At 60.0% G+C, this 115,343-nt stretch carries 101 protein-coding genes, 2 tRNA genes, 1 other RNA gene, 1 pseudogene and 1 riboswitch (2 of these 106 running past the window's edge); of the genes and pseudogenes, 29 read left to right on the forward strand and 76 right to left on the reverse strand.

All coding sequences use genetic code 11. The features are described 5' to 3' along the window. A protein-coding gene (locus OIL77_00495) for a hypothetical protein (GenBank protein HJI43907.1) crosses the window boundary here: on the forward strand, window positions 1-53 show its final stretch. The gene continues 943 nt to the left of window position 1, outside the view; 53 of the gene's 996 nt are visible here — the last part of the coding sequence; the start codon falls outside the window, past its left edge; it ends in the stop codon at window positions 51-53. A gap of 212 nt (window positions 54-265) precedes the next feature. Here the strand turns inward: OIL77_00495 and OIL77_00500 are convergent. The 15 genes from OIL77_00500 to OIL77_00570 form a co-directional block, all read right to left on the reverse strand. Then, window positions 266-339, reverse strand: a tRNA-Gly gene (locus OIL77_00500). Window positions 340-345: 6 nt separating this feature from the next. Beyond that, a tRNA-Pro gene (locus OIL77_00505) sits at window positions 346-422 on the reverse strand. A gap of 91 nt (window positions 423-513) precedes the next feature. Next, a complete protein-coding gene (gene brnQ, locus OIL77_00510) occupies window positions 514-1,872 on the reverse strand; it encodes a branched-chain amino acid transport system II carrier protein (protein ID HJI43908.1) in 1,359 nt (452 codons plus the stop codon). Window positions 1,873-1,940: 68 nt separating this feature from the next. Beyond that, window positions 1,941-3,080, reverse strand: a complete 1,140-nt coding sequence (locus OIL77_00515) for an aminotransferase class V-fold PLP-dependent enzyme (GenBank protein HJI43909.1) — start codon at window positions 3,078-3,080, stop codon at window positions 1,941-1,943. Next, on the reverse strand, window positions 3,077-3,328 hold the full coding sequence (locus tag OIL77_00520) for a DUF3343 domain-containing protein (protein HJI43910.1): 252 nt from the start codon (window positions 3,326-3,328) through the stop codon (window positions 3,077-3,079). Before OIL77_00520 ends, OIL77_00515 begins: the two co-directional genes overlap by 4 nt. A gap of 19 nt (window positions 3,329-3,347) precedes the next feature. After that, window positions 3,348-3,974, reverse strand: a complete 627-nt coding sequence (gene yedF, locus OIL77_00525; protein ID HJI43911.1) for a sulfurtransferase-like selenium metabolism protein YedF — start codon at window positions 3,972-3,974, stop codon at window positions 3,348-3,350. Window positions 3,975-4,031: 57 nt separating this feature from the next. Beyond that, complete coding sequence (selD, locus tag OIL77_00530) at window positions 4,032-5,081, reverse strand: selenide, water dikinase SelD (protein ID HJI43912.1); 1,050 nt, start codon at window positions 5,079-5,081, stop codon at window positions 4,032-4,034. 70 nt (window positions 5,082-5,151) lie between these two features. Beyond that, window positions 5,152-5,916, reverse strand: coding sequence for an acyl-CoA dehydratase activase (locus tag OIL77_00535; protein HJI43913.1), 765 nt, complete (start codon window positions 5,914-5,916; stop codon window positions 5,152-5,154). Window positions 5,917-6,071: 155 nt separating this feature from the next. Continuing rightward, complete coding sequence (locus OIL77_00540; GenBank protein ID HJI43914.1) at window positions 6,072-7,235, reverse strand: double-cubane-cluster-containing anaerobic reductase; 1,164 nt, start codon at window positions 7,233-7,235, stop codon at window positions 6,072-6,074. 157 nt (window positions 7,236-7,392) lie between these two features. Further along, window positions 7,393-8,676, reverse strand: a complete 1,284-nt coding sequence (locus OIL77_00545; protein HJI43915.1) for a double-cubane-cluster-containing anaerobic reductase — start codon at window positions 8,674-8,676, stop codon at window positions 7,393-7,395. Window positions 8,677-9,105: 429 nt separating this feature from the next. Further along, entirely contained in the window at window positions 9,106-10,176 is a 1,071-nt protein-coding gene (locus tag OIL77_00550) for an ATP-binding cassette domain-containing protein (protein HJI43916.1), read from the reverse strand. A 3-nt stretch (window positions 10,177-10,179) separates the two neighbouring features. After that, window positions 10,180-11,622 carry a molybdate ABC transporter permease subunit gene (modB, locus tag OIL77_00555; GenBank protein ID HJI43917.1) on the reverse strand — a complete coding sequence of 481 codons (1,443 nt, stop codon included), beginning with the start codon at window positions 11,620-11,622 and terminating at the stop codon, window positions 10,180-10,182. A 68-nt stretch (window positions 11,623-11,690) separates the two neighbouring features. Continuing rightward, window positions 11,691-12,563, reverse strand: coding sequence for a molybdate ABC transporter substrate-binding protein (gene modA / locus OIL77_00560; GenBank protein HJI43918.1), 873 nt, complete (start codon window positions 12,561-12,563; stop codon window positions 11,691-11,693). Between the two features lie 203 nt (window positions 12,564-12,766). Then, entirely contained in the window at window positions 12,767-13,246 is a 480-nt protein-coding gene (locus OIL77_00565) for a MogA/MoaB family molybdenum cofactor biosynthesis protein (protein HJI43919.1), read from the reverse strand. A 10-nt stretch (window positions 13,247-13,256) separates the two neighbouring features. Beyond that, on the reverse strand, window positions 13,257-14,519 hold the full coding sequence (locus OIL77_00570) for a molybdopterin molybdotransferase MoeA (protein ID HJI43920.1): 1,263 nt from the start codon (window positions 14,517-14,519) through the stop codon (window positions 13,257-13,259). Between the two features lie 211 nt (window positions 14,520-14,730). Here OIL77_00570 and OIL77_00575 point away from each other — a divergent pair, with 211 nt between their 5' ends. Further along, window positions 14,731-16,152 carry a chloride channel protein gene (locus tag OIL77_00575; protein ID HJI43921.1) on the forward strand — a complete coding sequence of 474 codons (1,422 nt, stop codon included), beginning with the start codon at window positions 14,731-14,733 and terminating at the stop codon, window positions 16,150-16,152. 87 nt (window positions 16,153-16,239) lie between these two features. Then, on the forward strand, window positions 16,240-17,202 hold the full coding sequence (locus OIL77_00580; GenBank protein ID HJI43922.1) for a diacylglycerol kinase family protein: 963 nt from the start codon (window positions 16,240-16,242) through the stop codon (window positions 17,200-17,202). An 86-nt stretch (window positions 17,203-17,288) separates the two neighbouring features. Here the strand turns inward: OIL77_00580 and OIL77_00585 are convergent. The 4 genes and pseudogenes from OIL77_00585 to OIL77_00600 form a co-directional block, all read right to left on the reverse strand. Further along, window positions 17,289-17,588, reverse strand: a pseudogene (locus tag OIL77_00585) (peptide chain release factor-like protein). A gap of 165 nt (window positions 17,589-17,753) precedes the next feature. After that, entirely contained in the window at window positions 17,754-18,332 is a 579-nt protein-coding gene (locus tag OIL77_00590) for a xanthine phosphoribosyltransferase (protein HJI43923.1), read from the reverse strand. 160 nt (window positions 18,333-18,492) lie between these two features. Continuing rightward, entirely contained in the window at window positions 18,493-19,797 is a 1,305-nt protein-coding gene (locus OIL77_00595; GenBank protein ID HJI43924.1) for an MFS transporter, read from the reverse strand. 141 nt (window positions 19,798-19,938) lie between these two features. Next, window positions 19,939-21,222, reverse strand: a complete 1,284-nt coding sequence (locus OIL77_00600; protein HJI43925.1) for an O-acetylhomoserine aminocarboxypropyltransferase/cysteine synthase — start codon at window positions 21,220-21,222, stop codon at window positions 19,939-19,941. A gap of 230 nt (window positions 21,223-21,452) precedes the next feature. Between OIL77_00600 and OIL77_00605 the strand changes: the two genes are divergently transcribed. Then, the gene (locus OIL77_00605; protein HJI43926.1) at window positions 21,453-21,899 is read left to right on the forward strand and encodes a C-GCAxxG-C-C family protein; all 447 of its coding nucleotides are present in this window, start codon (window positions 21,453-21,455) and stop codon (window positions 21,897-21,899) included. Window positions 21,900-21,967: 68 nt separating this feature from the next. Here OIL77_00605 and OIL77_00610 read toward each other — a convergent pair whose 3' ends face one another. The 3 genes from OIL77_00610 to rpsA all read right to left on the reverse strand — a co-directional run bounded on the left by OIL77_00610 (window position 21,968) and on the right by rpsA (window position 24,540). Next, window positions 21,968-22,606, reverse strand: coding sequence for a YigZ family protein (locus tag OIL77_00610; protein ID HJI43927.1), 639 nt, complete (start codon window positions 22,604-22,606; stop codon window positions 21,968-21,970). A gap of 78 nt (window positions 22,607-22,684) precedes the next feature. Further along, an RNA gene (gene rnpB / locus OIL77_00615) (RNase P RNA component class A) lies at window positions 22,685-23,046 on the reverse strand. A gap of 327 nt (window positions 23,047-23,373) precedes the next feature. Then, window positions 23,374-24,540 carry a 30S ribosomal protein S1 gene (gene rpsA / locus OIL77_00620; protein ID HJI43928.1) on the reverse strand — a complete coding sequence of 389 codons (1,167 nt, stop codon included), beginning with the start codon at window positions 24,538-24,540 and terminating at the stop codon, window positions 23,374-23,376. A gap of 207 nt (window positions 24,541-24,747) precedes the next feature. On the opposite strand from rpsA, the gene OIL77_00625 reads away from it, so the two are divergent. Next, window positions 24,748-25,614: an HAD family hydrolase gene (locus OIL77_00625; protein ID HJI43929.1), complete on the forward strand. Its 867-nt coding sequence runs from the start codon at window positions 24,748-24,750 to the stop codon at window positions 25,612-25,614. Window positions 25,615-25,803: 189 nt separating this feature from the next. Here the strand turns inward: OIL77_00625 and OIL77_00630 are convergent, their stop codons facing one another. After that, window positions 25,804-27,123, reverse strand: coding sequence for an L-serine ammonia-lyase, iron-sulfur-dependent, subunit alpha (locus OIL77_00630; GenBank protein HJI43930.1), 1,320 nt, complete (start codon window positions 27,121-27,123; stop codon window positions 25,804-25,806). 271 nt (window positions 27,124-27,394) lie between these two features. On the opposite strand from OIL77_00630, the gene rpiB reads away from it, so the two are divergent. Beyond that, complete coding sequence (gene rpiB, locus OIL77_00635; protein HJI43931.1) at window positions 27,395-27,862, forward strand: ribose 5-phosphate isomerase B; 468 nt, start codon at window positions 27,395-27,397, stop codon at window positions 27,860-27,862. Between the two features lie 151 nt (window positions 27,863-28,013). Here rpiB and ndk read toward each other — a convergent pair whose 3' ends face one another. From ndk to OIL77_00655, 4 genes are all read right to left on the reverse strand, one after another. Further along, complete coding sequence (gene ndk, locus OIL77_00640) at window positions 28,014-28,418, reverse strand: nucleoside-diphosphate kinase (protein HJI43932.1); 405 nt, start codon at window positions 28,416-28,418, stop codon at window positions 28,014-28,016. Window positions 28,419-28,803: 385 nt separating this feature from the next. Beyond that, window positions 28,804-30,234: an argininosuccinate lyase gene (gene argH / locus OIL77_00645; GenBank protein HJI43933.1), complete on the reverse strand. Its 1,431-nt coding sequence runs from the start codon at window positions 30,232-30,234 to the stop codon at window positions 28,804-28,806. Window positions 30,235-30,352: 118 nt separating this feature from the next. Continuing rightward, a complete protein-coding gene (locus OIL77_00650; GenBank protein ID HJI43934.1) occupies window positions 30,353-30,523 on the reverse strand; it encodes a hypothetical protein in 171 nt (56 codons plus the stop codon). A 233-nt stretch (window positions 30,524-30,756) separates the two neighbouring features. Continuing rightward, entirely contained in the window at window positions 30,757-31,983 is a 1,227-nt protein-coding gene (locus OIL77_00655) for an argininosuccinate synthase (protein ID HJI43935.1), read from the reverse strand. A gap of 554 nt (window positions 31,984-32,537) precedes the next feature. Between OIL77_00655 and OIL77_00660 the strand changes: the two genes are divergently transcribed. After that, a complete protein-coding gene (locus tag OIL77_00660) occupies window positions 32,538-33,365 on the forward strand; it encodes a Cof-type HAD-IIB family hydrolase (GenBank protein ID HJI43936.1) in 828 nt (275 codons plus the stop codon). A gap of 274 nt (window positions 33,366-33,639) precedes the next feature. Here the strand turns inward: OIL77_00660 and polA are convergent, their stop codons facing one another. Beyond that, window positions 33,640-36,390: a DNA polymerase I gene (polA, locus tag OIL77_00665; GenBank protein ID HJI43937.1), complete on the reverse strand. Its 2,751-nt coding sequence runs from the start codon at window positions 36,388-36,390 to the stop codon at window positions 33,640-33,642. Window positions 36,391-36,556: 166 nt separating this feature from the next. Here polA and OIL77_00670 point away from each other — a divergent pair, with 166 nt between their 5' ends. The 8 genes from OIL77_00670 (at window position 36,557) to OIL77_00705 (ending at window position 46,603) form a co-directional block, all read left to right on the forward strand. After that, window positions 36,557-37,954 (forward strand): aminopeptidase, encoded by a 1,398-nt coding sequence (locus OIL77_00670; GenBank protein ID HJI43938.1) that lies wholly within the window; start codon window positions 36,557-36,559, stop codon window positions 37,952-37,954. A gap of 402 nt (window positions 37,955-38,356) precedes the next feature. Further along, a complete protein-coding gene (locus tag OIL77_00675; GenBank protein HJI43939.1) occupies window positions 38,357-39,997 on the forward strand; it encodes an ABC transporter substrate-binding protein in 1,641 nt (546 codons plus the stop codon). Between the two features lie 33 nt (window positions 39,998-40,030). Next, window positions 40,031-41,041, forward strand: a complete 1,011-nt coding sequence (locus OIL77_00680) for an ABC transporter permease (protein HJI43940.1) — start codon at window positions 40,031-40,033, stop codon at window positions 41,039-41,041. A 1-nt stretch (window position 41,042) separates the two neighbouring features. Continuing rightward, window positions 41,043-41,861, forward strand: a complete 819-nt coding sequence (locus OIL77_00685; protein ID HJI43941.1) for an ABC transporter permease — start codon at window positions 41,043-41,045, stop codon at window positions 41,859-41,861. Then, complete coding sequence (locus OIL77_00690; GenBank protein ID HJI43942.1) at window positions 41,858-43,375, forward strand: ABC transporter ATP-binding protein; 1,518 nt, start codon at window positions 41,858-41,860, stop codon at window positions 43,373-43,375. Before OIL77_00685 ends, OIL77_00690 begins: the two co-directional genes overlap by 4 nt. A gap of 10 nt (window positions 43,376-43,385) precedes the next feature. Further along, window positions 43,386-44,333 carry a peptidase C39 family protein gene (locus OIL77_00695; protein HJI43943.1) on the forward strand — a complete coding sequence of 316 codons (948 nt, stop codon included), beginning with the start codon at window positions 43,386-43,388 and terminating at the stop codon, window positions 44,331-44,333. A 46-nt stretch (window positions 44,334-44,379) separates the two neighbouring features. Continuing rightward, window positions 44,380-45,489, forward strand: a complete 1,110-nt coding sequence (locus OIL77_00700; GenBank protein HJI43944.1) for a M20/M25/M40 family metallo-hydrolase — start codon at window positions 44,380-44,382, stop codon at window positions 45,487-45,489. 304 nt (window positions 45,490-45,793) lie between these two features. Further along, on the forward strand, window positions 45,794-46,603 hold the full coding sequence (locus OIL77_00705) for a YaaA family protein (GenBank protein HJI43945.1): 810 nt from the start codon (window positions 45,794-45,796) through the stop codon (window positions 46,601-46,603). Window positions 46,604-46,739: 136 nt separating this feature from the next. On the opposite strand, the gene OIL77_00710 is transcribed toward OIL77_00705, so the two are convergent. Continuing rightward, the gene (locus OIL77_00710) at window positions 46,740-47,261 is read right to left on the reverse strand and encodes a hypothetical protein (protein HJI43946.1); all 522 of its coding nucleotides are present in this window, start codon (window positions 47,259-47,261) and stop codon (window positions 46,740-46,742) included. A 63-nt stretch (window positions 47,262-47,324) separates the two neighbouring features. Beyond that, window positions 47,325-47,440, forward strand: a riboswitch (TPP riboswitch). Between OIL77_00710 and thiC the strand changes: the two genes are divergently transcribed. Together thiC and thiD are read left to right on the forward strand one after the other, a co-directional pair. Beyond that, complete coding sequence (gene thiC, locus OIL77_00715; protein ID HJI43947.1) at window positions 47,433-48,767, forward strand: phosphomethylpyrimidine synthase ThiC; 1,335 nt, start codon at window positions 47,433-47,435, stop codon at window positions 48,765-48,767. (Overlaps the previous riboswitch by 8 nt.) 182 nt (window positions 48,768-48,949) lie before the next feature. Then, a complete protein-coding gene (gene thiD / locus OIL77_00720; GenBank protein HJI43948.1) occupies window positions 48,950-49,780 on the forward strand; it encodes a bifunctional hydroxymethylpyrimidine kinase/phosphomethylpyrimidine kinase in 831 nt (276 codons plus the stop codon). A gap of 61 nt (window positions 49,781-49,841) precedes the next feature. Here the strand turns inward: thiD and OIL77_00725 are convergent, their stop codons facing one another. The 4 genes from OIL77_00725 to OIL77_00740 all read right to left on the reverse strand — a co-directional run bounded on the left by OIL77_00725 (window position 49,842) and on the right by OIL77_00740 (window position 52,968). Next, window positions 49,842-50,501 (reverse strand): SGNH/GDSL hydrolase family protein, encoded by a 660-nt coding sequence (locus tag OIL77_00725; protein HJI43949.1) that lies wholly within the window; start codon window positions 50,499-50,501, stop codon window positions 49,842-49,844. A gap of 78 nt (window positions 50,502-50,579) precedes the next feature. After that, window positions 50,580-51,716, reverse strand: a complete 1,137-nt coding sequence (locus tag OIL77_00730) for a TIGR02452 family protein (protein HJI43950.1) — start codon at window positions 51,714-51,716, stop codon at window positions 50,580-50,582. Between the two features lie 138 nt (window positions 51,717-51,854). After that, window positions 51,855-52,550, reverse strand: a complete 696-nt coding sequence (locus OIL77_00735) for a Bax inhibitor-1 family protein (protein ID HJI43951.1) — start codon at window positions 52,548-52,550, stop codon at window positions 51,855-51,857. A gap of 79 nt (window positions 52,551-52,629) precedes the next feature. After that, window positions 52,630-52,968 (reverse strand): hypothetical protein, encoded by a 339-nt coding sequence (locus OIL77_00740; GenBank protein HJI43952.1) that lies wholly within the window; start codon window positions 52,966-52,968, stop codon window positions 52,630-52,632. 250 nt (window positions 52,969-53,218) lie between these two features. Between OIL77_00740 and OIL77_00745 the strand changes: the two genes are divergently transcribed. From OIL77_00745 to OIL77_00755, 3 genes are all read left to right on the forward strand, one after another. Continuing rightward, window positions 53,219-54,268, forward strand: a complete 1,050-nt coding sequence (locus OIL77_00745) for an inorganic phosphate transporter (GenBank protein HJI43953.1) — start codon at window positions 53,219-53,221, stop codon at window positions 54,266-54,268. Window positions 54,269-54,335: 67 nt separating this feature from the next. After that, window positions 54,336-54,959 carry a DUF47 family protein gene (locus OIL77_00750; GenBank protein ID HJI43954.1) on the forward strand — a complete coding sequence of 208 codons (624 nt, stop codon included), beginning with the start codon at window positions 54,336-54,338 and terminating at the stop codon, window positions 54,957-54,959. A 280-nt stretch (window positions 54,960-55,239) separates the two neighbouring features. Further along, a complete protein-coding gene (locus tag OIL77_00755) occupies window positions 55,240-55,770 on the forward strand; it encodes a nitroreductase family protein (protein ID HJI43955.1) in 531 nt (176 codons plus the stop codon). Window positions 55,771-55,936: 166 nt separating this feature from the next. On the opposite strand, the gene OIL77_00760 is transcribed toward OIL77_00755, so the two are convergent. The 32 genes from OIL77_00760 to arcA (OIL77_00915) all read right to left on the reverse strand — a co-directional run bounded on the left by OIL77_00760 (window position 55,937) and on the right by arcA (OIL77_00915) (window position 92,537). After that, complete coding sequence (locus OIL77_00760; GenBank protein ID HJI43956.1) at window positions 55,937-56,611, reverse strand: DivIVA domain-containing protein; 675 nt, start codon at window positions 56,609-56,611, stop codon at window positions 55,937-55,939. A gap of 61 nt (window positions 56,612-56,672) precedes the next feature. Continuing rightward, window positions 56,673-56,918, reverse strand: coding sequence for a YggT family protein (locus OIL77_00765; protein HJI43957.1), 246 nt, complete (start codon window positions 56,916-56,918; stop codon window positions 56,673-56,675). Between the two features lie 57 nt (window positions 56,919-56,975). After that, the gene (locus tag OIL77_00770) at window positions 56,976-57,698 is read right to left on the reverse strand and encodes a cell division protein SepF (GenBank protein HJI43958.1); all 723 of its coding nucleotides are present in this window, start codon (window positions 57,696-57,698) and stop codon (window positions 56,976-56,978) included. Between the two features lie 60 nt (window positions 57,699-57,758). Continuing rightward, complete coding sequence (locus OIL77_00775) at window positions 57,759-58,496, reverse strand: YggS family pyridoxal phosphate-dependent enzyme (protein HJI43959.1); 738 nt, start codon at window positions 58,494-58,496, stop codon at window positions 57,759-57,761. Between the two features lie 119 nt (window positions 58,497-58,615). Beyond that, complete coding sequence (locus tag OIL77_00780; protein ID HJI43960.1) at window positions 58,616-59,473, reverse strand: phosphate uptake regulator PhoU; 858 nt, start codon at window positions 59,471-59,473, stop codon at window positions 58,616-58,618. Between the two features lie 92 nt (window positions 59,474-59,565). Further along, window positions 59,566-60,369 (reverse strand): phosphate ABC transporter ATP-binding protein PstB, encoded by an 804-nt coding sequence (gene pstB / locus OIL77_00785; GenBank protein ID HJI43961.1) that lies wholly within the window; start codon window positions 60,367-60,369, stop codon window positions 59,566-59,568. Window positions 60,370-60,381: 12 nt separating this feature from the next. Next, complete coding sequence (gene pstA / locus OIL77_00790) at window positions 60,382-61,287, reverse strand: phosphate ABC transporter permease PstA (GenBank protein ID HJI43962.1); 906 nt, start codon at window positions 61,285-61,287, stop codon at window positions 60,382-60,384. 3 nt (window positions 61,288-61,290) lie between these two features. Then, window positions 61,291-62,217 (reverse strand): phosphate ABC transporter permease subunit PstC, encoded by a 927-nt coding sequence (gene pstC / locus OIL77_00795; protein HJI43963.1) that lies wholly within the window; start codon window positions 62,215-62,217, stop codon window positions 61,291-61,293. Window position 62,218: 1 nt separating this feature from the next. Then, on the reverse strand, window positions 62,219-63,055 hold the full coding sequence (locus tag OIL77_00800) for a phosphate ABC transporter substrate-binding protein (protein HJI43964.1): 837 nt from the start codon (window positions 63,053-63,055) through the stop codon (window positions 62,219-62,221). Then, window positions 63,052-63,852: a polyphenol oxidase family protein gene (locus OIL77_00805; GenBank protein ID HJI43965.1), complete on the reverse strand. Its 801-nt coding sequence runs from the start codon at window positions 63,850-63,852 to the stop codon at window positions 63,052-63,054. The genes OIL77_00800 and OIL77_00805 overlap by 4 nt, the downstream gene beginning before the upstream one ends. A gap of 210 nt (window positions 63,853-64,062) precedes the next feature. Beyond that, entirely contained in the window at window positions 64,063-65,217 is a 1,155-nt protein-coding gene (ftsZ, locus tag OIL77_00810; protein ID HJI43966.1) for a cell division protein FtsZ, read from the reverse strand. Between the two features lie 199 nt (window positions 65,218-65,416). Beyond that, window positions 65,417-66,205, reverse strand: coding sequence for an FtsQ-type POTRA domain-containing protein (locus tag OIL77_00815; GenBank protein ID HJI43967.1), 789 nt, complete (start codon window positions 66,203-66,205; stop codon window positions 65,417-65,419). A gap of 424 nt (window positions 66,206-66,629) precedes the next feature. After that, window positions 66,630-67,541, reverse strand: coding sequence for a UDP-N-acetylmuramate dehydrogenase (gene murB / locus OIL77_00820; GenBank protein HJI43968.1), 912 nt, complete (start codon window positions 67,539-67,541; stop codon window positions 66,630-66,632). Window positions 67,542-67,546: 5 nt separating this feature from the next. Beyond that, window positions 67,547-68,965 (reverse strand): UDP-N-acetylmuramate--L-alanine ligase, encoded by a 1,419-nt coding sequence (gene murC / locus OIL77_00825; GenBank protein HJI43969.1) that lies wholly within the window; start codon window positions 68,963-68,965, stop codon window positions 67,547-67,549. A 97-nt stretch (window positions 68,966-69,062) separates the two neighbouring features. Then, window positions 69,063-70,178 carry an undecaprenyldiphospho-muramoylpentapeptide beta-N-acetylglucosaminyltransferase gene (gene murG, locus OIL77_00830; GenBank protein HJI43970.1) on the reverse strand — a complete coding sequence of 372 codons (1,116 nt, stop codon included), beginning with the start codon at window positions 70,176-70,178 and terminating at the stop codon, window positions 69,063-69,065. A gap of 25 nt (window positions 70,179-70,203) precedes the next feature. Next, the gene (gene ftsW, locus OIL77_00835) at window positions 70,204-71,550 is read right to left on the reverse strand and encodes a putative lipid II flippase FtsW (protein ID HJI43971.1); all 1,347 of its coding nucleotides are present in this window, start codon (window positions 71,548-71,550) and stop codon (window positions 70,204-70,206) included. Between the two features lie 147 nt (window positions 71,551-71,697). Next, a complete protein-coding gene (gene murD, locus OIL77_00840; protein ID HJI43972.1) occupies window positions 71,698-73,104 on the reverse strand; it encodes a UDP-N-acetylmuramoyl-L-alanine--D-glutamate ligase in 1,407 nt (468 codons plus the stop codon). Between the two features lie 9 nt (window positions 73,105-73,113). Beyond that, complete coding sequence (gene mraY / locus OIL77_00845; GenBank protein HJI43973.1) at window positions 73,114-74,133, reverse strand: phospho-N-acetylmuramoyl-pentapeptide-transferase; 1,020 nt, start codon at window positions 74,131-74,133, stop codon at window positions 73,114-73,116. A 3-nt stretch (window positions 74,134-74,136) separates the two neighbouring features. Then, window positions 74,137-75,561, reverse strand: a complete 1,425-nt coding sequence (locus OIL77_00850; protein ID HJI43974.1) for a UDP-N-acetylmuramoyl-tripeptide--D-alanyl-D-alanine ligase — start codon at window positions 75,559-75,561, stop codon at window positions 74,137-74,139. A 127-nt stretch (window positions 75,562-75,688) separates the two neighbouring features. Beyond that, complete coding sequence (locus tag OIL77_00855) at window positions 75,689-77,311, reverse strand: penicillin-binding protein 2 (GenBank protein HJI43975.1); 1,623 nt, start codon at window positions 77,309-77,311, stop codon at window positions 75,689-75,691. 260 nt (window positions 77,312-77,571) lie between these two features. Beyond that, on the reverse strand, window positions 77,572-78,042 hold the full coding sequence (locus OIL77_00860; protein HJI43976.1) for a hypothetical protein: 471 nt from the start codon (window positions 78,040-78,042) through the stop codon (window positions 77,572-77,574). A 90-nt stretch (window positions 78,043-78,132) separates the two neighbouring features. Next, the gene (gene rsmH / locus OIL77_00865) at window positions 78,133-79,098 is read right to left on the reverse strand and encodes a 16S rRNA (cytosine(1402)-N(4))-methyltransferase RsmH (protein ID HJI43977.1); all 966 of its coding nucleotides are present in this window, start codon (window positions 79,096-79,098) and stop codon (window positions 78,133-78,135) included. Window positions 79,099-79,118: 20 nt separating this feature from the next. Further along, window positions 79,119-79,553 carry a division/cell wall cluster transcriptional repressor MraZ gene (locus OIL77_00870; GenBank protein HJI43978.1) on the reverse strand — a complete coding sequence of 145 codons (435 nt, stop codon included), beginning with the start codon at window positions 79,551-79,553 and terminating at the stop codon, window positions 79,119-79,121. A 462-nt stretch (window positions 79,554-80,015) separates the two neighbouring features. Continuing rightward, window positions 80,016-80,957 carry a site-specific tyrosine recombinase XerD gene (gene xerD / locus OIL77_00875; GenBank protein HJI43979.1) on the reverse strand — a complete coding sequence of 314 codons (942 nt, stop codon included), beginning with the start codon at window positions 80,955-80,957 and terminating at the stop codon, window positions 80,016-80,018. Between the two features lie 2 nt (window positions 80,958-80,959). Then, entirely contained in the window at window positions 80,960-82,621 is a 1,662-nt protein-coding gene (locus OIL77_00880) for a CTP synthase (protein HJI43980.1), read from the reverse strand. Between the two features lie 178 nt (window positions 82,622-82,799). Continuing rightward, on the reverse strand, window positions 82,800-83,138 hold the full coding sequence (locus tag OIL77_00885) for a hypothetical protein (protein HJI43981.1): 339 nt from the start codon (window positions 83,136-83,138) through the stop codon (window positions 82,800-82,802). Between the two features lie 256 nt (window positions 83,139-83,394). After that, window positions 83,395-84,876: a DUF1846 domain-containing protein gene (locus OIL77_00890; GenBank protein ID HJI43982.1), complete on the reverse strand. Its 1,482-nt coding sequence runs from the start codon at window positions 84,874-84,876 to the stop codon at window positions 83,395-83,397. 604 nt (window positions 84,877-85,480) lie between these two features. Further along, window positions 85,481-86,959: a YfcC family protein gene (locus tag OIL77_00895; GenBank protein ID HJI43983.1), complete on the reverse strand. Its 1,479-nt coding sequence runs from the start codon at window positions 86,957-86,959 to the stop codon at window positions 85,481-85,483. 147 nt (window positions 86,960-87,106) lie between these two features. Beyond that, window positions 87,107-88,102 (reverse strand): ornithine carbamoyltransferase, encoded by a 996-nt coding sequence (gene argF, locus OIL77_00900; GenBank protein HJI43984.1) that lies wholly within the window; start codon window positions 88,100-88,102, stop codon window positions 87,107-87,109. A gap of 105 nt (window positions 88,103-88,207) precedes the next feature. Continuing rightward, entirely contained in the window at window positions 88,208-89,449 is a 1,242-nt protein-coding gene (gene arcA, locus OIL77_00905) for an arginine deiminase (protein HJI43985.1), read from the reverse strand. Between the two features lie 572 nt (window positions 89,450-90,021). Then, window positions 90,022-91,146, reverse strand: coding sequence for an aminotransferase (locus tag OIL77_00910; GenBank protein HJI43986.1), 1,125 nt, complete (start codon window positions 91,144-91,146; stop codon window positions 90,022-90,024). A gap of 149 nt (window positions 91,147-91,295) precedes the next feature. After that, window positions 91,296-92,537, reverse strand: a complete 1,242-nt coding sequence (gene arcA, locus OIL77_00915; GenBank protein ID HJI43987.1) for an arginine deiminase — start codon at window positions 92,535-92,537, stop codon at window positions 91,296-91,298. A 557-nt stretch (window positions 92,538-93,094) separates the two neighbouring features. Here arcA (OIL77_00915) and ppk1 point away from each other — a divergent pair. The 5 genes from ppk1 (at window position 93,095) to OIL77_00940 (ending at window position 99,252) form a co-directional block, all read left to right on the forward strand. After that, complete coding sequence (gene ppk1 / locus OIL77_00920; protein HJI43988.1) at window positions 93,095-95,497, forward strand: polyphosphate kinase 1; 2,403 nt, start codon at window positions 93,095-93,097, stop codon at window positions 95,495-95,497. A gap of 98 nt (window positions 95,498-95,595) precedes the next feature. Beyond that, complete coding sequence (gene rlmD, locus OIL77_00925) at window positions 95,596-96,924, forward strand: 23S rRNA (uracil(1939)-C(5))-methyltransferase RlmD (protein HJI43989.1); 1,329 nt, start codon at window positions 95,596-95,598, stop codon at window positions 96,922-96,924. A 90-nt stretch (window positions 96,925-97,014) separates the two neighbouring features. After that, a complete protein-coding gene (locus tag OIL77_00930) occupies window positions 97,015-97,572 on the forward strand; it encodes a DJ-1/PfpI family protein (GenBank protein HJI43990.1) in 558 nt (185 codons plus the stop codon). Then, on the forward strand, window positions 97,569-98,150 hold the full coding sequence (locus OIL77_00935; GenBank protein HJI43991.1) for a Maf family protein: 582 nt from the start codon (window positions 97,569-97,571) through the stop codon (window positions 98,148-98,150). Before OIL77_00930 ends, OIL77_00935 begins: the two co-directional genes overlap by 4 nt. Before the next feature lie 100 nt (window positions 98,151-98,250). Beyond that, entirely contained in the window at window positions 98,251-99,252 is a 1,002-nt protein-coding gene (locus OIL77_00940) for a P1 family peptidase (GenBank protein HJI43992.1), read from the forward strand. Between the two features lie 372 nt (window positions 99,253-99,624). Here OIL77_00940 and OIL77_00945 read toward each other — a convergent pair whose 3' ends face one another. Both OIL77_00945 and glf read right to left on the reverse strand, forming a co-directional pair. Next, window positions 99,625-100,656: a glycosyltransferase gene (locus OIL77_00945; GenBank protein HJI43993.1), complete on the reverse strand. Its 1,032-nt coding sequence runs from the start codon at window positions 100,654-100,656 to the stop codon at window positions 99,625-99,627. Next, window positions 100,649-101,851, reverse strand: coding sequence for a UDP-galactopyranose mutase (gene glf / locus OIL77_00950; protein HJI43994.1), 1,203 nt, complete (start codon window positions 101,849-101,851; stop codon window positions 100,649-100,651). The genes OIL77_00945 and glf overlap by 8 nt, the downstream gene beginning before the upstream one ends. 231 nt (window positions 101,852-102,082) lie before the next feature. Here glf and pta point away from each other — a divergent pair, with 231 nt between their 5' ends. Further along, window positions 102,083-103,063 carry a phosphate acetyltransferase gene (gene pta, locus OIL77_00955; GenBank protein HJI43995.1) on the forward strand — a complete coding sequence of 327 codons (981 nt, stop codon included), beginning with the start codon at window positions 102,083-102,085 and terminating at the stop codon, window positions 103,061-103,063. A 550-nt stretch (window positions 103,064-103,613) separates the two neighbouring features. On the opposite strand, the gene OIL77_00960 is transcribed toward pta, so the two are convergent. The 9 genes from OIL77_00960 to rnd form a co-directional block, all read right to left on the reverse strand. Next, complete coding sequence (locus tag OIL77_00960) at window positions 103,614-104,792, reverse strand: acetate kinase (protein ID HJI43996.1); 1,179 nt, start codon at window positions 104,790-104,792, stop codon at window positions 103,614-103,616. A 163-nt stretch (window positions 104,793-104,955) separates the two neighbouring features. Further along, entirely contained in the window at window positions 104,956-106,134 is a 1,179-nt protein-coding gene (locus OIL77_00965) for an acetate kinase (GenBank protein ID HJI43997.1), read from the reverse strand. 120 nt (window positions 106,135-106,254) lie between these two features. Then, complete coding sequence (locus tag OIL77_00970) at window positions 106,255-107,415, reverse strand: MFS transporter (protein ID HJI43998.1); 1,161 nt, start codon at window positions 107,413-107,415, stop codon at window positions 106,255-106,257. Window positions 107,416-107,535: 120 nt separating this feature from the next. Next, window positions 107,536-108,426, reverse strand: coding sequence for a LysR family transcriptional regulator (locus tag OIL77_00975; GenBank protein ID HJI43999.1), 891 nt, complete (start codon window positions 108,424-108,426; stop codon window positions 107,536-107,538). Window positions 108,427-108,467: 41 nt separating this feature from the next. Then, complete coding sequence (locus OIL77_00980; protein ID HJI44000.1) at window positions 108,468-108,803, reverse strand: histidine triad nucleotide-binding protein; 336 nt, start codon at window positions 108,801-108,803, stop codon at window positions 108,468-108,470. 49 nt (window positions 108,804-108,852) lie between these two features. Beyond that, window positions 108,853-109,119, reverse strand: coding sequence for an exodeoxyribonuclease VII small subunit (gene xseB, locus OIL77_00985; GenBank protein HJI44001.1), 267 nt, complete (start codon window positions 109,117-109,119; stop codon window positions 108,853-108,855). Window positions 109,120-109,161: 42 nt separating this feature from the next. After that, window positions 109,162-110,532, reverse strand: coding sequence for an exodeoxyribonuclease VII large subunit (xseA, locus tag OIL77_00990; GenBank protein ID HJI44002.1), 1,371 nt, complete (start codon window positions 110,530-110,532; stop codon window positions 109,162-109,164). 196 nt (window positions 110,533-110,728) lie between these two features. Next, on the reverse strand, window positions 110,729-111,433 hold the full coding sequence (locus tag OIL77_00995) for a zinc metallopeptidase (protein ID HJI44003.1): 705 nt from the start codon (window positions 111,431-111,433) through the stop codon (window positions 110,729-110,731). A 64-nt stretch (window positions 111,434-111,497) separates the two neighbouring features. Next, window positions 111,498-112,631 carry a ribonuclease D gene (gene rnd, locus OIL77_01000; GenBank protein ID HJI44004.1) on the reverse strand — a complete coding sequence of 378 codons (1,134 nt, stop codon included), beginning with the start codon at window positions 112,629-112,631 and terminating at the stop codon, window positions 111,498-111,500. A 98-nt stretch (window positions 112,632-112,729) separates the two neighbouring features. Between rnd and OIL77_01005 the strand changes: the two genes are divergently transcribed. The 3 genes from OIL77_01005 to istA form a co-directional block, all read left to right on the forward strand. Next, window positions 112,730-113,647: a diacylglycerol kinase family protein gene (locus OIL77_01005; protein HJI44005.1), complete on the forward strand. Its 918-nt coding sequence runs from the start codon at window positions 112,730-112,732 to the stop codon at window positions 113,645-113,647. A 409-nt stretch (window positions 113,648-114,056) separates the two neighbouring features. Continuing rightward, complete coding sequence (locus tag OIL77_01010; protein HJI44006.1) at window positions 114,057-114,263, forward strand: hypothetical protein; 207 nt, start codon at window positions 114,057-114,059, stop codon at window positions 114,261-114,263. Window positions 114,264-114,378: 115 nt separating this feature from the next. Beyond that, window positions 114,379-115,343 carry the 5' portion of an IS21 family transposase gene (istA, locus tag OIL77_01015; GenBank protein ID HJI44007.1) on the forward strand. It continues 343 nt past the right edge of the window, so the window shows 965 of its 1,308 coding nt (coding positions 1-965); it begins with the start codon at window positions 114,379-114,381; the stop codon falls past the right edge of the window.

Here is a 115,343-nt window from a genome sequence, read left to right on the forward strand (position 1 = left end):
CCATGATGCGCGGCTACGGTATACCAACCACAAAACCCTACGCAGACTCCTGACCGGCTGTCCTCATCTTCTCGATAACAGAACCCATCATCGACCCACCCCGCTCGGCCTCAATAAGTTGCGGTGAAATAGTTCCTGGATAACAGCTTTTGCGGCTAATCCAGGAACTATTTCACCGCAACTTAGGAGGGGATGTGGGGTCCCCGGCATGTATATGAAAACGGCTCTGGCACCAAATGGAGCCAGAGCCGTTAAAACTATCCTATGGAGCGGGCGACGGGAATCGAACCCGCGTCATCAGCTTGGAAGGCTGGGGTTCTACCATTGAACTACGCCCGCAAGATATGGTCGGGACGACAGGATTTGAACCTGCGACATCCTGCTCCCAAAGCAGGCGCGCTACCAAACTGCGCCACGTCCCGAAGGTGTTGAGCAGCTAAGGTCTAAACCTTGCGTGTCCCAAAGCGAAGGAAATTATAGGGGAGACTCCCCGCCTGTGCAAGCGGCGATGTTCTAGCTCCTCGAATGTGCGACAAACCGGCTGTGGAGCAGACCAATCACAAACGCCACCACGGCGAACGGCGCCCACGCGGCTCCAATGTCTGCCAGCGGCAACGCATCGAACGGCAGCCACGCGCCAGCAAAGAACGCATCGCGGACCGAAGTGATTACGCTCTGCACCGCGACAACGCCGCCGACCCAAACCCACACCTGCGGATGCGCATCGCAAAAACCATGCACCAGGCCCATAAGCACCAGCACGATGGCGACGGGATACAGAGCGTTGAGCATGGGCACCGAGAACATGAGGATCATGTCGAGGCCCACGTTGGAGAGCACGCACGAAAACGCCGCGAACACAAAGGCGAGAACCGCAAAGGGACGGCGCATGGCCTCCTCGGAAGCCTCCGCTCCCCCTTTAACCACATACGTCTCGCAGAAGTAACGCGAGCAGCAGCTGATGAGGCCGATGCACACGTTCATGCAGGCGAGGAAAAAGATTGCAAAGACCACGACCGTGCCGACAAGGCCAAAGTGCATGGAGGCAGAGCGGGCGAGGATGGCGGCGCCGTTAGTGGCATCGGGCATGACCGTGCCGAGCTGCATGCCGGCAAGCGCCAGGCCGCAGTAGATGACGGCCATGAGCACACCGGCGATCACACCGGAGCGTGAAATCTCGAAGGCCACGCGCTTGTCATCGGTAACACCCAACTCGTGGATGGTCTCGGCAATGATGATGCCGAAGGCGAGCGACGCGAGCAGGTCCATGGTCTGATAGCCGGTCAGGAAGCCCTGCACGGCGGCGCCCGCATCGTAGGGAGCCTGAGGCGCGGCAGCCGGTCCCAGAGGCGAGATCGCGGCAGCACCCACGACCAGCACGATGAGCGCAATGAGCGCGGGGCCCGTAATGCGACCGAGTACGCGTGTGATGACACCCGGGCGCAGCGTGAGCGCAAACGCGACCACGAAGAACCCGATGGCAAAGACCAGGCGAGCCGTGCCGAGCGAGACGCCCTCGGGCAGCAGCGGCACCAGCATCTCGAAGGCCGTGGAGCTCGTGCGCGGAATGGCCAGGCACGGGCCGATGGCCAGATACACCGCCGCGACAAAGAACTCACCAAACTTGGGGTGCACGCGGCCGGCAAGCTCGCGCGCCGTTCCAGCAAGCGCCACGGCGATAAAACCCATGACGGGCAGGCCGATGGCGGCAATCAGAAAGCCGAGCATGGCGACCGGCGTGGCAGAACCTGCCTGCAGCGCCAGCAGCGGCGGAATAATGAGGTTGCCGGCGCCAAAGAGCATCGAGAACAGGGCGATGCCGACGGTGACGACATGGTCGGAGCGCAGACCGCGCGGGGCGGATGAAGCCATGGGACCACCTTTCGGGTCGAAACAAAAACGGGACGGGCAAAAACACCCGTCCCGCAAGTATATACGCTCTAGCAGGCTAAATCGCGCAAAGCGTCAATCGCGGTGTCGACTTCCTCGTCCGTGTTGAAATACCCAAACGAGAAGCGGACGACGCCCTGGCGCTCGGTCCCCAGCGCACGGTGCATGAGCGGGGCGCAATGGGCGCCGGGGCGCGTCGCAATCCCCCACCCTTGCATGAGCGCATCCGAGATCTCGGCAGAGTCGATATCGCCTACGTTGAGTGAGACGATCGCCGAGCGCACGGGCCGGTCAAACGCACCGTAGAGCGCAATGCCGGGGATTTCGCGCACACCGGCAAGAAAGCGATCAGCGAGCGCACGCTCGCGGGAAGCAATCGCCTCGACCCCGCCTTGCGCCTCGATATAGTCAAGGCCGGCAGAAAGGCCCGCGATGCCGTGGCCGTTGAGCGTGCCCGCCTCAAGGCGCGTGGGCCACTCAAGCGGCTGCAACGCATCGAAACTGTGCACGCCCGTGCCGCCCATGGCCCACGGCGCCACGTCAATGCCCTCTGCCACGGCCAGGCCGCCGGTCCCCTGCGGACCCATGAGCCCCTTGTGGCCGGTAAAGCACACCACGTCGAGCCCCATGGCCTGCATATCGATATGCGCCGTGCCGGCAGACTGCGAGGCATCGACGATCACGAGCGCGCCGGCCGCATGGGCCATGACAGCCACGCGCGCAATGTCGACCTCATTGCCGGTCACATTGGAGGCGTGCGTCACCACCACAGCACGCGTGGCCGGCGTGACCAACCGCTCGAGCTCGTCATAGTCGAGCACGCCGTTCGCGTCGCAGCCCGTATGCTCAACGGTAACACCCTGCTCTGCCGCCAAGCGGTTGAGCGGACGTAGCACCGAGTTGTGCTCAAGCACCGTCGTGACCACGCGGTCGCCGGGGCGCACCACGCCATTGATAACGGTGTTGAGCGCCGCGGTGGAGTTGGGCGTAAAACACACATGGTCCGCCCTCGGGCAACCCAAAAGGCGCGCGAGCTTGGCACGGCAAGCGTGAATCGTACGAGCGGCATCGAGGGGACCCGACGTGGCGCCGCGCCCGGCATTGCCGAGCGAGCACATCGCCTGCGTCACGGCATCGATGACCGTCTGCGGCTTGTGCATGGTCGTCGCCGCGTTATCCAGATAGATCATCGCACGACCTCCCACATATCAATCACGGTATAGCCCTCGGTGGGAACACCCGCCTCGGCGAGTTCGCCGCGCAGCAGTTCCTCATCGACAGGCAACGCCTTCCACGCCAAACCGCAGCCGGCAGCGACCTCCCCGGGCACGGGAATCGTCCGCCCGGGAAGACCGCGCTCGATGCACAGGGACTCGCAACCCATGGCGGCCGCCGTGGTGGGAAACGTGATGACAAGCGCCGGGCGCTTCTCCCTCATGGCAACTCCAACCAATACGCTACGGGCGCACGACGCGCACGGCCTGCTCCATCTTCTCCACGATCACGTACATGTTGGTGACCTCGCCCACCGCAAGCTGGTCCTTAATGCCAAAGTGGTCCAGGCAGGTACCGCAGGTGAGAATCTCGACACCCTGCTCCGCCAAGCCCTTCAGGTCATCGAGCACCGGCGAGCCCTCGACGGTGAGCTTGGCACCGCCGTTGTAAAACAGCATAGTCGCGGGCAGCTCCTCCTGCTGCGTCACGGCAAAGATGAAGGCCTTCATGAGCTTGTGGCCCAGCTCATCGTCGCCGCGGCCCATGCAGTCGGTGTAGACGGAAATGACGAGCTTGCCCTTGCCGGCGCTGGCATTACAGAAGACAGCGCCATCCTGCTCGGGATCGGCCACGGCAACGGCGCCAGAGGTCGCCACGGTCACGTGCCACTCGGCGTCAGAAACCTTCTCGACCGAGGCCGTGCAGCCTTTCTCCTGCGCCATCTTGGAAATGTTCTTGACGGCGGTCTCGTTGTCGACCGAGGTCACCACGGCACCCTCGCCATCAAGCTGTTTGAGCGCCTTAAGCGTCTTGACGACGGGCAGCGGGCAGGCATCGCCCATGGCATTGACTTCAATTTTGGTAGACATAGTTTTTCCTTTCGAATAAATCGTTTTAGAGCGGTACATAGCTCAATAAACGTGTCGTTAACGGACAACGTGGACGGCAGGACCGCCTGGCACCGGCTCACACACGCGACCGACGGCGGCGGCAATACGTCCTTCGGCATGCAGACGGCGCGCAAGCTCATCCACATCGGCGGCAGGCGCCGCGATGAGCAAACCGCCCGAGGTCTGCGGATCGTACAGCGCGTCGAGCATGCCCGGCTCCAGGTCTTCGTCGGCCGTCACGCGCGGGCCAAAGAAGTCCTGGTTACGGTAGGAGCCCGCGGGGATAATGCCCAGACGCGCCATGTCGAGCACCTGGTCAAAGAGCGGCACCGCCCCCGACGCAAGCTCAATCTGCACGCCAGAGCCCTCGGCCATCTCGCACGCATGCCCGATCAGGCCAAAGCCCGTAATGTCGGTGCAGCCGTGAAGTTCGAGCCCCTCGGCCAAACGGATCGGGGCCTCGTTGAGGGTGCGCATAGAATCAAACATCCGGCTGGCCTCGTCCTGCTCGATAAGCTCGCCCTTAATGGCCGTGGTGATGATGCCCGAGCCGATCGCCTTGGTCAGCAGCAGGACATCGCCCACGTGCGCGCCGCTGTTGGCGAGCATGCGGTCGAGCGCGACAAAGCCGCTCACAGACAAGCCGTACTTGGGCTCGTCGTCGTTGATGGTGTGACCGCCCGCGATGGAGCAACCCGCCTCGACGCACTTGTCGGCGCCGCCCGCCAGAATCTGGCCGGCAACCTCAACGCCCAGGCAACTGGGTATGCAGAGCAGGTTCATGGCATGGCTCGGTCGTCCACCCATGGCGTAGATGTCCGACAGCGAGTTGGCCGCGGCAATCTGGCCAAACAGGAACGGGTCGTCGACCATCGGTGGAAAGAAGTCGATGGACTGCACGAGCCCCAGGTTCTCCCCTACGCGAAAGACGCTCGCATCGTCGGAGGTATCGAACCCCACGAGCAAGTTGTCGTTATGCACATTGGGTAAATCGCCCAGGACCTGGGCGAGGGCTCCGGGAGCCAACTTAGCGGCTCAACCGCTCGCGGCCGTCATAGACGTGAGCCTAATCTGATCGTCAGCCATCGATACCTCCTCTCATCGGGCAATCATTTTCTCCCAGTATACGCATGAATGCGAGCCTGCGACGGATGCATTAATTGAGCGCCCGTGCGCGAATCGCCGCGCCGATGGCGCCAGCAAAGCGGGCCTGGGGCGACGTAGTCACTGGTGACCCCAGCAGCGCGGCCAACCGCTCCACAACGTAGGTGTTCTCGCACAGACCTCCCGTCAGGTAGTACGGAGCACCCTCCGCCTGCCCGGCCATAGTCGCCACACGCGACACGACGCTTTCGATCACGCCACGCGCAATGTTCTCGCGCGGCTCACCGCGACCGATCAGGCTGATGACCTCGCTTTCGGCAAACACGGTGCACATGCTGGATATCTTGGTGGGCTCGCCGGAACGCGCAAGGTCGGCCATCTGCTGCTGGGTAATGCCCAGGCGGTCGGCCATGATCTCCAGAAAGCGCCCCGTGCCGGCGGCGCACTTGTCGTTCATGGCGAACTTGGCCACGCGGCCGCCCTTGATCGTAATGACCTTAGTGTCCTGACCACCCACATCGATCACGGTACCGTGATCGCCAAACAGGCGCACGGCACCGGTACCGTGGCAGGTGATCTCGGTCACGACCTTGTGCGCATAGGGCACGGCGACACGGCCGTAGCCAGTCGCGACCACGCGAACATCGTCACCCGTCAGGTCATAACCCGCCGCTGCCAGTGCCTCGCGCAACCGCTCGGAAGCATCGACCGAGGAGAACCCGGTTGGCTGCACGCACGTCCACGCCACCGAACCCTCCCCGTCGACCACAGCAGCCTTAGCCGCCGTAGACCCGATATCGATCCCGATCCCTATCATGGCTCTCTCCCAATCTAAACATCAAAGGTAACGGCGCGTTCAGGCGCCTTAGCTCTAGGTTTCTCAGGTGCCGGAGATTGCCCCGAAAGAGGAGCGCAGCGTACTTTGGGTACGCAAGCGACGGTTTGAGGGGCAAAATCCGGTGCCTGAGAAACCTAGAGGGTTTCGATGAAGGCGGCGATGCGGGTCTCGATCTGACCCATGTCGCCGTTGCTGTAGTCGGTCTCGATCTTCATATACGGAATACCCGCGCCCTCGACAGCCTCCTGCATGCGAGCACTCTCCACGTTAAAGGTGTGGCAGGCCTGGAGCACGTTTTCGACCACGCCATCAACGTGATACTTCTCGCACATGGCCAGCGTATTTTCCATACGACCGTCGTTGGGCGTCATGACCGAGCAGTTGATGTCCAGGTAACGGTCGGCGATGGCGCGCAGAATGTCGGGCGCGTCCGGGTCGATCATCATGGCCGCCGTGCGCTCGCCCGAGCAATCGTCCATGCACACGACCACGCCGCCGTTGGACTCGATGGTGCGACCGATCTTGTTGATCACGCCGCCCACCGGGCAACCGGTGATCAGGATGCGCTTGGCATCCGCCGCAACCGGGCGCTCGCCCGCGTCGTAGGCCTCGCGCAGCTTGACGACCTTTTGCTCCAGCTGCTGCGTATAAGCCTCGATATCAAAGCTGAACGTACCGGCAAACATAGTGCTCATCAGGTCGACGCCACTCATGGCCGCCGGCTGGTTGGCCTGCAGCGCAAACATCTCGAGCTGGGCAGCACGCAGGCGATTGCGACGACGGACGGCGGCGCGCAGGTCGTCATCAGTAATCGTAATACCGTAGAAGTTCTCGAGCTCCTCCTTGAGCAGGCGGCACTCCTCGTACCAGCCTTCGCGCTCGTAGGCGCGATCGCGACCCTGCGGCAAGTGCAGAATGTGCGTGCGCTTGAGCTCGTTGAGTAGCTCGTACATCTTCTTCTTGCCGTCGCAGGTGGTCTCGCCGATGATCATGTCGCTAAAGTACGTGAACGGGCACTTTTGCGAATAGGCGAAACCGTACGTCGATTTGATGAGCGGGCAGAGGTTTGCCGGCAGTACCTTCTCGGCCTCGGGAATCACCTCATCGGACGTACCGCACAGAGCGACACTTGCGGCCCCCGCGGCATCAATAATCTCGAGCGGCGTATAGCTGCACAAAAAGCCGACCAGGCGATTACCCGCCTGCTTATAATCCTTGACGCGAATAAACGCCGCCTTGCGCTGCTCGTTGAACTCCTCAAACGTGCGCGGCAACGGCTGCTCAATATTTTCCGACATATAACTCCTTAACAAACCTTTTAACCAACCAAGGAGACGGCTTTCCCAGGTGCCCGAGGTTGCCGTGAAAGAGGAGTCGCCGCGTACTTTGGTACGCAAGCGACGGTTTGAACGGCAAGATCGGATGCCTGGGGAAGCCGCCGGGACGGATATAGCCCTAAATGGTTTCCAAGAAAGCCTCAATCCTGGTTTGCAGTTGGCCTGCATCCTCGCCGGCGTAGTCGGTCGTGATGTGCATAAACGGGATGCCCGCCTCCTCGGCGGCCTTCTCCACGGCAAACGACTCCATCTCGTAGAGCGTGCAGAACTGCAGGGCCACGTCGACGATACCGTCAGCATGCAGGTCCTTGGCCATCTGGACAATGTCCTTCATACGCTGGTCGTTGGGCGTAAAGACGGCGCAGTTGATTTTAAAGTAGCGCTCGGCGATGGCGTCGAGCATCTCGTCGACCGTCTCACCGGACTCGTCGACCAGGTCCTTGTAGTAGCGCGAGCCCGTGCAGGACTCCTCGCCTACCACAACGCCGCCGGCCTTCTCGATAAGGTTGAACAGTTTCCAGTTGGGCACGGCCATGGGCGTACCGGTGTACAGGATGCGCTTGGTGCCCTTGGGCGCCACGCCCTCGCCAGCCTCAACGCGCTGCTCGCACTCAGCCGCCATATCGTTAATGGCGCCGGTCAGACGCGGCGTGTCATCCATAAAGGCGGCCTGAACGGTCAGCAGGCTGTCGAGACCGCTGATGGGCGCCGGATCGGCAGCGCGGGTCGCAGCCAGACGCTGCAGGGCGCGACGCTTCTCGTTGACGGCGTGGGTGGCAGCCTTCAGGCGCTCGGGCGTAATCTTGACGCCGCACTCGTCCTCGATCTTGGCCGCGAGCTTCTTGACCTCGGCCTTCCAGGTCACGAGCGTCGACTCGTCGTGCACGTTGGGGATATCCATGACGTACATGTTCTTTTGCGTGGCAAAGAACTCGTAGGCCTTCTTCTTGCCATCGCAGGTGTTCTCGCCCACCACCAGGTCGCTCGACTCAATGTAGGGGCAGACCTCGCCCAGCTTAAAGCCGGCAAAGCTCTTAATGAGCGGACAGGTGTTGCGCGGCAGATGCTCCTCGACCTTGTCGGTCGCCCAGTCGGCACCCGAGCACAGGCCCACAGGAATGCCGTCACAGGCAAGTACGATCTCCTCGGGCACGTAGACGCAGAACGAACCGACGATCTTGGTGGCCTCGCCGGCCTCCTTCTTGTCGAGCATCTCCTTAATACGGCCACTGTGGATGTTGGTGGCGACAAAATCCAGGTAGGACGTGGACTTGGGGCGATTATTCTGCGTCAGGAACATATCGCCGTACATCTGGCCCACGGCGCCCAGCAGCATGTCGTGGTCGGCAAGATTCATGCCGAGGCTCTCCCACATCGGATGGAAATCAAATTCTTCAGCCATGACGGTTCCCCTCTCGAACCAAAAACGGATAACAGCGGTATCGATGCACGACGGACGGCGATTGCCCGGCCGTGCTCAAACCCGGAATTTTGGGGAACCTGCTTTGCAGCTGATTATTTAGTTGTGCGTCGTCTCGCCCGGAGCCGTGAACATACCTGCTCATATGCGACTCCGAGCCATATATAGGGCGCGCGCGGCAACGCGGCGAATGTATGTCGTCTGCGGCATATGCGCACCCTCCTTTACAAGTTAAGGTCAACTATATCAACGGTCGTCGACCATGCGAACACCGTTGACATTCGTACGACAGCGTCGTGTGCCGTCGTTTAATAAATAATTATCTGCGTTGATAAGAGTTTGTCATCCATCATTCGGCGAACGGCAAGACAAAGCCGCCGAGGCTTATATCCCCGACGGCATTACCCGGCGCTATCGACAAACCAAATGGATCTTACTCGCATCGAAGTGCATGCGCAGCGTCTCGCCTGCTTGCGGCAGCTCGTCGACAGGCACGCCCACCTTGTTGACCTTCCACTGCAGACGTGTGGGCGCATCGACGCGCGGCACGTCCAGCAGCACCAGCCGCTCAAAGCGCGAATCGCTCACACGGGCCACGTGCAAATCATAGCTGTTGCGGCCCCGCTCCGCGCGATTGTCAACATGGAAGTAGCTTGCGCGAATGCCCAGGTACGCCACATCATCGGGAACCTCGCGACCCACGTTAAAGGTCATGCCCCAGTCGAGGGCCTCAACTTCTTCGTCGCCGATCTTGCGCGCCCGGCTTGTGTTCTTGCAGCCCGTCAGGCGCAGTGCCGCCAGCGTCTGCGGACGACGGACCACGTCCTCGATGGAGCCAATCTCCTCAACATGCCCGTCGTGCATCACGCAGATGCGCTGACACAGGCGGCACGCTTCGTCGATGTCGTGGCTCACATAGAGCACGGTACGGTTGCAGACGTCGAACAGGTCGAGCATGTTTTGCTCAAGCGCGCTCTTGAGATACGCATCGAGTGCGCTCATGGGCTCGTCGAACATAAAAATGCCCGGGTGCGCCGCCACCATACGGGCAAGCGCCACGCGTTGCTGCTGCCCGCCCGAGAGTCGCGCGGGGTAGCGATCGACAAAATCGGCCAGACCGAAAATGCCCAGATAGCGCTCGGCGAGCTTTTTGCGCGCGGCGGCGTCGCCAGCATCCTTTACACCGGCGCATACGTTATCGGCCACCGTCATGTTGGGAAACAGCTGATAGTTTTGGAACAACAGGGCGCATTTTCGCTCCTGGGGTGACAGGTTGATGCCAGCCGCCGAGTCAAAAAAGGTCACGCCGTTGACGACGATCTTGCCCTCGTCGGGCGTCTCCACGCCGGCAATGCAGCGCAGTGTGCAGCTCTTGCCACATCCGGAGGCACCGAGCAAGGCCACGCGCTCCTCGCCGGCCTCAAGCTGCATGTCGAGCACAAACCCGGGATAACGTTTCTTAATATCCAGAACGAGCGACATGGCCTATCGACCTCCCTGTAATGCGGCATCATCGCGCATGAGCTCGGCCAGTGCCTCGCGATCGATACGCAAGGCATCACCGCCCGCCGGGTCGAGCGAATCACCCTGTCCGGCGAGATCTTTGGCCTGCTTACGCTCCGCACGGGAAAGGCCCCGCTCGCGGTACTTTTGCGAATGCGCCGTGTACATATTGATGAACAGAATGACCAGGAAACTGAACGCGATTACGACAACGACCCAAAAGAGGGCCACCGACGTATTGCCGCCCATCCACTCAAAATAGATGGCGATGGGAATGGTCTGCGTAATGCCGGCGTAGTTGCCCGCAAAAAACAGGGTGCAGCCAAACTCGCCCATCGCACGGGCAAAGGCGAGCACCGTGCCAGCGGCAATCGAGGGCCAGCCGAGCGGCATCATAAGCCTGGTAAAGATGCGGCGCTCGGACCATCCCAGGGTTCGCGCCGCATCGAGCATCTGCGTGTCGAGGCTCTCGAAGGCTCCGAGCGCCGTGCGGTAGACGAGCGGGAACGACACCACCACGGCAGAGATCACCGCCGCCGGCCAGGTAAAGACAACCGAGATACCGTGCGCGATGAGCCACTGGCCCACCCCGGTCGAGCGGCCAAACAGCATAAGGAGCAGAAAGCCGCAGACCGTGGGCGGCAGCACCATAGGAATCGTAAAGACCGAATCGAGCAGGCCCTTGATGCGACTCGTCGTACCCATGGTCTTCCATGCGGCAAACAGGCCCAGCGCAAAGGAGATCAGCAGGGCAAGGCCGCTCGTTTTAATGGACACCCAAAGCGGGCGATAGTCGATGTCGCCCAAAAAGGAGGCCAGAGAGGTCAAGGGCCCCTGCTCATCCCGCAACACGACGGACGATGCTTCTACCATTTGAGCGCTATCAAGCCAACGCGCGCCGCCCTTGGCATCACCCGAGGCTGATGCAATCACCACATAGCGGTCCCCATCCGCACCGCGCTCGTCAAAGCCATAGGTATACCCGCCGGCATCAAACGTTGTTTCCGCCGTGACATACCAAGGAAGATCCACGTCCCCTAGCTGCGCACCTCCCATGCAGTTTGCGCTGTCGAGCTTACAAACGAGGGCCTTGAGACCCGATACGCACTCGTTATCCTGCGGATCAAATCCATACTTCTCGACCGCCTTGGGCGATATCCACACCACAACGCGATCGGCAGCAGGTGCCACTACAAGGTCCACGTCCTCGTCAACGGGAAACCGGTAGCCCTCAGGCTGGCCCTCCATGGCACGAGCGGTCCCCCTGGCCAACCGCTCAAAACCCTCGATCCCATAGGAAAGCCCATGAGCGGTCGCAGCAACCTGGGCCCCGTCCTCAGTGTCCCCAGCAAACGCAAATCCTGGCACCCAGCAAAGCGCGAAGGTCAAAGCACAGGCGACAAGCATGCGGAATCTATTAAGCACGAAAAGCTCCAAGCGAATACAAGGACGGAGTGAAACACAAAACGATGGAATTATCGCGCCAAGCCGCACTACGCGGAAAGCTCAAAGCCGTACTTGGCCCAAATCTTCTGAGCCTTCTTGTTGGTCAGACAGAAGTCGATGAACGCCTTGGCTTCGTCGGCGTGCTCGGAGCTCTCGGCAACGGCACCCGGATACACGATGGGCTTGTGCGAATCCTCGGGGCACACGAAGGCCTCCTCGATGCCGTCGTAGCGGTAGATGTCAGAACTGTAGACAAAACCGGCCACGCAGTCGCCTGTGGACACATAAGCGGCGGCGGTGCCCACCTTATCGGCCAGCGCGACCTTGTCGGCGATTTCGGGAGCATACTCGCCATCGTCGCCCTCGGTGCCGGTATAAAGGCCCACGGAAGCCAGCGCCTGGTTGGCATACTTGCCAGCGGGAACAGTCTTAGCGTCGCCAATGGCGATCTTGCCGTCCAGATTCGCGACGTCGGCGATGGCCTCGACCTTGGTGTCGGAGCCCTCGGCGCGAATGATCACGAGGTCGTTGACGAACATGTCCTCACGCGTATCGACGTCGACGAGCTCGGCGGTCTCAGCGTCATCCATGGTGCCCTTGGAAGCGGTGATGAGCACGTCGACGGCGGCACCGGCGCGCATCTGCTCGACAAGGTCGCCGGAGGCCTTAAACTGCGTGTCGGCAAAGGTGGTGCCGGTCTGCTCGGTATAGAGTTCCTGGACCTCGGGGAGCGCCTTCTCGAGCGAGTTGGCGGCAAAGACCTGCAGCTCGACAGCTTTCTTGGAAGATGCCTTAGCAGAACCAGCATCGGATCCGGCCGGCTCGGACGTCTTGCCGCCCGAGCAGCCGGCAAGACCAAGGCCGGCAGCGACGGCAGCAGAGAGCGAGACGAATCCGCGGCGAGAAACCATATCGAACATGTTCAACCCTTTCGAACGCTATGCCCGGGCACCCCGCCGCAGGCTTTAATCTGCAATCAGATTATACTTCCGTGCGAATAATGGTAGTGAGAAATTATTCTCGCTAGAGAATATAGTTTCGAGGTACCGTACCCCTCGGCGTCGCTTCGGCGGAAAACAAAGGCGGAGCGACCGATAAGGTCGCTCCGCCGCAGGTAGTGCGCTTATTTGGCGTGTCCGCCGCCCGCCGTCATCTGGGCCGCATGTTCCAGCTGGTCCGCTATGGCCTCCCAGCTTTCGCGGGCGGCCTTCGTGGAACCGGGAAAGTTTACGACAAGTGTATGACCTCGTTGCATGCAAATAGCGCGCGAGAGCATGGCGCGGCGTGTCTTGGTCATCGAGTACGCACGGATTGCCTCTGCAATACCCGGCACATCGCGGTCGCAGACGGCACGCGTCGCCTCGGGCGTCACATCGCGCATCGAAAGCCCCGTACCGCCGCAGGTGAGCACGACGTTGGCGTGGCACCCATCGGCGGCTTCCACAACGGCATCACCAATCTCGCTGACGTCGTCGCGCACGACCACATGTGAGGCGACCGTCCAGCCCTGTGCCTCGATAAGTTCCTCGAGTGCAGCACCCGCCTCGTCCTGGGCTAGATCGCGCGTATCCGAGCACGTCACGATCGATATCTTCAGCTCCATAGCATTCCTCCTACAACACGGCGCCCTCGGGCAGGTCGACGCGAACAACGTCCACGACATCTCCCGCCTTGAGCTCGCACGGTCCTTCGTCAATACGCAGCAGGCAGTTGGCCCGCTGCATCGTGCCGAGCAGCGCCGAATTCTGCGTCTTGGCCTCGGTCACCAACAGCTCACCGGTCTCGGGGTCGCGCAAAACCGTGGCGCGATCGAAGAAGCGGCGGTCCTGGCGCTTTTTCACACCGTGGGTAAGAGCCGCTCGCTGTACGGGACGCGCCCCCTCGGCAAAACCACGCATCTTGCGGATCGCCGGACGGGCAAGCATCTCAAAGCCCACATACGCCGCGGCCGGATTGCCTGAAAGCCCCAGGTAGGGCTTACCCCCGAGCAAGCCAAACGTGATGGCCTTGCCCGGACGCATCGAGATGCGGTCAAACAGCACCTCGCCCTCGCGCCGGACGAGCGCCGTCACATAGTCGTAATCGCCCGCCGAGGCGCCACCGCTCGTAATGACAAAATCGCACTCTCGCGTGGCGCGATGTACCAGCTCGGCAATCGCCTGCTCATCATCGGGCGCGATGCCGTAGAACACGGGCTCGGCGCCGGCATCGAGTGCCTCGGCCATCAGCGCCGAGGAGTTGGAATCGCGAATCTGACCACGCGCCGGTACCTTACTCGGTGCGACCAGCTCCGTGCCCAGCGAGATGATGCCCACACGCGGGGCAGCGTGCACCTTCACGCTCGCGTATCCGGCGCTCGCCAGCAGACCCGCGCCCGCCGGAGCCACGACCTCGCCGGCGTGCATCACAACATCGCCGGCATGGGCCTCCTCGGCAGCAGAGCGAACGTTCTCCCCTACCTTGGCCGGCGCCGAAAAGCGAACGTGCGAGCCCTCGTTGCCGTCACCGTCGAGCACATCGACGATCTCGTACTTCACCACGGCATCGGAACCTTCGGGTACTGGCGCGCCCGTCATGATGCGGACCGTCTCGCCCGCGCCGATTGCGCCCTCAAACACATGGCCCGCGGCCTCGTGTCCGATAACGTCGAGCGTCACCGGCGCCTCGCCAGATGCCTGCGCCAAGTCCGCCGAGCGCACGGCATATCCGTCCATAGCGCTGTTGGCAAACGGCGAGATGTCGATATCGGCCACCGCGTCCTCGGCCAAGGGAAAACCAGCCGCCTGCCACACGGGAATCTCGATGAGATCCGTCGGAGCAACGTGCGACAAAACAATCGACTGCGCATCCTCCAACGGTATGAGTTTCTCTGCCATATGCACCTCTTAATGCCACGGCGCACAACAGGGGCGCCAATTCTTTATGCTTGTCTCAGTATAATCCCCCGACGCACGACCGCGACTCGGCCTGTACCCGCAAATACACCTGTCGGTTGCAGGCCGCGAAACAGAATGGAAACCAACCCACCGGCTCGTCGCGTTTACCGCGTTTTATAATTGCTTGCGTTGCAACCTAAAAGAGGAACGTATGGCTCATAACGACAAACCCGAAAGCGCAAACAAAGCGCAGGATCATTTCCAGCCGCTCGACGACGGCGGTTTTTTCTCCCTTAATGACGTCATCACGGCAGGCAGGCATCAACTTACCCGCTCCGAGCATCTCTTGGCTGCCGACACGCGCCGCAACGCCCGCAACCTACTAGCGAGCACTAAGTTGCTCGTACTCGTCGTCACCGTCTCGCTCGCCATGGGCGTTGCCGCTTGGGCGTTTTTGGCCTCATTAAATATCGCGACCGACTATCGCGAGCACCATGCGTGGATTTACGCGCTGCTTCCCGTTGTGGGCGTTGCCACCGCATGGGTGTACAAAAACCACGGTCTCGCCGCCAAGCGTGGCAACAACCTGGTCATCGACTCCGCTCTGGGCACACGCCTCATCCATATGCGCATGGCCATCCTCACCTTCGTCTGCTCCACGCTCACGCACCTCACCGGCGGCTCGGCCGGTCGCGAGGGAGCTGCGGTGCAGATTGGCGGCACCATCGCCAGCAACATCTCGAGCCTCGCCCACCTCAAAAAGCATGACCACCACGACCTCATGCTCGCCGGCATCTCGTCGGCCTTTGGCGCCGTGTTCGGCTCGCCCCTTGCCGGGGCTTTCTTTGGCATGGAGATGTGCTTTATCGGCAAGATCGACTACACCGCGGGCATCTACTGCCTGGTCGCCTCGTTTACCGGCTACTTTACATCACTCGCCCTGGGTACCGAGTACGAGGCGAATGTCATCACCAGCGTTCCCAACATGACACCACGGACGGTTGTCATCGTTGTTATCAGCGCCATTATCTTCGGTTTGACGGCACGCCTCTTTGCCTGGTCGGTTCGAACCGTCAAGAGCCTGTACGGTCGTTTTATCACCAACTACCTTACTCGCGCACTCGTGGGCGCGCTCGTGGTTTTGGCCGCCTATGCCCTTCTCGACGCCTGGGACTATGCCGGCCTTGCCACCTGGCTCTCGGGCGCCGGGTTCGCCGGTACCACGACCCTGGCGGACGCAGCCATCAAGCTCGTGGTGACGGCGCTCACTCTGGGCGCCGGCTTCCAAGGCGGCGAGGTCACGCCCCTGTTTGGCATCGGTGCGGCGCTCGGCGGCTGGATCGGTTGCCTCGTCGGAATCGACCCCAGCTTTCTGGCGGCTCTCGGCATGCTCGGCGTGTTCTGCGCCGGCCTCAACGTGCCCATCACCACCTGCATGATGGCCATCGACCTGTTCCACGGCACGGCAGCCGGCTTCTTCGTGATCGTGGCGTTTATCAGCTATCTCGTCGGCGGCCACCGCGGCGTATATCCCGCGCAGCGCATTGTCTCGCCTAAACGCCGTTCGCTTATTGTGGATGAGGGCGGTACGGTAGCGGATGCTATCGAGCGCCACAACGACCTGATAGAGTAGACGTTAGTATTCGCCGTGCAGCCACAATCGGGGGCAATTCGACCTGAGCGCGACCGCACCGTCACGTCATACGCCAGGAGTCGCTCCATGCACGCAACTGATTTTGGTCGCACGCTCATAATCGCCAACCCTGCCGCCCAGTCGGGTGCGGCGCGCGAGGTCGCTGAGCGCCTGCAGCGCTTTTTGGACATGACCGCGCGCTCATCCCAGTTTGACCTGGTGCTGACTGAGCGCATGGGACATGCCAAGGAGCTTGCCGCGCAGGCTCAGGGCTATCGCACCGTTATCGCCCTTGGCGGCGACGGCGTGATCCACGAGGTCGCCAATGGACTCATGAAGCAGGATGAGGCGGTCCGTCCCGCCCTTGCCGTCCTACCCGTAGGCTCCGGCAACGATTTTGCCCAGACCCTCGGTATCGACGATTTCTCCGGCAAGGATTTTGGCGCGCTGCTCACCTGCGAGCTGCAGCGCCAGGATATCGGACGCATTCGCTCATGGAACCCCGCAAACGGCAGCGGCGAGGCTACCGTTGAGTACTACGACCAAACGCTTTCGGTCGGCATCGATGCCGCCATCGGCCTGGGCACCACCGAGCTGCGCAAAAAGACGGGCCTCGCTGGCGCTCCGCTCTACACCCTCTCGGGTCTGGAGCAGTTTGGTCTGCGCTACCGCAACTACCCCATGACAGTCAGCTTTGACGGGGCGCCCGCCGAGCGCGTAAGGGCGATCATCATGGCGATTCAGCTGGGCCCCACGTATGGCTCGGGCTATCGCATCTGCCCCGATGCCGACCCCTGCGACGGCATGCTCGACGTCTGCTACGCATGCGGCCCCGTCCCTCGCGCGATTGCCCTGCCTATGTTTCTTTCGGCCAAGGACGGCCACCATACCAAGCTGCCGCCGGTTCGCATGCGCCGCTGCCGCCATGCCGAGTTCACGTTCGAGGAGCCCGACTACCCCATCCAAGCCGACGGCGAGCCCGTTGTCGCCTCGCGCATCGAGGTCGACGTCCTCGGCGGCGCCCTCCACGTCTGGCACCCCACCCACTAGCTATCCCTAAGTTGCGGTGAAATAGGGACTGTTTATGCAGGTAAAGCCGGAAAACAATCCCTATTTCACCGCAACTTACGAGGAGGCTATTCGTCGCTGCCCGGCTTGCGTCGGTTGGCCTTTTTAATGGCGTTGAAGTGTTTGTCGTTGAGCCTGCGCTGGCGAGAGCGCTGAGGCACCTTGGTCTTGACGCGGCGGCGCGGCGGACGTCCACGACGCTCAAGCTCAGCGCGCAGCTTACGCAGGCAGCTGCTACGGTTTTGGAACTGACTGCGGCTCTCGCGCGCCGTCACGGTAATCCCCGAAGGGATATGCTTCATGCGCACCGCTGAGTCCGTCGTGTTCACGCCCTGCCCACCCGGGCCCGTCGCGCGAAATACCTGCACCTCGCAATCGCGCGCCAAATCCTCGACCGACATCTCGGCATAGCGCGCATACTCGCGCCATCCCATCTTGTTCTCATCCATATCAACACCTCCCCTCATACAAAAAAATGTGACAAAGGGAAAGCCCCTTTGTCACATCGCATACCAATCGCTTATGTCGCGCGCTTAGGCGAAGGTGATCTCGCCGGTCTCGCAGTCCATATCGGCGATACGGGCCAGGCTCTCAACGCGGAAGCCACGCTCGCGGAGCTTATCGCCACCGCCCTGGAAGCCCTTCTCCACCGCAATGCCAATACCGGACACCTCGGCACCCGCAGCCTCGCAGATCTTGATAAGACCCTCGAGCGCGCAGCCGTTGGCCAGGAAGTCGTCGATGATCAGGACCTTGTCGCCCTCGGACAGGAAGCGCTTGCCAACGATGACCGGGTACTCCTTCTGCTTGGTAAAGGAGTAGATGGTCGTGGCATACTGCTCGCCGTCAAGGTTGATGGACTGTGCCTTCTTGGCAAAGACTACCGGCACGCCGCCAAAATGCTGAGCTGCGATGCAAGCCATGCCAATGCCCGAAGCCTCGATGGTCAGGATCTTGTTGATCTCGACACCCTCGAACAGACGGGCCCACTCGGCACCCATGTGGTCGAACAGCTCAACGTCGCACTGGTGGTTGAGGAAGGCATCAACCTTAAGGACGTTACCGGCCTTTACGATGCCGTCACGGCGAATACGATCCTCAAGCTCCTGCATGGCGCAACCCTTTCTCGCGGCAATGATTCCGCGCGATGAACAAACGTTGCACGATAGTCTACCACGGACCGACCCCCACCCGCCCCACAAGCCGCATCGCACTATAAAGCTGCAAGACCAGTAGATAGGCCCGATTCGTGGCAGACAGCCTCCCAACACGCTAATGCCGGGTGCGCGTCCTCACCAAACGTACCAATGTGAGCGCAAAGCCCACGGTAGCAACGGCCATCAGCACGTAGAATACCAAACGAAAGCCAAAGAGGAACACGTCCGGACGACCCGCCACATAGCTCGTGACCGTCTTGCCCATCGCCGCGCTCGTCTGTCCATACAGGATGCGCGACGCCGCCGTAATACCCAGCGCTATGCCCGCATAGCGCGCCAAGCTGCTCAAGCTGCCCGCAAAGCCAAGCGCCTCACGCGGAGCCGAACCCATATACAGCGAATTATTGGGACTCTGGAAGATCGACGTGCCGCACGACATAAACGCGACGCAGCACACAATCATCAAGATGGAAGAGTGCTCGTCAAGCGTGCTCACCGCAAAGAGACCGCACACGTACACGCCCAGGCCAACGGCCGTGGGCGCTTCACAACCAACACGGTCGGACACCGAGCCCGAAAGCGGGCCCACAAAGGCGTTCACGACCGGCATCGCCAAAAACAACAGGCCGGAGATATCGGAGCTAAAGCCGTGGGCATCCTGAAAGTAGAACGGCAGCACAAACTCGGAGGCACCGATACCCACGAACACGATAAGCATGCAAGCCAGGTTAATCGTGAAAGCCGAGCTCGCAAAGCAGCGACGCGCCGCCTCTGTCAACGGCATAGGGCGTTCGCCAGCCTCCGGCTTCACATGCGGTAGCGTATAGAGTCCCACGATAAACGAGATTACGCCAATGGGCAGATTGATAAGGAAGATGCTCTCCCAGGGAAAGCTCGCCACCAGCACGCCGCCGAGCACGGGGCCGCACATCATGCCAAGAGCCACAAAGGTCGCCAGAATGCCCATGGCACGGCCGCGCTCACGCGCCGGAAACGACTCGGTGATGATGCCCATATTGTTGGCCATCGCGGCGGCACAGCCAATGCCCTGCACGAAACGCGCCAAGATAAGCACCTCGAGCGAAGCCGAAAGCCCGCAAAGCAACGAGCCACCCGTAAAGACGATTACACCAAGCTGGAACACATTCACCTTGCCGCGCACATCGCCCAAGCGGCCAAACGGCAGCATGGCGACGCACGTCGCGAGCAGATACACCGAGCTCACGAGCTGAATGCGGTCGAGACCCACCCCCAGCTCCTTTTGCATCACGGGCAGCGCCACCGTCACGATGCTCGCATCCAGACACGCCATAAAAGTCATGACGAGCACGGTGAACAGAATCGCCCATTTATTCTTACCGTGGGTGTCGCCCTCTAGGGCAATGTGTTCGCGGCGCAGCTGCTCGGCAGTTTTCTCCATGTATATCCTTTCTATCGTGCAACGCAAAAACGGGACCCCAATCGCCTACAAACGGACACGATCGGGGTCCCGCCTACGGAATCGGAACTATGAGGACGTCGTCAGCCGAAAAGCCGTTCCACGCCTCGCACGCACGCTAGCCTAGCACTGCTCGAGCGCCTGCTCAAGGTCGGCAATCAGATCGGCCGTGTCCTCAAGGCCGCACGACAGGCGCACCATGTCGGCGGAGATGCCGCAGGCGATGAGCTCCTCGTCGTTCATCTGGCGATGGGTGGCGTTTGCCGGGTGCAGGCAGCAGGTGCGGGCATCGGCCACGTGCGTGGCAATCTGGGCGAGCTTAAGACTCTTCATAAAGGTCTCGGCCGCCGCGCGACCACCGTTAAAGCCAAAGCTCACGACGCCGCAAGTACCGTTGGGCATGTACTTCTGAGCGATGTCATAGTACTTGTCGCCCTCCAGGCCCGGATAGCTCACGAAGCGTACCTTGGGGTGGCTCTGCAGGAACTTGGCGACCGCCAGACCATTCTCACAATGGCGCGGCATGCGCACGTGCAGGCTCTCGAGCGAGCTGTTCAGGAAGAACGCCGCCTGCGGGTTCTGCATGGGGCCGAGGTCGCGCATAAGCTGCGCAGTGGCCTTGGTAATAAAGGCGCCCTCGCGACCGAACTTCTCGGCATAGGTCACGCCGTGGTAGCTCTCGTCGGGCGTGGTGAGACCCGGGAACTTGTCCGCATGGGCCATCCAGTCAAACTGGCCGTGGTCGACGATCACGCCACCCAGGTAGGCCGCATGGCCATCCATGTACTTAGTGGTGGAGTGCGTGACGATGTCGGCGCCCCATTCAAAGGGACGGCACATCACGGGCGTCGGGAAGGTGTTGTCGACCATCAGCGGTACGCCGTGGTCGTGCGCGGCCTTGGCAAAGCGCTCGATATCGAGTACGGCAAGGGCGGGGTTAGCAATCGTCTCGCCAAAGACAAGCTTGGTGTTGGGCTGGAAGGCTGCCTCGAGCTCCTCGTCGGTGCAGTCGGGGGCAACGAACGTGCAGGTCAAGCCCATACGACCCATGGTGTGAGCCAGCAGGTTGTAGGTACCGCCGTAGATGGCGGAGCTCGCGACCACGTGATCGCCGGCACCGGCAACGTTAAAGATCGCGAGGAAGTTCGCAGCCATGCCCGAGCTCGTGAGCATCGCGGCAGTGCCGCCCTCCATCTCGCAGATCTTGGCGGCAACCAAATCGCACGTGGGGTTCTGCAGACGGCTGTAGAAATAGCCCGACTCCTCCAGGTCAAACAGCTTGCCCATGTGCTCGGACGTGTCGTACTTCCACGTGGTGGACTGGTAGATGGGCACCTGGCGCGGCTCCGCGTCACCCGGGCGGTAGCCGCCCTGTACACATGTAGTACCGATGGTCTGCTCGCTCATATCTAGCTCCCTTGCCTGGGTTTTAGTTTTATTCGGTTCACGATACCGCTACCCCGCACCCCTCTCAACCCATCACCAAGGTGGGTTATTGGACAAATTGATCAGAGTATTTATCTCAAGCCTTAGGCATTTATTCGATAGATAAAAATGAGGCATACATGATGCTCTCGATGATTACATGCACCGTCACGGGTACCATAGGCGGGTACACCGTGACAAAGGAGACAACGATGAAGCAAATCGATACGGCCCAGCTCGACATCACTGCCTGTCAGGCTCAGGCTGCCGAATACCATGCCCGTGGCTTTAACTGCGCACAAGCCGTCGCCTGCACGCTCGCGCCCACCGTCGGGCTCGACCCCCAGGTCGCCTTTACCCTCACCGAGGGCTTTGGCGCCGGCATGGGCGGCATGACCGAAACTTGCGGCGCCATCTCGGGCGCTGTGGCCATCATGGGCTTTGTAATGAGCGACGGCATGGAAAACCCCAAGACTAAGGGCCAGACCTACAAGCTGTCGCGCGAAATCACCAAGCGTTTTGGCGAGAAGAACACGACGACCGTCTGCGGCACGCTCAAGGGCATCGGATCGGATAAGGGTCCGCTCCGCAGCTGCCCCGGTTGCATCGACGATGCCGTCGAGATCGCCTGCGATGTGCTAAAGCAGCTCGCCGAGTAAACGGCAGCAACAGAAAAACGACGGCCGGCGCGCTTGGAATCCATCCAAAAGCACGCCGGCCGTCGCCGTCAGAACTCGGCAAATTCGGGAGCGCCGACCTCGATCTCCTCGCGTCCCGCCATAAGCTCGCGCATCTTGGCGCAAAACGACTCCTGCTCCCCTGCCTTAAACACCAAGTGAAGTGTCACGGTATCCGCGTAATCGGTATCCGAAACCTTGGCACCCGAATCCTGGGCCAAGCGAAGCACCTGCTCATACTGCGGATAGGCCACATGCACGTCAACCGGCACGACACTCGTCATCTCGACGATCTGCCCGGACTCCTGAGCCGAGGCCACCGCCGCCTGCGTCGCCGCGGTATAGGCGCGCACCAAGCCACCAGGACCCAACAGCGTGCCGCCAAAATAGCGCGTCACCACGCAGCAAACATTTTTGAGCCCCGCGCCACGCAGCACCTCGAGCGTCGGCATACCGCTCGTGCGGCTCGGCTCACCATCATCGCTCTGGCGCTCGCGTCCATCGACCAAAATCCACGCGGGAACATTATGCCGAGCGTCATAATGACGCTTGCGAACCATCTCGATAAAGGCATTCGCCTCATCCTCGGACTCAATATGGACCAGCTGGGCAATAAACCGGCTCTTTCGGTCCACAAACTCGCCCGAAGCCTCAATATTCGATTGCAAAGTAAAATAGCTGTCCAACAAAGCCCCTCAAGCACAAGCAAAGCAACAAACAGCCTCAATAATACGGCAAAGACCGTATCGATTGTTAGGGTAACAAAAATGCCAAGTGGGCCTATAAGCCGGGTTCTGTCGTGAACGGTCATTTATCTTGTCTGCACGTTACCGTGCAGCTCCACGCACGCTACCCGAACGCGGACCGGGCCGGCCCATGGCGTTCCTATTCGCGCTTGCTCCGGATGGGGCTTGCCAAGCCGCCGTGTTACCACGACGCTGGTGGTCTCTTACACCACCGTTTCAGCTTTTCCCTTTACGCCTTGCGGCGCAGGTGGGAGTCTTCTTTTCTGCGGCGCTTTCCGTCGGATCACTCCGCCCGGCCGTTAGCCGGCATCCCGCCCTCTGGAGCCCGGACTTTCCTCACGCGTGCTGCAAGCAGCACATCGCGCAACCGTCTGGCCCACTCAGCAGTGCAAGAGTGTAGCACACCGTTGACGCAGGCAATGGCACAACACAAGCGTTCGACACGATAAACCAAGAACCACGCTATGCAGTACAATAGGGTCGTCGATGGGCAACGTCGTCAGTCGAGACGCGACCGCGCTCCGCACCCCTCCGTCTACTCGGTGCGTTCCCGCCTCCTCCCCGAGGCGGGATGTCGGCATTTTTTCATGCGCCGACAACCCAATAGCCCGTAGACAGCCCGGGCAGTATCGCGTACCTCAGCAACAAATGCAAAAAGGGACCCGTCCATTGCGGACGGATCCCTTAAAACAAGTGATCGTCAAACCGATTTACTCGGCGTCGGTCTCCTCGTCCTTCTTCTCGGAAGGTAGCGGGGTAACCTCGATCTCGACGCCCAGAGTCTCAGCAGCAGACTTCATGGACAGGGAGATACGACGACGGTCGAGGTCGATCTCCATGACCTTGACCTGAACCTTGTCGCCCACATGGGTGACCTGAGAAGGCTGATCGACGTGCTTGTTGGCCATCTCGGAGATGTGCACCAGGCCCTCGATGCCCTCGCCCAGGTCGACGAAAGCGCCGAACGGGACAAGCTTGGTCACAGTGCCCTCGACGATAGCGCCGACGGGGTACTTCTTGACCAGTGCGCGCCACGGATCCTCGGTGGTCTGCTTGAGACCCAGGGAGATGCGCTCGCGGTTGAGATCGACGTCGAGAACCTCGACCTCGACCTCCTGGCCGACCTTGACAACCTCGGAAGGATGGTTGACGTGGTTCCAGGAGAGCTCGGAGATGTGGATGAGGCCGTCGATACCGCCGAGGTCGACGAAGGCGCCGAAGTCGACGATGGAGGAAACGGTGCCCTGGAGACGCATACCAGACTTGAGCTTGGACAGGATCTCGGAGCGCTCGGCCTTACGGGACTCCTCGAGCACGACGCGACGGGAGAGGACGACGTTGTTGCGGTTGCGGTCCATCTCGATAACGCGGGCCTCGATGCGGGTGCCCATGTAGGAGGTGAGGTCCTTGACGCGACGGAGGTCGACGAGGGAGGCGGGCAGGAAGCCACGCAGGCCGATGTCGAGGATCAGGCCGCCCTTGACAACCTCGATAACCTCGCCCTCGACGTTCTCGCCGGAGTTGAACTTCTCCTCGATGCGGTTCCAAGCACGCTCGTACTCGGCACGCTTCTTGGACAGGACCAGACGACCGTCCTTGTCCTCCTTCTGGAGTACCAGAGCCTCGATGGGATCACCGAGTGCAACGATGTCTGCAGGGTTAGCGTCCTTGCGGATGGACAGCTCGCGGACCGGGATAACGCCCTCGGACTTGAATCCGATGTCAACGAGCACCTCGTCATGCTCGATCTTAACGACAGTGCCGTTAACGAGATCGCCCTCATCAAAGTCGGTAATCGTACCGTCGATGAGGTTGTTCATCTCCTCCTCGTTGACATCGTCAAGAGAGAAAATGGACGAGTTCTGAATCTCACTCAAAGGTGGACCCCTTTCGAACTACGGGGCCCCGATTGCTAGGACCTACAGAAGGGTGCGACAAGCACACAACGTTTAGGAACACTCGGGAGCCGACAGATACTAATGTGACGCTTATGCAATCACGTTCGTATAGGTTACGGGGAAATGAGTTCGATTTCAAGCGTGAACTGCGATTTTTTACTCGTGTGGAGACTTTTTCGTAATCTTATGAACACACGTCTCCGCAACTTGACGATAACCAGCCAGGCATTCGGCTTTGGGGTAAAGTATCCGGAGCCAACGATTCTAGATCGATTTTTCGAGAAAGGTGCCCGCGTGCTCAAAGCAGTCGTTTTCGATATGGACGAAACGCTTCTCAGCATCAACCTCAACGCGTTCATCCTTCGCTATTTTAAGGATGTCTCTTCGATGCTCGCGGATATCGGGCGCCGCAGCCGCGGTGGCACGATGGCGCGCCTCGGCACCATCCTGGTCGACCTCAACGCCAATCGCCGCAGCGGCACGGACAACCGCACCAATCTTGAGTTTTACCAAGAAGAGGTCGAGCGCCGATGCGGGATCTGCCTCTCCGATCCCCTCATCTACGAGGCGTTTACCTACTATGACCGCGAAGTTCTTCCGTACAAGAACGACGATATCATTAACGCCCACGCCATGCCGGGCGCACACGCCGCGCTCCAGGCCGTACAGGACGCAGGGCTGCGCTGCGCGCTCTTTACCAACCCCAGCTTTCCCCAGGGGGCCATTGAGTGCCGCATGGGTTGGGGCGACCTGGCCGACGCCCCCTTTGAACTCGTGACGCACATGGGAAACGCCACCCGCTGCAAGCCCGATGCCACCTACTATCTAGAGCAGCTTCAGGTGATGGGGCTCGAGCCACACGAGGTCCTTATGGTGGGCAACGATCCCAAGCGCGACTTCCCCAGTCCCGCCTGCGGCATTCAAACTGCCTATGTTGGCCAGGGAAAACCCGGCCGAGCCACCTGGCGCGGAACCATGGAAGACTTCGCCCGCGACTTTAACGCCGTAATCGAAGCCTTCTACGAACACCAAGTAGCCGACGAACTGTCGTAGGACCCCTCGCTCCAAACCAAATATCGCCGCAGGTTGAGCACAAGTCAGCGAAAATGCCCCTAAGCGAGCAATGTGCCTTGAAAGAGGAGGGCATAGGCCTTCTGGCCATGCCCGACGATTGAAAGGCAGATTGCCGCTTAGGGGCATTTGCAGCGTCGACTGGTTACGCGGTTTGGTAAAACCGCGTAACTAGCACACCTGGGTTTTGCCGATCATGATGTTGAGGATCTCGATGTCGGTGTCCTTCATGCCCACGCGGCCTACGTAGCCCATACTGGCGATTGTTTGCTCAACGGTATCTTGGATCAGGCCCTCGCCGGCGCGGAAGCCGCGACCCTGCATGGCCATATCATGGCCCAGAATCGCCGCATCGACGGCAGCCGAGATCTTGGCGGCACAGCTCGCCTTGGCGCCGTCGCACACGATGCCGCCCACGTTACCGAGCGTGTTCGAGACGGTCGCGCCAATCTGTTCGCGCGTGCCACCGCACAGCCAGGTAATCGCAGCGCCGGCGCCGCACGCAGCGCAAATAGCACCGCAAAACGCCGAAAGCGCACCAATATAGCTCTTGATATGCACGGCGATAAGATCGGACAGCATCACGGCGCGCACCAGGCGCTCGTGGTCGCAACGCAGGTACTCGGCATACTCCATGACGGGCAATGCGCAGGTAATGCCCTGATTGCCCGAGCCGCACACAATGGCGACCGGCAGCGCGCAACCGTTCATGCGGGCGTCGGACCCGGCGGCCGCACGGGCACGGGCGCGGCAGGCGACGTCATCGGCACGAGCACCCAGCAGCGTACGGCCCACCTCGGCGCCCCAAGCGTGCGCGAGACCCTCGGCACTGATCGCGCCATTCAGCTCAATCTGACGCTCAACGGCAGCGCGGGCGTCCTCAATGTCACCATCCTCGATAAAGTCGATGATGGTCTCGATCGACATGGGCGTGTCGGCGTTATCTGCCGCACGCTCGGCCACCACGCGCTCGGCGCAGGCGGCGCACTCCCCCGCCGACTTACCGCATACCGGAATACCGTCGAGCGTATGGCACGTGACATTAGTGTGGTGATCGGTAATCTCGACGACCGCGGTATGGCCCCCGGCCGTCGCAGTCACCTTGATGTAGAGGTTGGGCACACCCTCGACAAGCGACACATCGCAGTAGTCCGCATCGGCAAGCAGCTCGGCCACGCGGGCGCGGTCCGCGTCATCGACGCTCTCGAGCACCTCGAGCGCGCTCTTGGCGTCGCCGCCCACGGCACCCAGCACGGCCGCGGCCTCAATACCGTGCATACCGCCCGAGTTGGGCACGGTCACGCTCTTGACGTTCTTGATGATGTTGCCCGAGCAGGCAACATCCATATGATCGGGTTCGCAACCGAGCGTCTGGCTCGCCAGCGCCGCTGCATAAGCAACGGCAATGGGCTCGGTGCAGCCGAGTGCACAAACAAGTTCGCGGTTCAAAACATCGCAAAACGCGGCATCACGAAGGGAATCGGCAGGCATAGGTATCTCCTACTTGTATAACGGGCTGGGCTCTCAATAATAATTAGCTCTTTTATTTGATAACAATGCATCAAAAACCGCAACCCAGGTTCCGGTAGACGGCATTCAGGCGCAAACTGACGGCATTCATTCATGAGAAACCGGTCTTGTTGCATGCTAAAGCGTTTGACCAAAAAACGCCCAAGCGTTTACACAAAAGTCGCGCTATCATGCAGTCGAACGCGGTAAAACCTTTAGCAATCTCGCCGCACAGACCAGAGAGGAACTATCCATGAAGATCGGTATCGGTAACGACCACGCCGCCGTCGAGCTCAAGAACATCATCTCCGAGCACCTGAAGGAGCGCGGCTGCGAGGTCGTGAACTTTGGCACCGACACCTCCGAGAGCTTTGACTACCCCATCGCCGGCTACAAGGTGGGTAAGGCCGTTGCCAACGGCGACGTCGATCTAGGCATCCTGATCTGTGGCACCGGCGTCGGTATCAGCCTGGCTGCCAACAAGGTCGAGGGCGTACGCGCCGTCGTGTGCTCCGAGCCCTTCAGCGCCAAGCTCTCCCGCATGCACAACAATACCAACGTGCTCGCTTTTGGCGCCCGCGTCGTGGGCTCCGAGCTCGCCAAGATGATCGTCGACGAGTGGCTCGACGCCGAGTTTGAGGGCGGTCGTCACGAGCGTCGCGTTAACCTCCTCAACGAGATCGATCACACGCGCGCCCTTAAGATCGTCGACGAAGCCTAAACTATTCAGTGCCACAAGCTAACAGCAGGGGCCCGCTCGGAACACATGTCCGAGCGGGCCCCTGCATAGATTTTGGAATAAAAGGGCGCCGCGGATGGAGTTCCGCGGCGCCCAAGCCACACGCTAACAGCTTTAAGGAGTCAAAGCTGGTTTAGCCAAAGAAGCGCTTGATCTCAATCTCGGCGTTCTCCAGGCAGTCGGAGCCGTGGATCACGTTGGCGTTGACATCGACGGCAAAGTCGCCGCGGATGGTACCAGGAGCAGCCTCAAGCGGGTTGGTAGCGCCCATGAGGGTGCGCATCTTAGCAACAGCGGAGAGACCGGAAACGACCATCTTGACGACCGGACCGCTCGTCATAAAGTCGCAGAGACCGCCAAAGAAGGGCTTGTCGGCCAGATGGGCGTAGTGCTCCTCGACGGTAGCGCGCTCGAGCGTGGTCATCTCCATGCGCTCGATGACAAGGCCGCTGCGCTCAATGCGAGCAACGATCTCGCCGATCTTGCGGTCGCGCACGGCGTCGGGCTTAATCATGATGAAGGTCTTCTCGATAGCCATAAAAGTAGCCTTTCAAGTAGGTTCGCGCGTGCCCAAGTCCCATTCCGGCACCCGCCTGGACTGCATCGTAACAGAGTTTTAGCTGCAGTTAAACAAAAAGCTGTTTATTGAAACGTTGCAATTTATTAAAGCGCTCCATATGTGTCACTTCTGTTTCGAAGCCCGATTAGAGTACCATCCGACCGCCCATCAACTGCGCCGAACAGAGCAGGCGGTCGGTTGCCGCCCGCGAACGTATCCCCTTCACAACCTGCCCAAAGGTCCTACAGAAGTTCTCGACAAGCCCCTCCCCCATAGCAACAAAATACGGGCTCCCACATCAGCAGGCGCCCGTAAAGCGAAAACGATTTATCAATACATGGCCAAAACGGCTTCAGCCAAACCTCTACTTTGCCCCGTGACCCATCTCGACGACCTTGGTCAGCGATCCAAACACGCCCTCGTCAGCCACGAGCTGTGCCTCGGCACGCTGCAACTGCACGGCAACGGCGGCAGGAGCGGTGCCGCCCTCGGTCGTGCGCGCGGCGACAATCGACGGGATATCGAGCGCCTCGGTAATGTCGCGCTCAAAGAGCGGGCTTGCCTCCTGGAACACCTCAAACGGCAGGTCCTCAAGATTGCAGCCGCGCTTCTCGCACATCAGGACCAGATGGCCCACCACGGCATGTGCCTCGCGGAACGGCAGGCCACGCTTGGCCAGGTAATCGGCAACATCGGTGGCGGCAAGGTGCCCCACGCCGCACTCGCGCGCCATGGCATCCTCGTTGACGGTCCAAGTCGAAATCATTCCGGCCATAACGGACAGGCACTGCATGAGCGTATGGGCGGTATCGAGCGCGCCCTCCTTGTCCTCCTGCAAGTCCTTGTTATAAGCAAGCGGCAGGCCCTTCATGGTTACCAGCAGCTGCACCAGGTTGCCGTACACGCGACCGCTCTTGCCGCGGATAAGCTCGGCAAAGTCGGGGTTCTTCTTCTGCGGCATGATGGACGAGCCAGTGGAGTACGAGTCGGAAAGCGTGATAAAGCCAAATTCGGAGCTCGACCACAGTACGATCTCCTCGGAAAGACGCGCCAGGTGCATCGCCATGACGGATCCGGCGTAATGCAGATCGAGCAGAAAATCACGGTCGGAAACGGCATCGAGCGAGTTGGGGATCACGCCCGCAAAGCCAAGTTCGGCAGCCGTCATCTGGCGATCGAGCGGATAGCTCGTACCGGCAAGCGCAGCGGCACCCAGCGGGCAGTTGTCGGCAGCATCAAAGGCGGCCTTCAAACGCGTAAAGTCGCGCGCGAACATCCAGGAATACGCCAGCAGGTGATGCGACAGCAGCACGGGCTGAGCATGTTGCATGTGCGTGTAGCCCGGCAGAATCACCTTGTCGTACTTCTTGGCCGCATCCACCAGCACATGGCGCAGCTCAAGATTGGCCTCCATGAGCTCCTTGGCCAGCGCCTTGACGCCCAAGCGCGTATCGGTCGCCACCTGGTCGTTGCGCGAACGCCCAGTATGCAAGCGCTTGCCAGCCTCGCCGATGCGACGCGTCAGCTCGCTCTCGATGGACATATGAATGTCCTCATCGTTGATGTCGAAGGTAAAGTTGCCGGCATCGATATCCTGTTCGATTCCGGTCAGGCCCTTGGCAATCGCCTGCTCGTCCTCGGCACTGATGATGCCCTGGGCGGCCAACATCTTGGCATGCGCCTTAGAGCCGGCGATATCCTGCTTATAGAGATGTTTGTCGACCGGCAGCGACGCGCCAAACTCCTGCGTGACCTCGGCCACGCCCGCCTCAAAACGACCGCCCCAAAGAGCCATGGAACCGTCTCCTTTCTCCAAATACCAAAACAAGCGTCCAAAGCAATGTGCCCTGTCGCTAAAGCGATTTATCAACCGCTAGTTTTACACACTCCCTGCCGCGCGCGGGGCCATGTGGCTAATTTGCAAAGAAGTGACGCACCATGCACTTGGCGCCCAACGTCTCCCTCCGGATGTTGCCCTGCGAACCATCGATCCAGGCCTTCAGGCTCATAGAAACGTCCTCGACCCTTACAGCATCGAACTCGGGCGCGAGGGCAAGCAAAGCATGCGCGATAGCATTGAACATAATGGATACTCCTCATATATATAGGCACAGAGCCGCCAAATTGATAGAAGGAGCCCCGCCGGACAACCCCGGCGGGGCTCGGACTCAGCCGCAGACGCGGCATCATATATGCGGGCGGAACGTAGGGGCCACCGATGTTAAGAAGTGTCAGCAAGCATAACGAAAGGTAGGGACCCCGTGCGCCCGTTATGTATCACGCGGATGGGCCGCGCGGATACCAAGGGAAGGAGGCGCTAGGCCTGGGCAGCAGCAGAGCTGGGGCCCTGGACCTTTGCCCACGTCTTGAGCGACAGCGTATCGATCTCGATAAAGCCGGCGCTGGCCTTCTCGTCAAACGTGGTGTCGCGGTCGTAGGTAGCCAGGCCGTAGTCGTAGAGGCTGAAGGGACTCTTGCGGCCGACGACATGGCAGTTGCCCTTAAAGAACTTCAGACGGACAGTGCCGGTCACGAACTTCTGGGTATCGGCCATAAAGGCGTCGAGCGCGTTCTTGAGCGGGCTGTACCACTGGCCGTTGTACACGGCGGTGGCCCAATCCTGCTCGAGCTTGATCTTGGTCTTGAGCAGGTCGCCCTCGACGCAGATGTCCTCGAGCGCCTTGTGGGCGGTGATGAGCGTCAGGGCGCCGGGAACCTCATAGCACTCGCGGCTCTTGAGGCCCACCAGACGATCCTCGACCAGGTCAAGACGGCCAAAGCCGTTGTCGCCCGAAATCTTGTTGAGGGCGATGACGATCTCGGAGAGCTTCATCTTCTTGCCGTCGACGGCGACAGGCTTGCCGGCCTCAAACTCGATCTCGGTATAGGTCGGGGTGTCAGGCGTGTCCTCGGGGTTCTTGGTCATAACCCAAGCGTCATCGAGCGGCTCATTCCAAGGGTCCTCCAGGTGACCGCACTCGATGGCGCGACCCCACAGGTTGTCGTCGATGGAGTAGGGGTTGTCGTTGGCACCCTCGGGAACCGGCACGTTGTGGGCGTGGGCATAGGCGACCTCGTCGGGACGGCACTTCAGGTCCCACTCGCGAACCGGGGCGATAACCTTGAGCTCGGGGTCGAGGGCCTTGACGGCGGCCTCAAAACGGACCTGATCGTTACCTTTGCCAGTGCAGCCGTGGGCGACGTAGGTCGCGCCAAACTCGTGGGCGACCTCAACAAGCTTCTTGGCAAGCAGCGGGCGAGACAGGGCGGAGAGCAGCGGATACTTATTCTCGTACATGGAGTTTGCGGCGATGGCTTTGGTCAGGAACTCATCGGAGAACTCGTCGCGCAGGTCGAGCACCTGGCAATCGAGAACGCCCAGGTCGAGCGCCTTCTGCTTCTTGGCATCCAGTCCGGTCTCTTCCTGGCCCACGTTGCCGCAGACGCAAACGACATCGAGATTCTTCTCGTCCTGGAGCCACTTGACACATACGGATGTATCAAGACCACCGGAATATGCGAGAACGACTTTTTCCTTGCTCATGGCTGTTTCCTTTCGCCCTTGGTAGCTAGTTAGAACATCGGTCAGTTGCAAGTCATTTCAAGGTCATATACCGTGCAATATCAGGTTAAATAGCAAAAATCAGCACATACATGCCCTAGAAACATGCAGCAATGTCGTGCTAAAACCCAACGACCTCAAAATGACTCTGTTGAGGCAATTCGCCCCATGCGGACAGAGACGATTGTTATCGTCGTCGGGAAATTGCGCGCTGGCGTCGGATGGCATTGTCTGCAGTGGTGATGATCTTTACGAACTGCATCTGCCTCTCCTTTCACGTATCGCCGGGCGCAATTCAAATATCGTAAACGGTACCTTTTACTCGGTAAGCGGTTGTTTTTCCGTCTCCGTTTTCGATGGTCGCTATATTACGCTAAAGTGCCCGCAGCACAAGCGACAAATTCAAATTTCTGAAAAGTTTTTTCATTACTTTGTGAAGCGTGGTGCAAATACGCACCATTCCTGCGAAAATACGCTCGACTACTAGTTGATGGTTATAACGTCTGAAACAATCTCGAAACGAAAGGCGCATTTTTATGCAAACTTACGAATCGGACGCCAACATCGGCAACATTAAGATTCTCGCCGTCGATATGGACAAGACGCTGCTGACCGACGAGCGTGTGCTGCCCCAGGGTCTTGATGAGCGCCTGGACAAGCTCGCCGACGCCGGCATCGTATTCTGCCCCGCCAGCGGACGTCCCGCCCCCAAGCTCGAGGAGATGTTCGAGGGCATCAAGAACCGCCTCGCCTTTTGTCCCGACAACGGAGCGTGCGTGATCTATCGCGGCAGCTATATCTATAAAAGCAATATTGACGTGGAGCTGTATCAGCAGGTCTTGAACCGTGCCTCGGAGGATCCTCGCGCTGTCCCCGTCCTGTGCTGCTTCGACGAGTTCTACGTGCTTGCCCGCGACCATCAATACCACGACGAGATCAGCGTCTACTACAACACAATCAACTACGTAGACAGCTTTGAGGGCATTGATTTCGAGTCCAACAAGATTTCGGTCTTCTTCCCCGGCTACGACGCCGAGCCCGCTTTCCGCGAGACCTATAGCCCCGAGTTCTCGGACAAACTCTACGTCACCAACGCTGGGCGCGAGTGGATCGACTTTATGAACCTGGGCGTCGACAAGGGCGCCGGCGTCGCTCACCTGTGCGAGCACCTGGGCATCGATATTGCCGATGCTGCCGCCGTGGGCGACACCTACAACGACATCCCCATGCTGGAGCGCGTCGGTCACAGCTTTATCGTGGACAATGCCGAGGAGCACATGAACGCGCATGCCAAATGGCGCATTCCGAGCAACAACGACGGGGGCGTACTGACGCTCATCGACGCCATCTTGGCGGCTCGTTAACGTGGCTCGTCGGACCTGGCCGGGCGAGACGGGTAAGTTTTTCGTTCGGTCAGGTCCTGGGCTCGCTCGGAAAGCACATTAAGTGCTTTCCGGCTCGTGCGGAATCTACGAAAAACTTACCCGCCTCGCCCGGCCAGGTCCTAGGGTGACTTGCTTGCCGCCTAGATGGCGTCTTGGCGTCTAGATACTTGGCTGAATAATTATGGATGAAGGGAGTTCCTTGCTGAAAGGGACTCCCTTCTGGTTTGGCTGCTTTGGACCTGTGGCTGTTTTTCTATTTCGCGTCGGCCCAGGTTATGCCGGTGCTGGCTTCGGCGATTAGGGGGACGCGGAGGTCTACTACGTGCTCCATGACGTCGCGGACCATGGTGGTTAGGCGCTCGACTTCGTCGATGGGGCACTCAAAGTCCAGTTCGTCGTGCACTTGCAGGATCATGTGGGCGGCAAAGCCTTCCTCTTCCAGGCGGCGGCTTACGCGGGCCATCGCGATCTTGATGATGTCGGCGGCGGTTCCCTGCATGGGATGGTTCATGGCCGTGCGCTCGCCAAAGCCGCGGAGTTGCGGGTTTTTGGCCTTGAGCTCCGGAATATGACGACGGCGGCCGTACATGGTCTCGGCGTAGCCCGTCTGCTTGGCGCGTGCCACCACGTTGTCGAGGAACGTGCGCACGCCCGGGTAGGCCTCGTAGTAGCGGTCGATCATGTCGCGTGCCTCGGCCATCGAGATATGCAGCGACTGCGACAGGCCGTAGGCCTGCTGGCCATACACGATGCCAAAGTTCACGGCCTTGGCGCGACTGCGCAGGTCGGGCGTTACCTCGGACACCGGCACACCGAACACGCGCGCCGCCGTCTCGGCATGGAAGTCCTCGCCCTCGTTAAAGGCGCGCACCAAGTGCTCGTCACCTGAGAGATGCGCCAGCAGACGCAGCTCGATCTGCGAGTAGTCCACCGCCAAAAAGACGCTTCCCTCGCCTGCCGAAAACGCCGTCTTGACGGTACGACCCAGCTCCGAGCGCGTCGGGATGTTCTGCAGGTTCGGGTCGCTCGAGGACAGACGCCCCGTTGCCGTGATGGTCTGGTTGTACGTAGTGTGTACGCGACCGTCACCACGGCGTAGCGGGCCCAGCGTGTCCAGATAGGTGGACTTGATCTTAGACTTCTCACGCCAGTCCAAGATCAGACGCACGATTTCGTGGTCACGCGCAAGGTCGCTCAGCACCTTGGCGTTGGTCGAATAATAGCCGCGCTTAGTCTTCTTGAGGCCCTTGGTCGGAAGCCCCATCACATCAAAGAGCACGTGCGACAGCTGCATGGGGCTGCCAATATTAAAGGTCTCGTCACCCGCCAGGTCGCGAATACTGCGCTCAACCTCGGTAATCTGGGTCGCCAGACCCTCGGACAGACTGTGCAGACGGTCGGGGTCCACGAGCATGCCCGCGCGCTCCATCTTGGCAAGTACCGGAACGAGCGGCATCTCGATGCCATCGAACACGTTGGCGGCATTCTCACGGGCCATGCACTCGCGCAACGGTGCCACGAGCGCCAGCGTCAGAGCCGCAGTACGGGCGGCAGGCGCCGGAGCGTCCTCACCGGCACCCTCTGCGCCGCGCGCCGCAGGCAGCGCCATCTGCAGATACGTATCGGCAAGATATGCCTCATCGAACTCGGAGCGATCGGAATCCAGCAGATAGGCAGCGACCACGGTATCGAAGATACGCGTGGAATCGGCAGCGAGCGGATCCATGAGCTCGGGCTCAGAAGAATCGATGGGCGAAAGCTCATGCAGCAGCGCCTTCGTATCCGGGCTCGCCACGCGGCCCTCCATAAACAGGCGCGCGAGTACGCCAGCGATCACGCCGTGGGCAACGTTGAAACCCTCAACCTCGACCGCCGCGCCGCCGTCGCCCTCCTCGAGCGCAAATAGCCCCTGGGATGTCGCCAGCCACAGCGTGCGCGTCAAACCAAAGAGCGCACCCTCCTCCTTGTCATCGTCCACCACGGCGGCAACCCACTCGCCCGCATCAATCGCGCGGGCGACCTCGGACGCCACGGCACCAAGCGCGTCAGTATCGCCGGCGGCTGCGCGAACCATCGCAGGTATCTCAAACACACTGGAGGCAGCAGCAACCCCGCCCTCGCCGCCAATCAGCGCCAAGAAACGGTTCTGCATGGCCGTAATGCCGAGCGTGCCGAGCGCCGCTGAGACCTCGTCGGCAGAAAACGCCGGGAAGGACGTCGCCTCAAAGTCGAGCTCGACGGGCGCATCGGTGCGAATGGTCGCAACCTTGCGGCTCAGCAGTGCGTCGTCGATGTGCGCACGCAGGTTCTCGCCCATCTTGCCCTTGACCTCATCGGCATGCGCGATGACTTCGTCCAGGCTACCGTACTGCGCGATGAGCGCACTCGCCTTTTTGGGGCCGATGCCCGGTACGCCAGGAATGTTGTCCGACGTATCGCCCTTCAGACCGTAAAAATCGGGTACGAGGGCCGGCGTAATGCCGTGATACAGGTCGTCCACGCTCTCGGGCGTCATGATCGCCACGTCGGATAGGCCCTTACGAGTCGAGACCACGTTGACGTGCTCAGTCACAAGTTGATACATGTCGCGGTCGCCGGTCACCAGCAGCATGTCGCAGCCGGCCTCCTCGCCCAGGCGAGCCATGGTTCCCAGGATATCGTCACCTTCCCAGCCCTCGGACTGCAGAATCGGCACGTTGAGCGCGGTGAGCAGCTCCTTGATCATCGGAAACTGCGCGTGCAGATCGGGGTCCATGGGCGGGCGCTGCGCCTTATACTGCGGTAGCATCTCCATGCGCACGCGCGGCTTGCCCTTATCAAACGCCACAACCACGCTGTCGGGGTTAAAGGCATCGATCATCTTGAGAAACATGTTCAGAAAGCCAAAGATTGCGTTGGTGGGGCGACCGTCCGGCGCGTTCATGGTCGGCGGCACGGCGTGGAAGGCACGGTGCATGAGCGAGTTGCCGTCGATAACGGCAAAGGTGCGGCGCTTGTCAGACATATTGAATACCTCGCTTTGGGCTGGGCACGGTTTGCTCACTCCAGTTTACACGCTCCCCGCCCCGCGGCCACCGCACATCAAGCTCCCCCGCCACCGCACGCTCCCGAGTGATACGATGGCTCACGGTACATCAACCAGCACGATCGATCCGAAAGGAGCCTGCGTCATGGAGCGTCCCTGCGCATGGAAAAAGTACACACCACAGCAAATCGAGGAGCTCGAGGAGCTTTGCCGCGGCTATAAGCAGTTTTTGAGCGAGAACAAGACCGAGCGCCTGTGCGTCAAGACCGGCATCAAGATGGCCGAGAAGGCGGGCTACGTCGACCTGGAGACCGTGATCGCCGAAGGCCGCGAGCTCAAGGCAGGAGACAAGGTGTACGCCGCCAACCACGGCAAGGACCTTATGCTCGTCAACCTGGGCACCGCCCCGCTCGAGCAGGGCTTTAACATCCTGGGCGCCCACGTGGACTCGCCGCGCCTGGACCTCAAGCAGAACCCCGCCTTCGAAGCCGGCGACATGGCCTACCTCGACACGCACTACTACGGCGGCGTCAAGAGCTACCACTGGGTGGCCTCCCCGCTTGCACTCGTGGGCGTCATCTGCAAAAAGGACGGCACCACCGTCGACATCAACATCGGCGACAAGGCCGACGATCCGGTCTTTACCATCTCCGACCTGCTAATCCACCTCTCGAGCGAGCAGATGGCCAAGCCCGCCAAGGACGCCGTCGACGCCGAGATCCTCGACGTGATCGTGGGCGGCCGCCCCGTCAAGTTCGATGAGGACGACAGGGACGCCCCCAAGGAGCCCGTCAAGCAGATGTTCCTGGACATCCTCAAGGAGCAGTATGACGTCGAGGAGGAGGACTTCCTCTCCGCCGAGATCGAGGTCGTGCCCGCCGGTCCCGCCCGCGACATGGGCCTCGACCGCTCCATGATTCTGGGCTATGGCCACGACGACCGTGTCTGCGCCTATCCGTCCATGCTCGCCCAGATCAACGTCGCCAACGTGGAGCGCACGAGCATCACGCTCATCGTCGACAAGGAGGAGATCGGTTCCGTGGGTGCCACCGGCATGACGAGCCGCTTCTTCGAGAACACCGTCGCCGAGATCATGACGCTCGCCGGCGAGGACAGCCCGCTGGCCCTGCGCCGTGCACTCGCCCACAGCCGCATGCTCTCCTCTGACGTGTCCGCCGGCTTCGACCCGGGCTACGCCGGCAAGTTCGAAACCAAGAACGCAGCCTTTATGGGTCGTGGCCTGTGCTTTAACAAGTACACGGGCAGCCGCGGCAAGAGCGGCTCTAACGACGCCGACGCCGAGTATGTGGCCCTCATCCGCGACATCATGGACGAGGCGGGCGTTGACTTCCAGACCTGCGAGCTCGGCCGCGTCAACGCAGGTGGCGGTGGCACCATCGCCTACATCATGGCCAAGTACGGCATGAACGTCATCGACTCCGGTGTTGCCGTCCTGTCCATGCACGCCCTGTGGGAGATCGCCAGCAAGGCCGATATCTACGAGGCCTATCGCGGCTACAAGGCCTTCATCGAGCGCGCGTAACCTCACGCCCCAGCTCAATCACCCCTTTGCATGGCGGTGTCGACATGTTTGGTCGACACCGCCATTTTTGTTTTCGAGCCGCCCTAGGACGATAGACGCGTCACAGACCTGAAACAAACGCATCTTCTTCTTGACTATACCTAGTAATCTACTAGTCTTGTAGGGAATTAATTGGCGCCTACAGCGAAGGGGTTGACACATGAAAAAGAAGCATCTCTACGAGACCCTCCTTTGTATGGGCCTTTTCATGTGTAAGCCCGAGTTCTGCTGCGAATAAGCGTATAAGCGAAGCCTGTTCGCAGCAGGCCCTCGGGCGCCCCGCCTTTAGCACCCCAACAACTCGATAACCGTAAAACGCACGATGTCTCTTGCACATCGAGCTCCCAACGTCAGGAGAAAACCATGTCTGTAATCAACCAAAACCTCAGCAGACGCAACTTCGTTCGCGGCATTGGCACGGCTGCCGCACTCGGCCTTTTCGCTCTTACCGGTTGCACCGGAGGCAGCAAGTCGGCAGGCTCCGCAGCTGCGGGATCGGCGTCCGCGTCGGCCAAAACGCCCGACACGCTCACCTTGGGCTCCGGCTCGGCCGTAAGCACGCTGAGCGTCAACCAGGAAGCCGGATCTGCAAACTATCAGCTGGCAGCACTTTTCCAGGAGGGCCTGACGGGACTCGACGCCGAGGGCAAAACCATCCCGGCGCTTGCCGAGAAGTGGCACAGCGAAGACAACAAGACCTGGGTATTCGACCTACGCCAAAACGTCACCTTCCATGACGGCAGCGCACTCACCGCAGACGACGTGGTCTTCTCCATCGAAACCGCTCGCGATGCCACTCTCTCCCCTGGCCTTTCCACTTACTGGCCGGCCTACGTCACCGGATCATCGAAAACAGGCGAGAATCAGGTGACAATCACGCTCGATTCCCCCCATGCCGACTTCCCAGACCAGGTTTCCAATGCAGCTGGCCTCTTTGTCACCTCAAAGGCGTTCTGGGATGAGGCGGGCAACGACTACGGCTCGTCCAAGGGGCTCATCCTGGGAACCGGCCCCTATCAGGTCACAGAGTTCGACTCTTCCAGCCACGTGACGCTGGAGCGCTACGATGGCTGGTGGGGCTCGATCACGGCTCCCAGGACGGTGCGCATCGATTTCATCCCCGAAGACTCAACGCGCCTCCTCGCGTTCCAGGATGGGTCCATCGATGTTTCTCTCACCGTTCCGGTGACAAGCGTCGACGAGTGGGCTCAAGACGGGTCGACGGTCTCCAAGTACTCGGACCGCTCGTATTACGGACTGACCTTCGATCAAAGCGTCGCGCCGTTCGACGATATCCACGTTCGCCGCGCCGTCGCCCATGCGCTCGACAAAGAGAAGATTGTCTCGGGCATCCTCAAAGGCTACGGCGAGGTGGCCACCGGCATCGATTCCCCCGAGCAGCTCGCCGGCTGGGCAGGCAGCGCCAAGGAGGCGCGCAAGCTCGTTGCCGATCTGGGCGCCGTCGAGTTCAGCATTAAGAAAGCCAAAGCAGAGCTCAAGCAGTCGGCACACGCTGACGGCTTCAAGACGACCCTCACCTACCCCACGGGCTACCCAGCCGTCGGCAAAGCCTCAATCGCCCTGGCCGAGCAGCTCAAGAGCATCGGCATCGACGTCGACGTCCAAGAGCAGACGCTCGACCAATGGCTGAGCGAGGTTGGCAACGGCGAGCAGGGCGTGGCCTGGATGATCTACAACCCCACCACCTCCACCCCCAACGAGGTGACATCCTGGCTGCTTGCCGCCGGCGGAGCGGGCACGAACCCAGCCAACTGGACCGACGAGGACGTTGCGGCCAAGACTGACTCCATCGGCCAGCTCACCGATGCAAAAGAACAGCTCGACATCGTGCTGGAGACCACGAAAGCAGCTCTTGAGCAGGCTATCTACGCCCCCGCATGGTGGGGGCAGGCCGTCGTGGCAAGCAAGCAGGGCATAACGTTCAAGGATTCCGGAACGTTCTGGCTCGCAACGCCCTGGGCATCTGAATTCAGCGCCGAATAGGCACTCGGCACAAACCTTTAAGGCGGGATGAATATGCAAGCGTTGAAGATGATAGTCAAGCGCGTGACAGGACTTCTTGTGCTGCTAGCCGCGCTTTCGATCGTGACCTTCGGGTTGCTCTATCTGACAGGGAGCGACCCCGCACGCTCCCTTGTTGGGGCCAAACAGGTAAGCGAATCGCAGCTCGAGGCAATTCGGTCGCGTTATCACCTCGATCAGCCCGTATGGACCCAGTATCTCTATTGGGTCCAAGGGGTCCTGAGCGGCAGCCTTGGCACCTCGACCCGCACGCAGCTGCCCGTCACAGATATGATTTCGCAGCGCATGGGCATCACCCTCGCGCTTGCGCTCATGGCACTTGTCCTCGCCCTTGCCGTAGGTCTTCCTTTGGGCATCATTGCAGCGAAGCATGCGGGTTCATGGCAAGATCGTCTCATCACGACTATCTCGATAGCAGGCCTCAGCGCCCCGAGCTACGCCATCGGTTTGCTTTTGCTCTATGTGCTCTCCGCACGGCTTAAAATCTTCCCTATCTATGGCCAGGGAGATGGAAGCCCTCTCGACACGTTTAGACATCTCATCTTGCCGGCAGTAACCCTCGCCATCGGCATCATCGCCAGCGTCGTCAAGATTTCGCGCGCATCCCTCATCGACGAGATCGGCTCGGACTATACGCTATTCGCACGCTCGCGCGGGGTCTCCGCCCTGTCCGTCACGCTTGGTCAGCTGCAAAACGCCGCACTGCCCGTCCTTACCTCTTCCGGCCTGCTCATCGCCTCTCTTATCTCGGGAACCGTCATTGTCGAGACCATGTTTTCGCTTGGCGGAATCGGAACGCTGCTTCAGCAATCGGTAACGTTTGGCGACATTCCCTGTGTGCAGGCCATCACGCTCCTCCTGGCGAGCGTGATCTGCATCTCCACCGCAATCGTCGACACCTTGGCGCAGCTCGCGGACCCACGCCTGAGAAAGCGCGCGAAGAAGCCGCGAGCAGCCGCGACGATCCTGTCGTTCAGCCCGATACCGCAAAAGGAGGCCGAGTAACATGGCCCATCGCATACGCCGGACCTTTCCGCTTCTGCTCGCAGTCCTCTGGCTGCTCATCGTAGTCGCACTCACCGTCTTTCCCGAGCTCAGAGACGGTGCACTCACACAAGACCTCGCTCTAACCGAGGCCGCCCCAGGAACCGCGGGGCATCTGCTGGGAACCGACGCGCTCGGTCGCGACGTGGTCAGGCTCACCCTCGCCGGCTCGCGTACCGCGCTGGTAGGCCCTGTGGTCATTGCCCTTGGCGCCATGACGGTCGGCGTTGTCCTTGGCCTTTCGTGCGCCTACTTTGGCGGCCCGCTCGATTGGGCCGTATCGCGTATCGTCGAGCTCATGCTCTCGCTGCCCACGCTGTTGCTCGCCATCGTCATCGCAGGCATCCTCGGCGGATCTTACGCCACCGATGTACTGGTATTCGTGATTCTCTACACCCCCTACGAAATCAGGCTTGTCCGCGCTGCCGCGCTGCGACACATCCACGACTCGTTTCTCGATGCGTGCAAGCTCCTCGAGCTGAGCCCGGCACGCATCATGTTCCGGCATCTGCTCCCCATCATCCAACCTGTCGTGGTGTCCGCAGTGTTCCTCGATATGTCCAACGCATTGGTCTCGCTCTCCTCGTTGTCGTTCTTGGGAATCGGCATCTCTCCACAGCAGGCAGACTGGGGAAGGCAGCTCTCCGACGCCCGCTCGCTGATCTACAGCAATCCCGCCGCGGCTATCGCGCCCGCAGTCGTCATCATCGTCACATCGATCGCCTTAAACGTCATCGGTGACAACATCGCAGCAGGCAATCGAGAGGAGGCCCACGCATGACGCCCATTGAGCTGCAAGACCTTCACGTATCCATCAACGGAACCGAGCTGATCCAGGGCGCGAGCCTCTCGATACCCGCAAACGCAACGGTGGGTATCGTCGGCGAGTCCGGGTCGGGAAAATCCCTGACCGCAAAGGCCATCTCTGGGCTCTTGCCGCGCGGCGCCCACGCCTCGGGATCACTCAAGATCATGGACACCCCCATCGACCTCACGGCCCCCGAGCGCACCTGGGAGGCCCAGCGCGGATCGGCGATCGTCTGGCTTCCGCAAGACCCCTTCTCTTCGCTCAATCCGCTGCGCACCTGCGGAAGCCAAATTGCCGCAGGCTCCCGTCTGCCCAAGGCAAAGCGACGTGGGCAAGCCGAGCGACTTCTCGCCGACGTGGGACTCAGCCCCACCCTGTACGATTCCTACCCACATGAGCTTTCGGGAGGTATGCGTCAACGCGTGGCCATCGCCGCCGCGCTCGCGCCGCAGCCGCAGGTGTTCATCGCCGACGAACCCACCACGGCACTCGACGCCAGCACTCAAAAAGATGTGCTCGACCTTCTTCAAAGCACCTGCTTCAAGCGCGGCATGACCCTTATCATCATCACGCATGACCTTCCCCTGGCCGCAGACCGTGCAGACTACCTCGTTATCTTCGACAAGGGCCGTGTCGTCGAAGAGGGCCCAAGCGAGAAAATCACCACCTCGCCCCAGTCGAGCTACACTAAAGAGCTACTCGAGGCGCATCGCCGTCTGCAAAACGGCGATAACCCCGAAATCGGAGACACGGTACTTTGCGTGGAGCACCTGACCCGTCAGTTCGAAGGGAATCCCAAGCCCTCGGTAGACGATGTTTCCCTCGACATCCATACGGGAGAGATTTTGGGACTGGTCGGAGAATCCGGGTCTGGCAAATCAACCGTCGCCCGTTGCGTGGCAGGACTCGAAAAACCCGATAAGGGAACCGTGGCCTTTTACGATAAGGATTCCCGGCAGCCCCTTCCCTGGTCCCGGGAACAGGCGCAGCTCGTTTTCCAGAACCCCTTTGGCTCCCTCAATCCCGTCATGACCGTCGCTCAAACCCTCAAGGAAGCGCTACGGGCATCCGGCCGCGCAGACGATGCACAAGCCGTCAGAAACCTGATGGAATCGGTGGGGCTTTCGGCCGACCTGGCCGATCGAAAGCCCCTCACCCTCTCGGGCGGGCAGTGCCAGCGCGTAGCCATCGCGCGCGCCATCGCTCCCCAACCGCGCCTGCTCATCGCGGACGAAGCGGTCACCGCGCTCGATGCCAACATACAGGCACACGTTCTCCAGACCCTCCTTGGCCTGCGAAGTAGCCTGAATCTCGCCATCCTCTTCATCAGCCATGACCTGGACACCGTTCGCCGCATATCCGATCGCATCGCAGTTATGCAAAACGGAAAGGTCATCGAATCCGGAACGACTGACGCCGTTTTGAACCATCCCCAGCACGCATACGTGCGCAAGCTGATCGCAGCCATGCCCCCAGCGCTCGATTGAGGTGATCCACATGCCACCAACTTATCAAATCGTCGATTTGACGCCAGGGGCAGACCCGCGCGATTCCCTACCCTCCGGCCTTGCGTTGCCTGCCGGCACCCTCGCCGCCGCCCAAAAAGCTGAAGGCGCCCTACTGCGCACGCTCTTTATCGCCGCGGGCCCCGAAGGCACGGCAGCGCTGCTGGGCTACAGAAGGCCGCACACCGCGCAGCTTAAGCTGTGCGCGCTTGACGGCGACAGCTCGCTTTTCGACCAGCTCCTCCACCACGCATCGCAGGAGACCCAAAAGCTCGGCCTCGACGTCAAGACCGAGCTCGGCGATGCGTCCCAGCACCCTATAGTGGCCCCGCACGCCGTGCATCCTGCCAACTATCACCAGACGACCGAATTCACCTGCGGGCCGGTAGCGGTCCTCGACGCCCTGTTGCGCAAGGGCGTCGTTGAGCGCATTACGCGCGATGAAGAGATCGCACTTTGGCGCGAAGCCACCATGGCGGTCGCATGCGATCCCTATGGGCTTGCCCTCGCCTGCAAGCGTCGCGGCTTTACCCCTTCCGTATATGTCTCACGCACCGGATGCATTCTCGACCCTGCGAGCGACATAGGGATTCTCAACAAGGCGCTCGCCCGCGACACACAGTTGTCTTTCGAGCAACAGGCACACGAAGAAGGGATTCCCATCCGTGTGGGCGACTTCGATTCCTCGGATATCGCGCGATTCCTTGACGAGGGACGCATTGTGGCTCTGCTTATCGACGAATGGCATTGGCATGCAGAGCACTGCCCGCATTGGATTACCGTGACCGGGCAACGGAATATGCGTTTTTACCTCGATGACCCATGGCATGATCGCGAATACGGCGAGAGCGTCATCGACACCGGCGACCTTGCCATCGACAAGAACGATCTTGACTTGGTTAGTTCCTACGACGGCACCAAGGCGATGCTCGTCTTTTAAGATACGAATCCCCAAGCTCCTTCAAGCCAGAGAGAAGACGATATACATGGAAACGCAAGAGCAGCGTATACGACGCGAATTCACCCAGCTCGTAAGCATGGACTCAGTATCGCTTAACGAAAGGGAGTGCGCAGACTGGCTCCGCGAGCGACTGGAAGAGCTCGGCTTTGAGGTCAAGGAAGACGACGCGGGTTCAAAGCTTGGCGGCAACGCAGGAAACCTGCACGCCTGGCTTGAGGGCACGACGGGCGAGGACCCCATCCTTTTATGCGGACACATGGACATCGTCGAGCCGGGACGCGGAAAGAAAGCCATCTTCCATGAAGATGGTACCATCACCTCGGATGGAACGACCGTGCTCGGCGCCGATGACATCGCAGCTATTGTAGAAATCCTCGAGGGGGTCCGCGCGGTCCTTGCCTCAGACCGTCCTCATCGAGGAATCGAGATCGTATTCTGCGTCGACGAGGAAGCCTATGACGGAGGCAGCAGGTCCTTGGACTTTAGCACGATAAAAAGCCGCGAGGCATATGTGCTCGATTTGGCGGGCACGCCAGGCACGGCAGCCATCGCAGCCCCGACGCTCATCTCGTTTGCCGCCACGCTCTTGGGCAGGGCCGCGCACGCCGGTTTTGAACCCGAATCCGGCATCAACGCCATCGCGGCTGCAGCACGGGCAATATCAAGTCTTAAACAGGGACGCGTCAACGACCACACGACCCTGAACATCGGGACGATCGAAGGTGGAGCCCAGGCAAATGTCGTGCCGGAAAGCTGCCGGTGCACAGGAGAAATCCGCAGCAGCAATCACGCCGAGGCGCTTGCGCTCATGGACAGCGTCGACCGAATCATCTCCAAGGCCGCAGAAGATCTCGGAGCACAGGTCTCGATGGCATCAGAGGTCCGCATCAAGGCATACCGCACGCGCAAGAACGCGCCCGCGGTCACCCGCTTCTTGAATGTCTGCGGCAAACTCGGCCTTGCAGGCAACCTCGTGGAGACCTTTGGCGGAAGCGACAACAACAGTTTCGCCGAGCACGGCATCGAGGGCATTGTGCTCTCATGCGGTATGATGCGCCCCCATTCCACCGCCGAATACGTTCGCATGGAAGACCTCATCGTCGGAGCGAAACTGGTCGAAGAGCTCATCGGCTAGCGGCGTTACGTCAACACGTCCGCGCGCAACATGTCTCTATCGTGCATAGGGCATGAAGCCATGGGGCAGGGTATACTGGATGCCGACCCTGCCGTCCTTTGACAGGGTGACCATATACGGGGAGCTTGCTGGGAGGTCGCCAACAAGGCCGACATCTACAAGGCCCACCGCGGCTACAAGGCCTTCCTCGAGCGCGCCTAACCAGCCCTTCATCAGTTGCGGTGAAATACGGACTAAACTGGCCTATAAACGGCCAAAACAGACCGTATTCCACCGCAACTTCCTTTTTGGCAGAGGAGAGTCCATGCTGCAGGTCATCATTTCGCCCGCCAAGCAGATGCGCGCGGCCCAAGATGCTTTTGAAGTCCTGGGCATTCCACCTTTTGCGCACGAGACGGCTCGCCTCCACCGTGCACTGCTAGATATCGAGCGGAATGAAGGCAGCGGCGGTCTGCAGGCGCTATGGAACGTGAGTGACAAACTGCTGGGGCCTTGCCTCAACACCCTGCATGAGTTCGGGCCCATCCTGATAAACGGCGATCTCGACAATCCCGCACTCGCCCGTCACCTCTCCCCCGCCATCATGTCCTATCACGGCATTCAGTACCAGAGCATGGCACCCGAGGTGATGGATTCAGTGCAGCTCGCATGGCTGCAAGACCATCTGTGGATCCTCTCCGGCCTCTACGGGTGCGTTCGTCCCTTCCATGCCGTCGAACCGTATCGACTGGAGATGGGCGCGAAGCTCGCCGTTGACGATGCCCAAGACCTCTACGCGTTTTGGAGCGACAAGCTCGCGCGGGCTATCGCCCCGGCAGGCTCAAACACCACGATCGTCAATCTCGCCAGCGTAGAGTATGCCAAAACCGTTCTGCCCCACCTCGCGGACGACGCCACAACCGTCACTTGTCTCTTTGGCGAAGGTGTCCGCAACGGCAAGCCCATCCAGCGCTCGACCGCCAGCAAAAAGGCGCGCGGCTCCATGGTGCGCTGGATGGCAGAAAACAAGCTCGAGGACGCCGCCGGTCTTACCGAGTTCAACATCGGCTATCGCCACGCCCCCGAGATCTCATACCCAGGCACCCTCGTGTTCATCAACGAACAGATGCTCTAGACCCGCCACCCAAAACTGACCCGCTCAGCCTTCTCTATATAACTTGCGGTGGAATAGTTCCTATTTGAGCCTTTTATCGCACAATCAGGAACTATTCCACCGCAACTTTTATGAATTGGCTGGCTAGGCTCGACACCTATTCTGCTAGACCGTCGGCCTTTGCAATCCCGTTTGTCGAACCGTCCTGATAGATAATCTTGACGTGCTCAACCTCGGAAACCGCAACACCCGTCGGAGGCTCCAGACGCCATTCCGTCAGGGCGATATCCATGGTCGTGGGCACATCTCCTTGATCTTTGAGCTTCACCGTCAGCGTTTTGAGCGCCGCATCAAACGTCACGCGTTCGATTTCTTCGCCCGGAATGGACCCACCACTCAGCTGCAACTGCACAAACTCATCGCGCGGGTACCAATAATCGCCCGGAATGGCGAGCGTATTGGCATTACCGCCAGTACTCCTCACCGTCATAATCGGTAGGCTATCATCAGCCTCGAACTCCCATGCAGCGCAGCCGCGACCACCAAACGTCCAGATACAACAGGCAATCACCATCACGACAAGGATCGCAAAACCAATCGCGACAAGGCCATGGTGCGCACGGCCCTCCTCGGCCGATACGTCCCATTGCATCTCTCGATATAGATGCTTGTCTTCCATGTTCGCCTCCCCACGGGCATGCTCATCGCGTCAATCGTACCCATTCGAGCTATACTTGAGCCCACCACATAAACGGGGAGCTTGCAGGACAAGACGGCAGGCTGAGACTGGGCGCGCCCGCCCTGACCCGCAAACCTGATATGGGTAATGCCAACGAAGGGAGCCGTGCCAATGAGCACACAGACCGAGCCCAAGCTCGTCACGCAAATCGACTTCGCCCGCGCTGGGCAGATCACACCTCAGATGAAAGAGGTCGCCGAGCGCGAGCATCGCGACCCCGAGTACATCCGCGAGCGCGTGGCAGACGGCCGCATCGCCATTCCCGCCAACATCGTGCATATCAAAAAGGGCATGCGCGCCTTTGGTGTCGGCGAGGGCCTGTCCACCAAGGTCAACGTGAACTTGGGCATCTCGGGCGACAAGGCCGATGCCGCCGAGGAATGGAAGAAGGTCAAGATTGCCGAGGACTTTGGCGCCGACGCCATCATGGACCTCTCCAACTCGGGCAAGACGCGCCAGTTCCGCCAGCAGCTCATCGACGAGACGCCGCTTATGGTGGGCACCGTCCCCATGTACGACGCCATCGGCTACATGGAAAAGCCGCTGGTCAAGCTCACCAAGGACGACCTGCTCGAGGTCGTTCGCGCGCACGCCGAGGACGGCGTGGACTTCATGACCATCCACTGCGGCATCAACAAGTCGGTCATCAAGACCTTTAAGGAGACCGGCCGCCTCATGAACATCGTCAGCCGCGGCGGCTCGCTGCTGTTTGGCTGGATGGAAGTCACCGGCAACGAAAACCCCTTCTACGAGTTCTACGACGAGGTGCTCGAGATCTGCCACGAGTACGACGTGACGATCTCGCTCGGCGATTCCTGCCGCCCGGGCTGTCTCTACGACTCAAACGATGCCACCGAGACCGCCGAGATGATCGAGCTGGGCAAGCTGTGCAAGCGCGCTTGGGCCGCCGGCGTCCAGGTTATGGTCGAGGGACCGGGTCACATGGCGCTCGACGAGATCGCCGCCAACATGAAGCTGCAGAAGCGCCTGTGCCATAATGCGCCGTTCTATGTGCTGGGGCCGCTGGTGACCGATATCGGCGTGGGCTACGACCACATCACCGCCGCCATCGGTGGCGCCATCTCGGCGAGCTCCGGCGCCGACTTCCTGTGCTACGTGACACCCGCTGAGCACCTGTGCCTGCCCAACGCCCAGGACGTGCTCGATGGCCTCATGGCCACCAAGATCGCCGCACACGCCGCCGATATCGCCAAGAAGGTGCCGCACGCCCGCGATCTGGACGACAAGATGGGCCAGGCACGCCGCAAGCTCGACTGGGACGCCATGTGGAAGTGCGCCCTCGATCCCGTCACCGGCAAGAAGCGCTACGAGGAGTCCCCTGCCGCCACCGAGGGCACCTGTACCATGTGCGGCAAGATGTGCGCCGTCCGCACCGTCAACAAGGTATTCGAGGGCACGACGATCGACCTTGGCATGGAGGACTAGACTCCTCGCTGCGATCGCTTCTAGCGGCGAGCCGGCGCCCCTCAATTGTTGACGTGTGAACATTTGCTTACATTTGCGTAAAGATTGCATCGCCCGCCCGGGTTCGACATAGAGTCGGCCCGGGCATCTTTATAATGCTGGCTTAAAGACCCATTTGCATCCGACCGAACAAGGGAGCGAACATGGATCGCAGTAAGGTACCCGCCGTCCTGTCCATCGCAGGATCAGATTCCAGCGGTGGTGCCGGCATTCAGGCCGACATCAAGACCATCACGGCGCACCGCCTGTATGCCGAGACGGCCATCACCGCCATCACAGCGCAAAACACCCTGGGCGTTACCGCCGTGCAGGATATCTCGCCAGATATCGTAGCCGCGCAAATTGACGCCGTTTTTGACGATATCCGCCCCAGCGCCGTCAAGATCGGCATGGTTTCTTCTGTCGAGATTATCGAAGTCATCGCCGACCGCTTGAGCGCCTGGAACGCAACGAACGTGGTCGTCGACCCCGTCATGGTCGCCACCTCGGGCGCGCGGCTGATTGCCGAAGATGCCGCCGAGGCGCTCACCCGCCGCCTGTTCCCGCTAGCGACGGTTATCACGCCCAATATTCCCGAGGCCATGGCACTGCTCGACTATGAGGTCGACTCCGAGCGCACGCAGCAAAATGCTGCCATGCTCCTCACCCGCCGCTTTGGTTGCGCATCCCTCGTTAAGGGTGGGCATCTTGTCAACGAGGCCAACGATGTACTGGCCGAACCCGCGCCACTCGATGACGAGGGCAACCATCTGGGAGATCCACTCACCACGTGGTTCCGCCACAAGCGCATCGAGACCGACAACACGCACGGCACCGGATGCACGCTCTCGTCCGCCATCGCCTGCGCGCTGGCTCAGGGCATGGATCTTGCCGACGCCGTCAACGCCGGCAAGGCATACCTGACAGGCGCTCTGGCCGCCGGCTTTGACATGGGCAAAGGCTCCGGCCCCGTCAACCACATGTGGCAGTATTAAGATTCGCAGTCCAAAGCCACCGCAAAGGCGCCCGTCCCCTTTGCGGTGGCTTGGGGTCGCGCTACTCTCCGAGCATCTCTTGGAGCTTGGCCGCCACGGCGTGACCCAGGATCTCATGGCTTTCGGGCATCATATGCAGATAGTCGATATCGCCCGGCTCGGCAAACTCCGCTGCATTCAAAAAGTCGCAGCCAAACTGCTCGGCTACGTGCGCATAGTATTCAGCAAAATGCTCCGAGGCCTCGACGGAACGCTCGTCAAAATCGGTCATATATACATCGGCGATTTGCGGCTTGATCTTGATAGGTGCCATCAGCAGAATACGCGGGCAGGGTGCAGCATTGGTCCAGGGAAATGCACGCACCGCGCGAATCAGCGCCATGGTGCCACGGGCAATATCGGAGGCCGTCACACCAAAGACCGTCTTGCAATCGTTGGTTCCCAGCATAATAACGATCGCATCCAGCGGCTTATGGGCCTCGAGCAGCATCGGCAGTGCGCGGATGCCGTTAAGATTGGTGTTCAGATGGCACATGTCGTCGCGTACCGTCGTGCGGCCGTTGAGGCCTTCTTCAATTACATGCCAGCCCTCGCCTAAGTCACGTTGGGCCACGCCGCACCAGCGCACATCCTGCGCATAGCGCACCGCGGTGCCGTCGCGCATGCCCGCCGGATCGTAACCATAGGTGTTGCTGTCGCCAAAGCATAGAACGTTTTTCATCGTAAGCCCCTCGCTCAGTAAAAAACCGACGGAAGCAGCCTCTCCCGCCGGCTCGACCCATCTGTCAGCACGTACCGATTACAGGTACTTGCGCCAGTCGTCCTCGTCCTCATCATCCTCGGTAGCAGCTTGGATCTGCTCGGCGGCGCGAGCTGCCGCAGCGCGAGCGGCAACCTGGGCATAGGACTCCTCGTTGCGCTCGGGGAAGTTTGCCAGCACGTGCTCGAACTTGGCAAAATCCTCATCCCAGCGCGTAGAAGGCACGGCAAAGAAGACTTGCTTGACCTTAAAGTCGCCCGACGCGAGCTCCTTGCGGAAGAGCTCGGCCACGGCCTCTGCGTCAAAGCCGTTGTTGTCGCAGCCCCAAGCGCCCAGCACGAGCTTCTCGCGACCTAGCTCGTCGCAGATGGCAAGCACAAAGCGAATGCGGTCGCGCAGGGCATCCAGCAGAGCATCGTCGCTCACGCGATACTCCTGGCGGGCGCGCTTAACGTTGGGCGCGGCGGCCACGATCACGTCGGCGTATGCATGCACGTGGTTGCGGTCGAAGCGCACCGCAGGCACCACCAGCGCACGGTTTCGGTAAAGCTCGCAGTTGATGTTGCGGCGACGGTTCTCGCCGTACCATTTGCGCTGCTTATCGAGAACGTTGTACAGATACGAATCGGCGCACAGCGTGGCCTCCTGGCCCAGATAACCCTGAATATAGCCACCGCCCGGATTGGTGAACGAGGCAAAGGCGAGCACGGCCATGTCGCAGAACTGCGCATAGCCGCGGCCGTTATCGAGGATTGCCTGCGTGGCGGAGGCATCAAGCACAGTGACCTCGGGCAGGACCGGAGCAGCCTCCTCCGCGGGCGCGGACTCGGCTTCGTCGGCCGACTCGTTGGGCTCGAGTGCCACCTCGGGCTCGACCGCAGTCTCCACCTCAGCGGCCTCAACCTCGGCAGCCTCAGCAGCCTCGACGTCCTCGGCAGCCTGCTCCTCGGCAGCCGCTGCCTTCTGGGCCTTGGCCTTCATCGCCGAGACAAAGCCGGCAGGCATACCGTCAAACTCGCGAACACCGGCAAGCGAACGCTCGATATCCTTGGCGCACGCTTCGGACACAGTTGCCACGTGACGCTCGGCGGCCTTGGCACGGGCCTCGCGCTTGGGATTGGGCTGACCCGCTCGGTTGGACCTGCGGTTACGGTTCCTGTTGTCGACGTCTGCCATAAGTGGTCACCTTTCTCGGTCTCTGCCGCTATCGGCTTTTCCCATCCATGATACCCCGCCGCGTACAAAAAAGACGGCCCCGAAGGACCGCCTTTCGCATCGATTTGCACGCACGGCAAGCACCGCCGCAATTCGCCACTAGTCGCGACGGCCGAGGATGTTCAGAATGCGCAGGAACACGTTGATAATATCCACGAACAGGTTAGAGGCCATGAGCACGGCGTTGGGCAGCGTAGGCGGCACCGTCGTGGCAACATAGGTGTCGTAGCCAATAAAGCCAGCGAACACCACAATCACGATCAGGTCGGTGATGGACTGCGAAACGCCCATGAACATCAGCACGATCTCAACCAGAATAGTGGCGAGCAGAATACCAAAACCGATGCCATACACACGCTGGAAAAACTTGGGGAAGGTCACGCCAAGCGCGCCAAAGACAAAGGTGATGGCGGCCGTGGCGATAAAAGCGGTGTTGATGGTGGGCAGGTCATAGTTGGCAAGGCCAAACGACGCGGTCAGGCCAAAGGTACTCGCAAAGATTACGTAGCCCACAAGGGACAGGCCCACGGACTGCTTGCTGGCGGCGGCCGACATCATGACCATGCCGACGATGGTCAAAATAAACGAGCCAAAGACCAGCGGCAAGGCGGCGCCGCTCATCATCATGCGCGCAAACGACATGGTGCTCGTAAAGTAGGCGCCGGCGCCCATGGCGCAAAAGCCCAAGAAGATCAGGGCAGACATGGCAAGATTATACGCACGCGGCGACATCTCCTTGGCACGGCTTGCGCCGGTTTCGATGGGGCCGTTCTGATAGCCCTGAATATCGTTCATAATTTCGTCCTTTCAAAAGCGCCGCGACAGCGCAGTAGCTGACAAGATTCCTGTCATTGTACCCGAATGCCGTACGTCCTTACCTACGGCGCTCGCCCTCGAGCGTGCGATCAAAGGCCCAGACCCACCAACGCATCACGTGTGCCTGCGAGCCGTCCGCCCGCTCGCGCGTCTGGTCCTCCAGATACAACTCGGTCGCGTGCCCGCCAAAACGCACCTTATAGGTTGCCGTACGGATGCCGTGGACCATCAGGCCAAACCCGGTGGTCGAGATAATTTCGTCAATCGTAAAGCAGCGACCGTCAACCCAGCAGACGGTAACCGGCACAACCTGTCCGCCCGCGAGGATGCGAGCCACGACGTCCACATACTGCTTGTGTACGCGCCGAGTTTTGCCGTCTGTCTGTCGATATTCCATGCCTCCTATTATCGAACGCATGTTTGTATGTTGTAAAGCGAACAGACTGTGGTTTTGGAGTGTCGTAGTAATCGCACGTGTCCGCATGGCGTGTTAGCAAAAAGAACACCCGCGGTCAACAGGGCAAATATTCAATTTTAGTGCCAAAAAGTTCACTTCTCCCATCAGAACTCGGTAAAGAGACCCGCAGGAGGTGATACGATTTATCATGTTTTTGTAACGTGCCTGCAAACTTCGAGAAAGCCCATATATGGACGTAACGTTCTCAACCTTCCTCGGCCAAATTGTGTCGAACCCAGTCCTTGCCGTCACCGTGATCCTCGCATTGGGCGCCATCTTCGTCAATGGATGGACCGACGCGCCCAACGCCATCGCGACCTGCGTCACTACGCGTTGCATGCCCGCCCGTGCCGCCATTCTCATGAGCGCCGCATTCAACTTCCTCGGCGTACTCATCATGACGCACTTTAACGCGAGCGTCGCCAACACCATCTCACATATCGTCGACTTTGGCGGAAATAGCACCATGGCGCTCGCCTGCCTATGCGCGGCGCTGTTCTCCATCGTCGTCTACGGCGCCACAGCGTCGCGTTTTGGCATCCCCACTTCGCAAAGCCACAGCCTCATCGCCGGCCTGACCGGTGCCGCTATCGCCCTCGGCGGCGCGAGCAGCGTCAACGTCCACGAGTGGATGAAGGTTATCTACGGTCTGGCGCTCTCCATCGGCTTGGGCTTTGTCATGGGTTGGGTCCTGTGCAAGCTCGTCTCGATTCTTTTCGCCGCCGCCAACAGGCGACGTGCCAATGTCTTCTTTAAATACGCTCAGATCGCGAGCGCTGCGGCCATGAGCTTTATGCACGGCGCGCAGGATGGACAGAAGTTCATCGGCGTGCTCTTTTTAGGCGTGGCCTTTGCCAGCGGCCAGACGAGCGTCGGCGATGCAGGCATCCCCATCTGGATTATGCTGCTGTGCTCGGCCACTATGGGTATCGGCACCAGCGTGGGCGGCGAGCGCATCATCAAGTCCGTCGGCCAGAGCATGGTCAAGCTCGAAAAGTACCAGGGCTTCTCCGCCGACCTCGCAGGCGCCGCAAACCTGCTGCTTGCCACCCTTACCGGCATCCCCGTGTCCTCCACCCATATCAAGACCTGCGCCATCATGGGCGTCGGTGCCGTCAAGCGCCTTTCGGCCATCAACTTTGGCGTGGTCAAGGACATGATGTTCACCTGGTTCTTTACCTTCCCCGCCTGCGGACTCATCAGCTTTGTCATGGCCAAGCTGTTCATGATGTTCATCTAGTCAAACCGAGCGTCCATCCGGACCGTAATACTTCGCCCACCCGTCTTCGCCTCGAAAGGACCCGCTCATGGCAAAGAAACCCGATTCGTTCTACTTCGACAACTACGTCGCCTGCGCCGACCTTGCCGTCCAGGCCGCCGAGCTGCTCACCAAGATTTTCGAGAACTTCGACCCCGCGCAGATTCACGACATGCTCAATAAGATGCATGCGATTGAGCATGCGGCAGACAAGAAGCACCACGAGCTCGAAGACGCCCTGCTCACCGCCTTTATCACCCCGCTCGAGCGCGAGGATCTGGATCTGATGAGCTGCGCGCTCGACACCGTGCTCGACCGTATTGAGGGCGTCGTGCAGCGCGTCTACTTCACCAACATTCAGAGCATCCATCCCGACGCCATCGTCATCGCCCACAAGGTGACTGACGCCTGCCGCGCCATGAAAGACCTGATGGTCGAGCTTCCCAACTACCGCAAGTCCAAAACGCTGCGCGAGCTGGTCATCCAGATCAACACCATCGAGTCCGAGGCCGACGAGCTCTACATCAACGCCATGCGCAACCTGCACGTTAACGGCAAGGATCCGCTCGAGGTCATCGCTTGGCGTGACGTCTACGCCTTCCTGGAGTACTGCGCCGACTGCTGCGAGAATGTGGCCGATGTTGTGGATTCGATTGTCATGAAGAACAGTTAATTGGGGGTACGTGTCCCGGCGGCGAAGGGCCGGCCACGGTTTGCTTTCTCACTCCGGCTGCTTTGCAGAGTCGTTCGAAAGCAAACCGTGGCCGGCCCTTCGCCTTACGTACCACCATTGGGAACTTTGGCTGATACTTTGAAAGCAATGAGGCTTTTGTTGACAGGGCCTTTGAGCCCGATTGGGAACTTTGGGACCGCCTTAAACGTTTGGCTGGATCGGGCTTTGGGTACCCTTTGTTTTGCTTTGGGTTGATACACTGAATTTGGAGGGCTTGGTTGTGAGTTATTTGGATCTGGCTCGGGGTCGGTATTCTTGTCGTGAGTTTGAAGATCGGGCTGTGGAGCAGGCTGTGGTGGATGCCATTGTTGAGGCTGGGCGGATTGCTCCTTCTGCTTGTAATAATCATCCTTCTCGTGTGATGGTGCTGGATACGCCTGAGCTTCTGGAGAAGGCTGCTGCTTGTCAGCCTCGGTTTGCTCGTGATGGATCTATCTTTGGCGCTCCGCTCATCTTCCTTATTTGTAGCGTTACCGAAGACGCTTGGGTGCGCCCGTATGACCAGATGAATTCCAGTGAAATCGATACGTCCATAGTGTGCGATCAGATGATGATGGAGGCCACCGAGCAGGGCCTGGGAACGTGTTGGGTATGCCATTTTAAGCCCGAGGTGGCACAGGAGCAGTTCAACCTGCCCGAGGGCGTCTATCCCTATCACATGCTCGTCTGCGGATATCCTGCCGACCACATCGCCGATTCCGAGCATCGCGAGGCCCGTACCATTCCCCTCTCCGACTTCCTCCTCAAGTAGATTTTGGGACATGCCCTAAAACCTATCCTTGACCGCTCACCGGTTCGCCGAGTTCTGCGCCACTATGTGCAGGGCTCGGTTTTTTATGTTGCGCGCCCCGGTACAGTCATAAAAAAGGACCCGCAAGCTGCGGGTCCTTTCTAGGCACTAAATTGTAGGCCGAATGTTAGTCCAGGTCGTCGGCAGCGAAGTTGTCGATCGGGGCGAAGGGATCGGCCACGGGGACAACCGGGTCAGCGACGGGCAGCGGCTCGGCGGGAACAGTCACCGCAGGAGAAGCGGCAGAACCGACCGGCGTGGAGGCCATGAGGTCGGCCGGGAAGGAGTTCTGGGCATCGTCCATGAAGTGCTGGATGAGCTTGAGATACTCGGCCTTGAACTCCTCACGAGAAGCCTTGAGACGATCGATCTCCTCGAGCTCAGCCTGCTTTTCGGTCAGAGCCTGGCGGATAACCTCGCGGGCCTTGGCGTCAGCCTCGTTGCGAATACGCTCAGCGTTCTCATTGGCATCGTTGACGATGGTCTCAGCGGTCTGCTGGGCAGCGATCAGGGCAGCGGAAATCTGGCGCTCCTGAGCGGAGAAGTCAGGGGCGGGAGCAGCCACGGGGGCGGCAGGAACGGCCTGGGCGGGGGCATCCTGAGCCTGGGCAAGCTGAGCCTGCGCATCGGCAAGCTGCTGCTCGGTAGCAGTCAGACGACCCTTAAGGTCGACGATCTTAGCGAGCATAGCGTCAACCTCAGAGGACAGCGTCTCCAAGAAGACGTCGACCTCAGCAGGATCGTAGCCACGCTTGGCCTCAGAGAAAGTCTGAGCCTGGATGTCTGCAGGGGTAATAGCCATAACAAGTCTCCTTTTTCATCGCCTCGGCGCTACACGCCCGACGTAAGTTACTAAGACAGTTCTACACGAGTATACCTATAAGAAGCTGCAGAACCAGCCTCTGCACCAACTGCAACGCAATAATCGCAACGACCGGCGAAAAATCGATACCGCCCATCGGCGGGATGAAACGACGGAACAGGTTGAGCCACGGACCGCACACGCTATCAAGCACCGCGGCAATATCCTGAAGCAAACCACCCTGCTTCATGGGAATCCACGTCATAAAGCAGTAGACGACAATGAGCGTGGAATAGAAGTTGAACAGCGTATTGACCAGCTGGACGATAGTGTAGATGTTGATGGGAATCTCCTCGTCTTGTCTTTACTTAAGGTAGCCGTCGGCACGAAGCTTCTTGAGATCGGAATCTTTGACCTCGCAACCGGCGGGCAGCACCATGAACACGCGGTCGCCCACCTCCTTGACCGTGGCACCCAGACCGCAGGCAAAGCCGTAAGAGAAGTCCAAGACGCGCTTGGCAACTTCGGTGCGTACGCCCACAAAAATCAGTGCGACAGGCTGCTTGGTGCGAACGCGGCGCACCACGGTCTCCACGTCGTCATAGCTCTCGGGGCGCAGGACATAGGCCGGCAGCTGCGGTGTGGCGTTGATGATATTGCTCGCATAGGCCGAGGCATCGCTCGGTGCAGGCGCAGGCGCAGCGGCGGCACGGGCGCGGGTGTTCTCGGCGTAGCTCGACGGCGTGTCATAGGCACCAGGACGATAACCGCTCGCAACACTGTCCTGCGAGCGCGAAGGCGGGTTATACGTCGTGGCATGGCGGGAGTCATCGCCGACCAGCTGCCCGGAGCGTGTATACACGGCAACCGACTCAGCTTCACCACGGCGCGTCTGACCAAGCAGGCCGTTGCTCGGCTCGTCTTGGGTGTAGAAGCCCTCGCCCGAAGCACCGCTGTAGCCGTTGCCCTGATAGCCATCGTCATAGCCATCATTGTAGCCGTAGTCGTCGTCCTGGCCATAACCCTGGTCGTAACCCTGCTGGCCGCCCAGGTGCATCTTATTTTTAATCTCGTCAAGGAAGCCCATGGTTGTGTCCTCTCGCGGTTTAGTGCAGGCGCCCCGATAATCAGTGCGCACTTCAGAGCCTTATTTTACTGCAAACTCCGGGCTAAATACTACCCTGCCCAGGCGAACGAGCGTAGAGCCCTCCTCAAGGGCAGGCTCAAAGTCTTCGCTCATGCCGCAGGAAAGCTCAGGCAGGTTCAAATCGGGATGCGCCGCCTCCAGCTCATCCCTCAGCTCACGAAGCCCCGCAAAGGTGCGGCGTGCCACATCCTTATTCCCCCGGGGCGCCATAGTCATAAGCCCCTGTACGCAAATTCCCTCAAGTTCCGCAAGCTCACCCGCGGCGGCGCGAATCTCATCGGGCGAAAAGCCTCCCTTCGACTCCTCACCACTCACATTGACCTCAATGAGCACACGCTGGGGGCCGGCGAGTTCGCCTGCCTCAATCTTGCGGGCAGCACGGCTCGAGATCGCCTGCGCCAGATGCAGCGAACCCACCGAGTGAATCAGCTCGGCTGAGCCCAGCACCGCATTGATCTTATTGGTCTGCAGGTTGCCGATCATATCGAAGCGCACCTCGGGCAGCTCCGGATGCTCCGCCAAACCTGTGAGCTTGCGAACCAGCTCCTGCGGGCGATTCTCGGCAAAATGGCGATACCCCGCCTGGATGGCGGCAACGGTCTCATCGACACCAACGGTCTTGGACACGGCAATGAGGCGCGCGGCGTCGTGGGGACGGCCCGCGCGATCGAGCGCCGCATAAAAACGTTCCAGAATCTGCTCGCGGCGAGCGCGCATCAAGTCCAAATAGTTATCCATTGCCAATCGCCTCCGCTGACAGCCAAACAAGTAGTCCCATGCTAACGCAAGAGCGCGGCCCCGCATGTGCAAGGCCGCGCTCACTTAGGTATTTACAATCTTTCGACGAACGGGGTTACTTACTCCTCGTCGTCCTCGCCATCGTCCTCATCCTCAAGATGATCGAGCAGGTAGCGAAGACCCTCGCTGACCTCGTTAACGGGCACCTTGGCAACGTAGCGTGCATCGACGGCGGGCCTCATGATAACACCCTCGCCCGAAGGCACGCGCATGCTCTCGAGCTCATCCTCATCAGTGCAGGCGATATCACCGGCAGTCATACGCTGTCCGGTCAACAGGAAGGTCAGACGGCAGGCGGCATCGATGGAAATCGAGGCGATGCGATCGAGATAGCGCGATACCATGATGGCGCGGCGCAGGTCGTCATAGTTGCTGTCGTCGTCCATAAAATCGCCCGTGTCCATGCGGTTAAAGGTGCGGAAGAACTTCTCGTAGGCGGCGTGCACTGGCTCGTCCTCGACGGCCAAGTTGCAGATGATGGACATGTCGTTGGTGACGAGCGCAGAAAGCGAAGAGCCCAGCACCTGGTAGACGGCCTCAGCCTCGGCCTCGACCGTGCCGACAAGCTCCTTGGGCAGCGAGATGTCGGCCTTGATCATATGACGCGTGGCGCGGCAAATCTGGCGAACCTTATCGGTCATGCGCTGCAGGTTAAAGTCGACGTAGATGATCGTCTGCAGCAAGCGGAAGTCGGAGGCGACCGCTGACTGCGTGGCAATCAGGTTGTAGCAGACGGCCTCCAGGTTGGCGCAGCGTGCGTCAATCGAAAGCGTACGCTTCTTGGTCTTGGTGGCGAGCTTGCGGTCGTCGGTCACATAGGCCTTCACGGCATCGTGGAGGGCCAGATCGACGGCCTCGTAGATGCTCAGCATCTCGTGACGGGCCTCGATGAGCTGACGGGAAAACAGTTTGCGCATGGTTCACTCCAATCAGTTGGGTGCGGTCATGCCGCCCGCACAGTGAATACGCACCGGACCAGATCCGATCGGCTTGGGACTAGTCGCACCGATCAGCCAAAGCGGCCGGTGATATAGTCTTCCGTCCGCGAGTCCACCGGGCTGATGAAGATCGCGTCGGTTTGACCATACTCGATGAGCGTAGCGGGCTCGCCGGCAACTTCCTGCAAGAAGAACGCGGTGTAGTCACTGATACGAGCTGCCTGCTGCATTGAATGCGTGACGATGATAATCGTCATCTCGGGCGCCAGCTCGGCCATCAGATCCTCGACCTTAGAGACGGAAGTGGGGTCGATGGCGGAGCAGGGCTCGTCCATCAGGAGGACATCGGGTTGCACCGCAAGCACGCGCGCGATGCACAGACGCTGCTGCTGACCGCCCGAGAGCGCCAAACCATCCTTGTTGAGCTGATTGGATACCTCTTTCCAGAGGTTGGCGCGCTTGAGCGATTCTTCCACGATGTCATCGAGGTCGCTTTTGCTAGTCACGCCCTGCAGACGAGGGCCAAAGGCGACATTCTCGTAGATGGATTTGGGAAACGGGTTGGGCTGCTGAAAGATCATGCCCACGCGACGACGGAGATCGACCGGATCGACACCCTCGGCATAGATATCGTTGCCGTCGAGCGTCATGGTGCCCTCGACGCGCGTGCCCTCAATCAGGTCATTCATGCGGTTGATGCAGCGCAAAAACGTCGACTTGCCGCAGCCCGAAGGGCCAATGAAGGAGGTGATGGCGTTTTTGGCGATGTTGAGGTCAAGCCCCGTCAGCGCATGAAAGTCACCGTACCAAAAGTTGAAATCCTTGGCCGTAATGGCCGCTTGCTCCAACGCGGGAGCGGACTGATAAACGGACATGGGACTCCTTAACTAGCGACGCTTGCGCGACAGGAAGCGCGCAAACAGGTTGAAGGCCAAAATGATCACCATCAGCAAGAGCGCGGTGCCGTAGGCTGCGTTCATGTTGATGCCGTCGTTGGCAAGCAGGTACAGGTGAACGGTCATGGGACGACCGGAATCGAGCGGCGAAATAGGTAGATTGATGGCCTGGCCCATGGTGTAGAGCACCACGGCGGTCTCGCCGATGGCACGGCCGATGGCAAGGACGATGCCCGTGGCAATGCGGCCAAAGGCCGAAGGAAGCACGATCTTGGAGACGACCTGCCACTTGGTAGCGCCCAGGCCGTACGCGCCCCAACGGATATAGCGCGGAACGGCGCGAATGGCTTCTTCGGTGGTGCGCATGACGATGGGAAGCATCAAGAGCGCGAGCGCCAGAGCGGCCGAGACCATCGAAAGGCCCAGGCCCATAGCCTCGACAAACAAGGCGTAGCCAAACAGGCCCATAACGATGGAGGGCACCGAGGCCAAAGCGTCAGCAGCGTAGCGAATGAGCTCGACGACCTTGCCCTGCTTGGCGTACTCGGCCAGATAGACGGCTGCCAGCACAGCGATCGGCGTGCAGATAAGCATGGCGAGCGCCGTCACGTAGACGGTCGAGACGATCGTGGGCCAAATTCCGCCCTCGGCGTTGACGCCCTGGGGCCAACCGAAGATAAAGTCGAGCGAGATGTGTGGCAGGCCGTTGATGACCACGTAGGCGATGATAGCGACCAGCACCAGCGTGGTGATGTAGGCAGCGGCACGAAACACGCCAAGCATGATCTTGTTGGACAGGTCCTTGTTGATGCGGCCCTTCTTGCCGTGGGAAAGGGCACGCTTGATGCGCTCGCGCGACGAGGTCGTATCGACCGTCGTGTCAACGGAATCGGACATAGCCTACCCCCTCTTCTTCTTGGAAATCAGACGAACGATACCCACCAGCGTGGCGGAGATGATAAACAGGACCACACCCATGCCGAACAGCGCCGAGCGGTGCAGACCCGAGGAATAGCTCATGTCGAGCGCAATCTGGCTCGTGAGCGTCGAGATGGGGCTCGCAATGCTGTCGGGAATAACCGGGGCGTTACCTACGACCATGAGCACGGCCATGGTCTCGCCGATGGCACGGCCCATACCCAGCACGATGGCATCAACGATACCCAGCTTCGCGGCAGGTAGCACGACCTTATAGATGGTCTGCCACTTTGTGGCGCCCATGGCATACGATGCCTCGCGAATGCCCATGGGAATGGAATTGAGAGCATCGATGGTGAGCGTGGTGATGGTAGGGACGATCATGATGGCGAGCACAAACCACGCCGTCAGCGCACCAAAACCAAGGCCGCCGGTCAGTTGTGCGATAAACGGGCGGATGATGATCATGCCAAAGAAGCCGAAGATGATGGAGGGTATGCCCGCCAGCAGGTCAACGGCGGGGCTGATGAGCTTGCGCACGCGCTTGCTGGCAATCTCGACCAGGTAAACGGCCGTACCCACGCCCAGCGGCACGCCCATGGCGAGCGCACCGACGGTCACCAGACCCGAGCCAGCAAGCAGCGACAAGATGCCGTAGTGGCCCTCGGAAGGCGCCCACGTAAAGCTAAAGAAGTCAGCCAGACCGATGTCAGTAAAGACGGGCAGCGCCGAGTACGTGGTAAAGACAAAAATCAGGATGACGGTAACGACCGCCAAGAACGCGCAGGCAAAGAAGATCCACTGCAGCGCCTTCTCCTTGATATAGGTACTGCGCGATACGAGCGCCAGCTCGCGCTTCTTGGGCGTCTGAACATTCTGCTCAGTCTGGGAGTTTTCCTGTGCTTCCATGCTACTCACTCCCCTTCTCGTCGTTGGTGACGGGAATAAAGCCCGCCTCGCGAATCTGCTTGTCCATCTTTTCGGACGTCACATAGTCGATGTAATCCTGCGCCTGCTGCGAAGGCACACCCTTCACAAAGAAGTAAAGGTCGCGCGAGATGGGATAGCCGCCACTCGCGACCGTCTTCTCGGACGCCTCAACATGATTGACCGAGACGGCCTTGACCGAGGTCTTGGCGTTGAGGCTATCGACGAAGCCCAGCGAAATGTAGCCGATGGCCCCACGCGAACGAGATACCACGTCGCGCACCTGGCCCGTACCCGAAAGAACGGCCGAGCGGCGATCGAACGGCGTGCCATCCATCACGATGGTACGGAAGGCCTCGCGCGTACCGGACGCCTCGTCTCGGTTGATGACCTGAATCCTCAGGTCCTCGCCACCGACCTCTTTCCAATTGGTAATCTTGCCGGCGTAGATATCGCGGAGCTGCTCGGTCGAGAGGTTATCGACGGGGTTGTCGTCGTTCACGATGACCGCAATACCGTCGTGGGCAATGACAATGGGAGTCAGGCCCAGATCCTGTTCGTCGGCATTGAGTCCACGGGAGGAGCTGGCGATATCGGCCGTGCCGGCGCTGACGGCCTCGATCCCAGCGGAAGAACCCAAACCGGAAACGAGCACGTCGATGCCGGTCTCCTCCTTAAAGCCCTCGGCCGCAATCTCGGCGATAGGAAGGCAGGTCGTGGAGCCGGCCACGGTAATGGAAGAGCTAGAAGATCCCGAAGAACAGGCGCACAGCGTAAGCGTAAGCACAGCGGCGCTCAGGACCGATACGATCTTTCTCATAGCATCACGCCGATAGCAGCATGGCGCCCACAGGTGCCGTCCTCGTTACGGTAGGAATAAAAGCGGTCGTTCTGACGCACGGTCGAAAGCTGGGTATCCACGATATTATCCGCGTCGACACCGACATCTACCAGCGCCTCGCGAATGGCAGCGGAAAGATCGAGCATGCGAGAGGTATTCGCATCGATGCAAGAGAACTCGGCGGCAAAGCGATCCATGAGTTCCTGGGATACCTCATATTCGTCACCCAAGATATGGGGGCCGATATAGGCGGAAACGTCGCTCGCATCGCAACCGGCAGCATCGCAAAGCGCCTGGCACGCCTTGGCGGAAATACGTGCAATCGTGCCCTTCCAACCGGAGTGCACCACGGCAAATCCGCCGGGGGCCACCAGCACCACGGGAACGCAGTCGGCAAAGCAGAGCAGCACGGGTACGTTATGCGCCGTACAGACGATGGCATCGCAGCCCTCGGCAATCTGCTCGCGGACGTCCTCAAGGTCATCGGCGCCGTTCGAGGTCACCGCAACGATATGGTCACCATGGACCTGATTGGGAACGAGCAAGTTGTGCTCGCACTCGGCGGCACCCATAGCCTCGAGCACGCGACGACGATTTTCTTGAACAGCAAAGGGGTCATCGCCAACATGCGAGCCCAAATTGAGTGAGGAGTACGCATCTTCGGAAACACCACCGGCGCGCTCGGTGAAGGCAAAGCGAACATCGGATGTCGCGCCTTCCACCAACGTAACTCCATCATGGTCGACACGCGAAACGTTGTCCGCACGTGCTGCCATACTAAAGCCTCCTAATAACACAAGTACCGCGGCATCGCCGCTACAGCCCGCGTTTATACGGCTGTCATACTTCTCTAAAAGGATACCTGCTGCACTGGAGGCAATCGTAAAGGGAACGTAAAGAGATTGGAGGTTCTAGTTTACAAAGTCGAAATAAAAAGGGCGCGTCCATACGGACACGCCCCCGTGAGCAACAATGCAAAGAACGACTTAGAAGCTACCGCGCTTCAGGAAGTCGGGAAGCTCGAACTGATCGTTGCCGAAGTTAGGAAGCTCGGTGCCACCGACGTTGCGGGTCGGAGCGGCCTGAGCCGGGCTGGTGGCCGGAGCGGTGCGCTGCGGCTCAGCGGAGGCAGCGGCCTTGCTCTGAGACTGCTGAGCAGCAAAGAGCTCGTCCTGACGGTTGACGTTGGAGTCGGAGAAGCCCGTAGCGATGACGGTGATACGCACCTGATCGCCCAGGGACTCGTCGACAACGGTACCGAAGATGATGTTGGCCTCGGGGTCGACGGCGTTGGCGACAACGTCGGCGGCGTCGCTGATCTCCTGGATGCCCAGGTCCTTGGAACCGGCGATGGAGAGCAGCACGCGTGTGGCACCATCGATGGAGCTCTCGAGCAGCGGGCTGGAGATGGCCTGCTGGGCAGCGTCGACGGCACGGGTATCCCCAGAAGAGGTACCGATACCCATCATGGCGGTACCGGCCTGCTTCATGATGGTCTTAACATCGGCGAAGTCCAGGTTGATGATACCGGGGACGGTGATGAGGTCGGTGATGCCCTGGGTGCCCTGGGAAAGGACGCCATCGGCAATCGCGAAGGCCTCGAGCATGGTAGTCTTCTTCTCGGCGATGTCGAGCAGCTTATCGTTGGGGATGACGATCATGGTATCGACGCAATCGGAGAGGGTCTTAATGCCCTCCTCGGCGCTCTTCTTGCGCTTGCGGCCCTCGAAGGTGAAGGGCTTGGTCACGACGGCGACGGTCAGTGCGCCGACCTCGTTCATCGCGATATCGGCAACGATGGGAGCAGCGCCGGTACCGGTGCCACCGCCCTCGCCGCAGGTGATGAACACCATGTCGGCGCCAGCGAGCGCCTCGGCAATGTCGTCGCGGGACTCATCGGCAGCCTTGCGGCCAACCTCGGGGTTGGCGCCGGCGCCCAGGCCGCGGGTAAGGTCGGTGCCGATGTGCACCTTGATATCGGCATCAGAGATCGCGAGTGCCTGAGCATCGGTGTTGATGGCAACAAACTCGACGCCGCGGATGCCCTCTTCGATCATTCGATTGACCGCGTTGGTACCGCCGCCGCCGACGCCGACCACCTTAATGACGGCAAGGTAGTTGTTGATCTCTGTCTCGTGCATGTCGGTCCTCCGAACAAAGGTTATAGCCATAGCATGGGTCGACCCCTGCGCACATTAACCTTCAGGTTGAAAGTAAATGCAAAGGTAAACCGTATTATGGTTGCACATTATGAACGTATCAGTCAAATAATTGACCGTGAAAACCAAACAAACCAGATAAACGGCGTGGTATGGCCACTCAACAAAGCATCAACCAGCGCTATGAGGTCGGAGCATTCCTAAATGTGTAGTTGCCCGGAGAGCGCACATTGATATACGTTACGCCCTCTACCTGCGAAAGCAACTTGGTGACTACGCGTTCCTTCTTGGCGATATCGTCCGAATCGCCCAGCGACACCTCAATGCCGTTATTGAGGTTTGCCGAGATGGCTTCGACCGAAGGCGTGGAAATATCCTTGACTTGTCCCAAGAACTCGCTCGAAAAACCACGCACATAATCCAAGCCAGCCTTAACGGCCTTGGAGCTCACTGCCTGGCCGGAAACCGGAGCGACATCCGCCGAGACATCAGTCAACAACACCGCGCCATAGTGCTTAGCGAGCGCCAGCGCGGCATCAATGCCGGTCAGGGTATTTGAGCCCTGCCCCGTCGTGATGACGTTGCCCTGGTCATCCACTTCGACCGACGTCGACAGCGGGGCGATCCAGGTGTCATCATCCCCGATGGCCCAGGCAAGGTCATCGGAGCTGATATAGGCAATTGCAATGACCTTGCGCTCCATCGGCGTAATGATGAGCGTATGCGGGAACTGACGCTGGACATCCACGCCCGAGACCCACGGGTTCTGCTTGAGATCCTCGGTAATCTGGTCGGGATCGACGTTAAAAAGCGACGTTCCCTCGGGCAAATCGATCAGCTGGATAGCATCGTGCTTCGTCACATGCTCGCTGCCTTGAATCTGAATATCAGTGGCAGTAAACAATCCAGAGTTAATCACCACGATGGCAACGACGACGAGCACGGCCAAGGCGGCCAGAACCCCGCCCACGATTTTGCCTTTGCCTGCAACGACAGAAGCGGCGTCTGATGTTTTATTTGCCATCGCCCCAAGTGAAGACAACGGGTTTACGCCTTTTTTACCCGAAGGCTTCTTGGCGGTAGCCGGCACCGATGTCAGCGAGCGCGGTTTCGATGCGCCCAGTGTGCGACCTGGACGCGCCGCTTTAGTTCCCGTCGAGGGCTTAGGAGTTGCCATGGGGCGGGCAGGCTTGGCGCCCATAACAGACTTTGACGTCACCGAGGGACGCGAGGACTTTTTTGCAGCCGGACGATTACCGAGCTGCGAGCCGACGACCGGACGACTGGTCTGTCGAGCATGCCCGACAGGCTTAGAGTGCGCGACGGTATTGCGTTGAGGTTTGGCAGGCGCGCCGGAACGCCCTCCGGCGCGGCGGAAGGTGGGTTTCGATGCTCTAGAAGCCGAGGAATTTAACTTCCGGTCTGAGCTCGATGCCATACGCCTCCCTCACCTTTCCGTGCACATGTCTGATAACCGCGGCAACGTCATCGGCCGAGGCAGTTCCGTTATTAACGATAAAATTAGCGTGAACGGGCGAAACTTCCGCGCCGCCAATCGAAAAACCCTTTAATCCACAATCCTCGATAAGCTTGCCCACACTCGCATCGGGCGGGTTGCGAAAGACCGACCCGCAGGATGCGCGACCCATGGGCTGTGTACGCTTGCGCCTCGTCAGGCACCGCTCCATGCGCTCGCGAATGTCGGCCTTGGGCGCCGGTTTAAGTTTGAGCACGCACTCGAGGATGATCTCATTGCGGGGAAGGCTACATTCGCGGTAGCCCCAAGTGATCTCGGACCCCGCATAATGCTTGATACCGGATACCGGGTCAAACGTTACGACATCCTCAACCAGCGAGCCAATCCATTCGGTCCGTGTGCCGGCATTCATAGATATCGCACCGCCGACCGACCCGGGGATGCCAACGGCAAACTCAAGGCCCGAGAGGCTACGCGACAGGGCATCGTTGACCAGGCGCGCAAACATCACGCCCGCACCGACCGTCAGCGTACAACCGTCATCGGCAACAACCGTGCGCTGAAACTCACGTCCGAGCGAAATGACGGCACCGCGATAACCGCCATCGGCAACCAGCAGATTGGAGCCCTTGCCGACGATGACCCACGGCACCTGCTCGCGATCGAGCACCGCCACGGCGCGGCGGAGGGCATGATAGCTATGGCACGTCACAAAGAGGTCGGCCTTGCCGCCGATACGATAGCTCGTATGACGCGCAAGGCGCTCGTCCTCGATCACATCCGTGTCGATCATGCCCGAGAGCGCCATGACGGCGTTAAACAGACCCATTAGACTTAAGCGTCTTTCTTGGCAGTCAGATACTCGATAAACTCGGGACCGACGGTCGTAACGTCACCGGCACCCATTGTGAGCAGCAGGTCGCCCTCGCCCACCATCTGCTCGAGCTCCTGATTAAGCTCAAGACGGCTGGAGCAATACACGACCTCCTTACCAGGATGCTTGGCGCGCACGGTATCGGCGAGCATCTTAGAGGTGACACCCGGAATGGGCATCTCGCCAGCCGAGAACACATCAATCAGCAGCAGTTTATCGGCATTGGCAAATGCATCGGCAAAGTCGTCGCACAGGGCCTGCAGGCGCGAATAGCGGTGCGGCTGGAACACGACGTCGACGTGCTTGTAGCCCAGCGACGAAGCGGCAGCAAGCGTCGCCTTGATCTCGGTGGGGTGATGGCCGTAATCATCGACCACGGTGATGCCATCGATATCGCCCACGTGGGTAAAGCGACGACGGACGCCCTCAAAGCTCGAAAGCGCCTTGGCGGCGGCGTCGATGTCAAGGCCCAGGACATGGGCGACGGTGAGTACCGCCGTGGCGTTGAGCATGTTGTGGCGACCGGGATTGCTCTTGATCTCCACGGCATGCTCAGTGCCGTCCTCAAAGCGAACGATAAAGTCGCTCTGGATGCCCTTGACATCCGGGTGCATGCAGACGATGTCGTTGCCCTCGGCAAAGCCGTAGGAAAGCACGTGACGACCCGTCGACTTGGCGAGCTCGACCAGATGCGGGTCCTCACCGCAGACGATGACGGTGCCGTCCTCGCCCACCAGGCTCATGAATTTGGCGAAAGTTGCCTCGATCTCCTCGATACCCGAGTAGTGATCGAGGTGGTCGGCCTCGACGTTGGTCACAATGACCACGTTGGGGTTCAGGAACAGGAAGGAGCTGTCGGACTCGTCGGCCTCGGCGACAAAGTAGTCGCCCGAGCCGTTCTTGCCGTTCGTGTCATAGCCCTCGACGATGCCACCGATCAAGAAGCTCGGATCCAGACCCATGCGGTCGAGCATGGTGGCGCACATCGAAGACGTGGTGGTCTTGCCATGCGTGCCGGCAACAGCGACGGTGGTGTAGCCGTGGCCCAAAGCAGAGAGCATCTTAGCACGGGGCCACACGGGAATACCAAGCTCGCGAGCGCGCACGAGTTCAGGGTTGGACTCCGGAATAGCGGTGGAGACAACAACCACGTCGGGCTTGACCTCGTCGATCGTGGCGGCCTCATGGCCCACATGCACCTTCACACCAGCGCGGGTAAGCTGGCGGATATAACGTGACGTCTTAAGGTCGGAGCCGGTAACGGCATAACCGCGCTCGTGCAGAACGAGGGCGATGCCGCTCATGCCGGCGCCGCCGATACCGATAAAGTGGGCGCTCTTAAACTCGGGCGCGGAGGTTGCAGTCTGGGAATCAGCCATGTGCTCGTGTACTCCTTGCGTAAACACTGCCTGTAACCCGTTAACTGTACCGCACCTACCGCATCAGCGCGAGGGCGACCGACGATATCCCGTCTAACTAACGCAAACCCTCTACCGCATCCGCCAGAAGAGCGGCGGCCCTATCCTGGGCCAGACCACGCGCCGCCTGACGCATGGCGTCGCGCGCCGCCGCGTCATCGACCAGGTGCAGCAGTTCATCGGCAAAGGCAGAACCGTCGATATCGGCATCGGCGCAGAGCACGCCGGCCCCAGCGTCGACCAGATAACGGGCATTGGTGGTTTGGTGGTCGGCCGTCGCATGCGGGTACGGCACGAGCACCGAAGGCACGGCGAGTGCAGCGATCTCGGCCACGCTCGATGCGCCCGAACGCGAGAGCACCAAATCGGCAGCAGCCAGCATATCGCCCATGTTGTCGATGTAAGGCTGGACGCGGTAACGCTTCGCCTCCTCGGGCGTCAGCGCCAAAGCGCGCTCGGTCTCCTCAAAGCCGTCGGCACCCGTCGAATGCAACACATAGAGGTTCTTGCGCGAAAGCAGCTCGTTTTTGAGCGAAGCCACACGCTCGTTGAGGTGCTGGGCGCCAAGTGAACCGCCAAAGACGAGCAGCAGCGTAGCGTCCTCGGGAACGCCAAGTGCCTTGCGGCCGCGAGCGCGATCGCCCTCGATCACCGAGCGACGTACGGGGTTGCCGGTCATGAGCACGTGGTCAGGGTCACCTTCGCGCTCAAAGACCGAACGCGCTGCCGGCACCGAGATGCACACGCGGGCGGCGTGGGAGTTCATCATCTTGTTGGCCAGGCCCGGAACAGAGTTCTGCTCATGCAGCAGATACGGAACGCCCGCGCCCTTGCACCACCCCAGCAGCGGAACCTCGACATAGGCACCAAAACCAATGGCGGCATCGGGCTTGCCGACCTTTGAGAAATGACTGGCGAGCGCACGCTTGGCTTTGTTGACACGCCACAGCGAGGTCAGCGCCGTCCAAGGACGGGAGCGGTCGAAGCCCGTGACCGTAATGGGCACAAAATCAAACCCAGCCTCGGGGACCAGACGACCCTCGAGCTTGCGCGACTGGCCCACGAACACAACGTGGTGGCCACGGTCACGCAGCTCTTCGGCCAAGGCGAGCGCGGGGTTGATGTGCCCGGCCGTGCCGCCGGCTGCAATAGCAACGGTCATTTTATCGGTCATGGTAGTCCCTTCGTACACGCGGTCCCTAGTCGTCGGTACGCAGACGCGCCGACGGGTCCGAGTTCAAATCGATTCGATTATATCCGCCGCCCGCGTTGCGAGGGCTGGGGCGCTGAGGACGACCTTGCGGCGCCGTTCGCTGACGCGGGCGGGCTGCCGGCTCGGTCGCAGAGCCATCCAGGACGGTAAAACCGTTACGCGAAGATCGCTCGCCGCGCACGTGGGGCACGCCGGCGGTACTCTCATCCATAACGGCAAAGCTCTCGCGGCGACGGTCGTACTCATCGCGACGGGCGCTCTCGTACGAAACGCGCAGGATCAACCCGGCAAGCATAAGCGACACAATAATCGACGAACCGCCGTAGCTAATAAACGGCAACGGTTTGCCCGTCATGGGAAACACGTTGAGGATGCCAAGCGCATTAATCAAAAACTGCACCGCGAGAATGACCGCGGAGCCAGACGCCATAAGCGCGCCCCGACGATCGGTCGCCTGCTCGGCAATGCGAAACGCCGAGTAGACCAGCATCGCAAACACCAAGAAGAACAGCACGGTTCCGACAAAACCGACTTCCTCGCCAATGATGGCCAGGATGTAGTCATTGTGCGCCTCGGGCAGATACGAGTACTTCATGGTTGAGTTGCCGATGCCACGGCCGAACAGACCGCCCGAGGCAAAGGCCATGATGGCAAGCGTGGCCTGATAGCCGTCACCATACTCGTCGGCCCAAGGGTTCAAGGCAACCTGAATACGCACCATACGGTACGGCTCTGCAACAAGCGCAATCACGATCACGAGAATGCCGAAGATTAGCACGCCGATGATAAATCTGGGGTCGAGACCCGCAAACAACGCCATGCACATGAGGGTCAACAGGATGATCAGGACAGTACCGAAATCGGGCTGGATAAAGATCAGAAAGAGCGAAATGCCCAAGTAGATGCCCATCTTGCGAAGGAATTCGTTGATGTTGCCACCGGGCGAAAAGAAACGATCAAGCATGATGGCCGAATACGCAATGGCAAATGGCTTTAAAAACTCGGAAGGCTGGAACTGAATACCGGCGATGTTGAGCCAGCGCGTGGCGCCACGGCTGCCGCTGCCCACCAAGAACACCAGAAGCAGTAGCCCCATCATGCCGATGAGGAAGATCCTGAGCACGTCTTCCCCAAACCAACTGTCCGGCAAGATGCGCACGATGGCAACCATAGCCAGCACGCCAACTCCGGCAAACGCGGCTTGTCGAAACAGAAAAAACGTCGCCGAGCCATTCTCGTGCAGCGCCTCGACCGAAGACGCCGAGTACACCATCAGCAGGCCAAAGCACACCAAGGTAAACAGGCAGGCCATGAATATCAAACGGGGGCGCATGATACGGGCGGGAACGCCGGCAATATAGCGTTCGCTAAACGTCTGCCCGCCGCGACCGGAACGCGGTGTGCTGCGCCGCGAGGAAGCACGGTCCGAGTCGGGCCTCCTCATACCTTGTCGGGGGCTCTCCTCTCTCACCGGCAACCCCTATTCCATTTGCGATTTCGCCGCAGCGGCAAGCTGGGCCACATAGTCCTTAAACACGCGGCCGCGCTCCTCATAGCCCGAGAACTCATCGAACGAAGAACAGGCAGGAGAAAGTAAGATCACGTCACCACGGCTCGACAGCGAACGGGCGACGTCCACGGCATCGCGCAGGTCATCCGCCTGGGCGATATCCACATCGCCATCGACATCGGCCTCGTCCATAGCGGCGGTGAAGCGCTCGCGCGCATCGCCAAAGCAGACGACCGAGCGTACGTTATCCATAACAACGCGTGCGAAGTCCGTGAGCGGCGTGCCCTTATCGTGGCCGCCGAGCAGCAAGATCACGTCGTCATCGGGAAATGCCGTCAGTGCCTTCTCGACCGCATCGGTGTTGGTCGCCTTGGAATCGTTGACGTAGCGCACGCCGTCAATCTCGCCACACGGCTCCACGCGGTGCTCGAGCGGCTGGAACGAGGCCAGACCGCGGCAGACGCCATCGACATCGGCACCGACTGCCAGGGCAGCCGTGGCAGCGCACAGGGCATTGATAACATTGTGATGGCCCGAGATCTTGAGCTCGGATGTAGCGATGAGCGGGGTCTCGACGCCCTTCAGGCGCACGATCATCTTGCCATCGCGCACAAAGGCGGCATCCTCGCCCTCAGGCTCGTCAAAGGCAACCTTGCAGATGCGACGACCCGGCGTGTAGATGTACTCATCGAACTCGTGAATGCCGGCGTCTTCGACGTCGACAACCACCAGATCGTCATCGACCATATTGGCAAACAGTTTAATCTTGGCAAGCGCGTAGTTCTTATGGCTCTTATGCCAGCCCAAGTGGTCGGGAGTGATGTTGAGCAGCACCGCCACGCGGGGGTGGAGCTCGGTGGTCGTAGCAATCTGATAGCTCGAGAGCTCGGCCACAAACCACTCGTTATGGGCTCGGCCGTCAATCTCGTTGACCGGCGGCTCGCCGATGTTGCCGACAGCTACACTGGCCTCGCCGGCAGCCTTGAGCAGATAATCAGTCAGCGACGTGGTGGTCGTCTTGCCGTTGGTGCCCGTGATGGCAATCCAGTTATCGGGTGACAGGCGATAGGCAAACTCGGGCTCACCCATAATCTGGGCGGCATGCTCGCGCCCGGCCTTAAAGAAGCCCGAGAACTCCGAGATGCCCGGGCACGTCACGCATACGTCATAGACGCCCTCGACCTGTTCGGTCCCATAGACAAACGCCGCACCAGCAGCCTCGAGCGCACGCGTGGCGTCATTGGGCTCAGAGGTGCCGCCGCCATACACGGTAACGGCGCTCACGCGCTCGGGATGCGCCAGCGCCCAGCGGGCGACATCGAGACCGGATTTGCCCTGACCCAAAACGAGCAGGCTAAAGACATCAGCAAGAGGCATGAAAGACCACTATCCCAACTGGAAGAACAGAGCAAGGCCAACGGCACCAAAGGCCGCAGCGATAATCCAAAAACGGATGACGACCTTGGTCTCGGCCCAGCCCTTCTTTTCGAAATGATGATGGATGGGCGCCATAAGGAAGACGCGCTTGTGCGTAAAGTGGAAATAGACAACCTGAATCATGACCGACAGGGTCTCAACGATAAACAGGCCGCCGATGATGAGGGAAACGACTTCGGTGTTGGTCATGATGGACGTGCAGGCAAACGCGGCGCCCAGGGCAAGCGAGCCGGTATCGCCCATAAAGATGCTCGCCGGATAGCAGTTGAACCACAGAAAGCCCAAGCAGGCACCGGCACATGCGGTGCAGAAGATGGACAGGTTCACGTCTCCGTGCAAAAACGCCATGGCAGCCATGGCGAGCATGGCAATCATGGAGGTGCCACCAGCAAGACCGTCAAGGCCATCGGTCAGGTTCACGGCATTAGAAAGACCGGCGATCATCAGCCAGCAAAAGACAATGTAGAGCCACGGGAACGAAAGGCCGCAGATGGTGGTCGAAAGAACACCGAGGTCAATCGTCAGGCCGCCGGGAAAACGAATCTCGGGGGCGACGCCGCACCAGTTGACGGCAAGTACCGTAAAGGTGACACAGATAATGGTTAGGCCGATCATCTTGGCATGAGGCGTCAGACCGAGCGAGCGCCCATGCGTAACGGAAGTCAGGTCGTCGATCAGGCCCAGCACGCCGGTCGCCAGCGTGGCGAGCAGCACGAGCACGAGCTCGGTGGTGAGCTTGCCCATCAGCAGGCAGGTCAGCGAGATCGCGACGAGAATGACAACACCACCCATGGTGGGCGTTCCCTGCTTAACCAAATGACGCTTGGGGCCGTCGGCACGAACCTGCTGGCCGATACCCTCGACCTTGAGCAGCTTGATCCACCACGGCATGAGCAGCAGCGCAATGGCAGCGGCGATGCCAAGCCCCAAAAAAGCCTGATACGTTGGATACGAGGGATTGCCGAACATGGGCTAGCACACACCTTCCACAAAGCGGTCGAGCTCAACAAAGCGGGAACCCTTGACCAGTACAACATCATGTTTTTCAAGCGCGCCGCCCATGCGGTCGAGCACCTGCTGATAATCGGAGAACACCTGGATGCGGTCCTCGTCCATGCCCATCATGCGCGCGGCATCGGCCATAAGCTGGGCCAGCTCACCACCCACGCACGCCAGCATGTCGAGCTTCTTGGCGGCGGCATAGGCGCCCACGAGCTCATGCATGCGAGGAGCCTCATCGCCCATCTCGCCCATCTCGCCCAGGATCGCCATACGAGACCCCGTGCACGAAAGCGAGCACAGTAGATCGAGACCAGCAGCCATGGATTCGGCACTGGCGTTATAGGAATCGTCGATGACGCGGGCACCGCTCTTGGCGCGCTTGATCTCCTGGCGGTGACCGGTGATCGTGAGGCCTCTAAAGGCAGCATCGATCTGCTCGGGCGTCACGCCCAGGCGATAGGCAACCGCGGCGGCCTTAACGGCATTAGGAACGGACTGCACGCCGGGGATGGCAAGCATGGTATCGATCGTCTCACCCTGGCCAAAATCGAGCGTAAAGACCGGACGGCCCTCGTCATCAACACGAATGTCGCGGGCACGGACCTCATCATCGTCCGAGACGCCGGCCAGCATCACGTCGATACCAGCAGGCTGGGCGAACGTATCGCGAATGAACGGCGTAAAGTCGTCCTCGCCGCCCAAAACCAGCAGCGGCAAGAAGTCGCCAGCGGCGCACATACCCTGGACAATCTCGGCCTTAGCGCGGGCGATGTTCTCGCGGCTACCCAAAATGCCGATATGAGAGGTACCAATCTTGCTCACGACGGCAAGGTTGGGATTGGCGGACTGGGACAGGCGCTCGATCTCGTGGAAATGGTTCATGCCCATCTCGAGCACCAGGACCTCGGTATCGGCCGGAGCGGAAAGCACCGTGAGCGGCATGCCGATCAGGTTATTGAAATTGCCCTTGGTGGCCCAGACACGATAGCGCTTGGCGAGCACGGCGGCGAGCACGTCCTTGGTCGTCGTCTTGCCGATGGAACCGGTAATACCAACGACCAGGCAGCCGAGCTCCAGACGGTACGTGTGCGCCAAACGCAGCAGAAAGTCCTCGGGATCATCGGTCAGCAGGATGGCACAGCCCTTGTCCTGCGCCAGCGAGACCAGCTCAGCCTCGGGCTCACGCGTCATTACGACGGCGCCGGCACCCGACTGGACGGCACGGGAAGCAAAATCATTGCCGTCGACGTTTTCACCGGGAAAGGCGACGAAAATCGTCCCTTCCTCGACCTGGCGCGAGTCGATAACGCACCCGCGGCATACCCGATCGGCTTCTCCCGTCACGGTTCGGGCCCCTGTTGCGGCCGCGAGGTTGTTGACGGCGATCTCTATCATTGCAGCTCCCCTGTAAACCTAATAATGCTATCGGCGTATTGTATCCCAGCGCCGCGCATGCGTGGTGCAGGGCATGTGAACACCCCTCATATGGGACAACAAACCACGCCCCAAAGATTGTAACCCCCTACTTCGTGTGCGGGATACCCAGCACGTCGAGCGCGTTGGCCATAATGGACTGGAACGGCACCGCAGCGGCATCTGAGCCGCTCGGCGTTCCGTCGAGCGTGATATAGCACAGCACCTTGGGCGATTGTGCCGGTGCAAAGCCCATAAAGGACGACATGTAGTTCTCCTTGAGGTAGCCGCCGTTCTCGTCGGCACGTTCGGCCGTACCGGTCTTACCCGCCACGTCATAGCCGTCAACCGCGCCGCCAACGCCCGTTCCCTCGGACACGACCGTCTGCATGCACGATGTCACCTGGGATGCGGCGTCCTCAGAAATCGCGCGTTCGCCTTCGCCCCAGTCCTTCTCGTCGCCTTTGCTGGACTTATAGAAGTGCGGGGTCATCATCACGCCGCCGTTGGCGATGCCGCCCACGGCACGTGCGATCTCAATCGGCGAGACGGACAGCGCCTGTCCAAAGCTCATCGAACCCAGCGTGGCGCCGTCATACTGGTCACGCTCCTTGACGATGCCCAGGCTCTCGCCCGGAAAATCGACACCGGAGCTGTGACCTATGCCCCACTTGTCCACATAGGCGGCAAAGTCATCCGCACCGATCTTGCGCCCCACCAGGACAAAGCCCACGTTGGACGAACGGCGCATCATCTCGCGCACATCCATGGTCATGGCATAGTCGCGCTTGTCGGCATCGGTGACGGTATCGTCACCCACCTTGATGCTCGCCGGCACCTCAAACGACGTACTCGATCGCACGACGCCCAAGTCGAAGCCGGCGCCCGCCACGAGCGTCTTAAAGACCGAGCCGGGCTCGTAGGCGTCGGTGACCAGGCGCAAGTTCATATCCTCGGTCTTGGCGTTTTCCAGATCGGTCTGGTCGTAGGTCGGGTACGAGCAGGCGGCGAGAATTTCACCAGTCGTGGGGTCGGTGACCAAAGCCGAGCCGTTCTTGGCCTTTGTCTTCTCGACAGCCTCCGCCAAAGCATCCTCAGCCGCTCGCTGCATATTGACGTCGAGCGTCGTCACGATGTCAACGCCGTCGACCGCAGCCACCTTTTTATAGGCACCGCCCGCGATATAGCTGCCGTCCCTCGCGCGCTCGCGCACGAGGGTACCATTCGTGCCGGTCAGAAGCTTGTTGTATTGCTTTTCGAGACCCGTCAAGCCGTCGTTGTCTACATTCACTACACCCAGCACCTGCGATGCCAGATTGCCGTATGGATATACGCGCTTCATGGCCTGCTCAAAAAGCACGCCGGGCAGGTTCTTCTTCTCCAGCGCCGCAGCATCGTCTTCGTCCACCTGGCGCTTGATATACACCCAGGTGCCATCGGACTCGACGAGCTTGCGGCAGGTCTTTTTATCGATTCCAGTTGCCTTGACCAGCGCCGACACCGTCTTGTCAACATCCTCGACAAGCTGCGGGTTCACGGCGATGTTGCGACATTCGACCGACGACGCCAGCACGTTACCGTTGCGGTCGTAGATGGTGCCGCGCTTGGCATAGAGGGTCTGTGCAAGCAGGCGGCGCGCATCGGCACGCTCGCGCAGTTTATCGGCTTCGACAATTTGATAGTCGGCAAGGCGAAAGACGCCCAAGCTCAAACCAAGCCCGATGAAGCCCATGATGGCTTTGCGGCGAGGCAGAGGCGTGCCTGTGAGCCATTCGGTCGACGAACTCTTGCGCGACCTGGTGTTATGCATTTGAGGGCCGTCCGAGCCGCGAAGTCGCGACGCCGGGTCGTTGCCACGGGACTGCCCGGCGTTGTAAGATTGCCGACCCGTTCCTTGATAACCAGAACGTCCCCGCGACGAGGGACGTCCAGAACCGCGGCCCCCATCGGAACCGCGGCGATAGTCATTTGTCATACTCAGCTACCGTCTTGCTACTGAGCGGTCGCGGTCGCGTTGGCGCCCGCGGCTGCATCCTGCGAAAAGTCAAGTGTAACGCTCTCGCTGGGCTCCACCATGCCATAAGCGCCCGCAAGGTCGCGAATGCGCGTGTCGGCGCCATAGACCGAATGCATGACCTCCAGGTCGGAGCTCTCATCGGTCGCCTTTTCGAGCGTGCTGGTAAGCTCGGCGTTGCTGTTGAGCACCTGGGCCGTAACGCCGGCGAGCGCCACGCGGGCGACGCCGATCGTCATGAAGATAGCCGCAATGATGCAAAACGTTTTAAGAACGCTCATGAAAACCGGGCTTACCGCCTGGTTTGCCTGACGGCCCGCGCCCGTGTAGACATCAAAGCGCGGCGCGCGCTGCTCACGGGGAGCAACGGGGGCCTGCGGCGTCTCACGATAGGCGGGCATGGCGTTCATATCATAGGCGAGTGCTGCGCTTGAAGTGTTGTAGCCCATGATATGCCGCCTCCCATCCCGAGTACGTTGGTAGTGTGTTTAAGCTTCGTTTATGGTGCGAGCGGGAGGTCCAATATCGCGCGGTCGCGCCTACAGACGCTGCGCCACGCGGATTTTGGCTGATCTCGCCCGAGGGTTGCGCTCAACCTCATCAGGCTGGGCAACCAAGGGTTTGCGGGTGATGACCTTGAGTATCGGCACGTTGCCGCACACGCACACCGGAATCTCCGGCGGACACGTGCACCCCTGGCTCATCTCCTTAAAGTGGTTCTTTACGATACGGTCCTCGAGCGAGTGATACGAGATGACGCAGATACATCCGCCCGGGTTGAGCCACCTGGTGGCGGCATCAAGCCCTCGTTCGAGCACATCGAGCTCGTGATTGACCTCGATGCGAATGGCCTGGAAACTTTTCTTGGCCGGGTGTCCGCCATGCCGACGAGCGGCAGCCGGGATACCCGCCTTGATGATCTCGACAAATTGGCCGGTGGTTTCGATCGGTTCTTGCTCGCGGCGGCGCACGATCTCGCGCGCAATCTGCGAGGCGAACTTCTCTTCTCCGTAGACGCGTAGAATCCGGGCGAGGTCGTGTTCGTTATAGGTGTTGATGACCTCAGCTGCGTTTAAGGTGTTATTACCCGGATCCATCCGCATGTCCAATGGGGCGTCCTCGTTATACGAAAAGCCCCTGCCAGGGATATCGAGTTGCGGTGACGAAACGCCCAAATCGAACAGGAAGCCATCGACCCCGGGCACCTCGGCCGAGCAAAGCAGCTCGTCCAAGTCGCCGAAGTTGCCCTTCAGCAGCTGGTGCGGAACGCCGGGAACCTCGCGGTCCAGACGGGCACCAGCGGCCTCGAGGGCCATGTCGTCCTGATCGACGCCGAGCAAAAGGCCCGTCTCCCCCACCTGCGCGGCCATCTTTACCGAATGGCCGGCACCGCCAAGGGTGCAATCGCAGACAACGGAGCCGCTCTTTAGCCGCAGCGACTCAAGCACTTCGCCGAGCATGACAGGTTCATGCCGATATTCTTGTGTCAAGATCCCACGCTCCATCCGTTACCCGTGCCTTGCCCTTACGAGAAGAAGAGGTCCAGCAGGGCCTCATCGTCATCGTCCTCATCGGCCGCGGCGCGATCCCAAACCTCAAGGTGGTCGTAGTTGCCCACAACCGTGACCTCGCGGTCGAGGTTCGCCTGCTTGCGGAGAGACTCGGAAAGACCGATACGACCGGCGCTGTCCACGTCCATCGACGTGGTGCGCTTGTTGATCGCCCTCATGAGCTTCTGGTCGTTGATGTCACGCGGGTTAAAACCCTCGTGGCCCTCACGACCCGCGAAGAGTCCTTCGACCCACTTATCGAAGGCCTCGGCAGAGAACACGTACAGAGCATCGACATCCAGGGCTTTGAACACGCGAACGTGCTCTCCAAGCTCCTCGCGAAGGGGTGCAGGCAGGGATAGACGACCTTTTGCATCGAGATTGCGCTCGTATGCACCCGTCATTCCCATGTGCGCCCTCCCCTCGGTTACTCAGATGGCACGTACGCGGGGAACCACCCCGCCTGTCGACGTCATCAATAATATGGGGAACCGCCCCATTTTTCAACACCTTTCCCCACCCCTTCCCCCACCCCGCCCCACCACTCCACCCTCAATATGTTGTAAAACACCCCCGAGCATATGTTCGAAAACACAATATGTTGTGTTTGCAGCAAAGGCGTGATGCCACCTGTAGAACCACGCCCGCGAACCTCAACCTTCAAGTTGACCTTGAGGCGATTTTTACGTCCCTTTACACGCCGTTCACATCGCCCCCAAACTCCCCCACCCACGACACACACGGCCCACCACCGCGTCGGTGTCTGGCGAAAAATGGGACGGGCCCCAGATTGCCCATGCGCGCAAAAGTGCGTCTCGGCAATCTGGGGCCCGTCCCCTTTAATATTTATAAATATGCAGGTCAGCGAGGTGCTAGCGATGTGCCAGCGGGTGCGCCGCCAGATAGACCTCGGTCAGTTGCGTACGATCGACATGCGTGTAGATCTGCGTGGTCGATATATCGGCATGCCCCAAGATCTCCTGTAGCACACGGAGGTCTGCGCCGCCCGCAAGCATATGGGTGGCAAAGGAGTGACGCAGCGTATGGGGATGGAGCCCCACCAGTCCCACCTGGCGCCCGTAGCGCTCACAGATGGCATGGATGCCCTGGCGCGACAGACGGCGGCCGTTCTTATTTAAAAAGACCGCCGAGGTCTCGGTTCCGCGGGCATGGACCGCCAAGCGAGAACGCCCCTCAGTTACATAGAGCGTCAGAGCTCGCGCCGCGCTTCCCACCAGCGGTGACAGGCGTTCCTTTGAGCCCTTACCGCGAACGAGCACAAAGCCATCGTCGATATGGATATCGCCCACATCGAGCCCCACCAACTCGCTCACACGTAAGCCGCATCCGTAGAGCACTTCCAAGATGGCATGGTCGCGCAAGCCCATCTCGCCCTCGGGGAAGTCTTGATCGAGCAGCGCCGAGACATCCTCCACCGATAGATACTCCGGCAAACGCTCAGCCTTTTTAGGCAGGCGCAACGCCGCCGTTGGATTTTGGGCCACAGCCCCATCGCGCACCAAAAAGGCATGCAGGCCCTTCACGGCCGCAAGCGCACGCTCCACCGAGGCATCGGAATAGCCCCCATCGCGACGGTCGGCGACAAAGCCCTCCACGACCTGACGGGTCACCTCTTCAAAAGACACAATACCCGCCCGCTCCAGATAGGCGCAGTACGTCGTCAGGTCACGACGGTAGGCCGCAATCGTGTTGCGCGCCAAACCCCGCTCGACCGCGAGGTAATCGAGATACTCCCCCGCCGCCACGGCGAGCGACGAGGGAGTAGCTTCGGTATGTTCCTTATTCGCCGGCACCCTTAGTCCGTAGCGAGGTTCATGGGCGTCACCTGCAGACGGTCGACACCCTCGTGCTGGCCGATCGAAGCGCGCACGAACTCGCGGAACAGCGGCTGCGGGTTGGTCGGGCGGCTCTTGAACTCGGGATGAGCCTGGGTTGCCACATACCACGGATGCACGTCGCGCGGCAGCTCGACCATCTCGACCAGGCGCTCGTCGGGCGACAGACCCGAGATAACCAAGCCGGCGTCCTCGAGCTGGTCACGGAAGGCGTTGTTGAACTCAAAGCGATGACGGTGACGCTCGTAGACGAGCTCCTCGCCATATGCCTCGCGAGCAAGGGTATCGGCGGCGAGCTTGCACGGATAGGCGCCCAGGCGCATGGTGCCGCCCTTCTCGGTCACGTCCTCCTGCGAGCTCATCAGATCGATGACGCTAAACGGGCCGTCCGGATCGAACTCGGAGGAGCTGGCGCCGGCAAGGCCGACGACGTTGCGGGCGAACTCGCACACGGCCACCTGCATACCCAGGCAAATGCCCAGATACGGAATCTTGTGCTCACGGGCAAACTCGGCCGCGAGGATCTTGCCCTCCAGGGCGCGCTTGCCAAAGCCGCCGGGGACCAGGATGCCCGAGGCGTCGCCCAAAACCTCGGAGACATTCTGCTCGTCGAGGCTCTCGCCGTCGACCAGCTGGACGTCCACATGGCGATCGTAGAAGACGCCCGCATGGTGCAGGGCCTCGATAACCGACAGGTACGCATCGGGCAGCTGCGTGTACTTGCCCACGACGGCGATCTTCACCTTGTCGGCGTGATGGTTGGCGTGATTCTGTTTGCGCAGGAACTCATTCCACTCGCTCATGTCGCGCTCACGCGGGTCCAGACCCAAGCGCTCGCAAATGCGCAGGTCAAAGTCCTGCTCGGCAAGCAGCTGCGGAACATCGTAAATGCTCGCGCAGTCCTCGTTGGTAAAGACACAATCGGTGTCGACGTCGCAGAAGCTTGCGATCTTTCCGCGGATAGCGTCATCGATATGGTGGTCGGAGCGCAGCACGATGATATCGGGCTGGATGCCAAAGCTGCGGAGCTCCTTGACGGAATGCTGCGTGGGCTTGGTCTTGACCTCGTGGGCGGCGGCGATATAGGGAACGAGCGACACGTGGATGTAGCAGACGTTCTCGGGGCCGGCCTCCTTGCGGTACTGACGGATGGCCTCGACAAACGGTTGGGACTCGATGTCGCCGATCGTGCCGCCCAGCTCGGTGATGACTACATCGGAGCCGGTCTGCTCCTCGATGCGGCGGAACTTGTCCTTAATGGCATTGGTGACGTGAGGAATCACCTGCACGGTACCGCCCAAAAAGTCGCCGCGACGCTCGCGGGCGATCAAGCTCTTATAGATGGCGCCGGTCGTAAAGTTGGAATCGCGGGTCAGGTTCTCATCAATAAAGCGCTCGTAATGACCCAGGTCCAGGTCGGACTCGTAACCATCCTCGGTAACGAAGACCTCACCATGCTGGAAGGGGCTCATGGTACCGGGGTCGACGTTCAGATACGGATCGGCCTTCTGCATCATTACTTTGTAGCCACGCGACTTGAGCAGACGGCCCAGCGAGGCCGCGGTGATACCCTTGCCCAGGGACGAAACCACGCCACCGGTTACGAACACATGCTTGGTCATATTGAGTTACCTGCGCTTCCCGTAGAAGTTGTTTATCCACATCTTACGGGTCTTCATTGTAATACTCGCGCCGCGGACCGTTCGCAATTTTTCTCGCGTGCGATTGCATTTCTCAATCTTGAAACAAAACGCCGCCCGGTTTCCCAGGCGGCGTCGCTATGGCAAGGGTTACATGCTGCTATCGATCAGCAACCTCGTCCTCAAGCATTTCTTGAACGAGCATGCCGGTACGGACGCCCTCAAGATACCACTCGCCACGTTCGGTGAGGCAAATGCCATTTGCAAGCTGACCGCCGTCGTCGCTATAACGCGAGACGACATCAATCATGCCTTCGGAATCCAAGCGATCGATTGCGGCGCGGGCACGATACGGCGAAACCCCCACGCGCTCGGCAAGCGTTTTGCGCGAGAAACCATACGGCCCGCCATTGTCTTCGGTTTGCTGGTCGATCTCCATCAACACCAGCACCTCGACACGCTTCATATCGTTGACACTCGCACGACCCTTGCCCGCCATAGCAGCCTCCTCAAACCGAGCACGAGCATCTAACGCGCCGTGCGCGACCGACACACCTCACGATGGCAGGTAATATCCATCATGCGGCATCCCGCTAAGGATGAAACAGTTACGGTTATTGTATACCGCTCAAATTGTTTCTAGGCAGGTAAACAGCTATTTTTCGCCGAAATAGGCGCTTTATTGATCAAAAAGCCGTACCGGGCGCTAACCCGATACGGCCAAAATGCAATGCAATTACCGCGGTGCTTCAAACTTAGCGATGGAAGAAACCGCGGCGCTCAAACTTGGGCTCGCAGCACACGTTGATACCCAGTTTGCGCAGTACCGTCTCGTCCGTCGGCGAGATAATCACGCTAAAGAAGGCATCGCAACCGCGCAGCTGCTCCAGGCCCGAAAGGACGCGAGCGGCCGTCTCACTCGTGGCCGAGGTGATCGACAGCGCCATAAGCGTCTCGTCGGTGTGGAGGCGCGGGTTTTTGCTGCCCAGGAAATGCGTCTTGAGCTTGCTGATGGGCTCGATCGCTTCATCGCTAATGACCTCGAGCTCAAGGTCGACGCCCGAGACATGCTTAAGTGCATTCATGATGAGCGAGCTCGCAGCGCCCAGGCGCGTGGAAGTCTTGCCGGTCACCACGGAGCCATCGGGCATAACCATGGCACCCACGGGACCACCCGTCAGCTGCTCCCTGGTGAGGGCCGCCGAGCGCGCCGGTGAGTAGTTCTTATCGATGCCGGCTTTCTTCATAATGATCTTGAGACGGTCGACTTGCTCATCGCCCACGCCGGTACGGCGCACATTTTCGACCGCGGTAAAGTAGCGGCGGACGATCTCCATCTTGGAAGCGTCGCGGCAGGCATCGTCATCGGTGATGGCAAAGCCGACCATATTGACGCCCATGTCCGTAGGACTCTGGTAGGGGCTCTTGCCCAGGATCTTTTCCATCAGAGCACGGACCACCGGGAAGGCCTCGACGTCGCGGTTGTAGTTGACCGTGGTCTTGTTATAGGCCTCAAGGTGGAAGGAGTCGATGATATTGGCATCGTCGAGGTCCGCCGTGGCCGCCTCGTAGGCGATGTTGACCGGATGCGTGAGGGGAAGGTTCCAGACCGGGAAGGTCTCGAACTTGGCATAGCCGGCGGCCGTGCCATGCTTGTGCTCGTGATAGAGCTGAGACAGGCAGGTGGCAAGCTTGCCCGAGCCAGGACCGGGGGCAGTGACCACGACGAGCGGTCGGGTGGTCTCGACAAACTCATTCTTGCCGTAGCCATCGTCGGACACGATCAGATCGACATCGTGCGGATACCCCTCGATGGGATAGTGCAGCTTGGCGGGAATACCGAGCGCGTTCAGGCGGTTGCGGAACACATCGGCAGCAGGCTGGCCGGCGTACTGGGTGATGACCACAGCCGCGACAGCAAAGCCGTTGCCGCGGAACAGGTCAACCAGGCGCAGCACATCCTCGTCATAGGTAATGCCGAGGTCACCACGAGCCTTGTTTTTCTCGATGTGGTTTGCGTTGATCGCGATGATAACCTCGACATCGTCGGCGATGCTCTTGAGCATGCGGAACTTGCTGTCCGGTTCAAAACCCGGCAGCACGCGGCTCGCATGATAGTCATCGAACAGCTTACCGCCAAACTCCAAATAGAGCTTGCCACCAAACTGCGAGATGCGCTCCTTAATGTGAGCAGCCTGCAGCTCGATATACTTCGCGTTGTCGAAACCCTGGCGCATATATGGCTCCCGTCCCGTTTCCATTTAATGTTCTAGGCGATTATAACGGAGCCCGCCCTCCCCGATACCCAGACCATCAACAGGCACCAACCAAACACGCCATCGATAAGTTGCGGTGAAATAGTTCCCGTTTAACCCCTCAAGACGGCCAAACAGGAACTATTCCACCGCAACTTCCCCTTTTTGGTTCAAACAAACCTGGCCTTTGTATCAATAATGGAAACGTCGCAGGTTGAGCATAAGCCAGCGAAAGCCCGCCAGAGTAGGCAAAGCGCCCTCTGCACCAACAATGGAAAGCGCCGCAGGCAGAGGACGGACAGCGAGCGCCGTCCAGAACGTACAAGTTGGCATGAAAAAGGCGAGGCATAGACCTTTTGGTCATGCCTTGCCTTTTGAATGACAAATTGTCGTCCTGGGCGGCGCGCAGCGTCGACTGGTTGCGCGGTTCGTAGAACCGCGCAACATAAGTGCGCCCCCTCCCGCGCACGGAACGGGAGGGGGCTAAAGGTAGGAGTCTACCGGTGGGTTGACCCCACCGGACAGACGATGACCAGATGATCCTTTACAGGATCGTCAAGGTTTCCGTGGGGTACCCGTTGGGTACTTAGAGCAACACGCAGGCGACGGTCAGGATGATGGCGCAGACGACGGAGAGCGCGACGATGAGCTTAAGGGCAAACTTGAGCCAGGTCGTCCACTCGATCTTGGCCAGGGCGAGACCGCCCATGATGGCACCGGAGGTCGGGGTGAACAGGTTCACGACACCGATAGCAGCGGAGAAGATCATGACCATGACCTCGGGCGAGAAGCCGAGCTTAACAGCCAGCGGTCCCATGATGGGCATGGAGACGGTAGCCATACCAGAGGTCGAGGGGATCAGGAAGGACAGGCCGAAGTAGACCAGGAAGCTCATGGGAGCGAAGATCACGCCGGACAGGCCAGCCAGGGCATTGGCGGCAGCGTCGAGGACGAAGACGTCGAGGCCGGTGTTAGCCATGAGGACGGAGATACCACGGGCGAGGGCGATGACGAGAACAACGGACATCATGTCGGCAGCGCCGGTGATGAAGGTGTTAACGATCTGCTTCTCGGACAGGCCACCGATGATACCGATCAGGACGGCCATGAGGAAGAACCAGGTGGAAGCCTCGTCGAAGTACCACTGGCCAATGGGCAGGCCGGTGATCAGGGCAGACCAGCCCTGGACGACGGCGTTACCGTCGGCGTCGTAGACAGCGCCAGCGTCGAAGAAGTTGGCGACGCCCTCGTTGAGGTCGGCCAGCGGAATGAAGCCGACGATCATGACGACGAAGGTGAAGGCGAAGGCGATCAGAACACCCTTCTGACGACCGGTGAGCTTGACCTCCTTGTGGACCTCGGAAGCAGCCTTGCCGTGAGCCTCTTCGGCGTCCTTGAGCTCCTGCATCGACAGGATGGTGGAACCCTTGTCAGCCTTGACCTTCTTGGCATAGTTCATCACGAAGACGATGGACATAGCGGTGGTGACAATCCACAGGACGGCACCGAGGCCGATGATGATGGACTGGTTGACCTCAATGCCAACGCCGGTCAGAGCGTCGACGGCAGCACCGACGGCGAACGGGTTAACCGTGGAGCCCAAGCAGCCGCAGCCAGCGCCGAGCAGGACGGTAGCGGCGCCGACCATGGGGTCGAAGCCGGCGGCCATCATGGTAGCGGCGAGCAGGGCGTAGAAGGGAACGGTCTCCTCGCACATACCATAGGTGGTACCACCGAGGGAGAAGATGAGCATAAGGACAGGAACGAGCATGATCTCGTTGCCCTTAAGCTTCTGCACCAGAACGGCGATGCCGTTGTCCAGGGCGCCGGTCTCGGTCATCATACCGAGGAAGCCGCCCAGGATCATAACGAAGAGGCAGACGGGCAGAGCGTCAGCGAAGCCCAGGATCGGGGCGGTGCAGAAATCGCTCAGGCGGGCTGCGGTAACCGCGCCGCCGGACGTGCCGGAGACGATAACGGTAATCACTGCAACAATTGCCAGCAGAGCTAGAAGAATGGTGAACGATGAAGGCATACCGCGCTTTTTCTTAGCGGTCTCAGTCATGGTTCTCATCCCCCCTTCATGAATCATTTAACTTTCTCGCGCGAAGCGGATCTTCCGTGCCGTGCCCACCGCCCGACGCGAGATATTTACCAGACAAAGCCGCTCGGGGTGTGCAGCAATACACCCCGAGCGAGATGCTAGATGCTCTTACTTGAGCGTGGCGTACATGACAGCCTTGATGGTGTGCATGCGGTTCTCGGCCTCGTCGAAGACCTTGGAAGCGGGGCTCTCGAAGACCTCGTCGGTGACCTCCTGCTCGGTGATGCCGAACTGCTCGCACTTCTCGGCGCCAATCGTGGTGTTGGTGTCGTGGAAGCTAGGCAGGCAGTGCAGGAAGATGGCACCCGGGTTGGCCATAGCCATGACCTCGGAGGTAACGCGATACGGGGTGAGCTGAGCGATGCGCTCGGCCCAGACCTCGTCGGGCTCGCCCATGGAGACCCACACGTCGGTGTAGATAACGTCGGCACCGGTGACGCCGTCCTTGACGTCGGTGGTCAGCTTGATGGTGCAGCCATTGGCCTCGGCGATGGGCTTGCAGGCCTCGATGACGTCGTCAGCGGGCATGCACTCCTCGGGGCCGCAGGCCACGAAGTTCATACCGAGCTTGGAGCAGACAACCATGAGGGAGCGAGCAACGTTGTTCTTGCAGTCACCCATGAAGACGAGGGTCTTGCCCTTGATGTCGTAGTTGAAGTTCTCCTGGACGGTCAGGATGTCGGCAAGCATCTGGGTGGGGTGCCACTCGGTGGTCAGGCCGTTCCACACGGGCACGCCGGACTTGGCAGCGAGCTCCTCGACATCGTCCTGGGCAAAGCCACGGAACTCGATGCCGTCATACATGCGGCCGAGAACGCGGGCGGTGTCCTCGATGGACTCCTTCTTGCCCATCTGCGACGAACCGGGATCGAGGTAGGTGACGCCCATGCCCAGATCCATGCCGCCGACCTCGAAGGCGCAGCGGGTACGAGTGGAGGTCTTCTGGAAGAGCAGAACGATGTTCTTGCCCTCGAGATAGCGGTGCGGAACGCCAGCGCGCTTCATGTCCTTGAAGTTCTTGGAAAGCTTGAGCAGGTACTCGATCTCCTCGGTGGTGAGGTCGAGAAGCTTGAGGAAGCTACGGCCGGAGAGGTTAACACCCATGGTTCATTTCCTTTCGAAAAAATGAATTACGTAAGTATTAGTGTTGCCCGTTTGACGGGCGAAACCGGTGCGGTTGTAGGGGGACCGCACCGGAAACGGAAAGACTTAGAGGTCCTCGCGCCAGAAGGGCATGCTCATGCAGCGCGGGCCGCCGCGGCCGCGGGAGAGCTCGGCGGAGGGCACGACGAGAAGGTCCAGGCCCTCCTTGTACAGCACGTCGTTGGTGACGGTGTTGCGGGCGTAGACGCAGATCTTGCCGGGCTCGACGCACAGGGTGTTGGAGCCGTCGTTCCACTGCTCGCGGGAGGCCGCGATCGGGTCGCCGCCGCCGCAGGGGATCAGCTTGACCTGGTCGACGCCGGTGGCGTCCTCCAGGACGTGCTCGAGGGTGTCCTCGATCAGGCGGATGTTCACGTCGCCCGGGTTCTTGCCGGCGGTCAGCTCGTAGACGCGCAGGGTGCCCATGATGGCGGGGTGGATCGTGAACTTATCGACGTCGATCTGGGTGAAGACCGTGTCGAGGTGCATGAAGGCGCGCGAGACCGGGATGTCGAAGGCCAGGATGCGCTCGACCTTGGAGTCGGAGTTCCAGAAGATGTTCTGGGCCATGACGTCGATGGCCGCGGCCTGGGTGCGCTGGGAGATGCCGACGGCGAGGGTCTTCTCGTTGATGTTCAGCACGTCGCCGCCCTCGGTGTGGAACTGGCAGTCGCGGCGGAAGTACAGGGAGACGTCCTTGTAGTCGGGGTGGTACTTGAAGACGTACTTGCCGTACAGGGTCTCGCGGTTGCGGGTGACCGAGTACATGCGGTTGAGGTTGACGCCCTCGCCGACGACCGCGAACGGGTCGCGGGTGAAGTAGAGGTTGGGCATCGGGTCGATGATCAGGTCGGACTCGGACTCGGAGTTGACCAGGGAGTCGAGGGTCGTGGACGCCGTGAGGGGCATGTCGATCTCGGCCTTGGTCATGCCGGCCATGGTCTTCTTGACGAACTCGAGGTTGTCCTCGATGGAGTCCAGCTTCTCGCGGACGATCTGCGGCATGTGCTGGCCGCGGATGCCGGCCTCGGCGATGTACTGGTCGGTGAACTCGGCGCGGGCGCCGGGGACCTGGTCGAACACCTCGGCGACGAGGTTCTCGAGGTAGAGGACCTCCACGCCCTGGTCCCTCAGGATCTGGGCGAAGGTGTCGTGCTCCTGCTGTGCGACCTCCAGGAACGGGACGTCGTCGAACAGGAGTCGCTCGAGCTCGTCGGGCGGCAGGTTGAGGAGCTCGTCGCCGGGACGGTGCAGGCAGACCTTCCTGAGCTTGCCGATCTCGGAAGGCACGTGCAGACCTTTCGTCATGGCCTCCTACCTTTCTTTCGGGCCCCTGTCAGGGCCGATTCGTTAGCGCCCCTCCGTGTGAGGCGTTATTGCTGACGACATATTTATATCCAAAATCAGTCCATACTTCCACCTCGCCCCCGAACGGTTTTATATGGGGGGTGAACGGCATACACATATACTTCACGCATGGCACACTTTGATTTAATAAAGTTTATTTACGTGCTTAAACGCGTTTTCAATCAAGATAGCAAATGGAACTAAACTTTATTAAACCACCCTCAAATTGCATATTTCTAATAAAGCTATGAATAGAATTAGCGATTCATACCACGTCTCAACCATTTTCATTTTTATTCAAAATAAAGTTTGTCCTATTCATTTCTGGTAAGCATATTACCGTTTACCAGACGCTTTGTACCGTTCACCGGAAGCTCAGTATAAGGCCCAGCGAATACCGGCTCGCCTTACGGCCTCATTTGTAACAACTTGACTTCTCGGTATAGAAAAACAGTCCCGCTCCCCTCATGGGAAACGGGACTGTTATCGATAATCGTAGGCAGATTTGAGCGGCCTTGAGAGCCGTCGGAATCCTAGCGATCGAACTCCGCCAGCGCCTCGCCCAAAAGCCTCAGGCCCTCGCGCAGAACGTCCTCGCTCGCGCAGTAGCCCAGGCGTGCGCCACAGGGAAGCTCAAAGCGGCAGCCAGGTACCAGCAGCACTCCCCTCTCGGACAGCAGGCGCTTGCAGAACTCCTCGTCATCCTCGGGAATGTCCAGCTGGATAAACGAGGTGGACACACCCTGCGGGGCCGTCCAGGAGACACGATGCTGCGTGTCGATCCAAGCTTGCGCGATATCGCGGTTTCCAAACACGATCTTGCGGTTGCGCTCGAGGATCTTGTCCTTGTGCTTGAGCACATAGGTCGCCAGGGCGTCGTTGAACACGCCGCCGCAAATCATGGTGTAGTCGCGGTACGTGCGAATGCGATTAGATACCTCTTCGTCTGCCACAACCCAGCCCACGCGGGCAGCAGGCGTCGAATAGGTCTTGGACACCGAGTTGGTGACGATGGCTTTCTCGTACACATCGGCCATCGACAAAAAGTCCTCGGTGTTCTCAAGCGGCAGGTACACCTCGTCGCACAGCACATAGGCGCCCACCGAGCGGGCGATCTCGGCAATCTGGCCGAGCGTATCGGCATCGAGCACCGTTCCGATGGGGTTCGAAGCGTTATTGATGCAGATGAGCTTGGTGTTGGGGCGCACCAAGCGCTTGAGCTGTTCGATATCGGGTTTCCACCCGAGCTCCTCGCGAAGCTCCCAATACTCGACCTCGGCACCCAGCGTGCGCGGAATCTCGTAGAGCGGCGCATAGGTAGGCCACTCGGCGATAACGTGGTCGCCGGGCTCGACTACAGCCATGATGGCGTTGAGATTGGCGCCCGTGCAGCCATTGGTCTGCAGAATGAGATGGGGATTGACCTCGCGACGATACAGTTTGGCGACCTCGGCCTTAAAGTCGGGCGAACCCTCGATCCAGCCGTAGTTCATCTTCTCGCGGTCCAGGCGCTCGTAGAACGTGGCACCATCTTGATCGTCGAGCGCGCGCAGCTCGCCCATGGTAAGCGACGAAATCGTCGACTGGGCGATATCCCACGTAGCGCTCTTCTCCCAAACGTTAAGCCATTCCTCAACGCCGATCGTCTTGATATCCATGGCCAAGCTCCTTACAAAAGCAGTCATCCAATCGTGTTGACGCTCCTCAAACAAGATTGGGGCGGTGCGAATACCCGCACCGCCCCATTGGGAGACATCTAATGGCAGCTAGATGTATGTATTATGACCTGTACGGGTCCTTGAAGACCTTAGAGGTCCTCGCGCCAGAAGGGCATGCTCATGCAGCGCGGGCCGCCGCGGCCGCGGGAGAGCTCGGCGGAGGGCACGACGAGAAGGTCCAGGCCCTCCTTGTACAGCACGTCGTTGGTGACGGTGTTGCGGGCGTAGACGCAGATCTTGCCGGGCTCGACGCACAGGGTGTTGGAGCCGTCGTTCCACTGCTCGCGGGAGGCCGCGATCGGGTCGCCGCCGCCGCAGGGGATCAGCTTGACCTGGTCGACGCCGGTGGCGTCCTCCAGGACGTGCTCGAGGGTGTCCTCGATCAGGCGGATGTTCACGTCGCCCGGGTTCTTGCCGGCGGTCAGCTCGTAGACGCGCAGGGTGCCCATGATGGCGGGGTGGATCGTGAACTTATCGACGTCGATCTGGGTGAAGACCGTGTCGAGGTGCATGAAGGCGCGCGAGACCGGGATGTCGAAGGCCAGGATGCGCTCGACCTTGGAGTCGGAGTTCCAGAAGATGTTCTGGGCCATGACGTCGATGGCCGCGGCCTGGGTGCGCTGGGAGATGCCGACGGCGAGGGTCTTCTCGTTGATGTTCAGCACGTCGCCGCCCTCGGTGTGGAACTGGCAGTCGCGGCGGAAGTACAGGGAGACGTCCTTGTAGTCGGGGTGGTACTTGAAGACGTACTTGCCGTACAGGGTCTCGCGGTTGCGGGTGACCGAGTACATGCGGTTGAGGTTGACGCCCTCGCCGACGACCGCGAACGGGTCGCGGGTGAAGTAGAGGTTGGGCATCGGGTCGATGATCAGGTCGGACTCGGACTCGGAGTTGACCAGGGAGTCGAGGGTCGTGGACGCCGTGAGGGGCATGTCGATCTCGGACTTGGTCATGCCGGCCATGGTCTTCTTGACGAACTCGAGGTTGTCCTCGATGGAGTCCAGCTTCTCGCGGACGATCTGCGGCATGTGCTGGCCGCGGATGCCGGCCTCGGCGATGTACTGGTCGGTGAACTCGGCGCGGGCGCCGGGGACCTGGTCGAACACCTCGGCGACGAGGTTCTCGAGGTAGAGGACCTCCACGCCCTGGTCCCTCAGGATCTGGGCGAAGGTGTCGTGCTCCTGCTGCGCGACCTCCAGGAACGGGACGTCGTCGAACAGGAGTCGCTCGAGCTCGTCGGGCGGCAGGTTGAGGAGCTCGTCGCCGGGACGGTGCAGGCAGACCTTCCTGAGCTTGCCGATCTCGGAAGGCACGTGCAGACCTTTCGTCATGGCCTCCTACCTTTCTTTCGGGCCTTACTGGCCGAATGTATCAGCGCCCCTCCGTATGGGACGCTGCTTGCTGACAGCTCTAGTTATATCCAAAAACCACCTGCAATTCCACCTCGCCCCCGAACGGTCAGCAAAGTGCGATGAACGGTATATCTCATATGATTCCCCCATGATGCACTTCGGTTCTCTAAAGCAGGTTTTCAAAGGTAAATGTTCTTTTTTCTAAGGAATTAAGCTAGATTGCACAAATATTTTCATGTTTAGGAATTGCATAGCTAAAACGGTTTTCTGCATATATATGTCGTTTGTTCATGATTCAATTTGGATTCGATTATATTCAGCTCGCAATCATTCTTATTCATACATCCTCACCAATTGAGTATGGATATAGATTGTTTCTAAACGAGTTGGGCAGTTAGTTGCATGCCTTGGCAGCGTAAGAAGTAGGTAAAGATACCGTTCACGCAATACGTCCGTGCCACAGGTCGACTAAATTGAGACAATAGTGAATAGTGTTAGGCTACCGTCCCCTGTGGGGACTGAACGGACAGATGCATATGCCGAGCAAAATCGAAAAGAAGCAAGCCGCCGCAAAGCTGCGCAAACCGCCGCGCGACTTCTCATACACGCAAAACCGAGAGCTCAGCTGGCTACGCTTTGACAACCGCGTGCTCGACGAAGCCTTCGACGAAACCGTTCCGTTATTCGAGCGACTAAAGTTCGTCTCGATCTTCGAGTCCAACCTCGATGAGTTCCTCATGGTGCGCGTGGGCGGCCTGTCCGATCTGGCGGAGCTCAAAAAACAACCTGTCGACAACAAGAGCAATATGACCGCCTCCGAACAGGTCGATGCTGTCATGGCCGAAATGCCCGGGCTCCTTACCCGTTGGGAGTCCATCTTTAAGAGCATCGAGGGCAAGCTCGACACCTTGGGCGTTCACCGCGCCCACATCGATTCGCTTACGCCCGAGGAGCGTACCTTTGTAACCCGCTACTTCCAGGCCTACGTGTCGCCGGTCATCTCGCCGCTGGTCATCGATCCTCGCCACCCCTTCCCCAACCTGCGCAACGGCGCGCTCTATCTGGCCTGTGGTCTGGACGGCGCCACCGACGAGGAGAGCCTACTGGGCCTTATCGAGATTCCCGCCTCGATGAACCGCGTGGTCGAGATCCCCTCGCCCACCGGCACCTACTCCTACATCTTGCTCGAGGACGTCATCCTCGCCTGCCTGGACAGCTGCTTTGGCTCCTATAAGCCGCTGGATCGTGCGCTGATCCGCGTCACCCGCAACGCCGACATCGATCCGGACGGCGAGGGCGTCGAAGAGGAAGAGGACTACCGCCAGCACATGAAGCGCATTCTCAAGAAGCGCCTGCGCCTGCAGCCGGTAGTGCTCGCGGTCTCGGGGTCGCTCGAGAAGGCGACGCTCAAGACTATCCGCAAGGCGCTCGAGCTTTCGCGCCGCTCTGTCTTTACCTGCGATATCCCGCTCAACCTGGGCTACGTCTTTGGCATTGAGGGCAAGATTCCCGAGCACCTGCGCAACGAGCTCCTCTTTACGCCGTTTAAGCCACAGCCCAACCCCACCATCGACATGACCCGCTCCATCCGCGAGCAGGTGCTGCAGCACGACAAGCTGCTCTTCTACCCTTACGAGGCCATGAATCCGTTCCTGGATCTGGTACACGAGGCAGCCTACGATCCCGAGTGCATCTCGTTGCGCATCACGCTCTACCGCGTGGCCAAGCAGAGCCGCCTATGCGAGTCGCTGATCGATGCCGCCGAGAACGGCAAAGAGGTCACGGTGCTCATGGAGCTCCGCGCCCGCTTTGACGAGCAGAACAACATCGAGTGGGCCGAGCGTCTGGAAGAGGCAGGCTGCACCGTCATCTACGGCTCCGAAGGCTTTAAGTGCCACTCCAAGATCTGCCAGCTCACCTATCGCGAGGGCATGGCGCTCACCCGCCTCACGCTCTTGGGCACCGGCAACTTTAACGAGAAGACGGCCAAACTCTACAGCGACTTTATGCTCATGACAGCCCATCCCGGCATCGGTGAAGACGCCAACCTGTTCTTCCGCAATCTGTCGCTGGGCAACCTGCGCGGCGACTACCGCTTCCTGGGTGTGGCGCCCGTCGGACTGAAACCGCTCATCATGCGCGGGCTTGACCGCGAGATCCAGCGCGCCCTTGCCGGCGAGCCCGCCCGCGTGTTCTTTAAGCTCAACTCACTGACCGACCGCGAGGTTATCGACAAGATCGCCGAGGCATCGTGTGCCGGCGTGCGCGTAGACATGATCATCCGCGGCATCTCGTGCCTCAAGCCCGGTGTTCCGGGCAAGACCGAGAACGTGCATGTCCGCTCCATCGTCGGACGCTTTTTGGAGCACGCGCGCGTCTATGCTTTCGGCGTGGACTCGGACATGATTTACCTGAGCTCGGCAGACATGATGACGCGCAACACCGAGCACCGCGTGGAGATTGCCTTCCCCGTGCTCGACCCCACCTGTCGCGCTCTGGTGCACGAGTACATGGGCATGCAGCTGCGCGACAACGTGAAGGCCCGCAGCCTCACGAGCGACGGCACCTGGGTCCCCGTGGAGCGTGCAGAGGGTGAGAAACCCTTCAACTCACAGGAAGCCCTGCTGGAGCGCGCCTATCGCAACGCCGAGGCCGCGCCCGAGCCCGTCATTGAGGCGGAACCTGCCTCCGAGGCCGAGCCGCAGCCAGTAGCACCCAAGGTCCAAGAGGTCCAGGCGACCGTCATTGAGCCCGAGCCTGCACCTGCACCTCAGCCCGATCCGCAGGTCACCAAGCCCGCACCCGAGACGAGCGCCCGTCGCGATAAGCCCGCTGGCAAGACCAAGGCCATCGAGCGCCATCGCCCCGGCCGCGTGCGCATGGGCCTGGGTCTGATCGGCCTGGGTCTTAAGACGCTCATTACCGGCAAGACGAAATAGTCGTTTGTAGAAGCAGTTTGTAGAAGCGCCCCGCATTTGAGGAAAGCCTCGGATACGGGGCGCTTTTCCCTGCTACCATGGTGCGAACAACAACGCGAATGACAGGCAGGAATATGAAGCTCACTATAGAATCGATGACCTACGGCGCCGACGGGCTGGCGCACGCCGACAACGGCAAGGCCGTCTTTGTGCAGGGTGCCGTGGCAGGCGACACCGTCGAGGCCGAGGTCGTACAGGACGGCAAGTCATTCATGCGCGCCCGCACCACCGAGATTCTGGAGCCAAGCCCCAATCGCATTCAGCCTCCCTGCCCCTTCGTGGGCATCTGCGGCGGCTGCTCGTGGGGCAATCTCTCACGCACGGCACAGCTCGCCGCCAAGGAGCAAAACCTGCGCTCCACGCTCGAGCGCATCGGCAAGTTCGCTCCTGAGCTGGCAGATGAGTTGGTACAGCCCATCTGCCACACCAAGGACGACTGGGGCTACCGCAATAAAATCGAGCTCGAACCGACCGTCGTCAACGGTCGCGTGCGCCTTGGCATGCACGGTGTCGACCCCAGCAAAATCGTGACCGTCGATATGTGTCCGCTGTTCGATAAGCGCTTCCCGAAGGCACTCAAATCGGTCGTCGGCGCACTCAACTATCTAAGCGGCAGCCATGACTTGGGGCTCGAACGCGTGGGCATTCGCGCATCGCGCCGCACCAAGGCACTCGAGGTCGCACTCTGGACGCCCACAGGCTCTTTTCCGCGCTCGCAGGTCTCCCGCGTGCTGGCGGACGCCGCTCATCCTACGAGCATCGTACGCGTGATGAGCAAGGGCGAAAAGAAGGCCCGCCGTGTCTCCAAGGTCGAAATGCTCGCCGGAGAGGGCTCATGGACCGAGAATATCGCCGAGGATCAGATGCGCTTGTCTGCCCCGTCTTTTTTCCAGGTCAACACCAAGGGTGCCGAGATTTTGATCGATCTTGTCATGGAAGCGCTCGACCCGCAGGAAGACGAGCTTGCCGTGGACCTGTACTGCGGTGCCGGCACCTTTACCCTGCCGCTCGCCCGCCGCTGCGACTTTGTCGCTGCCGTCGAGGCCTACGGCCCCGCCGTGCGCGATCTACGCCGTAACCTGGAAATCAACAAGCTTGATAACGTCGACGTCATTGGCGGAGACGCGGTGCGCGAGTTCCCCGACCAGGATGCCGACATCTTGGTGGTCGACCCGCCGCGCGCAGGCCTCGCCCCCGAGGCGATCGGCCTTATCGCCAGCACGAGTGCCCGCGATGTCGCCTACGTGAGCTGCGACCCGGCCACCCTGGCGCGCGATCTCAAACGCTTTGTCGAAGAAGGCACCTTCTCCCCCGTAAAGATCACGCCAGTCGACCTGTTCCCACAAACCTTCCACTGCGAGACCGTCGTCCACCTTAGGCGCAACTAGCCGCTTAATCATTGCTCAGAAAATCATTGGGAAATCGAGCGTGGCAAGCGGAGGTCTTCGGGGTATAAGACGGCTAATTGTATGCCGCCTATGAAAGGAACCCTCATGCCCAGCGTTGCCGTTCTCGCCGCCGATGGCTTTGAAACTATTGAATGCTTGACCATGGTCGATGTCATGCGTCGCGGCGGCGTGCGTGCCACGCTCGTCTCGATCATGCCCACGCGCGAGGTCGTAAGCTCGCTGCAGATCCCCGTGACCTGCGATGCGCTCTTTGATGAGATCAACTTTGACGAGTACGACTGCGTCGTGCTGCCCGGCGGCCTGCCCGGTGCCACCAACCTGCGCGCAGATCAGCGCGTCTGCGACGTGGTCTGCGAGTTCGCCGCAACCAAGCACGTCGCCGCCATCTGCGCCGCCCCGTTTATCCTGGGCGAGCTCGACCTGCTCGAGGGGCGCCATGCCACGTGCTTCCCTGGCTTTGAGAAAAGCTTCCCCGAAGGCGCCTATACCGGCGAGAAGGTCACGCAAGACGGCAACATCATCACTGCCAGCGGCATGGCACAGTCCCTCCCCTTTGCATTGGAGCTGCTGCGCACGCTCGCCGGCGACAAGGCCGTCGAGAAGGTCGCCGAGGGCATCCAACTATGATTTTGGCTTCGCAATCGCCGCGCCGCATAGAGCTGATGCGCGAGGCAGGCTACAACATTCGCGTGATTCCCGCGGATATCGACGAAACGCCCTTTGATGGCGAGGCCCCGCTCACGCTTGTCGAGCGCTTGGCACGCGCCAAGGCGGCTGCCGTTGCTGCCGAGCATGCCGAGCCCAATGAGCTAACGGTCGCGGCCGACACCATCGTCACCTTTGACGGCAAGATTCTGGGCAAGCCGGCAACCGAGGACGAGGCGCGCACTATGCTCCGTGAGCTTTCGGGCCGCACGCACCAGGTCGCAACCGGCGTCTGCATCGTTAAGGCAGGCGATACGGCCGCCCCGCATGCCGCCGAAAGCCTGTCCTTTGTCGATGTGACCGACGTGACGTTCTACGAGCTCACCGACGAGCAGATCGAGCACTACGTCGCCTCGGGTGAGCCCATGGACAAGGCCGGCGCCTACGGCATTCAGGGCACAGGAGGACGCATGCTCGTGCACGATATTTCGGGCGACTTCTATAACGTGGTGGGCCTACCCATCGCCCGCGTCGCGCGCGCGATTCAAAAACTCTCGTAATTGCATCTGGCGCTGGGTATCCCCCGGGCCTACAATTTTGGCGTACCGTACGGATCCCGACCGGGCACAAGGCGCGGCGGAAAACCGATAGGAGTTAAACATGGATACACTGCTCGAGGCCATTGACGTCTGCGATGTCGATGGCTTTTGCTATGGCAACTATACGGACGAGGAGGCCGGCACCGGTTGCACCGTAATCGTGGCACCCGAGGGCGCCACCGGCGGCGTTGACGTTCGCGGCGGTGCTCCAGCATCGCGCGAAACCGACCTGCTGCGACCCGAGAACACCGTCGACAAGGTCCACGCCGTCTGCCTTTCGGGTGGATCGGCCTTTGGCCTCGAGGCTGCAAGCGGCGTCGCTCGCGAGCTTGAGAGCCGCGGCATCGGCCTTCCCGTCGGCCCCACGCAGGTGCCTATCGTGTGCTCCAGCTGTATCTTCGACCTCGCCTTTGGTAACCCCACCGTGCGCCCCGACATTGAGGCCGGCATCGCCGCCGTGCGCGAAGCACTCGACCACACCCCCACCAAGCTCGAACAGGGCAACGTAGGCGCCGGCACGGGCGCTACCGTGGGTAAGCTCATGGGGCCTGCCACCTGCATGAAGGCCGGCCTTGGAGCTGCCGCCGTGGCACTCGGCCCCATCAAGGTGGGCGCCGTGGTCTCGGTCAACGCCTGCGGCAACGTTGTCGACCCCTTCACCGGCGAGTGGGTCGCCGGCATGCGCGCCGCAGCCGATAGCGACCAGATCGTCGACATGGAACTCGCAGCCTTTGCCGCCGCCGGATCCATGCAGATGCCGCTCGACCGCACCAACACCACCATCAGCTGCATCGTCACCAACGTGGAACTCACTAAGGCACAAGCCACCAAGGTCTCCCAGATGGCCGCAGACGCCTACGCACACGCCATCCGCCCCACACACACCACCAACGACGGCGACACCATCTACACCCTCGCCAGCGGCAAACTGGGCGCCCAGGCAAGCGCCGCCGTTCCCCTAGACCTACTGGGCATGCTCGCCGTAAGGGCCCTACAGACCGCCATCGTAAACGGAGCCAAAACCGCCAAAACCTCCCACGGCATCCCCGGCGCCGCGAAGTAGCCTAACCTGACCGGTTGCCCGGTGGGGCTTGGCTATGTTTGCTGCTCTACAGTCCTGGCTCGCACGAAGAGCACATTAAGTGCTCTTCGGCTCGTGCGGAACTCGCGACAAACATAACCAAGCCCCACCGGGCAACCTACCAACCAGATTCTTTTCAGCCCAGGCCCCTGTGTACCGCGCGTCGAAGATCTTCAAATTCAAATAAACTGACAATCGATTCTTATAGCAGAGGCCCCTTGGCCTTTAGTTTGATACAAGTTCCGCACGAGCCGGAAAGCACTTAATGTGCTTTCCGTGCGAGCAGGACTGTTCGCAGTAGCAAACTAAAGGCCAAGGGGCCCAGTCAACCTATCAACAGCGATTACTCAGCAGCTAGTTGAATTTGAAGATCTTTGAGGCAAGACGGTATAGGCCGAGTGTGGTTTTGTCTCCGGCCCGTCCGCGCAGATTGGTGAAGAACCCGACCACGCCGTAGCGGGCACGACGATACATGCGCTCGTCGTAGGCCTTCAAATCATTCCACAGCATCTTTAGGCGCTCGTCGGCGCAATCTTCCTCGGAAAGCTTGGTGAGCACCGAGCAGATCGCCATCATCATGGTGAAATAGCCCATCATGTACGAGCGCAGACGCGACGACTCAACATCGCTGTACAGGTGGTACGACTCCATCATGATGCGCGTCACACGGAACTGCTGGTCCAGACGCTTGACCATCGTGGCCTCGTTGACACTCTGGCCCTCGCGACCGATAAAGTAGCGATAGAGGTCGATGTCGGCGTAGTACATGGTCTTGCAACGCGGCAGCGGCACGTAGGCGTAGATGTTGTCCACATAGAACGTGTGCGGCGGCATGGGAAGGTTGGACTCGCGCAGCACATCCGTGCGATAGCACAGGCTGTGCATGAGTAGGTTCTGGTCCAGGCGGAAATGACCGATCTGATCCCAGGAAAAGATCTTTTTGCGCGGCAGGGCAAATTTGTAGCCAATAGCGGTATGCGTGCCCTCGTAAACCTTCTCGTACACGTAGTTCGAGATAAACAGGTCAACGCGCTGGTCACGCTCTTCAAAGCCACGCAGAATCGACAGCATAGTCGAAAGAGCCGCAGCATCGAGCCAGTCATCCGAGTCGACGACCTTGTAGTAGGTGCCCTGTGCCTCGCGCAGACCCGAAAGGACGGCAATACCGTGGCCGCCGTTCTCCTGGTGCACCGCGCGAATGATACCGGGATAACGTGCCTCCCACTCGTCGGCCTTATCGGCCGTCTCGTCCTTGGAGCCGTCGTCCACTACGATAATCTCGATATCGGTGGCGTAATTGCTCCCCTCCAAGATGGAGGTGATGCAATGGTCCATGTCCTTGGCGGCGTTATACGAGGGAATACCGAATGTTATGACTTTATGCATGGCAGGCGATAATCTCATCCGAAAGATCGAGGGCGGAATTGGTCACAGCGTCCATATCGTAGTAACGATACTCGGCCAGACGACCCACCGGGTGGAAGTTCGTCAGGTTCTGGACGCGCTCAAGATAGCGCTCATAGAGCTCACGGTTCTCGGGCTCAAGAATGGCGTAGTACGGCGTCTCGCCCGAGCCGGGCGTATAGGCCTTGGAATACTCCTTCATGATGGTGGTCTTGCCGGGCAGGATCTGACCGGTCATGTTCTTGAACTCGGTAATGCGCGTGTAGTCCTCGCTCGTGGTGTAGTTGACGGTGCCCACGGGCTGGAACTGGTCCATATCGAGCGTCTCGAACTTCATGTCGAGCGTGCGGTACGGTAGCGCGCCCAGATCGAGATTGAACAGCTCATCGAGCGGACCGGTGTAGACGATCTCGCCACCATAGACCTTGCCGTCGATCTTGACGGTAGTCTCGTCGATTTCAAAGAGGTCACGGGCGTCCACGTCGCAGAACACGTCGATCAGGTCGTGGTCGAGCATGTGCTCAAAGAGCGCCGTGTAGCCCTCCTGCGGCATGCCCTGGAAGGGAGCTTGCGGGAAGTAGCGGTCATCATCGCCCACAAAGACGGGAACGCGGCCGGTGATCGAGGGATCGATCTGATCGGGCGTCTGGCCCCACTGCTTCATGGTGTAATGCAAAAAGACGTTCTCGTAGACGTAATCGGCGACCTCGGCAAGATCCGGGTCGTTCTTCTTACGCAGCTCCATAATGGGCACCTTGACATCCTTGCCAAAAGTCTCCACGAGCTTCTGATACAGCTCCTCGCCGCGCTCGTCACCAAAGGCGAGCTTGAGACTCGCATGGTTGAAGGGCACGGGCATAAGGGTACCGTTGATGTTGGCGAGCACCTTGTGCTGATAATCCGTCCACTTGGTAAAGCGCGACAGGAAATTGTGCACGCGCTCGTTAAAAGTGTGATAGATATGCGGACCGTACTCGTGGATCAGGATTCCGGCCTCGTCAGTGCAGTCATAGGCATTGCCCGCAATGTGGCTACGGCGCTCCAAAACGGCAACACGATAGCCGATGGTCTCGGCAAGACGGCGGGCGCAAACGGCACCGGCATATCCAGCACCGACGACAATCATGTCGTACGCGCCGGCGTTAAAGCCTTCAGGCAGGCCTGAGGTAATCTGCATCGATACTCCTTGTCAAAAGCCACGGGCTCGTTAGCTGGGCTTTTCTCGAACATTCTTCGAGACATATTTATCAGAGCGATTATAGCGCTAATGCGTCCTATAATGAGCTTGCCACACAAGGAAAGCTCAAGCACCGCGGCGTACATAATTGAAAGGTAAACCCGCTAGCAGCGGGTTTATTCGTGAACAGCCGGGTGCCTGGAGCTTAGCGAAACGCTTGTAAGGAGTAACATGAGCGATTTCCTAAACCGTATGAAGTCTGCCGCCAAGGCCGACCTTAAGACGATCGTCCTGCCCGAGGGCGAGGATCCGCGCACTATCGTCGCGGCCACCAAAATCATCGAGGAGGGCCTGGCAAAGATCGTCATCCTGGGCAACCCCGACGAGATCAACGTTCCCGGCGCTACCGTCATCGACCCGCGCAATGCCGAGAAGCACAAGGAGTACGCGCAGAAGTTTGCCGAGCTCCGCGCCAAGAAGGGCGTTACCATCGAGCAGGCTCGCGCCCAGGTGATGGACGCCACCTACTTTGGCACCATGATGGTCAAGATGGGCGATGCCGACGGCCTGGTCTCCGGCGCCTGCCACTCCACCGCCGACACCCTGCGCCCCGCGCTTCAGATCCTCAAGACCGCCCCGGGCACCAAGCTGGTCTCGGCCTTCTTCGTGATGTGCACCGACACCCCGCAGTTCGGCACTGACGGCACGCTGATCTTCGCCGACTGCGGCCTCAACATCAACCCGTCCTCCGACGAGCTCTCCGAGATCGCCATCGCCTCCGCTCACTCCTGGTCCACCTTCATGGGCAACGTTGAGCCGCACGTGGCCATGCTCTCCTACTCCACCATGGGCTCCGCTGGCGGCGAGGTCGCCAAGAAGGTCCAGGAGGCTGTGAAGTTCTGCAAGGAGAAGGCTCCCGAGCTCGCCATCGACGGCGACCTGCAGCTCGATGCCGCTATTGTCCCCACCGTCGCCCAGCTCAAGGCTCCCGGCTCCTCCGTTGCCGGCAAGGCCAACGTACTCGTGTTCCCCGACCTCGAGGCCGGCAACATCGGCTACAAGCTGGTCCAGCGCTTCGCCGGTGCTGACGCCTACGGCCCCATCCTGCAGGGCATCGCCAAGCCGGTTAACGACCTTTCGCGCGGCTGCACTGCCGACGACATCGTGGGTGTCGTGGCCATCACCGCCGTCCAGGCTCAGATGGCTGAGTAGCGGACATATCCCCTCGGGACCCTACAGGGTAAAGCTCTGAAAACGTCCTCGGACATGCATGAAACCCCCGCTGCGCACTTCGTGCGGCGGGGGTTTCATGCGTCCTGCGGAATATTATCAGAGCTTTACCCTGTAGGGTCCCTGCCGCCACGTAGCAATCAGGGAATCCGGGGTGGACGGCGGCTTGGCTACGAGCTGGAGCTGAAAATCTGAATGGATGGGTGCCGTTGCTGGGAGCGAAGGCGTTGCTGATGATGATCACTTTGGAGATTGAAAGGCCGGTGGGCTTCGGCGGTTGTTGTGCCGGAAACTACATCCCAGTTTGGAGGCGGATTGTGGGATGTGGCTTCCGCTTGGGGCCTGTTTGGGAAACTTTGGGACGGAATTTTGCTTTATTGTGGGTCGCACTTTCCGCAACGTGCCTCAACCGGAAAGCGTGTCCCAGTATTTGCGCTCGAAATGGGATGGGGTTTCCGCCGTCCACCTGCTAGTAAAAAGGCCTCCGGAGCCGTTGCTCTGGAGGCCTTTCGTTTACTTGCAAATGCGCGCGTTAGTTGTTCTTGGTCAGGCGCTCGACGTCGTGGGCGATCATGTATTCCTCGTCGGTGGGGATGACCATAACCGTGACGGAAGAGCCGGCGGCGCTGATGACCTGTGGGCCGTTGCCCACGGCCTCGCGGTTCTTGTTGTTGTCGATGCGCACGCCCAGCCACTCAAAGCAGTCGCAGAAGGCCTTGCGGATCGACCAGTCGTTCTCGCCGATGCCGGCGGTAAAGGTAATGGTGTCCACGCCCGCCATGGAAGCGATCATGGAACCGGCCTGCTGCATGGCCTTATAGGCGAACATATCGAAGGCGAGCAGGCAGCGCTCGTCGCCCTCGGAGGCGCGCGTGCGGATGTCGCGGGCGTCGTTGGAAATGCCCGAGATGGCAAGCAGACCAGACTGCTTGTTCATCATGTCATCGACTTCCTGGTAGCTGTAGCCGCCCTCGCGCTGCAGGTAGCACACGGTGGCCGGGTCGATGGAACCACAACGGGTGCCCATCATCAGGCCATCGAGCGGCGTGAGACCCATCGTGGTGTCGCGGCACACGCCGTCCTCGATAGCAGCGAGCGAAGCACCGTTGCCCAGATGGCACGAAAGCAGGCGGTGGCAGCGCGAACCCAGGATCTCCTTGGCCATCATCCACTCATAGCGGTGGCTCGTGCCGTGGGCGCCGTACTTGCGCACGTGGTACTTGTCGCAAACGTCCTTGGGCAGCGCGTAGGTGTAGGCAACCTCGGGCATGGTCATGTGGAACGAGGTGTCGAAGACCGCCACGTTGGGCAGCTCCGGATACTTCTCACGGCAATACTCAATCGCTGCGGCCTCGCCGTAGTTGTGCAGCGGAGCAAGCGGTGCCACCTCAAGAATCTTGGCCATAACCTCGTCGTCGACAACCGCGGAATCATCGAAGTGCCAGCCGCCCTGAACGATACGATGCCCAATGCCATCAATCGTAAAGTCGGTCTTCTCGAGCTCCTCGAGCACGCGAGCGATAGCAGAGCGATGATCGGGGAAAGGGACCTCCTCGGTCTGCTTAGCGCCACCGTTCTCGGAGTGGCCAAAGATGCCCATGTCCGATCCGATACGCTCGCAGTTGCCCTTGGCGAAAACCTTGCGGGTATCGGTATCCAAAAGCTGATATTTAAGGCTTGAGCTGCCGGCGTTGACAACAAGTACGTTCATGAGACTCCTTCGCAGTGCAATACGGTCGACGCAGGCCCCTTAAGGCGGCCGCATTTTAATAAGAAGTTATCATATCTTGATAAATAGATATCAGCATATCGCCCAACGAGCGCAAAAGAGGGGCCGAACGGCGCTCGGTCGTCCAGCCCCTCCCCTCTTGCAATTACTTGCCGTTGACGATGCGCTCGACGTCGGAAGCGATCATGAACTCCTCGTCCGTAGGGATGACGAAAATCTTGACCTTGGAATCCTTGGCGGACAGGCACCAAGCGCCGTCGCCACGCAGGGCATTACGGGCGTGATCCATCTTGACGCCCATAAAGGCCAGACGATCGGCCACGCCAGCGCGAACGGCCGGAGCGTGCTCGCCGATGCCGGCGGTAAAGACCAGGGTGTCCATGCCGCACATGGAGGTGGCCATCTCGGCGGCCTTAGCGGCAATCTTGTAGACGAACATATCGAAGGCGAGCTGAGCCTCGGGGTCACCAGCAGCGGCGAGCTCCTCAACGTTGCGGCAGTCGTTGGTCTTGCCACCGGTCACAGCCAAAAGGCCAGACTTCTTGTTCATCATCTCGTCGACCTCGTCGAAGGTGTAGCCACCCTCGCGCTGCAGGTAGCACACGGTAGCCGGGTCGATGGAGCCGCAGCGGGTGCCCATCATGACGCCGTCGAGCGGCGTCAAGCCCATGGTGGTGTCCATGCACTTGCCGTCCTCGATGGCGCACAGGGAAGCGCCGGAGCCGATATGGCACACGACGACCTTGCGGGCCTCGCCGTTGGTCATCTCGGCGACCTTCTTGGAGATGTAGCGATAGCTGGTGCCGTGGGCGCCGTACTTACGGATGTGCAGCTTGTCGCAAACATCCTTGGGAAGGGCGTAGGTCTTGGCGACCTCGGGCATGTTGAAGTGGAAAGCGGTGTCGTAGACCGTGACGTTGGGCAGATCGGGATACTGCTCCAGGCAGTACTCGATAACGTTGGCCTCGGGGTTGTTGTGCAGCGGCGCCAGCGGGGCGACCTCGCGAATCTTGGCGAGGACGTCCTCGTCGACGAGGGAGGAATCACCAAAGTACCAACCGCCCTGAACGATACGGTGGCCGATGCCCTCGATCTTGACGCCGTTGGCCTCAAGGTCCTTCAGGACGACCTCGATGGCGACCTTGTGGTCGGGGAACTCGATGTTCTCGGTCACCTTCTTGGAGCCATTGGCAGCATGGGTGAAGGTACCACCGGTAAAGCAGACGCGCTCGCAGGAGCCCTTTGCGGACACCTTATGGGACTTGGTGTCGATGACCTGATACTTAAGGGTCGAAGATCCCGCGTTGACGACCAGAACGTTCATGTGTCTCCCTACTAACAGGCGGTGTGGCGCCGCCAGGTTACATACGCTTCAATAATAAACCCAAACGCCCTCGCGCTCGGGTTTATTGCGTTGATATATAAGTTATCGGTGCCTAAATACTCATGGCCTTTGACTTGTAAGACGAAATAGCGCGGGGATATACACCAGGGAAGAAATCCCGAGCGCAACAAGCAATACGACTCGAATGCCCGCGATGCTGCTCAACGCAGCATTGAACAGATAGAAAAGGATGGCACCCACCGCCACCATCTGGCTTTGGACCGAAATCAGTGAACAGCGCATCGAAGAATCGACAGCATTTTGAAAAATTGAGTATTTAATTGGAGCAAATAACGAGTACGCGACCGTCTGCAGTACATAGAACACGGGCAGCAAATAGACCGGAGTAAAGGGAATCAAAAACAGAGCAGCCAGGGAAAGGCGCACGATGCCGCAAATACGCGCAAAACGGCCCTTGTCGACATGAGCAATCACACTGGGCACAATAAGCCCCATGGAGGCCGAGGCAAGAAGCTGGACCGCAATGATCACACCCGAAGCGACGGCATTCATTCCGCGACCCGCAAGCAACAGTGAGAAAAAGTCTTCCAGGGCGACAAAAGCAAATGCCTGAGAGCAGTCCATGATGAACGCTGAACGAAGAATGCCGTTACGCGCAATAGCGGCACCGATCATCTTCGGGCTAATTCCACGCTTAGGTGTCGCTGTAGTGTCCCCTCTTCGCATCTCAGGAATGCAGACAACGACAACCAACGTCAACACCATTGCGATGATATCTGCCAAAAGACCAATGAGATACGCGCCAGCGGACGAAATGAAACCGCCCACACAAGCGGAGAGGGCATAAGAGGCATAGAAAACAAATCGCTCAACGACATTAAGTCTTACGAGCTGGTCCTGAGAGACGCTGTCAATGTAAATCGCTTCGATGGATCCGCTCACACATGCAACGGCAAAACCTTTAAGAGCAAACGCACCGATTAAAAGCAGAGGAGAACGGACGAGAAGCAGGGCGGCGTAGTATCCAAGCATTCCCACGACGCCAACGAGGCCGCTTGTCTTTCGTCCAAACCTATCAGCAATATAGCCAGTGGGAACTTCAAGGATGAACTTGCTCACTTGATATGCAATCATCATGCTAGAAATCGCCACCATCGAGAATCCGACGAATTCAAGGTAAACCGTCAGAAAAAACAAGATGGTGCTGAAGTTCGACAGAAAAACGAACGTCATATAAAGCAAAACCGTACGGTTTTTCATACTCCGCCCTCCAAGAGTCAGCAATCTAAAATCGGAATCTTGGAAAAGCATGAGGGCAGAGCCGTCAGTCATGTGTTACAAGGCGTCAACATTCACTTGACGCCACGAGGCCAAATGGCCTCACGAAGCAAGGTGACGCAATAGGTGAAGAAATACCGTCTGGTGTCGATCGGTCCAGGCATTTTGTCGATAGCAAAAGTAGATGGGCAAGGCTACGTCATGCGAGCCTTCAATGGAACACTCGCTCACTTCCAGTCCATCTGATGCGAGAGAAGAGCCAGAAAAGCTCAATATCAATCCCCCGGCTTGAAGAAACTCAGTCTGCGCCCTGTTTCCGTATTCGACATCGCGAAAGCGGAAATTAACCAGCTGGGCTTCGGGGCATTGATTGATTGCATTGAGACAGGGTGACAAATTAATGGGAACAGCGAGCCTGCCGCCCAGTAACTCACGAATGGTCATAGCGTCAACAGATTGATGACCCGCTGTGCACGAAAGAACCTTGAGCTCCTTTTCACCCAAGTATTTCGAAGAAAGGACGCTGTCCCTTGGTTCCTCAAATGAGATGGCCGCATCCGAAATGCCAAGCACAAGTGATTCAAAGCATGTGGCCGTTGGCTGATGCCAAACATCAAGGTGAATCTGAGGGTGCGAGCTTTCAAACGAGTCGTACCAGTTTTCGGAAAAAAGACGCCCCCGTCCGTGAAGACAGGGGACGTAAAGACGAAAGTGGCCGTCGGGCGAAACGCCACCGTTCCCCGATTGGGTGTACTTTTTGAGATCGTCGACTTGTGCCAGGATCACGCGTGCACGACGCGCAAATTCTCTGCCCGCCGGAGACAAAACAGCCTCCCCCGCCGATCGATTGAGCAAAACGATCTGATACTCAGACTCCAGTTTCTTAATTGCCGACGAGACAGCCTGTGGGCTCACGTGAACGGCGCGAGCCGCTTTGCGCACGCCGCCGTAGTTCGCTACCGCTTGAAGGTATTCGAGTTGAGAAAACTGCATAGGTTACTCCAAAGGCAGCCAAGGCGACGGGCCGTGCGTCCTCAGATGAGGTTCTCGCCCAGGTTCTTGCCGCCGAGGACGTGCATGTGGAAGTGCATGACGGTCTGACCGGCGTTGACGCCCTTGTTGGAGATGACGCGGAAACCGTCCTCCAGACCCTTGGCCTTGGCGACCTCCTGGATGGCGTGGGCCATGGCGCCCATGGTCTCGGCGGGCACGTTATCGGCGATGTCACTGTAGTGCTTCTTGGGGATCACGAGCGTGTGGACCGGTGCCTGGGGATTGAGGTCGTCGAACGCGATGACCTGGTCATCCTCGTAGACGACGGTCGAGGGGATCTCGTGGTTGGCAATTTTGCAGAAGATGCAATCACACATGGTTGGTTCCTTTCTCACAGACCAAGGTAATTATATTTGGTCGGGATGGTTAGAACGAAAGGTTGTCGTCGGTGTTGGCGGCTTCGCCGTCGGCGAGCACGTCGTTGCCGTCGACGTCCTTCAGGAGCACCGAGACCTTCTGCTCGGCATCGGACAAGCGGGTACGCAGGCTCTTGAGGAGCTCGACGCCGCGGGTATAGCTCTCAAGCGACTCCTCGAGCTCCATATCACCCGACTCCAAGCTGCGGATGATGAGCTCCAACTCCTGTGAAGCCTGCTTGTACGTAAGCTGCTCGACCGGGGTCTTCTCTGCCATATCTGTTTCCTTTCCTAAAGGTTTATCGCTATGAAACGCGGCCTACTCGACCGTATCGACCGTTGCCGCCACGTTGCCGTCTGCCATGCGCACGCGAATGGCGTCACCGGGCTTAAAGGTCTTGGCGCTCGTGGCCACCCCATCATCGCTGTACGCGATGGAATAACCACGGGCAAGCACCTTGAGCGGCGACAGGGCATCGAGCGAGGCTGCCGCACGGCCCAGGTCGGATGCTGGCTTGTTGAGCATCGTGCGCCCCTGATGCTCCAGGCGGGAGCTTGCGAGCGTGAGCGCATGGCGCTTGCCATCGAGTCCTGAGGTGCTTGCGATCAAGCGCTCGGGCAGACGCTCAAAGTTGGAGCGGAATGCCCCAACCGAACGCGTTATGGCGCCGGACAAACGATCGGCCGTCAGGGCAAGCTCAGACTCGCGACGCTCAACCATAAACGTTGGGTCGTTGAGGCACGGGCGGCATGCGGCCGCATCGAGCGCATCGCCCAAGCGAGCCGTATAGGTATCCCAGGCACGGCGACCGCGCTGATCGAGCATCTCCAGGTCGACCTGGGCCGACCCAATCATCGATGCCATCGCAGCACCCAGACGTTGATAGCGCGCCTCGAGCACATCGGCCAACTCCGTCATAGCCGGCGCCACCGATTCGGCCGCCGCCGTAGGCGTGGAGGCGCGACGGTCGCTCACCATGTCGCAAATCGAGGTATCGGGCTCATGGCCAATGCCGGTCACCACGGGCACGGGACAAGCCGCCACCGCGCGGGCAAGCTCCTCGTCATTAAAGGTCATGAGGTCCTCAAAGGAGCCGCCGCCGCGCACCAACAAAATACAGTCGGGCGCCGGCGTAATGGAAGCGGCGCGGCGCAGGCCCTCAATGAGCTCTGTCGGCGCACCCTCGCCTTGTACCTTGGCACCCACGCAGACGAGCTCGACGAGCGGGTTGCGACGACGCAATGTGCGCTTGACGTCGTCGATTACGGCACCCGAAAGCGAGGTGACGACCGCCACGCGGGAGCAGAACACCGGGATGCGGCGTTTGCGCGCTTCGTCCATCAGACCCTCACGGCGTAGCTTTTCGGCCAGTTGCGCCACTTGTTGACGCAGCAGACCCTCCCCCGCCAGCGAAAACGAGCGAGCGACAAAGCTCATGCGGCCCGTAGCCTTATAGAGATTGAAGCTGCCCTTAAAGCTCACCTGCATACCGTCGCGCAGATCGAACGTGCGCTTGAGATAGGCACCCTTCCAAATGATGCAGTCAACGGCGGCCGAATCGTCCTTGATCTGGAAATAGCAGTGGCCGCTTCGGGCGTTAGGACCACGAAAACCCGTGACCTCGCCCAAGACGCTCAGCTGCGGAATGGCATCGAGCGCACCGGCGGCGATCTCCACCGCCTGGCTCACGCTGAGCTCCTTGCGCTCTTGCTCGTCCGAACCGTCGAACTCGGCGGAAACGGCATTACCGGTTAGGTTCCAGCCTGCCACGCAGCCTCCTTTCGTTATCGAGCACAGAGGCTCCGGCCCCGTGCGAAATTAAGTCCAACACATAGTACAGCGCCGCGAGGACACGAATCCCCACGGCGCCTGCCTGTCCCATTTGTTATCGGTTGGAGTTTCTGTTGTAGCGAGCCATAAGGTAGAGCAACTGAATGATCGAAGTGAGCGCTGCAGCCACATAGGTAAGCGCGGCTGCCGTCAGTACCTTCTTGGCGCCGTTGACCTGCTTGGAGCTCATGCCCGACTGCTCGATGTACGCCACAGCACGTCGGCTGGCGTCAATCTCGACAGGCAACGTAACGAGTTGGAACAGCACACTAAACGAAAAGAAGATCAACGCGAGGGTCGTGAGCCCGGCAATGTTCATAAACAGGCCCAAGAGTAACACGATGGTCCAGGTGTTCTGGGTAAAGTTGACGACCGGCACGAGGGCGGTACGCACTTTCATCATGGCATAGCCGCTTTGACGCTGGGCGGCATGGCCCGCCTCGTGGCAGGCGACGGCAACGCTTGCGACCGAACCGCCCGAACGGTTGGCATCCGACAGATACAGGTTGTTGTCCTGCGGGTTGTAATGGTCGGTGAGCTCGCCAGCGACACCCTTGATACCCACGGCGCTACAACCGTTGGCATCGAGCATGCGGCGAGCGACTGTGGCACCCGTATCGCCGTCCGAGCGAACCTTGGACCAGGTTTTGTACGTCGAGTTGATATAGTTCTGTGCGGCAAGGCCAAGCACCGTGCAGACAAGAACAACCAGCAGGTACAGCGGGTCGATGCCAAAGCCGTATCCATAGTAATAAGGCATGCGAATTCCTCCGAGTCGAGTTACACGTTGGAGGCATTTTACCCACTCAACCGGCTAGGCTTCCCTACAGGAGCTCGATTTTGCCGTCCTTCACCGTCAACCCCATATTGCCGGAAAGCAGATCGTCCAGGCGCGAGCCCACAAGCTCAAAGCGCCAACCTTCGCGCAGGCGGCTCTGCTCGGGATGCTCAATGTAGTCGGCCAGGTCATCGCGCGAGGCAATGACCGAGGTCGCAACGCCTGAGCGCTCGGCAACCAGGCGGATAAGCGCATACATAAGGTCAGTCACGCTCTCCAGCTCCGGCGAAATCTGACGATGTCCGCGCACCAAGAGCGGCAGGCGATCGTGCGGACAGCTCGCACCGCGCTTGATGGCCATGAGCGCACCGTCCACGTCGCGCTCCCCCAATTGATCGGTACCGCGAATGCTACGGAACTCCTCAACGCGCACGGGATTGCGCTTAACGAGCGCTAGCAGCGTGTCGTCGGACATGACCCACTTGCGTGGGATGTTGCGCCGCTCGGCGCGGTCCTCGCGCCAGGCGGCGAGCTCGCGCGCGATACCCAGCTGATGACGGCTGCACGAATTGATGCGCTTGACCTTGCGGAACGCCTCGTGGCGATCGGCGCGATAGTGTGACTCGTCAGCCAGCGGGCGCAGCTCGTCGAGCACCCAGTCCACACGGCCCAGCTCGCGCAGGCGGCTCATCATCTCGGTATAGGCGACGATCAGGTACTTGACGTCATCGATCGCATACTCAATCTGCTTATCGGTCAGCGGGCGGCGCGACCAGTCGGTCAGTGACTCGGTCTTGGGCAGCGATACGCCGCAGAACGTCTGAACAAGCGCGCCATACGAAATCTGCTGGCGCTCGCCCAAAAAGGCGGCGGCGACCTGCGTATCGAAAATCGGTCGTGGCAGCACGCCCACGGTATGGAGCATGACCTCCATATCCTGCGAGCACGCGTGGAAGACCTTGGTCACGCTCTCGTCGGCCATAAGCTCGGCCAACGGCGATAGGTCGTCGATTACCAGGGGATCGACCGCGACGCTCTCAGCAGGGGTGGCAATCTGAACCAAACATAGACGCGGATGGAACGTGCGCTCGCGCAAAAACTCGGTATCGACGGCAATCGCGTCGAACTCACGGGCGCGCTGGCAAAAGTCGAGTAGAGCCTGATGTGTGGAAATGTACATATCAACCCATCGAATAAGGTTAGGCCCGAAAAACACGGGTAGGATATCGGCATTGCCTTACAACTATACTCGGTTAGTCACAGAACGGGAACGTAAGTATGCGCTGCCTTATCATCCACAACCCGGCATCGGGCCCCAGCTCAGATGAAATCTTCGCATTCACGCACGCCCTTGCACAGGGCGGCGACGAGGTCGTGATGCGCTTTATCGGCGATGGCATGGAACCCGAGGACGCCGTGGCAGACGTGCGCGAGTTTGACCGCGTGGTCGTTTCGGGCGGCGACGGCACTGTCTCCAACGTGCTCGACCAGATGCGCGGATGCGGTGTCCCCACGCTCGTCTTCCCCTCCGGTACGGCCTGCCTGTTCTTCAACAACATCGGCAATGCCCCCGAGGCGGCGGCGCTCGCCAAGGCCTGCCGTGCCGGTCGCACGGTCAAAGTCGACATGGGCGAGCTCTTTTGGCTCGACGAGAACGGCAACGAGAAGCGCCACGGCTTCATCATCATCGCCGGCTCGGGCTTCGACGCCGAGATCATGATGAAGGCCGCCCCCACCAAAAACGACATCGGCGAGATCGCCTACTTCCTCTCTGCGCTCGCCACGCCCAACCCTACGGTAGCGCACTTTACGATTGAGCATGACGGCATTGTCGAGGAGCTCGACGGCATCTGCTGCATGGCCGGCAACACCTCGGTCATCCAAAACGACATCAACCTGTTCCCCGACTGCCGTATGAACGATGGCATGGTCGACATTGCGGTCATCGAACCCGTGCGCACCGTGCAGCTGCTGCCTACCGTGATCACCGCCGCACTCGACCCCGCCGGCAAGGTACTCGGGCGCCCGCAGTTCAAGATCATCCAGACCAAGGAAGCCAAGATCACCTGCACCCCGTCGCTGGGCATGCAGTTCGATGGCGAGATTATCTCCAGCAACTCGGGCGTCTTTGGAGCCCGCGCGCTTCCACAATGCCTCGACCTCATCGTCGACGAATTCTCCCCGCTCGGAAAATAGGAGGACCCTATGAACGACAATCCCCTGCTCGGCTTCATCATCATCGTTTTGGCCATGCTCGTCGGCTATGCGATCAACGTGATCCACCGCCGGAAGAAGTAATTCCACATTGGTATGATATTCATCCAATTATCGTCTCCCCTGCTGTTTATGCATTTGCCAAACAGCAGGGGGATTTTCATTTCGGGCATTCCCAGCTACTTTATTCGGCTACAGTAATCACAGGGCGCCTTTATTAAAGTAAAGCTACAAACTGAGTATAATTAACCGCTCATCGCATATTTCATTACGCTTATCGAGTAAGTTTCTTTCATAGATGAATATTGTTTCCAGTTCGTTACGCTAATGGGGTGTCTTTATTGGCTGAAGCCCTCTGGCAACGGAGGGCTTTCGCACGCTGGGAGGGAAAATGAGGAAAACTCACCCCGTCAACGCGCTCAAGAAGCTAGGCATAGGCCTCGCCTTTGGAGCTGCAACCATCATGTCCATGCCGACATCTGCGCTCGCCTGCACGCAGATATACATGGGCAAAAACCTTACGGCCGACGGCAACACGTACTACGGCCGCGCCGAGGACTTTGGCAAGCGCTATCTTGTTAGCGCCGGGCGATTTTAGCCGCTAATAGTCAAACTATTTTGACCAATCCCGGTCACCGAATAATGGCCACCGTGCCTCCCCGCCGCCACTACGCTGGTGGTGCCAACACGCCGGCGTTAGGAGGACCATTGAGGTGAACGAGAGACACGATGACCTACAGGAGATTATAGACGCGGCGCTCCGGGAGATGGCCGCGGAGGAGGGCGACGGGTTCGACCCGCAGGCATGCAACCTCGCGGAGTTCTGCAGGAGGACGGGGCTCACCCGCTCCCGCGCGAGGACGGTCAGGGCACACGGGTTCAGGGCCCTGCCCCACGGGAACAGCGGGAGGAGGGCCGCGCCGGGCGTGCTCGCCGGCCACACCGGCCTGGTGGACGACCTCCTGCGGAAGGGCGTCACCAACTCGCAGGTGATATTCGAGCGGCTGCTCGGCCAGGGCTACGCCGGCGGCCTCACCACGGTGAAGACCTATATCGCCGCGCACCGGGACCTCGTGCCCGCGAAGAGGCGGCAGGCGGCCCCGCAGGGCTGCCGCGGCCAGCGCTTCAGGACGGCGCCCGGAGAGGCCTACCAGATGGACTGGGGCTTCGTCGCGGTCGAGCGCCCTGGCGGGGAGCGGGCGCGGATCGCCTGCTTCGCCATGGTCTGCCACCATTGCGGGGGCGCCCACGTCGAGTTCTTCCCGAACGCGCGCCAGGAGAACCTCCTCATCGGGATGCTGCACGCGTTCTCGGCGCTGGGCGTGCCCGCGACCGTGCTCACCGACAACATGAAGAGCGTGGTCGTCCGCCGCGATGCCGACGGCCGGCCCGTCTGGCAGGCCGACTACGCCGAGTTCATGGGCGTCGTCGGCTTCCGCACCAGGTTGTGCAGGCCGCGCCACCCCTATACGAAGGGCAAGGTGGAGAGGCTCGTCCGCTTCGTGAAGGGGAACTTCCTCGCGGGAAGGTCCTTTACCGACCTTGACGCCCTCAACCGGGAGGCCGCCCTCTGGTGCGCCGAGCAGGGAGGCCGCTGGCGGCGCGCGGCGGCATGCGTCCCGATGCGCGAGCACGAGGCGGCGTGCTCGGCGAACACCAGGCCGCTCGAGGTCACGGC

The organism is Coriobacteriaceae bacterium (assembly GCA_025993015.1).
GTDB lineage: Bacteria > Actinomycetota > Coriobacteriia > Coriobacteriales > Coriobacteriaceae > Collinsella.

Coding starts and splice junctions, on each gene's coding strand:
- brnQ (HJI43908.1), bottom strand. CDS start 1,872: ATGGCTTCATCCGCCCCGCGCGGTCTGCGCTCCGACCATGTCGTCACC.
- OIL77_00515 (HJI43909.1), bottom strand. CDS start 3,080: ATGATCTATCTGGATAACGCGGCGACGACCATGCACAAGCCGCAGACG.
- OIL77_00520 (HJI43910.1), bottom strand. CDS start 3,328: ATGAGGGAGAAGCGCCCGGCGCTTGTCATCACGTTTCCCACCACGGCG.
- yedF (HJI43911.1), bottom strand. CDS start 3,974: ATGTCTACCAAAATTGAAGTCAATGCCATGGGCGATGCCTGCCCGCTG.
- OIL77_00535 (HJI43913.1), bottom strand. CDS start 5,916: ATGATAGGGATCGGGATCGATATCGGGTCTACGGCGGCTAAGGCTGCT.
- OIL77_00540 (HJI43914.1), bottom strand. CDS start 7,235: ATGTCGGAAAATATTGAGCAGCCGTTGCCGCGCACGTTTGAGGAGTTC.
- OIL77_00545 (HJI43915.1), bottom strand. CDS start 8,676: ATGGCTGAAGAATTTGATTTCCATCCGATGTGGGAGAGCCTCGGCATG.
- OIL77_00550 (HJI43916.1), bottom strand. CDS start 10,176: ATGTCGCTCGTTCTGGATATTAAGAAACGTTATCCCGGGTTTGTGCTC.
- modA (HJI43918.1), bottom strand. CDS start 12,563: ATGTTCGATATGGTTTCTCGCCGCGGATTCGTCTCGCTCTCTGCTGCC.
- OIL77_00565 (HJI43919.1), bottom strand. CDS start 13,246: ATGGAGCTGAAGATATCGATCGTGACGTGCTCGGATACGCGCGATCTA.
- OIL77_00570 (HJI43920.1), bottom strand. CDS start 14,519: ATGGCAGAGAAACTCATACCGTTGGAGGATGCGCAGTCGATTGTTTTG.
- OIL77_00575 (HJI43921.1), top strand. CDS start 14,731: ATGGCTCATAACGACAAACCCGAAAGCGCAAACAAAGCGCAGGATCAT.
- OIL77_00580 (HJI43922.1), top strand. CDS start 16,240: ATGCACGCAACTGATTTTGGTCGCACGCTCATAATCGCCAACCCTGCC.
- OIL77_00590 (HJI43923.1), bottom strand. CDS start 18,332: ATGCAGGAGCTTGAGGATCGTATTCGCCGTGACGGCATCGTAAAGGCC.
- OIL77_00595 (HJI43924.1), bottom strand. CDS start 19,797: ATGGAGAAAACTGCCGAGCAGCTGCGCCGCGAACACATTGCCCTAGAG.
- OIL77_00600 (HJI43925.1), bottom strand. CDS start 21,222: ATGAGCGAGCAGACCATCGGTACTACATGTGTACAGGGCGGCTACCGC.
- OIL77_00605 (HJI43926.1), top strand. CDS start 21,453: ATGAAGCAAATCGATACGGCCCAGCTCGACATCACTGCCTGTCAGGCT.
- OIL77_00625 (HJI43929.1), top strand. CDS start 24,748: ATGAACACACGTCTCCGCAACTTGACGATAACCAGCCAGGCATTCGGC.
- OIL77_00630 (HJI43930.1), bottom strand. CDS start 27,123: ATGCCTGCCGATTCCCTTCGTGATGCCGCGTTTTGCGATGTTTTGAAC.
- rpiB (HJI43931.1), top strand. CDS start 27,395: ATGAAGATCGGTATCGGTAACGACCACGCCGCCGTCGAGCTCAAGAAC.
- ndk (HJI43932.1), bottom strand. CDS start 28,418: ATGGCTATCGAGAAGACCTTCATCATGATTAAGCCCGACGCCGTGCGC.
- argH (HJI43933.1), bottom strand. CDS start 30,234: ATGGCTCTTTGGGGCGGTCGTTTTGAGGCGGGCGTGGCCGAGGTCACG.
- OIL77_00650 (HJI43934.1), bottom strand. CDS start 30,523: ATGTTCAATGCTATCGCGCATGCTTTGCTTGCCCTCGCGCCCGAGTTC.
- OIL77_00655 (HJI43935.1), bottom strand. CDS start 31,983: ATGAGCAAGGAAAAAGTCGTTCTCGCATATTCCGGTGGTCTTGATACA.
- OIL77_00660 (HJI43936.1), top strand. CDS start 32,538: ATGCAAACTTACGAATCGGACGCCAACATCGGCAACATTAAGATTCTC.
- polA (HJI43937.1), bottom strand. CDS start 36,390: ATGTCTGACAAGCGCCGCACCTTTGCCGTTATCGACGGCAACTCGCTC.
- OIL77_00670 (HJI43938.1), top strand. CDS start 36,557: ATGGAGCGTCCCTGCGCATGGAAAAAGTACACACCACAGCAAATCGAG.
- OIL77_00675 (HJI43939.1), top strand. CDS start 38,357: ATGTCTGTAATCAACCAAAACCTCAGCAGACGCAACTTCGTTCGCGGC.
- OIL77_00680 (HJI43940.1), top strand. CDS start 40,031: ATGCAAGCGTTGAAGATGATAGTCAAGCGCGTGACAGGACTTCTTGTG.
- OIL77_00685 (HJI43941.1), top strand. CDS start 41,043: ATGGCCCATCGCATACGCCGGACCTTTCCGCTTCTGCTCGCAGTCCTC.
- OIL77_00690 (HJI43942.1), top strand. CDS start 41,858: ATGACGCCCATTGAGCTGCAAGACCTTCACGTATCCATCAACGGAACC.
- OIL77_00695 (HJI43943.1), top strand. CDS start 43,386: ATGCCACCAACTTATCAAATCGTCGATTTGACGCCAGGGGCAGACCCG.
- OIL77_00700 (HJI43944.1), top strand. CDS start 44,380: ATGGAAACGCAAGAGCAGCGTATACGACGCGAATTCACCCAGCTCGTA.
- OIL77_00705 (HJI43945.1), top strand. CDS start 45,794: ATGCTGCAGGTCATCATTTCGCCCGCCAAGCAGATGCGCGCGGCCCAA.
- OIL77_00710 (HJI43946.1), bottom strand. CDS start 47,261: ATGGAAGACAAGCATCTATATCGAGAGATGCAATGGGACGTATCGGCC.
- thiC (HJI43947.1), top strand. CDS start 47,433: ATGAGCACACAGACCGAGCCCAAGCTCGTCACGCAAATCGACTTCGCC.
- thiD (HJI43948.1), top strand. CDS start 48,950: ATGGATCGCAGTAAGGTACCCGCCGTCCTGTCCATCGCAGGATCAGAT.
- OIL77_00725 (HJI43949.1), bottom strand. CDS start 50,501: ATGAAAAACGTTCTATGCTTTGGCGACAGCAACACCTATGGTTACGAT.
- OIL77_00730 (HJI43950.1), bottom strand. CDS start 51,716: ATGGCAGACGTCGACAACAGGAACCGTAACCGCAGGTCCAACCGAGCG.
- OIL77_00735 (HJI43951.1), bottom strand. CDS start 52,550: ATGAACGATATTCAGGGCTATCAGAACGGCCCCATCGAAACCGGCGCA.
- OIL77_00740 (HJI43952.1), bottom strand. CDS start 52,968: ATGGAATATCGACAGACAGACGGCAAAACTCGGCGCGTACACAAGCAG.
- OIL77_00745 (HJI43953.1), top strand. CDS start 53,219: ATGGACGTAACGTTCTCAACCTTCCTCGGCCAAATTGTGTCGAACCCA.
- OIL77_00750 (HJI43954.1), top strand. CDS start 54,336: ATGGCAAAGAAACCCGATTCGTTCTACTTCGACAACTACGTCGCCTGC.
- OIL77_00760 (HJI43956.1), bottom strand. CDS start 56,611: ATGGCTATTACCCCTGCAGACATCCAGGCTCAGACTTTCTCTGAGGCC.
- OIL77_00770 (HJI43958.1), bottom strand. CDS start 57,698: ATGGGCTTCCTTGACGAGATTAAAAATAAGATGCACCTGGGCGGCCAG.
- OIL77_00775 (HJI43959.1), bottom strand. CDS start 58,496: ATGGATAACTATTTGGACTTGATGCGCGCTCGCCGCGAGCAGATTCTG.
- OIL77_00780 (HJI43960.1), bottom strand. CDS start 59,473: ATGCGCAAACTGTTTTCCCGTCAGCTCATCGAGGCCCGTCACGAGATG.
- pstB (HJI43961.1), bottom strand. CDS start 60,369: ATGTCCGTTTATCAGTCCGCTCCCGCGTTGGAGCAAGCGGCCATTACG.
- pstA (HJI43962.1), bottom strand. CDS start 61,287: ATGTCCGATTCCGTTGACACGACGGTCGATACGACCTCGTCGCGCGAG.
- pstC (HJI43963.1), bottom strand. CDS start 62,217: ATGGAAGCACAGGAAAACTCCCAGACTGAGCAGAATGTTCAGACGCCC.
- OIL77_00800 (HJI43964.1), bottom strand. CDS start 63,055: ATGAGAAAGATCGTATCGGTCCTGAGCGCCGCTGTGCTTACGCTTACG.
- OIL77_00805 (HJI43965.1), bottom strand. CDS start 63,852: ATGGCAGCACGTGCGGACAACGTTTCGCGTGTCGACCATGATGGAGTT.
- ftsZ (HJI43966.1), bottom strand. CDS start 65,217: ATGCACGAGACAGAGATCAACAACTACCTTGCCGTCATTAAGGTGGTC.
- murB (HJI43968.1), bottom strand. CDS start 67,541: ATGGGTCTGTTTAACGCCGTCATGGCGCTCTCGGGCATGATCGACACG.
- murC (HJI43969.1), bottom strand. CDS start 68,965: ATGGCTGATTCCCAGACTGCAACCTCCGCGCCCGAGTTTAAGAGCGCC.
- murG (HJI43970.1), bottom strand. CDS start 70,178: ATGACCGATAAAATGACCGTTGCTATTGCAGCCGGCGGCACGGCCGGG.
- ftsW (HJI43971.1), bottom strand. CDS start 71,550: ATGCGCCCCCGTTTGATATTCATGGCCTGCCTGTTTACCTTGGTGTGC.
- murD (HJI43972.1), bottom strand. CDS start 73,104: ATGCCTCTTGCTGATGTCTTTAGCCTGCTCGTTTTGGGTCAGGGCAAA.
- mraY (HJI43973.1), bottom strand. CDS start 74,133: ATGTTCGGCAATCCCTCGTATCCAACGTATCAGGCTTTTTTGGGGCTT.
- OIL77_00850 (HJI43974.1), bottom strand. CDS start 75,561: ATGATAGAGATCGCCGTCAACAACCTCGCGGCCGCAACAGGGGCCCGA.
- OIL77_00855 (HJI43975.1), bottom strand. CDS start 77,311: ATGGGCTTCATCGGGCTTGGTTTGAGCTTGGGCGTCTTTCGCCTTGCC.
- OIL77_00860 (HJI43976.1), bottom strand. CDS start 78,042: ATGGGCTACAACACTTCAAGCGCAGCACTCGCCTATGATATGAACGCC.
- rsmH (HJI43977.1), bottom strand. CDS start 79,098: ATGGAGCGTGGGATCTTGACACAAGAATATCGGCATGAACCTGTCATG.
- OIL77_00870 (HJI43978.1), bottom strand. CDS start 79,553: ATGGGAATGACGGGTGCATACGAGCGCAATCTCGATGCAAAAGGTCGT.
- OIL77_00880 (HJI43980.1), bottom strand. CDS start 82,621: ATGACCAAGCATGTGTTCGTAACCGGTGGCGTGGTTTCGTCCCTGGGC.
- OIL77_00885 (HJI43981.1), bottom strand. CDS start 83,138: ATGGCGGGCAAGGGTCGTGCGAGTGTCAACGATATGAAGCGTGTCGAG.
- OIL77_00890 (HJI43982.1), bottom strand. CDS start 84,876: ATGCGCCAGGGTTTCGACAACGCGAAGTATATCGAGCTGCAGGCTGCT.
- OIL77_00895 (HJI43983.1), bottom strand. CDS start 86,959: ATGACTGAGACCGCTAAGAAAAAGCGCGGTATGCCTTCATCGTTCACC.
- argF (HJI43984.1), bottom strand. CDS start 88,102: ATGGGTGTTAACCTCTCCGGCCGTAGCTTCCTCAAGCTTCTCGACCTC.
- arcA (HJI43985.1), bottom strand. CDS start 89,449: ATGACGAAAGGTCTGCACGTGCCTTCCGAGATCGGCAAGCTCAGGAAG.
- OIL77_00910 (HJI43986.1), bottom strand. CDS start 91,146: ATGGATATCAAGACGATCGGCGTTGAGGAATGGCTTAACGTTTGGGAG.
- arcA (HJI43987.1), bottom strand. CDS start 92,537: ATGACGAAAGGTCTGCACGTGCCTTCCGAGATCGGCAAGCTCAGGAAG.
- ppk1 (HJI43988.1), top strand. CDS start 93,095: ATGCCGAGCAAAATCGAAAAGAAGCAAGCCGCCGCAAAGCTGCGCAAA.
- rlmD (HJI43989.1), top strand. CDS start 95,596: ATGACAGGCAGGAATATGAAGCTCACTATAGAATCGATGACCTACGGC.
- OIL77_00930 (HJI43990.1), top strand. CDS start 97,015: ATGAAAGGAACCCTCATGCCCAGCGTTGCCGTTCTCGCCGCCGATGGC.
- OIL77_00935 (HJI43991.1), top strand. CDS start 97,569: ATGATTTTGGCTTCGCAATCGCCGCGCCGCATAGAGCTGATGCGCGAG.
- OIL77_00940 (HJI43992.1), top strand. CDS start 98,251: ATGGATACACTGCTCGAGGCCATTGACGTCTGCGATGTCGATGGCTTT.
- OIL77_00945 (HJI43993.1), bottom strand. CDS start 100,656: ATGCATAAAGTCATAACATTCGGTATTCCCTCGTATAACGCCGCCAAG.
- glf (HJI43994.1), bottom strand. CDS start 101,851: ATGCAGATTACCTCAGGCCTGCCTGAAGGCTTTAACGCCGGCGCGTAC.
- pta (HJI43995.1), top strand. CDS start 102,083: ATGAGCGATTTCCTAAACCGTATGAAGTCTGCCGCCAAGGCCGACCTT.
- OIL77_00960 (HJI43996.1), bottom strand. CDS start 104,792: ATGAACGTACTTGTTGTCAACGCCGGCAGCTCAAGCCTTAAATATCAG.
- OIL77_00965 (HJI43997.1), bottom strand. CDS start 106,134: ATGAACGTTCTGGTCGTCAACGCGGGATCTTCGACCCTTAAGTATCAG.
- OIL77_00970 (HJI43998.1), bottom strand. CDS start 107,415: ATGAAAAACCGTACGGTTTTGCTTTATATGACGTTCGTTTTTCTGTCG.
- OIL77_00975 (HJI43999.1), bottom strand. CDS start 108,426: ATGCAGTTTTCTCAACTCGAATACCTTCAAGCGGTAGCGAACTACGGC.
- OIL77_00980 (HJI44000.1), bottom strand. CDS start 108,803: ATGTGTGATTGCATCTTCTGCAAAATTGCCAACCACGAGATCCCCTCG.
- xseB (HJI44001.1), bottom strand. CDS start 109,119: ATGGCAGAGAAGACCCCGGTCGAGCAGCTTACGTACAAGCAGGCTTCA.
- OIL77_00995 (HJI44003.1), bottom strand. CDS start 111,433: ATGCCTTATTACTATGGATACGGCTTTGGCATCGACCCGCTGTACCTG.
- rnd (HJI44004.1), bottom strand. CDS start 112,631: ATGTACATTTCCACACATCAGGCTCTACTCGACTTTTGCCAGCGCGCC.
- OIL77_01005 (HJI44005.1), top strand. CDS start 112,730: ATGCGCTGCCTTATCATCCACAACCCGGCATCGGGCCCCAGCTCAGAT.
- OIL77_01010 (HJI44006.1), top strand. CDS start 114,057: ATGAGGAAAACTCACCCCGTCAACGCGCTCAAGAAGCTAGGCATAGGC.